The organism is Pirellulales bacterium (genome assembly GCA_036499395.1).
GTDB lineage: Bacteria > Planctomycetota > Planctomycetia > Pirellulales > JACPPG01 > JACPPG01.
Genome location: DASYDW010000095.1, coordinates 1 through 115,343 on the forward strand (window position 1 = coordinate 1; position 115,343 = coordinate 115,343).

The window sequence follows — 115,343 nt, forward strand, 5'->3', positions numbered from 1 at the left end:
TTATCTACGTACGTCCGTTTAGATTCGCCATCGTGTGCCGGGCGGGGATCCACGAACGTCCACGGCTGTTTTCCGGCGCCCACCGTATCGGGTCCGCGAGATTGGCTACAACTTGGCTACATTTGCGCTGCGAAAATGGCATTCGGGGCGCGACCAGTGCGCAAGAAAAAGCCCCCGCAAGTCTTTGCGGGGGCTAGAGTTCGGCTAAAGCGGAGGGCAAGGGAGTCGAACCCTCAACCCCTTGCGGGGCACCTGATTTCGAGTCAGGCCGCTAACCATTCGCATACCCTCCGTGTGCCCGCGCCGAAAACGCCCTCGGCGCGAAACACGTATTGATGAATCTAATGTCGACGGGCGCTCCTTTCAAGGTTCGCCCGACTGCCCGAGCCCGGACAGGCGTATCAATCGTCGCTACTGGCGGGGTGTCGCGGTCGTGCCAGATCGTGTGGCACCTGCAGGACGACCAGGGGGTCGGCGGGCCAGAGCCGGGGCATTGCAACGTCGTTTCGGCCCAGCGGTGGGCCCTACGATCGTCACCGCTGGTCCAAGCGGTCTGTCGGACGGTAGTCAGTAGCGGCGTTCCGGGGCGCGCTCACTGTGCGGATTCTGGCGCAATGCGCTACGGTGTCGACGCCCGGGAAATGCTGCGGTTCGGCCGGCCTGGCAGGCCGATAGCTGTTTGTGCCCGGCCGTGGTTTCCTGCTGCACGGCTGGCTGTCCGACGGAGTCGGTGACTGGCGATGGAGCGCTGGCCGAGCGGCCACCTGCCCGAGATGATCGGGAAGGGTGCAAAATCGCCCGGCTGCATCGTACGCAGCAATGTCACGAACCGGCGGACCATGCGTGGGCGCCGGTTGTTCATCACAACCTGGCGACCCCCTGCTCATGGCCAAAGAACTGATCCGCGTTGTCACCCGTGCGGCCGATGGAACGATCCGCATCAAAGATTACAGCAAGGAAGACTCGCTCAAGAAGCTGCATACGCAAATCGGCGTCGATGATTGCAGCACGGACCTGGGCCTGCGCGGCCTGCCGGTGTTTCGCGGCCTGATTGGGCCGATGCCCGAGGGCAAGAACATCGTCCGTTACGAATCGCCCGAGGTCTTCGAGACGCTGACCAAGGAATGGAGCACGGCCAAAACGGCGCGTCGCCGCCGCACGAAGGCCCCGGTCGCCGAAATCGCCGCCGAGTCGATCTAGTCGCCCGCCCGCGAAGATGTTTGTCGAAGCGCGCGCCGTGGCGATTTTTGCACGGCGTGCGCGGGGGAGTTTCGTGATGACGTGCTATGCGAGGTGCTTCGCATATCTATGCGCGCTGCGGGTACGTGTTTGTGTCGCAAGAAGGCGAAGCGTGTCGTTGTGCGCACAGCCTACGACGTCGGGCGAGTAGGCAAACGTTCGAATCGATGCCTGCTTCGTTATGTCGCCCTTACAGGGATTCATCGTGATTTCTATGCCGAATACCTAGGGCGCTGCCCTAGGCTGATTTGTTTGACGCCTGCGGCGTCTGACAGATTTCGAATCGGCGTCATGCCTCGCGCGCGGCGTTGCAATCACTCGACGCCGATCACTTGCGTTGCATATTCGCGCGTCGCCTGAACGTGGCATTCTATCTGTCGCGTCGAATGCGACTTGCAGGCGCCTGTCAATCGACGAGCGTGAATACGCCAGCTGCGTGCGTTATAGCTCTGTCGATGCGCGTCGCAGTTACCGGCTGAGCTGCGTCTTCGAACCGGCGCTCACCGACGAATCGGCGGTCGATGAAGACGACGATCCCCCCGATATCGAGGGCGGGTTATCCAGCCGTGCCATGCCGCCATAGGTCGAGCCTGGCGTGCCGGTGGCCACGACGGCCGTGTTCGCGCCAGTGTTCGGGGCGACCACCTCGTGACGCACTACCTGGTCCTGCACCGTGTGCCAGGTCGTGACGGGCACGTGAACCGTTTCGGTGGTGGGAACCGTTTCGTAGCGCGTGACGGGCACCTTCACCACTTCGGTGCGAGATTCCCAACGCGTCGAAGGGACCGTCCGCTGTGCCAAGGTCGGCTGCTTGAACGGATTGTAGCGCCCTTGCCAGTAGCTTTCCGTGCGATATTCCGTCACGGGGACCGAGTAGGTGCGCACGACATCTTGCGTATCGGTGCGCCACTGGCCGCGCAACACGGTGCGCGAGCTGGCTTGCAATTGTGTGACCGGCATCTGGCGTTGGACCGTGTTGGTCGTTTGCCGGTAAGTGTGTCCGGAATTGGGATCCTGATAATAGCGCACGTCCTGCGCGCGGACGACTAGAGGACAGGCGAAAATCACCGCCAAGACCGCGGCGGAAAAAATGCGGCAGTGCATTGTTTTGCTCCCGACGTATTGATTTCCACGCAATTGCCTGACCGGCGGCGAATGGCCTTTGCCCCACTGGGCCGCCTTCCGGCAATCACGCAGCATGCATTGAGTCGGAGAATCCATCCTTGTGGGCTGTTCACGCCCCTGTCGTGGCTGCGGCCGGTTCCGAGCAAACGGATTTGCTGAGTTCCGGGCCGCTAGCAAGCCCTGGTCCTATATCGGCACGTTCCGTATAACACCGTTAATCCGGTTCCGCGCGTCGCTTGCTTTCACCCCCGAGAGTTGCCGCCGTGATCAGCGAAGAGCTGCTGTCGATCCTGGTTTGCCCCGACAATCGCACGCCGCTGGCGCTAGCGGACGAGTCGATGCTGCGCGCGCTGAACCAGGCAATCGCGGCCGGCAAGATCAAGGACCTCGCTGGCGAAGCTATCACCGAACAGTTGGCGGCAGCGCTCGTGCGGCAGGATCGCACCGTGGCCTATCGGGTCGTCGATCGGATTCCGATCCTGCTGCCCGAATCGGGCATCCTGCTCAATCAGGTCGCATCGTAGGGCACACCAGCCTGACGTGCGGCGAGGGTTTCTTTCGGTGTCGAAGACCCTGGCTGGCGCTGCAGGCTAGTGCGAGGGAATCACACTCGCTGCGGAATGTTTCGTCGCTGATGAATGCCATTCGACGGTGCAAGTCGAACGGTGTCATGCGGAATGCCAAACACTAGGGCAATCACACCATCTCGGTCGCGAGGCTCAGAAGCTATGTCGAAGACCATTTTCAAAAAGATCATCGACGGCGAGATTCCGGCGGACATTATTTATCAGGATGATCAATGCCTGGCCTTTCGCGATATCTCGCCCCAGGCACCCACGCACATCCTGGTGATCCCGAAGCGCGAGATTCCGTCGCTGAACGAGCTTTCCGACGCTGACGCGCAACTGGCCGGCCATTTGTTGCTGGTGGCGCGACGTGTGGCCCACGATGTGAAACTGACGGGCGGATATCGCGTGATCATCAATTGCGGTCCCGACGCCGGCCAATCGGTCGACCATCTCCACCTGCACGTTTTGGGGGGCCGTTCGCTCGCCTGGCCGCCGGGGTGAGTACTTTGCTGACGAGCTCACCGCGAAGGCACTGAGTGGAATCGCCGGAACTCCGGTGCCATTCGCTAGTTCGTGCTTTCTCGGCTTTTGCCGTCTAGATCTTTCTTCATCGCTGTGCCTTGGCGGCTATGTGGTGAAATCCTTCCCGCAGCGTGGGAAAATGGTCGTTGGGCGGCGTCTTTGATTGGGAACAGTCGCCCGATACGACTTGATCGCCACCCGATTCGCGAAGTCCCCAGGTCTCTGATAGCCATGCTCGGGCCGGAACCGCTGAGGCAATTGCTCGACGAGTACGGCGCTGCGCTCGTGCTGTACGCTCGGCAATGGTGCCGCGCGCCTGAGGACGTGGTGCAGGAGTCGCTCGTGCGACTGATCCGCGAAAAGCAGTTGCCGGAGAACATCGTGGGCTGGCTATTTCGGGTCGTACGCAACACGGCGATCAGCGCCTCGCGCAGCGAATCGCGTCGTGCCCGTCACGAAGCGGTGGCCGCGCGGCAATCGTCGCCGTGGTTCGTCGAATTGCCTGACGAGGCACTCGATGCGCAGGCGGCCGCACTGGCACTGGCCGCGCTGGCACTTGAACAACGAGAAACGATTGTATTGCGACTCTGGGGCGGACTGTCGTTCGAACAAATTGCGGAAGTGACCGAGACCTCGGTCAGTTCCGCGCATCGCCGCTACGTGGCCGGGCTGACCGCGCTGAGGGAAAGGGAAATACCATGCACGACCGAGATGAATCGAAAGAGATAAATCCGGTTGATCGTCCGGCCGAAGTACCGGCCGATGGGTTGCAACACTTGCCGACCGAGCTGCAATCGTTCGAGGCGGCGCTAGCGCAGCTGCGTCCTAGCGCCGCGCAGCTCGATCGGGATCGGTTGATGTTCTTGGCAGGGCAGGCGTCGGTCGAAGGCCGTGATTTGCGCGCGCGATCGGTGCTGATGCCCGCCTGGTTCTGGCCTGCTTCGTCGGCGGTTATGACCGGAGTAGCCGCGACGCTGTTATTGATGCTCGTGGGTCACGCCGATCCACTCGCTGAACAAGTCGGACAGGCGCCCACGCGTCCTATTCCGGTTGTCCGTGATCCGGTTCTGACCGACGTGCAAGACGGCGCCGCGCCGGCCGGCACCTGGACGATTCTCCGACAGCGACGTTTAGCGGATGATCTGTCGGGCTCCGATTGGCTGGCGCAAACCAGCCCCTCCCTGCCGGATTCGCAACCCATTGACGAAGGCGAGGATGTGTTTTCGGTCCGTTCGTTTCGCGAAATCCTGGACGAGATCGATACGTCCGCCCGTTCCAATCGTCGTCCCAGCTCTCATTCCTCCGTTCCAGGGGCCAAGTCATGATTCGTTGCACGGCATCGCTTTCTGCGGTTTTCTTTCTCGTTGTCGCGCTATTGAGCTGCACGATGGACGCGGCCCGCGCTGATGACCCGCCCCCACCAACGCCGCCCATCAAGCTGACGATCCACCCGATGGCAGCGCCGCGCCCGTCGCTGAAGTATCAATTGCTGCCCGAGTTTGGCCGCCGCATCGATGGCAATGCCGCGGTGTATTACGGCAAAGTCACGGCCGAACACATCGGCGTCTTCGGCAATCGCGAGTTGATCGAAAAGATCGAAAACTGGCGCGAATTGCCTCTGGCCGACTTGCGTAAGGACGATATCGAGATGCCAACGCAGGCGATCGAAAAAATGCTCGATCGAGCGGCGCGTTGTGAACATTGCGACTGGCAGTTACCGGTGCGCGAGGAAAACTTCTTCGAATTGCTTCTGCCCGAGGTCCAGCAGACACGGCAATTCGCCCGCTTTCTCGGAACAAGTGCGCGGATTCATATCGCACGCCATGAGTATGACGAGGCGATGAAGTGTTTTCAGTCGTCCTTGGCATTGGGACGCAACGTCGCCGAAGGTGAGACGCTGGTCAACGGGCTGGTCGGCATTGCGATTTGCGGCATCACGGTCGGTCAGTTGCAAACGTTTGTCGAGCAGCCTGACGCGCCGAACTTGTACTGGGCGCTGACGATGCTTCCGCGGCCGATGATCGACATGCGCCGAGGGATCGAGGCCGAAATGTATGGAGCCACGACCTTGTTCCCCGAGGTCCGTGACCTGGATGCCCAGCGCAGCCCGGACGAGTGGCGGCAGGCGCTGAGCGGATTCTGGCGGCGCCAGGCGAAGTATGCCAAAGAGGCGAACCAAGACGTCGGTTCTGCCGACGAGTTGCTGGAAGCCAGCTTGCGCGATTATCCGAACGCCAAACAAGCGTTACTCGACCGAGGTATGGCGGCCAAAAAAGTTGACGCGATGCCCGCAGCTCAGGTCATCTTCGTCGACATGGTCACATCTTTCGAAGATCACCGTGACTCGTTGTTCGAATGGATGTTCGTTCCCTATGCCGACGGCATTGACCGACTACTCGCCGAGCAGGCTGAGATCATGGAAGGTCAGCAGCGTAACCCGGCACGACTGCTAGAAAAGCTGCTAGTGCCGGCTGTCGCGGCGGCGTCAGCCGCCAACACCCGTCTTGATCGCGAGTTCGCCCTGCTCCGCATCGTCGAAGCACTACGGATTTATGGAGCCAGCCACAACGGCCGACTGCCCGAGAAGCTCAGCGATGTGACCGAGGTGCCGATTCCGGATGACCCGATCACGGGTAAGCCGTTTGAGTATCAACTGCAAGACGGGACCGCCACGATCACGCTAACGCCGCTCCCCGGTCGCCCCACGAAGTGGGAAATCAAGATGGAGCGATGAGAGAAGAATCACCACGGAGGCACTGAGTCACAGAGAAGACACGAATAAAAAAACCGGGATGGTGTGACTCATCCTCTGTTATTCGTGTGAATCGTAGTATTCGTGATTAATGGTCCGTTGTCTTCCAGATCTTCCTTTGCTCCGTGCCTCCGAGTCTCCGTGGTGAATTCTTCGCCACCTGTGCGTTACTTCTTGTGCAACAGTTCGCGACCGCGGCGGGCTGCTTCGCTGGTTGGTTGATCGTCGATGATCTTTTGGATGGCGGCGCGGGCTTTTTCGCGCACGACCGGCTTTGGCGAATTGGCCAGTTCGCGCTGCTTGTCGAATTGCTTCATTGCCGCGATCTCCTTGCGCAGCGCTGGATCCTTTGCCAGATCACGACGGGCGGCGGCCGCTTTGTCGCCGGCCGTGTAGCCGGCAAACCTGTCGGCCACGGCGACATAGCGCTCGTAGGCACGCAACTTGTTGCCGGCCGTGAGACTTTTTTCGGCGGCCTTTAGATCGCGCTCGCTGCGCTTGGTGACGAAGTCGGACAGCTTCTGCGCCGCGGCCTTAGTCTCGGGCTTGCGCGACGTGAGCGCCTTGGCGATTGTCGGACGCGCCTCGGCAAATTGACAGAATTCCAGATGTCGCCAGGCGGGCATCAAATCGTCGGGCATGTTCACAGGATCGACATTCCACTTCGCGCCGGTCAGTGCGCGTTCGATCGTGTCGTCCAGATCGGACCACGAGCCCGGCCGTAGATCCCCTTCGGCCGTGACGTATGCCACTTGCATAACATTCTGCAAGCTGATCTCGCCAAGGTCGGCCTTCTGTTCGAGCGATCGATCCAGATCGACGATGATCGGCCAGGTGAGATTCACGGCGCGGGCGTAGACCTCGACGTCTTGCTTGGGAGAGCCTGAATTCACCGCGACAAACAAGATCGGCTCGTTGTCATACTTGTGCGCCTTTTCCATGATCGATGGCCAGCGGGCGCGGCAGTTCGGGCAGTTCTCTTCGAAGAAGTACAAGAGCACCGCCTTGCCGCGCAGCGACGCGGCCGAGATTGGATCGCTGTTGATCCAAGTCGTGGGAAATTCGATCGTGGCCGGTGCTTCGTCCTCGTCCTCAGGCGATTCCTGCTTTTCGGACGAATCCTGCGCAAAGGTCGAGCGCACGCCCACGGCGGCGAAGAGATTCCACGCAATGACGCTAGCTGCCGATATCCGGCACGTCCAACGCCATGCGCGAGATGGCACAACTAACTTCATAACGACTGCCCCTGTTCCAATAAGGGTAGCGCGGGCCGAGATTGAAAACGTTCGCCAAGGCCCGCTCGTTCGCACAGTTTACCGCGCCGGGGAAATGGCCGCAGTGGCTGATGTGTAACAATCATGTATTCCCGATGTCTAAGAACTGCTGACGCATGGCGTGATTCGAGCCAGCAGAGCGGACGTTTTGCCGTCCTTTCGGGCGGTGGGTCGGGGCTAGCTGTGTGCGGGCAGTCTTTCTGGACCGTTCGCCGCGCGGGGGGTAGAATGCGGTCGTGACTCGAATGTCCATCGATCGCACTCTCCTGGTAGCTATTTGCCGCGCGTGGCGATGATCGTGCTGGTGGTGGAGAGCCGCGATTTTCTTACGCAACAAATCCTTGTCGATTCGTTTAGGAGAGCCGACCATGCTGCGCCTCTGCGGTCTGTCGAGCATCGTGTTGTTCAGTTTGGCGGCTGGTCTGTGCGCGGCAGAGATCCGTGGGGACTATGTCGAGATGCGCACCTGCGACGTCTACACCGGCCCCTGCTTTGCCAACTCGCAAGTTGGCCTCACCGGGAACCAGGCAATCCTGGCCTGGAGCATTGATTCCGGCAGCTATCAGGGAGTGGACCTGACAGGACTGAAAGTGGTGATGACCGTCCGGGCCAAGGACACGCTTGGCTTCGGCAGCGGTGTCGTAATCCATCCCGAGCCGATTCGTTCGGTGATCCTGGTCGACGAATCGGCCACGCCCGATCAGCAGCAGGCGTTGGCCTCGTTCGCGCGCGAGCGTGCCGGCCAGGTTGCCGGTGACGTGGTGCGGATCGCGGCAATGCCGATCGACCTGTCGATCGATCATGTGGATATGGTCGCGCGGCTGCAGGCGGGCAAGGAGATTCAAGTCGTGACGCGCAAGCTGGGCACGACTGATTGTGTCTGCTCGAACGAAAAGACGTTCTATCCGCCGTTGACCGTGGTCGAGAACGCAGCTCCGGCGTACACAGTCGATGCGTCGTTCACCGGGCGCGGCCTGGGCGCCCAGTGGTCGTCGCCGCTGACGCGCAGTGCCTATTTGGCGACATTCTAAATACGGCTCGACCTGTCGAGCGCGGTGGCCGTCGCGCCTGTTCGTGGGTGCTTTGCGCGGCAGTTTGGCGACCCGTCTGGGCGGGTCGATTCATGACTGGAAGCTGTCCGTCCGGGCACATACCAGGGGCATATCCGGCGTCGTTTCACGGCCTATAATTGACGGCTTGTTCGCCGGTTCTGGTTTCGATTCGTACGCCCCCCTCGTCGTGGAGATTTAGCTGTGATGAAGCTTTCTGGGTTTTTGGCGACGCTGGGAGTTTGCTGCTTGCTGGTAAGTTCCTCGCGCGCGGCGGACGATTACAAGGCGGCGGCAGCCGAGCAGGCATTGCCGGACGAGGTGGGGGCCGAGATTGGCAAGCTGATGGCGCCGAAGGCCACGAAGGTGACAAACGGCAAGCGCACGCTGTGCGAAATCTGGCTGCGTAACGCCGTGCCGGTGCAGACCGATTTCGCGCCGTCGGACACGGTGCTGTACCCCTTCGAGCCGGGGCAACTGGTGGGCGTGATCCGCTTCCCGCGCAAGATCACCGATTTCCGCAATCAAGAGATTGCGGCTGGCGTCTATACGTTGCGTTACGGTCTGCAACCGGTCGACGGCAACCATGTGGGCACCTCGGAAACACGCGACTTTCTGCTTCTCTCGCCGGCCCGTGAGGATAAGGACCCGGCCAAACTCGAAATGGAAGGGCTGTATAAATTCAGCCGTGACGCTGCCGAAACGACCCATCCGGCCATTATGCCGCTGCGGGCGCTGTCGCCTGATTTGGAACCTGAAAAAGTTCCGGCCATGGTGCATGAGGATGCGGGTGAATTGTGGAGCGTAATCGTCAAAGCGACGACGACCACTGGCAGCAGCGATGATCAAAAAGAGAGCAAGTTGCTGCAATTCATCGTTGTCGGTCATGCGGCGGAATAAGTGCGCTTCAGGAATCGTGGTGACGATTCGTCGAGAGATCCGAGTATGACGATGCGTTCCCGATGTTGGTACCACTGGATGCTGGTCGTCGTGTTATCGACCGGAACGGCCGCGCTATGCGTCGCGACGGCGTTATGGGTAACGACTACGCGGGGTGACGAGAACGCAAGCCCGGCCCCGGTAGCGGACAAGCCCGCGGCCGCAACGGACACTCCGGTTGCCGGCGCTCCCGATAGAGACTCTGCCAAGAGTGCCCCGGCCTATACGGTGCAGATGTTACAGGGGCGGCTCGTATGGATGGGCGAGGCGCTGGCCCGGCTGCACAAGATCGAGTCCGACGCGGATGCGGCCGAGACGCAGATCGCGCTCGAAACCAAGGATGGTCGGCTCGTACCGATTGTGAAGGATTTTCGCAGCCGTGGCTTCTGGCTCGACCCGCGCTTGCGGCAAAGCGAAGTCGAGCTCGAGGTTCGTCACTACGACAAAACGCCGGCTGTGCAGATTGTGCGCTGGTACGCGATCCGGCAGGGCCGAAAGTACGAGTTGGACTATTGGTGCGACATATGCGCGATCCCCATGTACGAATTGAAGACCTGCGACTGCTGCCAAGGTGAGATTCGGCTGCGCGAACGACCCGTGGACGAGAATGCGCCGTAGGCTTGGTGACATGCGCCTCTGCAGAGGGGCTGGCCTCTCCTTTTCGCTTGTGAGGCACGTTAGCGCAAGATATATCTGTATATAGGGATTTCGTTCACAAAACGCGGGAAATTTCGGCCTTCACGGGCCATGCGGAACTCGGGTCCTCGCGCCGTACTCGGACGTTCGGCCGCTGCGGGTTTCATTTCTTCCAGTTGCATCGCCCCGGCGATGAGCGGGCATTAAAGGCACACAATCCATGGATCATGGTGAGACGATCGAAATCGCGATGGTCGGCGATCTGACCGACTCGGAAAACGAACTCAGCAGCCGTTTGCTCGACGTGCCGCCGGGGGGCGAATGCACGTTGTTCATCGATTCGCCGGGCGGCAGCCCCTACTCGGGCTTGGCGCTCATGTCGTTGATTCTGCTGCGCGGCATCCGCGCTACAGGCATTGTCACCGGCGAATGCTCGTCCGCCGCGCTGTGGCCGTTCGCGGCTTGCTATCGCCGCATCGTGACGCCGTACAGCGTGCTGTTGTTCCATCCCATGAAGTGGCAAAGCGAAGAACACGTCGGGCTGGCCGAAGCAGCCGAATGGGCGCGCCACTTCGGGCAGTTGGAAACCGAAATGGACGAGGTGCTGGCCCGACTGTTCAACGTCTCGGACGAGGAAATGAGCCGCTGGATTCGGCCCGGGCGTTATATCTCGGGGCGCGAGCTGGCCGCGGCCGGCATGGCCGAAGTCGCGGATCTGAAGGCACTCTCGCTATTCGCGCGCAATGGCGCAGTGCGTGGCGGCAAACGCTCGAAGGTCCGACGATAGCCGATAACCTGTTCGGCCTTATTCGACCTGCCAAATACGTACGGCCCCGTCGCGTCCGCCGGATGCGACCAGCGTACCGTCGTGATTGAAGGCCACGGTGTGGATGCCGGTCTTGTGGCCGAGGAACGTCTCGAGCAACTCGCCCGATTGGGGATCCCACAGCTTGAGCGCGCCGTCGGTGCCGCCGGTAAGCAGCTTCTGGCCGTCGGGCGAATAGGCTACGGACCAGATATCGCCGTCGTGGCCGGACCATGAGTTGATTGCCTGCCCACTGGCCGGATCCCAGATGCGCACCGTCTTGTCCCAGCCGACCGACGCCAGGCGGCGTCCATCCGGTGAAAAGCTGGCGCCGTAAACGGGACCAGCGTGACCTTCCAGTGGCAGCTTCTGGGTCAGGGTTTTTGCATTCCACAGGCGCACTATCTTGTCGCTGCCACCGGTGGCCAGCGTCGCGCCGTCCGGCGAAATCGCCACGGTATACACGGCGCCGGGCTGTTGTGTCTCGGCATTCGGTTCCGTGGCATCCAGCAGCCACGAACGCAATCCGCCTTCGCGATCGCCGCCGAGCAACGACTGCCCGTCCGGCGCAAAGGTCAGTCCGCGCACGGCGCTGCGATTGGTAAAGGTCTTGACCGCTTCGGGCTGCGAGGTTTTCCAGAGCTTGATTAGCCCATCGTCCCCTGACGTAGCCAGTAGGCTTCCGTCCGGAGAAAATCGGCTGGCCCAAATGTTGCCGCGATGGGCATTGATCGTGGCCTTGATGCTTTGCGTCGGCACGTCCCACAAGCGGACTGTGCCATCTTCAACGGCCATCGCCACGATATCACTTTGAGGATCAAACGAGACGGACCACACGGCGCCGGCATTCGCGCTGAGCACGGCGACTGGCTCGGCACTGGCGATAGCATGCGGCGTAGCTTTCGGCCGGCCAGCTAAGAACATGCCAGCCAGCAATCCAAAAGCCAGAAACGCAGCACCAATGCCTGTGGCGATCAGCAAATTTCGCCCGGCGCGGCGCCGCGCTTCGATCTTGCAGACGGTCGGTACGTCCTCCGAAGACGTCTTCATCACAGCCCATTCGAACTCGAACAGTTCTGCCAGGTGCGCCGCCGATTGGATCCGGTCGTCGGGCTTTTTCGCCAACAAACGATCGATCGTGTCGGCCAGCCATTTGGGGATCGACGGGTTCAGTTCGCGCAGAGGCCGATGCTTGGTCTCGACAATCTGCTTCAGGATCGCCAGCGACGAATTACCGGGGAACGGCGGCTGACCGGCGCACATTTCGTATAGCACGGCACCCAGGCTGAAAATGTCCGAGCGCGCATCGGTCGGTTCCCCCATCGCTTGCTCCGGCGCCATGTATAGCGGCGTGCCGGGCACGAAGCCTGTGTGGGTGAGCCGGACATCTTCGACGACACGAGCCAGGCCAAAGTCAGTCAGCTTGACGCGATCCAGAGGCGCTTCGAGGAGGATGTTGCCCGGCTTGATATCGCGATGGATCAAACCTTGCGCATGGGCCGCGGCGAGCCCTTGCGCGGCTTGCATGCCGATCCGCACGACCTCGCGAAATGGAAGTTGCTTCTCGCGCGCCAACCGCTGCTCGAGCGATTCGCCCGCGATCAATTGCATCACCAGATAAGGCAGGCCTTCGTCGCCGGATTTTTCGACCTGGTGGACGGCTACGACGTTTTCATGTGTGATCGAGGCCGCGGCCCGCGCCTCGCGGCAGAAGCGCAGGCGCGACGTTTCGTCTCCCACCAAGTCGGGATCAAGCACCTTGAGCGCCACGTTGCGCTGCAGGCGCGAGTCGAATGCCTCGAGCACGACACCCATGCCGCCGCGCCCCAGGATGCGCATCACGTCGAAGTGCGCCAGCCGGCCGAGGTAAGCAGCGTCGCTAGCCGGCTGCAGAAACGCCAACGACAACTCGCGCGATCGCGCGACCGGCACCGGCGTTGTGGCGGCCAGTTGCCCCGGGGTCATCACAGCGCCCGACGCTGCACTCTGCGCGCTGCGCTGTGTGACATTGAGCGCCGGCCAATAGGCCGACGTGGCGAGCGGTTCGTCATCCGCATGTCGGCGCACGACGTCCGTGAGGTTCGAACCTCCGGTGGCCATGTTCTCCAGCTTGGCCTGGCAGCAGCCGCAGGTGTCCATGTGCCGCGTGCATTCGGTCAGCCGGTCGCTGGACAACGAGCCGTCGAGCAATTGATGCAGTTCGTTCGATTCAGGACAGGAATTATTATTGTTGTCAGTCATGTCAATCATCCTCCTGCCGGCGCATCTGTTCGACTTCCTCTTTCAGTCGGGCCAGCACCCGACTCTTGGCGACGTAGATTGCGCCGGCCGTCATACCCACCTGTTGCGCCACATCGGCGACCGGCACGCCCTCGACGGCGGCCAGCCAGAACGCGCGCCACGTGTTCTCCTGAAATTCGTGCTTGATGTGATCCATCGCCAGCGACGCCAGGCGGCGCTGATACTCCGTCTCCCAAACATCGGGGCTGTCGTCCGTTTCCGGATGCGATGCCAGCAGCCGATTCGTGGAGGAGTCGCCGGTTCCTTGCGGCCGGATGCGCCGCGCCGAGAGGAAGTTGTAAATCTTGTTGCGCGTCACCGTGAACAGCCAACCGCGAAACGTGCCGCGGCCGCGATCGTAATCCAGCCGCGAAATGGCCGCCGAGATTGATCGCAGCACGTCCTGCATCAGGTCCGCCGCGTCGGCATCCTGCAACCCACGCTTGCGGGCAAACCCGTAGATCACTGGCGCGTACAGATTGGTGAATTCGCGCCACGCCTCTTCGTTGGCCCCGTCTCGCAGTTGTACCAGCAGGCTCGCTCGGGTGAGCGGTGAGTCGTCCGCGGACATGATCGCACCTGAATGTTCCATTCGCAGCCGCCGATCTTCTCGTTGCGGTCCGCCAGCCCCGCATCGCCCCCCATAATACGCCGCAGGGGGGCAAGGGACGAGGGCAAGCGGGGAGTTCATGGAGTTTCAGGTGGGTTAACATGACAGGACGCTTCGTAAAAGTTCTAGCGCTGCGCGATCTCGCGAACCGCCTCATGCGGCTCGGCCACTTTGACGCGGAGACCACGGACCAGGTCGTCACTGGGATTGATGACCAGGCGTTCGTCGCCGTGAATCCCGTCGATCGCCACGACCCGTGTCCCCAGGTCACGCCCCAAGGTGACGGGTTTGACCTGGATTTGATTCCGCTCGTCGACCACGGCGACGTGTGGCCCTTCGACGCGCATCTGGATCGTGTTCGTGGGTATGGTCCAACCGTCGTTACTGCGAGTCTGCAAAGCGACCTGCGCGTAGCTGCCCGGCTGAAAATGCAGGTTGACGTTGTCGAGTTCGACCTCTGCGAGCATCGTACGGCTTTGCACGTCGACGGAATTTGTAATGCGCGTGATCTTGGCTCGCACGGCCGCGGTCGCGGCCTCCGGCAGGCTGACCGTGGCGTCGGCGCCGATGATCGTTTGCACAGAGTAAGCTTGTGGCACGTTTACTTGCACACGCACACGGCTCATGTCCTCTACGACGAACAGCGGCTCCTCCCCGGCGGTTACCAACATGCCGACCTCGGCCGCGCGACGCGTGACCACGCCGTCGAACGGGGCGACGATGCGTTTGAAGATCTGTAGCTCATTCAAGCGGTCGACGTTCGATTGGCGGCTCTTTTCCGTAGCTTCGCGAGCCTGGATGATCGCGGTGCGCGTTTGCAGATTGGCGCGGCGGCGGGCGACGTCGGATTCAGCGGCCACCAAGTCCGCGTTGCGAACCGACAGGTCACGCTGAAATGTGTCGTGCTCTTCTTGCGATACGGCACGTTTCTCCAGCAATAGCTTGCGGCGGGCGAACTGTCCTTGCGATAGTTCCACTTCCGCGCGAACTTTAACTAGTTGGGCCTCGGCCACTTTCAGATCGGCTTCCGCTTCGACGCGCTCGGCCTGGGCCTGCACGGTGGCGGCCACGGCCTCGCGCACCAGCGCCCGCCCCTCGGCCAGTTCCTGATCGAGCTCAGGTGTGTCGATCTGGGCCAACAGGTCACCGCTTTCTACGTGTTCGCCCAGGTCATGATGCCAGGCGGCCAGATAGCCACTGACCCGCGCGTGCAACGTCGCAGTTTGCCACGGGCGAATCGTGGCCGGCAATGTGACGCTTGAACCGCCGGCGACCGTGGGGTGATCGACCGCGACGCTGCGCGGCGCGTCAGCTTGATGCATCGCGGAAGTAGCGTCTTCCTGATTAGCTCGCGATTGCCAAGGAGCTAGATAGGTCGCGACGGCGACGGCAGCAAATAGCACGGCAGTGCCCCATTTCCACGCGCCCCGGTTTGGCGTGCCGGTCGAACGGCCCTCGTCGGACGAGTCGCACGCTGGCGTCGCCAATTGCTGGCTCGCACCGATGTGCATACGGCTTGTCGTTTCGGCCGGGTGCGCGGCTCTTTGCAATTCGTAAGGGGCCAGAATCAAGCTGTCGGCGGACATGATTCGATTCCTTCGTCGCGGGTGACTTTTCTGCCTGCTAAATGGGATACCGGCCGCTGCGGCAGCTCTTACACGTCTTGCGAAAGCTCGCCTGCAATCGCCGAGGGCGCGACGGATCGACGACGCAAGCGGCTGTACACCACGGGCACAAACAGCAGGGTCGTGGCCGTCGCGACTAGCAATCCGCCGATCACGGCCCGCCCCAACGGGGCATTCTGCTCTCCCCCTTCGCCTAGCCCGAGCGACATCGGCAGCATGCCGATGATCATGGCCGCGGCGGTCATCAGCACGGGGCGCATGCGGGTGCGGCCGGCCTCGATGGCTGCGTCGAAGGACGATTTTCCTTCTTCACTCTGCCCATTGGCGAAGGTCACGATCAAGATGCTATTGGCCGTAGCGACACCGATCGACATGATCGCCCCCATCAGGGCGGGCACGCTAAACGTGGTTTGCCACAAGTAGAGCGACCACACGATGCCTACGAACGCGCCGGGCAGAGCCGTGATGATGATGAACGGGTCAAGCCAGCTTTGGAAATTGACCACCATCAGCAGATAGACCAGCACGGCGGCAAAGACCAGCCCCAGTCCCAGTCGAAGGAATGCGGATTCCATGCTTTCGACCTGGCCGCGCATCGTGATCGTGTTGCCCGGCGCGAGCTTGGCCTGATACTCGGCCAGCAAGCGATTGATATCGCTGGCCACGCTACCGAGGTCGCGCCCCTGCACGTTGGCGTACACATCGAAGGCGGGTTGCACGTTCACATGATTGGCGGCCTCGGGCGTGACGCCGCGCTCGACTCGCGCGACGTTGGCCAGTAGTTGCACGCCCGTCTCGCTGCGCGAGATCAGCGGCAGCCGGTTAATCGCGTCGACGTTGTCGAGCTTGTAGGTCGGTGTGCGCGTCTCGACCAGGTACGAGATGCCCATGTTCGGATCGACCCAGTAATTGGGCTGCACTTGCCCGCTGCCCGAGAGCGAAACCAGCACGCTGTTTGCCACGTCCTGCTGAGTGAGCCCCAGCTCGCGAGCCCGCGTCTAGTCAACTTCGACGTGTAGCTTCGGCACGTTCATCACCTGGTGCAGGTGGACGTCCTGCACACCGGCGATCTGCTTGACTCGCTGGGCGATTTCCGTGGCCATCGCATAATTCTCTTGTCGATTCAATCCTGCGATCTGGATATCGATGGGGGCTGGCATGCCGAAATTCAAGATCTGGCTGACGATGTCGGCCGGCTGAAAGAAGAATGTCAGATGCGGAAACCGGCCGGGCAACTCGCGCCGCAAATCGGCGATGTACTGCTGCGTCGAACGCGCGTGATGATGGTTGAGCGCGACGAGGATTTCGCCATCGGCCATGCCCGTCGTGGCGCTATCGCCGAAGGCCATCGCATAGGTGCGATTTGGCAGGCCAATGTTATCGAGCACCAGGTCGACCTCGTGCGCGGGAATGAGTTCCCGGATCGAAGCCTCGACCTGGCTGAAATAGTGCTCCGTCTGCTCGACGCGTGTGCCAGCCGGCGCCCGCACGTGCAGACGAAACTGTCCGGTGTCGACCGTGGGGAAGAAGTCGCGCCCCACCCAGGGCAACACCAGTAGTCCACTCGTCACAATCGCGGCGAAGGCCAGAAATACAACGCGGTAGTGCCGCAGATTCCAGTCCAATAGCGCCACGTACGCATTGCGTAATTGCTCGAAGCGGCGCTCGAACGACTGGTGCAGGCGGGCGAAGCGTCCGCTTGCCGCGTCATGCCCGTGCGCGATTTCCGCGGGCAGCAGGTAATCGACCATCGTGGGCACGATCGTTCGCGACAGCAGGTAAGACGCGAGCATGGCAAAAGCCACGGCCAGCGCCAGCGGCGTGAATAGGTACTTTGGCGGGCCGTCCAGGAACAGCACCGACACGAACACGATGCTGATCGTCAACGTCGAGACGAAGGTCGGGCCAGCGATTTGCATGGCCCCGTCCAGAATCGCCTGTCGTAGCGGCTTGCCCATGGCCAGGTTGCGATGAATGTTCTCGATCTCGACCGTGGCGTCATCGACCAGAATGCCCACGGCCAGCGCCAACCCACCAAGGGTCATTACGTTCAGTGAATGCCCCAGCAGAAAGAGCATGACGATCGAGCTAATGATCGCCAGCGGAATCGACACGGCCACGATCAACGTGCTGCGCCAACTTCCCAGGAAGACTAGGATCATCGTGGCGGTGAGTAGCCCGGCGATGATGCTTTCGGTCACGACACCCTCGATGGCGGCCGTAACGAACAGCGATTGATCGAAAAGCAACTCGATGCGCAAGTCCGACGGCGCCGCGGCCTGGATCTCCGGCATCAATCGCTTTACCTGGTTCACGATATCCAAAGTCGAAGCGTTACCATTCTTCAGCAGCGTCACTAGCGCCCCGCGGCTGCCGTTGCGGCGGACGATCGTGGTTTGCGAAGTGCTGCCGTCGCGCACCTGGGCCACGTCGCGCATGTAAACCGTGGCGCCGTTGACGACCTTGATCGGAATGTCGTTGAACCGATCGGGCGTCACCGGCGTGTTATTGAGCGTCACCGGATACTCGTGGGTATCGATGCGCGCCACGCCGGTCGGGAACGCCAGGTTATAGGCGTTGATCGCATCGGCGACCTCCTTCGGCGAGATCCCTTTCGCCTGCAAGAGCTGTGGATCGATGTCGACCATCACCTGGCGCTCGCGACCGCCGTACGGCGTCGGCATGGTCAGGCCCTGCACGGTCGAAAGCTGAGTTCGCAGAATGTACAGGCCGTAGTCGTAGACCTCTTCCTCGGACATCCGATTGCTACTGAGGCCGATTTGCACGATGGGCACGCTAGACGCGTTGAAACGGACGACCACGGGGGGCTGAATGCCCGGCGGCATCAGGGCGCGAATCGATTGCACGGTCGACGTGACCTGCGACAGCGCCGTGCCAATGTCGACGCCTGCATGAAAATGAATGCGGATCACGGCGACACCGTTAAGCGTTTGCGATTCGACGCGTTTTATGTCGTTGACATTCGACGTGATGGCATACTCGGAGTAGGTCGTAATGCGGCGCTCGACTTCGCTCGTTTCCATTCCCTTGTAGGTCCAGATCACGGTCACGACCGGGATGTCGATCTCGGGAAAAATATCGGTTCGCATTTGGCTGATCGCGGTCGCGCCCAACACGACGATCAGGATCGCCATGACGACGAATGTGTAGCGATGCTTCAAGGCTAATTGCACGATCCACATGGCTGATCCCTCGGACTCGGTGTGCCGTTTGACGGCTGGCTGACTACATCAGCAAGTACCGGCTGCTTCGAGGGGCCTTACGCCTGTACTCGAGAAACACGGTCGATGCCGTTTCCGTCCGGCAGGATGCGATAACACGAGAGCGATCGGCAGAGTTTTTCTGTAAGGAGCGATCGACCGGGCGGTATTCCGTGAGGTGGTGTGTTCTCGATGCTCCGTCGCTAAGGGTTGGTCTTGGTCGGCGGTAAATAATTACGGTCTTCGACGGCATGCCCCTTACGGCTGTTACCTTCGGTCGATATGGAATGCCTTAAGGTCGACCAGCGCGGCTGCGCCTCGATCACTTTTGGTCTTACTTCCCGGGCAGGATTACATGCTGCGAGCGCTTGTAGCACCTGGACCCTGACGATTTTGATACCCGCCGGAAAGCCATCGACACGTCAACGAATCCGCAGGAATTCGAAGTAGGTTTGTATTACGCGGAGCATTAGTCCATTTCTCGCCGGACTTTCTCGACAGGCCGAATACCGATGTAAAAGTTTCGCCGCCTGCCGCGTCTGCAGCGAGGGAGACTCTCATGCATCTCAATGATCGCATCTTGGCTGTTGACGACAGCGCCAGCAATCGGATGATCCTGCAGAAGTTGCTGGGCGAAACCTACACCGTGATGTGTGTCGAAAACGGTGTCGAGGCGTTGCGCGTGGCGCCCGAGTTCCATCCCGACCTAGTGCTGCTCGACGTGGTGATGCCAGGACTCGACGGCAATCAGACCTGCCGGTTGCTACACGAACAGCCCGAGCTGCGCGATACAAAGATCGTGATGGTGTCAGCGCGCTCGGAATTGCAGTCGCGGCTGGCTGCCTACGAAGTCGGCGCGATGGATTACATCACCAAGCCGTTCGATCATCAGGAGATTCTTGCCAAGGTGCGGGCCTGGCTGCACATGGTATACAAGGAGCAGGTCAACGATCTGCTGTGCGACGCGGCGAAGACGCGCGAGGTTGTCGGCTTTGCGCTCGTGACGTTGACCAGCTTCCGCGACACCGAGACGGGGGCTCACTTGCTACGTATTCGTTGGTACACGCAAGCGCTGGCCGAGCAACTGGCCGCGGCGGGCCCTTACAGCGACCAGATCGACGAAGGCTTTTTGCGTCATTTGTATCGTGCCAGCCCGCTGCACGACATTGGCAAAGTGGCCATCGACGACGCCATTCTGCGCAAGCCGGGCCGGCTGACCGCGCGCGAGTTTGCCGTGATGAGCGAACACACGACGATCGGCGGAGACATCTTAATGCAATCCGGCACGCGCCTGGCGAATCCGGGGTACGTGAAGATGGCGGCCGATATCGCCCGGCACCATCACGAGCGATTCGACGGGACGGGCTATCCAGATAAACTAGCCGGCCTGAACATTCCGCTGCCGGCACGCATCGTGGCGGTGGCTGATGCTTTCGATGCATTGACGTCGGACCGAGTTTACCGGCGATCGGTCTCGGTGGACGAGGCGGTGAAAGTCATTACCGACTGTTCGGGAACGCAGTTCGATCCAGTAATCGTTGACGCCCTTCATGCGCGCCATGCCGATTTCCGCCGCGCCCAGGCGAAGTTCCAGCGTGATATAACCGCGGCGACTGGCTCGGCCGAAACCGTGGCCACGTTCGACAACTTATGCCGCGACCGCGACGCCGAGCACGTCGAATTCGGCCCGTGAGGGGGCGTGGCGACAGAATTCCGCGACGGGGCGGAAGAATCGCCGCGGCAAAAACGGGGCGAGCAGCCCCAGCCACGCGGACCATCGGCCGTGCCAGCACGCGAAGAGAAATACACCCCAGAGGGCTCGAACCTCTAACCTTCGGTTCCGTAGACCGATGCTCTATCCAATTGAGCTAGGGGTGCCTAAAGGACTTACGTCGAATCTTCTTTTTCCAAAACACCCGGTTCTACACCGGACCCTCAATTTCAGACTACTATTGAAATGGAGGGTATGCAAATGGCCAAGGTTACCAAGCCAACAGCGGATTTCCCACTCACCCCGCATTATGGGTCGGGGCAATGGGTTAAGAAGATTCGGGGCAAATCCCATTACTTCGGTAAGTTAGAGGATTGGCGGTCCGCCCTCAATACCTACCTCGATGAAAAGGACGATCTACTTGCCGGGCGGGAACCCCGCAGCCGACAGGAATTCGTGACGTTAGGCGACCTAACTGCGGAGTTTTTGGAGTCCAAGAAAGGCTCTGTCGCGTCCGGCGAGATTCAGGAACGCACCTACAAGGAATGCGAAGTAACCTGCAACCGGATCAAGAAGATACTCGGCGACGGACGGGCACTTTCTGACATTCAACGGCGAGACTTGGAGCGGCTTCGGGCCAAGTTCGCAGAGGGCCGGGGACCGACCGCCCTCAAGAATGAGTTGTCGCGGGCACGATCCGTGTTTCTCTATGCGAACGAATCGGGGCTAGTCGACAAGCCCATCGTCTACCGAAAGCCGTTGCGTACGCCAAGCAAGAGCATCTTTACCCGTAAGCGGGCCGAAGATGCCCGGATGTTTTCGGCAGAGCAAATCAACTCGCTTCTCAACGCCGCGAATCCGCAGTTGAAAGCGATGCTGTATCTAGGCATCAACTGTGCTTTCGGACCGGGGGATTGCCTTGCGTTGCCGTGGGCGGCTGTCGATTTGGAAAACAAGCGGCATAGGTTCGCCCGTCGCAAGACTGGCAATGAACGTCTATGCCCATTGTGGCCCGAAACGATTGAAGCTTTGCAGGCGATCCAGGTTGATCGCAAGTCGGTATTTATGACCAAATATCAACGGCCTTGGACGACAACGGCAATCGGCCATGAATTCCGCAAGCTACTTGAGGAATGCAAGATTTACCGTCCGGGGAATACGCACTACTCGCTAAGGCGTACATTCGAGACGATTGCCGCCGCGACGGGCGAGCAAGTTGCCGTTGACCATATCATGGGGCATCTAAGCCCCTCAATGGCGAGCGTCTATCGGCAATGCGTGTTCATCGAGCCGCTACATCGCGTAGCGTTCTATGTTCGCGACTGGCTACAGGGTCGCGTCAAACTCGGATAGCTCGCCGTCTACGCCGACGCTGGACCGCTGGCAGTGTTTGCCGAAGTCTTTGGAATTCTGCCAGTGCGTCCGGCTCTACGATATATCGCGGGCGACTACGCTGCCGATCCGCAAGATTGACCGCCCGCAACTCGCCAGAGTGAATCCAGCCCAACACCGTGTTGACCGAACGTCCCAAGTGCTGGCCTACTTCGGCCGGGGTCATGGGGGATGTTGCGTCCACCGGCTCACGCTCAGTACGCAAGACTTGGCGAAGGCGTAGGATCGCATCGACAGCACATTTGACTTGCCGATGGGGCAATGAATCTGCCAAGTCATCACGGCCCAAACGCAACGCATGGCGTTTAGCCTGATTGACGATCCGGGCAAACAGCCGTTCGGCTTCGCGTCCATCGTCGGCCAAGTGCCGCTCGCAATAGGTGATGGCTCGCGATGCCCAGCGGCGGAATTCGGTCAAGGTAGTGGGCTGTGAATCCAGTAATCTCATGCTGTAGCCCGTCAGTATAGTTGCTCGTCTGCTGAACTATGCCCATGCAAACCGTCAAGCGGCCAGTTTCCTTTTTCCATTTTGCCGGAATAGCTTCACACTCTGACCACTAGGAACCAACGGACCACGATACGTGGTTCGCTCGGGTCGGGTTTTGGTGCGGACCAATTTCCGCGATAGAGGAGCCCTCGGTTTTGCCCCTACAATCGGTCAACGTCATTCGACCATTCTGACCCCACCGCCACCCAAGCACTTCTTTCAGACCGACCAGCACAACCAACACACAAGGAACGATCAGCCGTACGGCATGGTCTATCTGTGCCGATCATCCTTGGTGCGGCCCTATCGCATGGATCAATGGTGCCAAGCATATGGGGTGTTCGCATTATGGGTGTTGTGTGCGATCGCCTGGCTAACGTGGTCGCAGCATTGATTGCCCTGGCTGTGCGGGCTGTAGTGTTAGGTCTGTAGCGAGGGCGCCGCGTGCTCGGGTCGTAGTGGCAACGGGCCAGCGTCAGCACGATTCCTATGGGTGTGCGGATCGGCCCCAGAATCCAAGGATCAACCGGCACAACCCGGCTCGGATATGCCGGACGGCCGGCAGGATCGGGAATTGCGACCTGGGGGCTAGCCTTTCCAGGCTCGGCGGGGTCGTCCGACGCGGCGAAACCCTCGGATCGTGGCCCCAACGGATTCTGAAACCGTTGATCTAAGCGGTTTCGGCCGGGGAATCGAGGCTTTCGGCCAGTGAGCTACACCCGACTACACCCAAATCCGCCGATTTGGCAGACTTCGGACCCCTCTAACATGGGGTTTTAAGAGGCTCGGACGCTGGGGTGGGGAATGTGTCGAAAATGAGGCAAAACAGCGTTAAACGGGCTGTAATGCGGCCGTAGAGGGGTCTGTTCGGCAGGGACGGTTGTAGGGAATATGCCGGGATTTGCGGGGTCGGGGCCGAAAAAGCCGACTCGCGGGCGACAAACAGAATTTCCCACCGGGGAACGCTGTTCAAACCCCCCGGCTCTCGGAATCCTGCCCGGTGCCCGGTGCCCGGTGTGTTTTTGCATCCCATGCAATAGGGGATCACACACAGGCTTAGACGTAGTTGTTTATATATCTATGGGTCGTGTGCGAAAAATAGGGGTGTATGTGTATGTGTGAGCCTGTATAGGGTCGGACGGGAAAACACACCGGGCACCGGGCAACCGGGCTAGGCCGCTTGCCCGCCGTCGAACGCGGTCAGTTGACCATCCGACTGGCGATACCCGTTCATGCAATCCATTGCCGCTAGGCGGCTCTTGGGGACGACTTGCCAACGGGCCGGGGAGTGGGCATCCTTGTTCCGCTTGAAATGGGTCACGTCGTAGCCGCCATCGTCTAGATGGGCCTCGATGTTCTTAAAGCAAGCCGCCCACCCTTCGCTTGTTCCTGGCACTTCGCAATGGGGATCAATCGACCGAACAAGTTCATTCAATTCGTCCCGCTCGGCCGGTTCGTCTAGCTTGCCGTTGTCGGCAAGGGTCACGACGGCATCGAAAACAGCGGCGTACTTGTCTTTGATTTCGGTACGATGCGAGCGGGCAGCGTCACGCTTCGCCGCCGTCTCGATAACGGGCGGATACAGCCGTTGCTTGCTCGGCGGCAGTCGCTTGCTTAGCTCTTGCATCGCGTACAGAAACGAGGATGCCTCTGCCTTCAAGGCGCTTTCCAGATTTTGCGTGTCCATCCGTTCGGCTTGCGTCAACGGCTGAACTTCCGCGACCATGCAACGGGTGTCGCCATCAAAGATCGGGGCTTCGCTCGTTTCGTTGCACGACTGTCCGGCACGCATGAAATGATCCAGCGTGTACGGTGTGCCGCCCTTGGCATGAATGCTGATAACCTTGTCCGTTACCCAACGTCGCAAACGGCTTCGGGCTTGCTTGCCGACGCTGCTAAGGTCCGTATCCTCAACGTAACCGAATACAGCCCCCGCCAATTCGCCGTTGAATCCCTGCGGATTCGTGAGGGCGTTCGCAAGGTCAACGAATCCCTTGGTGAACAACAGACGCAAGGCATAGAAGAAAGTTGACTTACCCGTATCCTCTTTCGGGCTGTACAGCACTAGATACGGCACCCGCAAGTCAAAGCGGAACAAGGTTGCCGCAACGTACAGCCGTAGATACTGGGCACCCGTAACGATTCCATTCTCTTGGCACCATTCATCGGCAAGTACAGCGTCGTCAAAACCTTGACCGCAATGATTCAATACCTTGTCCCACGTCGGGGTTTCGCCTGGCTGTGACGCAATCGGGAACGCAAATTGTGCGGCGTGCGGATTCCATTGCCGTTCGGCCGGGTATTCGTCGCCGCAAGGGATATTTACGATTGTCCAGAATGGCAGACTGCCAAGGATGGCCGATGCCCGTTGGAAAGGCACCCCAAGCGTGGCGAGCCTGTCGATTACGTCCGAACGATTGACGTGGACCCATTTGCCGTCGTGCATATCGACGATAAACCAACCGTCCCCCTCATCGTTCGCCTTGGTCCGTCGGATCACTTCGGCGAATGCTTCCGTGACGTTTTCCGAGACTTCTAATTCATTCCATTCACCGACGGCACAACCCCAGCGGCATTTATTCAGACGAAACCAGCCGGGGATTTCGTTCGGATCATCCTGCCCATGATCCATTTCGATTGATACCGTGCCGTTTGATTGCTTCCGAATCCACAGACCACGCGGTTTGACCGCTGGCAACTCAAAAGACATTCCAACGAGATTCAGCAGTTTCGACAGCACGTCAAAACTCGGCACGAAGTACGCACCTTTCTTGCACAACAGCCCCAGCTTGGCTGTAGCCTCATCCCACCCGATGCGGAAGGTCAGCACGCACGCGGGTAGGCCGCTCTTAGTTTTGTGCCACGTTTCGCCCTCAGTCACATTTTCGCCGTAACGAACGACATACCAAGATCCGTTGAGCCGGGGATAGGCAAAGCAATTGTGATCCGCTTTATTGCGGCCAGTTGCAACCGTCTCGAATACGCCCGGCAAACCCAACAATTCGTGGGCAACCTTCAATGCCGCTGTGTGCGTTCGCAGGCGCTTTTCGTCGTGGTCGTAGACCGCCGTGAAGCCGTTGGCAATCAGCCAATCAACTAGCTTGTGATGCCCGGCCCCAGCGGTGACGGGCGTAACTTCCCTCGCCGCTCGCGGCGGCAATGAGTCTCGCCAGTTGTCGGGAATGACGGGACTACCCGTCCGTTCCTTCAATCGCTCGAAACTGTGTTCGTTTTGATTCTTTGACCACACCCAGAAATTGCCGCCAACAACGTCGGCCGGGTCGGAAAGATCACAGCCGCATTCCTTGGACAACAGCCCAAGCACGTAGCGGCCTAGGTCGGCGTGTTCGGTGTGATTAGCCGTCGATACGGGGGTATCAAAGAAAACGTAGACGTGTAGACCTTCCCCGCCGCTGGTTGACCGTTGAATCTGGACCCAAGGCACTAACTCTAGCTTCTCACGTAGCCGTTTGATTTCGTCGGCTGAGATACCGGACCCAATGTGAGCCGTGCCCGTGAGTTCGTCAAAGTCGAAAGCGACCCAACGGGAACAGACGTTTTCAAAGTCCCATCCCGTCATGCCGATTTTGTCGGCGAAATCGGTCAACGAATAACCGTCGTAGTCTCGCCAGTGCGGATTGCTTCGGGCATCGTGCGGAATGCGGATCGGCCAGAATTTTTTGCCGGATGAATCCTTGAAGCCACGTCCGTCCGGCTCGCCTTTGGTCCGGTCTATGTTGACTTGGCATTCCATCGCCTCTGAATACAACTCGGCCAGCGGCTTGACCCCATAGGCAAGTAGGAACGCTTTGATACTTTGTCGAATCGTCATGGTGTTCATCAGCAGTAGCAGAATCCCTTGATCCCAAGTACGAATGCCGGGCGGCTGGCGGGATTAGACCAGCACACCCGGTGCGGCTCTAAGCCGCTAGCCATAGATGCGGTTGTTCGGACAACTCCTTCATCAGCGGATACCCGCGATCGTAGTCGTTCAAAACGCTATACACCGAGTTACGTTCAAGTGAAGCCCTCGCAACGTATTGCACTTGAAATGGAATGCCGAAGTAGGCTTGTGCATTCGGCCACGTCGGATCAATGACCCGCCCGTCTGCGTCGACGCACCACGCATGAATTCCCCCTGTACCATTTTCTGACACGGATAAGCCTTCGACGTAGGTAAGCGGCGGTCGTTTGCTATCCGGCAAGGTTGAATCCAGCATGAGACTGTAGGCGTTGTAGAAGCAGTACCCCATCTTTCGTCGCCTATACCCCTTGGGCAGTGTGCTCGGAGCGTATGGACGACCGTATCGGCGAAGGAACGACAATACTCGAATGTTCAGACTGAACATCGGGATGTATTCCGTAATGCCGCATTCCGAAAGCATTTCATGTTCGAGGCATTGCTTCTGGTCGAAACTTGCTCGGACTTGTTCCTCAGTTAAATCATTCATGTTGTTCATCATTGCTAGGCTGCACTTTCGTAATCGCTTCGCGGGAAATTCAACGATGCAAACTCACCGTGATGCCGGATGGCAGTGCGGTCGTAGGCTCTTGCGGCTTCAACTACATCGTTGAAGTAACCCAGATGACAAGTGCGACCATTGATTCGTAGCCGCCGCTACTGCGGTGGTACTGCCAACGGAATTGGCTTAGATGATCGAACCAACGGGCATCGACCTTGGTGAACATTCCTTGTGTGAGGCGCAAAAGCATCATGTTCCAATTATAACACAAACTGACGTAAAGTCAAATACAGTATAGACTTACGACGTAACGTGGTCGCGACGATTGAAACGGTTCAAAGGAATTGCCACCCGTCGTACTCGCGAAACGTCGAACGCATCCGCCGTATGGTCGCAATGCACACGCCCAACGCATCGGCAGCGGCAACCACACTCGGGAAGGTCTGCACCTGGCCCCTATATATTGTTGCGACATTGCGACACCGATCCGACAGAAGCGGATAGCGAAGCGACCACGCGAGCCGGATTGCTTTCGCTTCGCGAAGCGTGAGGGCGTCGAACCGCTCGCACACGCGAACCGATGTATACCGAACGAAGTTCCGGGCATCGCTACGGCTGAGCAAGTCAGCGTATCGCGTGATGATCGCAGGATTGCGAACGATGAACGCAACACGCGGGGTGTGACGATACTGGCCCAGTAGCACGGCACTATACATTTCTCAATTCTTGGTCGATGGCTTCCCGCCACGTTTGGTAAACGTCGTTGATCGTGCTTTCGGGGATACCATGTTCGATCAAGGCGGCTTTGAACGTCGGGAAGATGCCCGCGACTTCGGCCGCGAAACTCTGTCTGCTGATATAGCGGCTTTCTTCGCGTTGCTCGATAAAGATTTCTAGCTGCTGCAAGCGACTCACCAACGGCTCGACCGCTCGGGCCTTGGCGGTCACGTCAAGGTCGCTCTCGTTGATTTCTTTGATGTATCGGCGGATCAACCTGGCTTGGCTTTTCATTGTCGGTTTGCCTTCACGTAGTCGTAGAAATTATCGCGAAACGTGTTGAATCGTTCCCTTGGCCATTGGTGTTTGGCGAACAGCACATAGTCTGACAACGTGCGCTTTTCGTCGTCTGAAAAGTTGCTGTGTGCAAGTGCTCGCACAAGTGCGGAATCCTTGTTCATCATTTATCCTTTCTGTAGTTACCGTGGACGGGGCCTTTCGGCCCCGGACTTGCTCAACCGCAAAAGTCTCCGCTTCGCGGTCCCACGAATGAACGCTCGCGGGTCAAATGGGTCTGGATGAATTCGACCCGCTGCGGAATCCGTCTGATTAGTGAGCGACAAATCGACGGACTCGTTGAATCTGGTTGCTGCCTGCAACAAGTCCGCGAACGAATAATTCGTGCTCCGATTGCGTCGGGCGTCGGCGAGTACGCAACGGGCTTCGTACTTGGACAAGCCGCACTGCTGTAGCCTTGCCATCGCACGGCGAAGGGACGTGTATTCGTACCACCGGCCATCGTGATTGATTCGATAGCGGCCGTATCGGCTATTCGTTCGGTAGTACAGGCACTTTGTCATCGTTGTTTTCTCACAAGTTGAAAATGCTGGCGACAACTCCGAGTCATCGCCAGCGGTATCCCACAACTACGACAAATCATGGGAGTGACGCTTAGTGAACGAGCGACTCCCGGTATTCAAACGGACCTATCAACTCCAAATAGACATTGCGTGCAGACGAGCGGCCTAAGTACGGCAGAAGTACAGTTTTTGCCGTCGTCCAGGAATTGACACCGGCAGTCACCGGGTAGTCATCGCCGAACGCTTCATGGGCGAGACGCAAAGCGATCTTGAGTCCAGCGATATCGTCTTTTTCATAGGACCCATCCGGGACAAGTTGGCTCTCTGCTTTTTGAAACACTGATTGACTCATGGTTAACTCCTAAAGAGGTTGAGAATGCGACTCAAAAGAGTCACAGGTTTTGAAGGTTCGTTGACTTTGATTGAAGATGCCCACACACGCTTGCCCGGACCTTTAAGGGTCCAGAATCTTCGCACTCTGTCGGCCACACTAAATGCCCCGTCTAGAACCGCGAATGCACACGCCGTATCGGGGTAGACGTGAGCGGTGACGCCAGCGGGGACGATATCACTTGTTTCGATAACGATTGGTTGCTGAAAAGCCCAAGCTATGTTCTTTTCCATTTGCTTTATGCTCCATGCCATTCCACGAACACTTGCGCCGGACGACACTCGCCATTGTCAAGCACCGTTCCGGTTACTAACCAAAGCGACGATGCTTTTCTGATCGGTAGCGTAAGCGACGTATACCGGGCGCTGCCGGTCGTACTCAGCAGAATTCCATCTGAGTCCGTATCAAGCCCGGCTGTCACACCGGGGCTTTGGCCGACCCATACGAGAGTGTTGTCATAGTCGCCGCGAGATATGGGCTTGATGGTCAAGCCGATAAAAAGTTCCCAATCTTCATGCGGCGACAACTGCACCGGCGTTGTTGACACGATTACAAAACCGTGTCGCCACGTTGGGACGGTATCAAATGGACCTTGAAGTGCCATTACTCGCCCTCACTCTCGGCGGCTTCGGCCGCTGGCGTAGCGTCAAGCGTCTCACCCTTTTCTGCGGACCATATAGCTCGGTAGCTATCAGTAATCTGCTGTTGAGTTGAAGCCTTGTCGGCAACGACCTTGCTGTAGTTCTCGCGTGCGGCGGCTACTGCTGCGTCGATGGCCTTGTGATGGTTGTGAATGTCAACGCTCACGTCGTCCAATTCGGTTTCAAGTTTGACTGTGTGCTGATCGCTAGAAATGTTGGCAGCGATTTCTTTCGCTAACGCCGAACGATCGCGAGCGGCTTGGGCAGCGTCCGCGTTCGACCTGCGGTACGCATCGTACGCATCGTGGGCGTCTAATTGCTTTTGACGCCAGGGGGTATCTCGCGTTTCCAGTAGCGATTCGCGGCTAATCTTCGGCTTTTCAGGAACGGCCAAATCCTGTTCGGTTTTTTCGTGAGTCGCGATAAGACTGGCTTTAAGTGCGCTTTCAAATGCGAGCCGCTCACGGACACCGGCAACGCGAGTTTCGTATTCAAGAATCGGTTGATCGTTGCGATGATTGGGGCGTGATGCCTGTGGACTACCGGCAATCCGTCTGCCCAAAGCCCAGTCATCGCTTTCAAAGATTCGATTTGAGTCTCTGTTAACAAACACAAACCGTCGCTGTCCATTTGTGATTGTCTTACGTTCGTAGCTGTCAACGCTCATTATGTAGTTCCTTGGTCAGGGGGTTGTTTTCGCGGACAAGCCTTCGCGGAGTTCTTACCAAATGCTTGTCCGGCTCCATATTTACGGGTCAATGGCAATTTGGTTGCCTTCAAGAGTTGAGTAAAGTTCAACGGTGCGAATGCGGCCGAAGTTCACACGCTGTCCAGGGGAGAGCGTGAAGTCTTTGGCTACGATCAAGCCCACGTTATGACGGTAACTGTCAATACGCTGGGCACGAACGATGATTGGGCTATTGCCGACAACGATCATGCAACCACCACGCTCGCGTGCCCTTTAACGGATAGCAAACGAGCATTCACTAACTCGATAAATAAATCTTCGTCCGCGACGATTGGTATAGCGCCGGTATTATTCCCGACTTGAACATCGTCGCTGTGACTCAAAATCCACACGCCGACAGAGGCATCTAGATCGGGTAGCGGCGTAAGAGCATCATCGTTGACCGTGAAGGCGTAGAATCGCTTGTACTGTTCAATCTCGGCGTTGTTGTAGACGCCTGCGAAAACCAAGCGGGCATCGTCGTCATCCGATTCGACTTCCAAGAGATTCGTATTAGGCACGTAAAAAGCGAATTGCTCACCCTCAAGTAGCGTGAAGCCATTGCCGCCTAGCGGGCCATAGATCGTGATATCGCCGCTCAGTGCCTTGATGAGTAACCGATTGTGATTTGGCACGTCGGGCAGCGTGGCACGGTCGCCCACACTGACTTGACCGTGGGTGAAAACTTTGCTTTGCATGTTGTCCTTTCTATTAAGCAGATTCCCGCTGCAATCGTTCGCGACGAACGCGAACAGCGTGGCGAGTGATTCCAAGAATGTCGGCAATCTCACGTTCGGTACGACCTTCCTCAAGCAATGCGAGAATGTCCGGCTCGCTTGTGTCGTCGTAGAGCGGATTGCCTTCGTGCCACCGTTCGGCGTATTGTTCAAGCGTGTCAGATAGCGTGATCGTGGCTTTAGGGAATCGTCTTTTCTCTGCCTTCTTTGGCGATACATAGCCTGTTAGTTTTTGATGCTCCGTTCGCATCACGTTGTAGATCGCGGATTTGATTTCCGGTTCGCTGGCGTCGGAGTTGTCGGCGAGGAATTCCCACCCTTCGATGCTTCCGATTGAGACGAGTTCCGAGTACCAACGCCCTTCGTGGTACTTGCCATTGATTTCCTTGCCCGGCGACAACGTTTCAGCCAGGTTGTGAACCAGTAATAAAAATGCGTCGGGGTCCATTGCTTTCCTCTGCTTGTCCCTCTGACGAATAAGCACGCTCACGGTGCGTGCAGAGGTTCCGCACCGTGAGCAAAACGCGAATAGCTAAATCGCGTCGATGGTTTGGGGATTTGCCCAGACGACCCGAGAGGGTCGAAGCCAGATGCCGGCATGAGCCGGCGGCATGATGTAGCCAGTCTGATGTAGTCACGCACCCGAGGGTGTCGGCGACTCCGGTCGGCTACTGACCGTACTTTTCCCTACCTATATAGGTGGCGCGAGGGCGCTTTTGGTTGACAAATCTGCCTTCAAAGTCTTCAAACACGCCAAATAATTATCCGCAACTCTATTATAGCACACGATTTACGTCTTGTCAAGCATTTTGGCGAAATGGGCAAGATGACTAAAACCTGCCTCTTTGGACCCACACCCGCCGATCCGTCGATTCTGGGGCCGTCCTACGCGGTCGCAGGGGGTGTTTAGCGGGGGAGTGGGAAACCACCGTTTACCTCATAGTGGGGGATAGCTAAGATCGGCGATCCACTCATTCTTGACCCAAACCCCCAAATACTGTAAATGTGTACAGTATAGGGATGTTGCTGGTCGAATCGCAAAGGGGGCGGTCGTGGCAAAGGCATTCTTCAACGAGGCAACTGAGCAATCAGTCGTAAAGGCAACCATCGTCGAGAAGTATTTCATGGCGTGGTTTACCGCTATCAAGAAAACCGTCAAGGCCCATGACAATCGAGTTGCCTATCTCGACCTTTTCGCTGGACCTGGACGATACGAAGATGGGACGACTTCGACGCCCCTACTAGTCTTGAAGCAAGCGATTGCCGACCCTGACCTTCGACAAATGTTGGTCACACGATTCAACGATAAGGACGACGCAAACTGCAAATCGCTAGACAAAGCAATCGGTAAGTTGAAGGGAATTGAGACGCTGAAGTACAAGCCGTACATCTCGCACGGCGAAGTCGGAACGGAGATGGTCAAAGAGTTTGAGTCAGTCAATTTGATCCCAACGCTCTTTTTTGGAGACCCGTGGGGATACAAGGGGCTTTCGCTAAAACTTATCAATTCCGTACTAAAGGACTTCATGTGTGAATGTATTTTCTTCTTCAACTACAACCGCATAAACATGGGCTTGCCGAACAGTGCGGTGGATCATCACATCGACGCTCTTTTCGGCAAAGATCGAGCGGACGTGCTCCGTGAGAAGCTAATCGCTCTGAAACCTGCTCAACGGGAACTCGCAATCTTAGAAGGCGTCTGTGAATCGCTCATCGACATGGGCGGAAAATACGTCCTTCCGTTTCGGTTCAAGCGTCCGGACGGAAGCCGTACAAGTCACCATCTAATCTTTGTGAGTAAGCATCCGCTTGGCTACAAGATTATGAAGGGTGTCATGGCGAAAGAAAGCTCGTGGCATGACCAAGGCGTGCCTTCTTTCGAGTACAACCCATCCTATCGCGATGAAGGATTGCTATTCGAGTTCGCTAGGCCACTAGATGAGCTAGAGGGGCTTCTACTTGAAGAGTTCGCTGGCAAGACTCTGACGATGGGCGCGATTTTCGAGAAGCACAATTACGGGCGCCGCTTCATCGAACCGAACTACAAAGAATGCCTGCGGAAGATGGAGGAAAAGAAGCTCATAACCTGTGATCCTCCAGCAAACGATAGAGTAAAGCGATTGGGTGTCGTGACTTTCGCGGATCATGTCGAAGTGACGTTTCCCAAGGCAAAGAAGAAAGGGTGATCCATGTCTAAGTCATCCATTGAATGGACAGAATCGACGTGGAATCCAGTGACGGGCTGCGACAAGATCAGCCCGGGCTGCAAGTTTTGCTACGCCGAACGATTGGCAATGCGATTGAAGGCGATGGGACAGGAGAACTACGCCAATGGGTTCGACCTTACCCTACAGCCTCAGATGCTTGAAAGACCGCTGAAATGGAAAAAGCCACAGACGATTTTCGTCAACTCCATGAGCGACCTTTTCCACCGTGAAATACCGGACTACTACATTCAACAAGTCTTTGACGTAATGCGGCGGGCACACTGGCACAAATTTCAAGTGCTGACAAAGAGGGCCGACCGCCTAGAAGAAATTAGCCATCAAATTGACTGGCCAAGTAACGTGTGGATGGGTGTCAGCGTCGAGACCGACAAGTACACGACACGTATTGACCATCTTCGGCGAACGTCGGCCAAGACAAAATTTCTTTCGCTTGAGCCGTTAATTGGTCCATTGCCGAGTCTCGACCTTAGCGGCATTCATTGGGTGATCGTCGGCGGAGAGTCTGGGCCGGGATCACGTCCCATGAGCGAAGTGTGGGCACTCGACATTCGAGACCAATGCCAACGGGCCGAAGTGCCGTTTTTCTTCAAGCAATGGGGTGGAGTCAATAAGAAACGAACCGGCAGAATGCTCGACGGCAGGACGTGGGATGCAATGCCACTCGCACAAGGCGAACACGTTCAATCCGATTTGGCAGGCTTCCGATAACGGCGAGTGCCGGGAGTTTTCCAAATGATCGACGGAAACGAAAACGAAGATTTTGAAGATGGCTTCATGTTCGCCCTATTTGTGGCGGAAAGCATGGGCTTTCAGCTAAACATCGACGCCCTTGCCGAAAGACTCCGGGATATCGTGTCCGGGAAAATGACTCTGATTCCGTCCGCCGCAGACGCAATTGCGTCAATCGAAAAGGATGCGGGAAAGCGACTGCCCGACAATCTTCGCGAGTCAACGCGAAAGGCGTTGTCGAATCGTGCCGACTTGGACAAGGCAAACAAGCTTCGGGCGATAACCGTGATGCGAATGATGGGCGTCGGTATGGAATCATAAGCCGCCATTGGCAGTCAGCCGACTGCGATTCCTGCGGGCAGGCGGATTCACTGTAGTCGGCGGTTGCCCCCGCGACGTACGCCTCTACTATTCCTATGTGGGCAGCAATGCTCACCGGGCCGTGCTAGGTTCCTGCCCCACCTAGTGCGGCCCCGTTTATTGCTGTGGGGCAAATCGGAGTGCGGCACCATGTACGAATTGATCGCAGATATTCAACGAATGGAAGCGGAGTGCGATTTACTGCAAATCGAAGCCCTAAGTGGGGCAACCAATCCGAACGAGGTTTTTGCGACGATAATGGCGAAAAGATCGTCGATTGGCGTATTGCGTAATACGCTGACCAGCAAAGTCACCATGCAATTGGTCTGCCGGTAAGGGCCATCGCGGATTCAATCATGCGAGACGCCTTCTGTAATGACGAAACAGGATCGGCCTAAGCGTGGACCTTCAAGAATTCGGACTTCGCAAGACGCGAGTCCGGGGTCGATCATCAGTACCTTGGTTCCGATAGGTTCTGTCCAGACAACTCCGGATAATTCAAGTTGCTGGATTCCAAGCATGTCTTTTGCGTAGACCAGCTTCCCCAACCGATCAAACGATTCCGGTGTCGCTGCGACCCAAATGCCCGTTGCACCATTACCCGACACAAGGCGAGCCTTGTCACCGGCCCCGGCGAATGTGCGATGACGGGTCGGCGACGGTTTCACCCCCGGTGCTTGGTCACTCTGGCCGAGGTTTAGTACAAGCAAAAACCCCGCCCCGACTGCGATTGCAACGGCGACTAGCAAAAGGCGTTGATTCGACTGCCGATCAGTGACCTTCGCGGGACGCTCCGGCACTGCCTCGAAAACCGGATTCTGAGGCTTGCAGTACGGACAATCGCTTACCCCATGCTGAAAGCAAGTGTCTGTTGAGGATGCCATATCGACCCCTTGGAGTTGCTTCGCATTGTAGCTTGGGGGTAGGCCAGATTCACTAGGGCGGATTTCGCAAAGCCATCGCCTAGAAACGAAAACACCCGGCCCATTGAGCCGGGTGTTTCGCATTTGGCCCATTGCCTACGGCTGCCGTTTGAGCAACTTCAAGACCTTGGCGAGCGTAGACGTATCAATCGCGTCGGGGATTCCGTCCGCCTTGTGCAGCGTCCATTCAATGCAGTCGATCAACGCTTGTCGCATGGTGTTGTCTAGCATGGAGAGTCCCTTAGCAGCGGTTGTCGCGAATGGATTCGGTACGCTCAATCAACGTGGGCAGCAGCATCGCCCTTGCCGGCTTTCGCTCTGACGGGACGGCTTGCTTGACCATTGGTGCCGATTCGTGGCAGTACGGATTGAGTACCGTTTCGCCGTCCCGATTGCGATAACGCATGATGGGCGGACTTGGCTCAGCAGCGTTCGCGGTTGCTGCGAACATGATAAGAACGGCAACCAGCATCCCTTGCCGTGGTCCGCCTAGCAGCAAAAGAACCGACAACACGACGCCAGCGATGAGCAATGTTGCGAACATTTTTGACACCCCAACAGCCCTAGTTAGAATGCAAAGGTCACGTTGACCGATGCTCTAGGGTCCGGGTGTACTACACCCGAATCGAGTGATTTGGGGTGATTCGCAGTGATTCCTAAGCACTAATCCCCGAGGATTTCGCAACTGTCCAGCAGTTTCGCGGAATCCGTAGACCGATGCTCTATCCAATTGAGCTAGGGGTGCGACTCACGGACCTTCCGATTGTAGGGATTCGCTTCTCCTTTGGAAGAGGGATCGACGCGTGGCGGGCCAGCAAATTTGGGCCCGCCGCAGAGTTCGACAGGCTGCGCCGGAATGCGGTTCGGGTGTTCGGAGCTGGTGACAGCAACTAGGCCGCCAGACGCGGATTTCGGCGAGATAATCGTCCCCGACTTACCAGCATCTGGCGGCTTCCGTTACCGATTGCGGCACTCGCGCCGGTGGGATCGGTTCCGCGCTTGCTCGGCGCCGCGGCATCAACTAGATTTGAACGCGCCCGTTTGAGGACGCGCCGCGCGCCGTTCGCGTTTCTCAAAATGGGTTGCGTGGCGGCGCGCAAGAATACTCATTTCACTCAGCCTGCAGCCGACCGTTCTACGGATCGGGAGAGTTTCTGCCATGATGCGCTTCTCGGTTTGCTTTGCCTTCGTGGCAAGCCTCGGTTTGGCGTCCGTACAGACATTGGCTGCCGAGGAACCGGTGACCGGTGCCACGGTTCCTGCATCAGCCGCCGCGGCGGCGGCGCCGCTCGCTATTCCGGGTTGGAGCGAGCGGTCTGGCGCCTGGGTGCCGGACGAGCCATTCGTGGCCGGGCAGCCACGCGCGACCGGCCTGCAGGCGCCCTTCCCGCCCATGCGATCGCTCGATAAGAATCCGATGACCCCCGACAAGGTGGCGCTCGGCAAGCTACTTTTCTTCGACCCGATCCTTAGTGGTCAAAACAATATCTCTTGCGCGCACTGCCACCATCCGGATCACGGCTTTGCCGACGGGCGCAAGCTGAGCATGGGCTATGCCGGCACGGGCATCGGCCCGGAGCGCACCGGTGGGCATGAGCTCGGACGGCATGCTCCCACGCTGTGGAACGCCGCCTATCACAAGTGGCAATTCTGGGACGGCCGGGCTGACGACCTCGAGGCACAGGCCAAAGGCCCGATGACGAACGAGCACGAAATGGGAGAAAATCCTGAGGTGCTCGTCAAAGAATTGCAGGCGATTCCCGAATACGTGACGGCGTTTCAAAAAGTCTTCGGTGGCACGCCCGCCGAGGCCGTGTCGTTTGACAACGTGGCGCGGGCCGTGGCCGCGTTCGAGCGCACCTTGCTGTCGTTCAATTCGAAGTTCGACCATTATGCCGCCGGCGATGCAAATGCGCTCAATGAACAAGAGCGTAGCGGCATGAAGGTTTTTCGTTCGTTGAAGACGCGCTGCTTCGAGTGCCACAATTTTCCCACGTTCGCCGACGATACGTTCCGCGTGATCGGTGTTCCTGACGCCGGCGAGCATGATCGCGGCCGGGCCGGTGTGCCGGGCGAAGGGCCAGACGGCGCTTTCAAGACGACGTCGCTGCGTAATATCGCGCTGACGGCCCCCTACATGCACAATGGTGCTTTTGCCACGCTCGAAGAAGTTATCAAGTTCTACGCCAAAGGGGGCGGCCGCGGCGAACCCAATCCGCCGGCTGGCATGGACGACAAGATCGGCAAGTTCGACATCACTGACGCCGAGATCGCGGACCTGGTCGCGTTCTTGAAAGCACTGACCGATACTTCGCTGCAGCCGGACCCGCCGCAAAAGGTGCCCAGCGGCCTGCCAGTGGTCGAAGTGAAAACAAAAGCCACGCCCGCTCCGTTGGCCCGCGCCGGCAACAGAAGATCGCCAGTCGCCAGTGCCGCAGCGTCCCCCTCTCCCTCTGGGAGAGCGCCGGGTGAGGGGCCGGCACCAGCGCCGCGTCCCCGGCCGATTGCGTCTTTAAACAATGCCGCTGCGGCGCCTATAAATTCCGCTGCGACGACTATACGACAAGGTGCAGGCCCCCTCACCGGCTACTCGAGCGGCAACATGCACCGGATTCCCGGCTTGGAGACCGTGGCAACAAACGTCGCCCGCGCGAATCCGGCCGCGGCAGCCCGCGCTCCGGGGAGTGGTCTCGAATGGGTCGCGGCGCTGGGGAGCAAGAACGCATCGGACGGCCGCGTCTCGGCGACGTTTACCGTACGGCCGGGCCAGTCGATTCAATCGGCCGTCGATCGGTGCGCGCCGGGTGACCGCGTTGAAGTCGAACCGGGAGTCTATCGCCAGACCGTGGCGATCGATCGGGACGGCGTCACGCTCGTCGGACTGAACCGCGACGGTCAGCGGGCCGTGCTCGACGGCGGCGGTGTGCTCGCTGACGCCGTGCAAAGCTCGGCCGATGACCTGGTGATTGAGGGCTTTGTGATTCGCCATTTCAAAGGGAACGGCATCCTGGCCAGCAAATCACAACGCGTCGTGTTTCGCGACCTGATCGTTGACGATGCCGGCCTGTACGGTGTTTACCCCGTCGAGTGCGCCGGTGTGTTGGTCGAGGGCTGCACGGTCAGCGGCATAAGCGACGCCGCGATCTATGTCGGCAGCAGCCGCGACATCGTCGTGCGCAATAATGAAGTCTTTAACAACGTGGCCGGCATCGAGATCGAGAATTGCACGGCGGCGCTGGTCACGAACAATAGCGCCCACCACAACACGGCCGGCCTGCTGGTGTTCGTGTTGCCGAACAATCCGTCGAAGGTCGGACTCGACACGCGCGTGATCAACAATCGCTCATGGGCGAATAACCACAAGAATTTCGGCAAGCCGGGCACCCTGATCGCCAACCTACCACCCGGCATCGGCATTCTGGTCATGGCGGCCGATCGCACTGAGGTAACGCAAAACCTGGTCGCCGAAAACGATTCTTACGGCATCGTCGTCGGCGCGCTGAGTCAGTCGGGCGAAGGACACAAGCTGGACGTCGAGCCGAACTCCGACTTCACCGTGATCGCAGGCAACGAATATCGCGACAACGGCCGGCATCCCGATCCGCTGTACAGTGAGAAACGCAAAGCCCCCGGGGGCGACCTGTACTGGGACGGCACCGGCACTGGCAACGAGTGGCACGAAACCGGCTCGCTGATGACGTTTCCCGCGGACCTGCTGCACGGCTCTGCCAAGGCGCCGGCAGGTACGACGTCCAAGAACAATTAGCTACAGAGAACGCAGGATCCGATCGCAGATTTTGCGAATTAGAAAGACTAAGAGCCACCGAGCACACCGAGACCACAGAGAAGTGAGAAAGAGAATTCCTTTAGTCGTGGCTTTCTCTGTGTCCTCAGTGGCTGAATCGAATTTTTTAACCAATTAAAACAAGCTCATCCCCGTCAACAGGAGGTTTGTCATGAAATCCTCGCTGGAATGGTTTGCCCTGGTGGCGTGCTTCGGATTTTTATCGCTCGCCAGCGCGACAGCGGCCGAAGAGGAGAAATACCCGGAGCGCAATGCCGCGGCGCCGGCGGTCAGTGCGCAGTCGATTCGCGGGACGTTTACGGTCAGTCCCGGTCAGTCGATTCAGGCGGCCGTCGATAGGGCTCGCCCCGGCGATCGCATTCAGGTGATGCCTGGCGCTTACAGCGAGACCGTGACGATTGATTTCGACGATATCGAGTTCGTCGGCCTGGTGCAAAATGGCGAGCGCCCGGTGTTCGACGGCAAAAACAAGCTGAACGATGCTGTCTTGGTCTCGGGCAATAACTTCGTCGTCTCGGGATTCGAGATTCGCGACTACAAAGGGAACGGCGTCGTCGTGAACAAGGCCAAGAATGCGACGTTCAAGAACCTGGTCTGCCATAACACCGGCAAGTACGGCGTCTATCCCGTGCTTTGCCAGGGGGTGCTGGTCGACGGTTGCGTCGTCAGCGACGTGTGGGACGCGGGCGTGTATGCCGGCCAATGCAATGACGTCACGATCCAGAATTGCGAGTCGTACCGCTGCACGATCGGCATGGAGACCGAGAATTGCGTCAACGTGCTGATGGCCAACAATTCGGCCCATCAGAATTCGCTCGGTTTGCTCGTGGTACTGTTGCCGGACCTGCCGACGACCGTGGCTTCGAACGCGCGGGTGATCAATAACCGCGTGCTGGACAACAATTATCCGAACACCTCGCCACCGGGAAATACCGTAAACCTGGTCGAGCCGGGTATCGGCATCGCCGTGAACGCGGCCGACAACACCGAAGTCACGAAGAACGAAGTGCGCGGCCACGGGTCGTATGGCATCGCGATGTACGCGTTGACCGACGTGTTCCCGCCCGAGCACAAGTTGAACGTCGAGCCGAACCCCGACGGCAATTACATTCACGACAACGCACTGGCCGAGAACGGTCAGAATCCGTCGAAGCGGATGAAGAGTCTCGGCGCGCCAGGCGGCGATTTGTTCTGGAGCGGCAAGGGAGTTGGCAACGGCTGGAGCGAAGCGACCGACAAGAGCTTCCCAGCGAAATTGCCCGGCTGGAGCGGCAATGCCGGCGCTGCCGGCGGCGGACGGTAGCATATGTTGCGTAGCTTGAAATATGCGCAACGAGTACGGAGGTTCTTACTGCGATTGCGCAGCTCTGCTATCGGCTCTCATAACGTAGTCTGAAACACCTTTTTCGTGCGTTATTTCGGGTCGATGGAATGAGTTACGCGCTAATCGATAATGCAACTCTGACGGCCGTTCAACGCCTTCTTGGCACTGTTGCATCTCGATCTCGCGACTCCGTCGACGGGGACATTGCCGCCCTGGAAAACGTCGTCACTGCAATACTCTTCTACGACGAACTGATCTGCCTAGACAATTACAAAGAAGAGTTTCGAACGACGCGTCGCGACGCATTTCCGTTCATCCGATTCTATGGTCTCGATAACGTCAACTTACGCGAACTCGACAATTCCGCGCGCGCGGAGTCCCTATCATTCCGACCTGAAATTCGTGGAGGAGAATTTGTTGATGCGGACTATCGTGCATTTCTAGAACAGCTTCGGATGCACATCGTCTGTACGTGGGATATATCCTCAAGCGTGTACTATCTGACGATGAAGATGCTTGGGATGCCGGAAACGCCGGAATTCGAAAAGTATGGAAAACTAAGCGCGGCGATTTTCGGCGAGTTGGTTGATGCGAAAGAGACAAACGGGCCGGCAGATCTGCGAGACAATTTCGTCCTCGTCGACTCGCGCGGGACTCCGATTGGAAACGATTATCGTGTACCGAATGCTAAATGGGGCGATGGTATAACGGGCGGGCTGACTCCTGCATTAAGGGTGTTTTTGGCCGCGTTGAATTGGACGGCGTATAAGTCTATTTACTACACGCTGGCGGCACGGGCGCTCCACGCCGATTCCCTCCTCTACCCAACTCGCCAAGCATTTCAATTACGGTGGATGCAAAAAACCGGGATGTACAGTTCAGACTTTGCCTCTGGGTTGCTCCGCCAAATCTCAGAGCACAGCCGCGATGACGTCAAGTGCATCGTCGAGGCATCGCGATCTTATATCGTAAACATCCCGATCCCGTTTTTTACGGCCTGGATTACTTCCAAAGTAGGTGACGTTTCGGAAGTAATCGAATACGCGCAGGAGCTACGCGGTGATAAGCGGATTCAAGCAGTACGAGAGCAAATGGGAGAGCTTCGATATCTGCTCGATTCTGGAGAGGGTCCTGCCGCCACGACGGGCTTAAATAAAATTGTAAAGAAACTAGCCGATGCCTCTTTGCAGATGCGAAGAGAGTTCTCCGTAGTTTCCCGCCAGACGGTTAGTCCGAAAAACCTTATCAAGGGCTACAACACCCTAGCGTCCGCGGCGCAGCTTCCGCGCATTCCTGAGATTGATATCCCGATACCAATTCCGGACGGGCTAAGACGGCCATCCACGGGATTCGCAACGCTCTACCGCGATATCGTCCGCGATCTTTCGGATATCGCGAGGCTTGAGACGATTCGAGATGTGCTTGGACGGCGAGTCCAAGTTAATAAAGATGCCCGCGTATATAATCCGAAAACAGAGGCACCCGAGTTCCGTAATAGGAGTTCGGAGTGGAAGAGTCCAATGTAGCCCTCTCTTCGTAGGTCGTTCGACCATCTGTCGGGTGGCGAGCAATATAAATATTTACCTTTCAACGAAGGCTTAAACGACGGGTGCCTGAACCTGCAGTGTCCGAAGATCGGGCGGCCCTCTATCGCGAGCGCGTCGATCGCTTCATGGCCGGCGCGCGCGCCTGGCAGATTCGCTCAGATCGGCTGGTGAATTTGCGCTTTGCCGCGGCGGCATTCATCGTGACGATGTTGGCCGTTGGCTGGTGGCAAGGTGTCGCACGGATTTTGCCGTGGATCGCGGCGGCACTTCTGGGCGTGGTCGCATTTATTACCGTAGTGGCCCGCCATCGCTGGATACGCCGGCAACTGGCGCGCGCTGAAGGAATGGCGACGCTCAATCGTCATGGGCTGGCTCGACTGGATCGGGCCTGGGATAGGCTGCCCGCGGTCGCATTGCCCACGGACCTTGAACTGACACCCACGGCGCGCGATCTGGACCTGTTCGGCCCGGCGTCACTCTATCGACTCTGCTGCATGGCTTCGACCGGCGCGGGACGGAGCTGCCTGGCCCAATGGTTGCTGGTTCCTGCGGCGCCGGCCGAAGTGCCCGCCCGGCAGCGAAGCGTCGCTGAATTGGCCAAGCAGTTAGACTTGCGGCAAGAGCTGGCGTGGCGCGGCCAGGCGATCTACGGCCAGCGCGCATCGGCGGACGTTACGCCGCTCGTGCGATGGGCCGAGGGTCCCGGCTGGCTGTCGCAGCGTCCTTGGTTGAAATGGTACGCGCGGTTATCACCGCTGGTGCTTTTGGGACTTTTGGCGGCTTATGTGCTCGGGCTGGTTCCGGCGCTCGCCTGGCAACTGGTCGTCGGTGCGCAGGTGGCGGTCAGTTACTTGCTGGTTCGCCACGTTCACGAAATCTTCCGGCAGATCGATACGGGCGAGCAGCAATTACGCCGCTTTGCGGACATGCTCGCACTGGTTGAAACATGGCCTGTCACGGCGCCGCATTTGGTGGCGCTGCGGCAAGAGTTTTCCGTCGAAGGGCATCACGCCCATGAACAATTGACACGCCTGCGTCGGCGGCTGGACCTGGCCGACCTGCGTTTCTCGCAAGTAGTTTACGGCGTGCTACAGGCGGTGACGCTGTGGGATTTTCACGTGCTTTCGGCGCTCGAGCGCTGGCAACAGCACGTCGGGCCGCATTTGCGACGCTGGTTCGCGGCACTCGCGCAGTTCGAGGCGCTCGCTTCGCTCTCTAATTTGGCGTTCGACCATCCGGCTTGGACCTTTCCGACGGTCGACCAGCTCGGGCCAAGGCAGATCACGGGTACGGACCTGGCTCATCCGCTCATTCCCACCGCGCGGCGCGTCGGCAACGACGTCGAACTGGGGCCGGAGGGAACGTTTCTGCTGGTTACGGGTTCGAACATGTCAGGCAAGAGCACGCTGCTGCGCGCCATCGGATTAAACCTGGTGCTGGCGCAGGCCGGCGCGCCGGTGTGCGCCGTGCGGTTGTCGCTGCCGCGTGTGCTGGTGGAAACGAGCATGCGCATCGATGACTCGCTGGCCGACGGCGTATCGCTGTTCCTGGCGGAGTTGAAACGCTTGAAGGCGATCGTCGAGCAGGCGCGACGTTGCGACCGTCCGGGCGAACCGGTGCTGGTCTTCTTGTTGGACGAGATCCTGCACGGCACCAATTCGCGCGATCGACAGATCGCGGTCCGCCGGGTTGTGGACCGATTGCTCGCGCGGCACGCGATCGGCGCGGTTTCGACGCATGATCTGGAGTTGGCCGCGGAGCCCCCGTTGAGCGAGTCTAGCCGCGCCGTTCACTTCCGCGAGACTTTCGTCGGCGAAGGTCCGCATCGCGAAATGAAATTCGACTATCAACTACGGCCCGGCATCGCCAATACAACCAATGCGCTGGCGCTACTGGACATGGTCGGGCTGACAGACGATTGAAGGTCTGACGCCGCGATGAACAGGAGGCCCGCTAGCCATCGTCCCCAAGCGGCGTCGCGCCGTATTTGACCATCAGCGCGTTTACGATCTGCTGCGAGATGTTCAGTGGCAGGACCGGCTGGGAAGTGGTACCGCCATAGACGTCGATCTCGGAAATCAGGGCTGAGGCAAAGCCCTGCGGGCCGTCGGAACGCTCGAAATCGCCGATCGTGAGATTGGTCAAATTCGACGAGGCGCCGAACCAGCTTCCCGCCACGGTCGGGTAGCTTTCCGGAATCGTGGTGCCTGAACCGGTGAAGAACGGCGAAGTATCCATGCCGTTGACCGTCATGCCGTAGCCTTTGCCGGTTCCCATTCCCCAGAAGTGCAACACGTAGGTGACCCCTGGTTGCAGTTGAAGCTGGCTGCCGCGGATGTCGGTCTGGAACGCATCGTCGCGGAATCGCATGCGGGCCAGTGGCACACCGCCCCCCGATTCGGCCGGCACGATATTCGTCGACGGGTTGTACGACGCGAAGAAGACATAATCCACGGCCGTCGCATCGGACGAGGAGGAGAACAACGTATCACTTTCGAAATTGTCGCCCCCTCCGAGGAACTGCGCCACGATGAACACGTCACCGCTGTCATCGCTTGGCAGAACCGTCGAGGCATATTTGAGCGCGTCGTTGATGCCGTTGAATTTCAAGGCCGGCTGCGAATTCATCGAAGGGACGCTGCTCACCAGGTCGGGAGCTTGCCCTTCGGGACTGGGAGTAAACACCGTCGGCAGGGTACCTGTTCCATTCCACGAGGTGACGATCTGCTCGCGCAGAACGCCGGTCGGGTTGAGCATTTGCAGACCATGCACAGCGTCGACCGCCGCGCCGCTGGCTTGCGTCAGGGCGAACGATTGCGCGAGCCCGGCGCGTTGGTCGGCCGTCATCTGCGAGTAGGGAAACGTGTTCCCTTGCAGCGATTGGATCTGGGCCTGCGTGCGTGCGGTGGTCCAGATATTCAGGTTCGAGATCGCTCCGTCGAAGTAATTCCCCAGTCCGTTCCAGCGGCCTAGCTCGAGCGGGATGTTCGCCGATGCGGACACCGAGGTCGGGATCACTCCCACGTTGACGATCGTCTGCTGCGGTTGCCCGTTGATGTAGATCCGCACGTTACCGGCGTTGTAAACCACGGCGATGTCATAGGTCACACTGGCCTGCATCTTCGCGCCTTGCGTTTCGATGACGCCGGCGACGCGGCCGCTGGGGTCGGCGAACCAGACAGAAACCTCGCCCTCCTCACCGGAGTGTTCTCCGGTCGCGATCGTTATCGAACCGGCGGCTCCGTAATTCCACTTGCTGAGGAAATTACGATTCGTGGCCAACGTCGCCTGCCGGGCTTGGAACTCGATGGTGAATTGCGTGGCGTTGTTGAAGATACTGTCCAGCGTGGCATTGTCCGGTTCAGTCATGTACTGACTTTGCGCCGCGTTGAACATCGCGCCGCCCTGGGTCGTGCCCACCGTGCCCGTCGCCGTGGCATCCAGGTGGATCTCGGGTGTGACCGTCAGCGGAGTGGTTGGCACGGCGAACCGGGTGGTGCTGCCGCCGGTTGATTCTCCCTTCGGATTCGTGACTTGCACGCCGAACGACTGATTCTGAACCGCGGTCGTATAGGTGTAGGACAGCTGCACGTCGTAGCTGCCGTTGCCGCGGGCCACGATCTGACCGTTCGCCCCAGGCGTGCCCGTGAGAACTACGGTATTGCCGTCTCCCAGAGTGACTTGCGCCGTAAACGATTGCGCCGTGGCCGATAGATCCGTGGTGGTGAAATGATAGACCACCACGTTACTGAAGGGCGTGCCGACCACGGTCGTAGGCGGGGTTAAGCTGCCTCCCTGCAATGTCGATGGCGCCACTGAGAACGTGTTGGTGCTGGCCGACGCGGTCATGCCCTGGCCGTCGCTCACGAGGACGCTGAACGTTTGATTCGTGAACGTGGTCATGTATGTGTACGACAAAACCACGTCAAATCCGCCGCCGGGACTGGTCGTGATCCGTCCAAACTGGCTGAGACTGCTGGTGAGCGTCACCTGATTCGAATCACCCAGGGTGACCACGGCCGAAAAAGTGTCGGCCGAGGCCAACGGGTTGGCGTCAGTGAAGTGAAAGACGGTTGCATTCTTGATTGCTTGCAATTGCGTGGCGACCGGCGGCGTCAGGCTGCCGGCCGTGATCGGTGCATCGGCCACGTTGAAAGCATTCGTGCTGATGCGTGACGTCTGACTTTGTGGACCACTCACGGAAACCGTGAACATCCCGCCGGTGATCGGATGCACGTAGGCGTGCGTGACCTGCACGTCAAATCCGCCGCCGGGATCGGCCACGATACGACCGGCGCTAGTCGGCGTACTGGTTAGGGTCACGTTGGTGCCGTCGCCAAGAGTGACCAGGGCCGTATAGTCGCTGGCCTTGGCGGCGGGATTGGAATCGGTGAAATGCGAGACCGTGAAGTTCGTGAACTGCGTACCTGCCATGACGGACGGCGGTGTCAAATTGCCGGCGGCCATGCTACCGGCCGCTTTTCCGAATTGGCTCGAGACGACGGCCAGGTCCTGACCGTTGACGATACCGTCGAGGTTAGCGTCACCTGACAGTGGCTGCGTGCCCGCGTGCAGCCAGTTCGAACTCACTAGCGCGAGGTCCTGCACATTGACGATGCCGTCGCCATTCAGATCGCCTACGGGCGCGACCGCGGTGACGGTCAGCAGGCGTCTCGATTCCAGAGATTCGATTGAAAGGCGCTGTCGAAGGCCAAATGGCCGCCCCCGGCGCGCAGGCTGGCGATGAGTTCCCAAGATGCATGTCCCGTTCAAGACCCCTTCTCTGCTGCGATCCTAGATACTTTCTTCCAGGGTCGCAAACGTTCTGTTCCGTGCCGGTGCTGGCGCGCCGATATACCGGGATTTGGCAATTTGCCCGGCAAGCGTTCCGAGGCTTTGAAGGGCCAAGGATGCCACATTAGAGCGTAGGCGCAGCGGCACCCTCTTCAGTGTGGATGGCCGGCGGGACGCAAGCAAGCCGCCGGGCCGCGCGGCTGGCCAGATGAAGGAGTTCCCCGAAAGGGGTATTTTGGCTACGACGTTATCGCCGTGGCCGCTCCGGCTCCCGCGGAATGGCTATTCCACGGTTACGCTCTTGGCCAGGTTGCGCGGCTTGTCGACGTCGCAGCCACGCAGCACCGCGATGTGATAGGCCAAAAGTTGCAGCGGGATCGCCGTGACGATCGGCTGCAAGAAATCCTCGACGGTCGGAATCTGGATCACGTCGTCGGCCAATTCCGCCGCTTGAGTGCCTGCCTCGCATGTCACGGCGATGACCGGTCCGCCGCGAGCCTTGATCTCTTCCATGTTCGCGATCACTTTGTCGTAAACGACGCCGTGCGGAATCAAGAAGACGCTGGGCGTATTCTCGTCGATCAGCGCGATCGGACCGTGCTTCATTTCCGCGGCCGGATAACCTTCGGCGTGGATGTAGCTGATTTCTTTCAGCTTGAGCGCACCTTCCAGAGCCGTGGGGAAATTGAACTGTCGCCCCAGGTATAAGAAGGTGCTGCAGTGGTGATACTTCTCGGCGATGCGGCGAATCTGGTCATTCGCCTCGAGCGCCTGGGCAACCTTGTTGGGGAGTTCCTGCAAACGCTCGATGATCTTCATTCCCTGGGCAAAGCTGAGATGTCGCAACCGGCCGAAGTACAAGGCCAGCATGGTCAACACGGCGCACTGCGAGGTGAAGGCCTTGGTCGAGGCCACGCCGATTTCCGGGCCGGCGTGCAGATAAATGCCGCCGTCCGCTTCCTGGGCGATGCTCGATCCGACAACATTGCAGATGGCCAGAGTCGGATGCCCCTGCCGCTTCATTTCGCGCAGCGCCGCCAACGTGTCGGCCGTTTCACCGCTTTGCGTGATGGCGAACACCAGCGTGTTATTGTCGATCGGCGGATTGCGATAGCGCAGCTCGCTGGCGTATTCCACCTCGACCGGCAGCCGGGCGAACTCTTCCAGCAGGTACTCGCCGACCATGGCCGAATGCCAACTTGTGCCGCAAGCCGTGAGAATGATGCGATTCACGCTGCGCAGTTGCTGCGGCGAAAGATTCAAGCCGCCGAAATGCGCCGTGGCCTCGTCGACCGACAGGCGGCCACGCATGGCGTTGCGCAACGTCTCGGGCTGCTCGAAAATCTCCTTGAGCATGAAGTGATCGTAATTGCCCAGGTCGACATCGCCCGATTGCAGTTCGAGCGTTTGCACGTTGTGGTGTATCTCGCCTTGGTCGCGATTGATGACACGCAGGCCATTGGCCGTGACCACCGCAATTTCATACTCGGCCAGGTAAACGATCTTGTCGGTGTACCCGACCAGCGGTGAAGCGTCGCTGGCGATGAAGTGCTCATCCTCGCCAACTCCCACGACCAGCGGGCTGCCATGCCGGGCCGCGATGATGACGTCGGGATAGTCGTGAAAAAGGACCGCCACACCGTAGGTCCCTTGCAGCTTGGCGAGCGCGGCGCTCACGGCGGCGATCAGCGGTTCGTGCGGGTCGCCCGAACCGGCGCCATTTTGCCCGCGATGGACCAGCTCTTTTCCCAGGCAATCCGCAATCAGATGAGCCACGACCTCGGTATCGGTCGCCGAGTGGAATTCGTACCCAGCGCTGATCAGGTATTCCTTCAGCGCACGATAGTTTTCGATGACGCCGTTGTGAACGATGGCCAGGTCGTGTCGTCCGCCGTAGTGCGGGTGCGCGTTGGCATCCGTTGCAGCGCCGTGCGTGGCCCAGCGGGTGTGGCCGATGCCGATTTGACCTTCGGCGGGTTCGTCGGAGAGGATCGAGATCAAATGTTCGAGCCGGCCGGCGGCCTTGGCCAGGGCGAAATCACCTGACGGCGTAATCGTTACCACGCCCGAGCTGTCGTAGCCGCGATACTCCAGGCGGCGCAGCCCCTGAATGAGAAACTCGCTGGCGTTGCGAAAACCGACGTACCCGACAATGCCACACATGGAAACACCATACAGGGCTGATGGTTTACGACCGACCCGACGCCGGACTCGTTGATTCTACTGCCTGTGAGAGCGAAACCTAGCTGGCAGCGGGTATCCGGACCTCGGGACGAGGGCCTGATGCACTGCAGGACGGCTGGGACTTTTTGGTGGGTGGGGTCGGAACTGTCAGCCGGAAGGCTGGCGGATCTTGCCCCTACTGTGTCGCTAGCGGCGGCGTGGGCCGGGCTGGCGATTCGCTGCCACAGATGTTCGTTCGAGGAGGATTGACGGACGGGGAGAACTGATATGCTATCGGCCAATTGTAGTTGCCCCGCCAGTTACGTCACCAATCAATTGCAGCGAGCAAGGCATTTGGTCAAAGAGAAATCACTCGGTACCCACGATTGACCGGCACAGCCGGCAGATCCCGAATGCGTCGTGGCCTCGGTCGCGAATCAGGGGGCTGCCAAACGGCATACGGGGCGTGAAACCGGCGTTTTCGCCTGTGACATTTGTGGATTGAGAACCGCTAATAGCCACGCTTGAAACCCGCCGTCAGGCAACCCGCGGCCACGATCAGGACAAAGGCCCAGCAGGCAAACACCACACCGCGACCGAAGACCGCACCGGGAGCGGCAAGGGTGCAGAACATGCCCGCCAATACGATGCAGACCCGCAGCACGTCCGGCGGACCGTCGTGATCCATGCCCAGCTTTAGCATCACGATGCCGCCGATCGCCCACACGGCGGCGCGCACGACGTTTCCGCCCGTGATGTGTAAATGGGGCCATTTCATTTCATCGATCTTACCGTCGAGAAAGCGCTGATTACCACAGCGAGTGAATCACGTTAAGCTGCATGGTGATGATGAGCCGTAGAATTCCCGGGGGCAGCCAACAGTCATTGGTCGATGCACAGAAGCTTTCGATATTGGCGATTATTGTTACACACACCGCAAGCCCTTCGCGATGCTAACCATTAATAGGTCGCACCGACGCTGGTACCGATTCTCGACGACGACGATGTTTGTCGTCCTGACATTGGTGGCTGTCTGGTTAGGAAGGGAAACTAATTTCGTGTTCCAGCGCAGATCATTTCTGCATGCCGTGAGGGCCGAGAAGGAAATCGGCTTTGCAAGCGGTGCGAAGATAGCCGCCGAAGCGGAGGCGCACGGCGTCAGTTACAAACGGGTCGAGGCGTCTCGCTGGAGGCGTCGTTTAGGTGACGAAGCGATCGAAGAGTTCTTCGTACCGGATCGGTCTCCGGACCGGATTGAAACAATTCGCAAGTTGTTTCCCGAGTCGATGATTCTGGAAGTGATCAAAGAAAGCGAAACGGGTGATCTCGGCCTGATCTACAAGCCGGACCGGGATCGCGGCGACTTGATAGGCGAGACGCAAACGCGCTGAACTGTCGTTCGTGGACGCTTTCCGTCATCGTTAACGGGCCGTTTCATTATCAACGGTACCTCGGTCCATTCTTCATTGACGATTTCCGCCGGTCGTGATAGGTTTCTTGCTTAATCGTGCATTGGTGGCCGGGGGCTCAGCTTGAGCTTGCCGGCAAACAGGGAACTCCGGTGAAATTCCGGGACGGCCCCGCCGCTGTAACCGAAGTTACGAGGGCGCCTATCCAAGCCATTGTCGTGGCTCGAACCGCGACAAACAGGTAGCCATTGTCGCAGCAATGCTGTGACGAGAAGGCCAGGGTGGCCCGAGGTCGGTAGTCAGAAGACCTACCAATGCGGTGACTGTTAGCGCGCTGCGAGGGACAGGCGCTCGGTTGAGTTTGCTTGCGCAAAAAGGGTCTTCCTTCGCTCGCTGGCGATGATCTCGATGGACCGGCCGCTGCGCGCAGTGACCGTGCCAAGGGTCGCGCTGCGCGAGTGCAGCGAAGTCGCCACGGACATGATCCATCGCCTTGATGTCGCGCCACGTCGCGCGGGAATGTCGCTCGTCGAGCTGCTGGTCGTGATCGCGATCATCGGTGTGCTGGTGGCGCTGCTTCTGCCCGCGGTCCAGCAAGGACGCGAAGCGGCCCGACGCAACCAGTGCCTGAACAACCTGCGGCAGATGGGCATCGCTCTGCAGAACTATCACGAGGCATGCACGACGCTGCCCAGTGGTTGCATCGAACGGCGCGGCGTCGCAAACCGGAATGGCCGGCAGATCGCCTGGAGCGCACTGATACTCCCGTTCCTCGAGCAACAGGCCGTTTTCGATACGCTGGATCTGAATACCGCGTTCGATAGCGCGCAGAACGCGGCCGGCGCGGCGATTGTCCTGCCGGTTTATATCTGTCCAAGCGTCGATCGGGCGGTGCAGAGCCCGACGACGGGACGGGCTCCCAGTGATTACGGCGGCATCTACGGTCCGCGTTTCACCCCCGACACGAACAGTCCGCCGCGCGGCATGTTGATCTACGACACGCCGATCAAGTTGTCGGACGTGCTAGACGGCACGAGCGCCACGCTGGTCGTGTCCGAGGACTCGATCTATCTGCCGGCAGGCGAATGGATCAGCGGCATGTCGGTGTTCGACGTCTCTTACCCGATCAACACCGCGCCCAGCATCGACAACGACATTCACAGCCAGCACCCGAATGGTGCGAACGGGCTGTTCGTGGATGGCGCGGCAAAGTTCTTAACGGCCTCGATGACCACGAGCGTGCTCTCGGCCATCTGCACGCGCGCCACAGGCGAGCCGGTCGCCGGTTTTTGAAGTCAGCGCCGGCTTGACCGTTCTCCGATTCTTTCTTCCCTCATGTAGGAGTGTTTTCATGTCTCGGCAAACTGCGTTATTTATCACGGCGATCATCGCCGCTTGTTCCTTGAAGACCGCGCGGGCCGAAGTCGTCAATTTCGAAGATCTGCCCCTGGCGCCGGGTACTAGTTACACCAACAATTATCAAACCGGAGAGGCGACCTTCGAGAGTGGCGCGACCGCGGCGAATCCCAATGGCGGCGCGACGTTCAATTACAACGGCGAGTATGTCGACACCTCGTCATCGCCGCCGGTCGTGGTGTGGGCCGGTTGGTCGTACGCCAACACGGCAACTCCCGCCACGGCGTCGATCGGCGGGCCGGGCGATTACATCTATCAGTACGATGCGGCAGCTCCGACCGGCGCCGGCGGATCAGCGACGTACGCAATGGGCTACTACGACCCGTACAACAACGTGGTGCCGACGATCACGCTGCCAGCCGGCGAGCATCCGGTGAGCGTGCAAGTCACGAATAGCACCTTCACGGCGCTAGCGATGCAATACTACGACGGCTACACGCCCCTATATTCGACGGCCAACGCGGATCGGTTCACGCTGACGATCACGGGCTATGACGCGGCGAATCACGCGGTCGGCGCGGTGAACATGAACCTGGCGGATTTCAATCTCAAGGACACCGGGGCACCGTACGTCGTGCAGAATTGGACGAACGTTAATCTCGGTTCACTGTACAACGCGCAGACGCTCGCGTTTACGATGTCGTACGACAACAAGGATGGCGCGGTTTCGGATCCGGTCAACATCCTCACGCCGACGTATCTCGCGATCGACAATCTCAGCCTGACCAAGGTCTCCGGCGACGCCAATGGCGACGGCATCGTCAACGGACAGGACCTGGCGCTCGTATCCAGTTCGTGGCTGAAGTCGACGCCTGGCGCGGACGTCAATGGCGACGGCATTGTTAACGGTCAGGATCTGGCGCTCATGTCGTCGAATTGGTTGGCCACGCCGCCTGCAGCTGGAGCATCGGCCGCCGCGGTACCCGAGCCGGGCGCGGCCGCGCTGGCCCTGCTCGGTTTGGCGCTTGTGACGCTGGGCCGTAAACTGCGGCGATGAGCCGCGAACCGACCGACTTCGTTCACATCGCTCGCCAGCATAATCGGCGCGCGTGGGATGCGCTGGTCGCGCGCGAGCAACGTTTCACGCGCCCCGCGCGCGACGCCGACGTGTCTGACTCGCCCTCGATCGTGGCGGGGGATACATGGCTCGAAGGGGGCGTGAAGGGCCGGCGCGTGTTGTGCCTGGCCGCCGGCGGCGGACGACAAAGCGCGTTCTACGCGGCGGCAGGCGCCCTGGTGACGGTCGTTGATATCAGTCCGGCGATGCTGGCGCTCGATCGGCAAGTCGCCACGGAGCGAGGGCTGAACATCCGCGCCATCGAAACGTCGATGGACGATCTGTCGTGTTTCATGGCCGGCGAATTCGACGTCGTGATTCAGCCGGTCAGCTCGTGTTACGTGCCCGACGTGGGGCGCGTCTATCGCGAAGTAGCGCGCGTGATCGCGGCCGGGGGCATCTACATCAGCCAGCACAAGCAGCCGGCCAGTCTGCAGGCCGATGTGCGGGCAAGCACGCACGGCTATGAATTGACGGAGCCGTACTACCGCAGCGGCCCGCTTCCGGCGGTTGTGAACAGCCCCCATCGTGAAGAGGGGACTTTCGAGTTTTTGCATCGCTGGGAAGAGCTGATCGGCGAGTTATGCCGTGCCGGGTTCGTCGTCGAAGATTTGCTCGAGCCGGTGCATGCCGAGGCGCAAGCCGCCCCGGGTGACTTCGCCCATCGCAGCCGTTACGTCGCCCCGTATGTTCGCATCAAGGCGCGACGCATCGCCAAGGGGTCGGCCGGCGCGGCAGCCGAGGGCGGTTCTCAGGCGCTGTGGACCCCCACGTAACACACAGTCGGCCGATCTTGCCGTTCGGCATTGGCTCGGCATCCGGTCGACGCACGGCGCGGAGAGTTACAGTTTGGCGGCGGGGCGGTTGAAATTAGGCGTCGCTTGGGGGATGATCGAGGCCACACATCGCGAGCTCGCTGGCGGCGGGCAAGCACGATCTGATTCCCTTCTCAAAATCGACTGGTTACCGCAGTGCCCCGATCCGTCCTGCAAGAAGTCTGCGCTTTACTCGGCCAGGCCGTGGCCGGCAATCCCACGCAATACATGATGGAAAAGCTGTTCGTCCATCATGGGCTCGACTGGCGTTATTTGACGCTGGAAGTGACGCCCGAGGATTTGGGGGATGCCATTCGCGGCATCCGCGCCCTTGGCTTCCGCGGCGCAAATATTACCAAGCCGCACAAAGTGCCGGTGCTCGCGCATCTCGACCGGCTGAGCGACGCGGCCGCACTGATCGGCGCGGTCAACTGCATCGTCCGCGAGGACGATAAGCTGGTCGGCGAAAACACCGACGGCAAAGGCTTTCTGCAATCGTTGCGCGGCGTGATCGATCCGGCCGGAAAACGGATCGTGCTGCTAGGTGCCGGTGGTGCGGCCCGGGCGATCGCCGTGGAGTTGGCGCTGGCTGGCGCCGCCACGATCACGGTGGTCAATCGTTCGATCGAGCGCGGGCAATCGCTGGTCGATCGTTTGAACGAAAAGACTTCGACGCCCGCTGCGCTGATCAACTGGCAGGGCGATTACCACGTGAACTCCGAAACGGATGTGCTGGTCAATGCCACGTCGATCGGCCTGAACGACGAATCGGCCAAAGTGCCGGTGAAACTGGATGGCGCGCCGCGCCACCTGGTCGTGGCGGACGTCATTGCGAGTCCGCCCGTCACGCGATTGGTGCGCAAGAGCCAGCAGGCGGGCTTCAAGACGCTCGACGGTGTCGGCATGATCGTCAATCAGGGAGCGATCGGCTTCAAGCTGTGGACCGGTATCGACGCGGACGTGCAAGTGATGCGCGACGCGGCCGAAGAGTTTGTCGAAACGTAGGGTGTGCGGGCCGGGTGTGGGCAGACGTGCCAATGTTTCCCCGCGGGCGGGTGCAGTTTGGGGATGCAGCGTCTGGTTCGCTTGCAGCAGGCGAACCCAGCGTACCCCTTGGAGAGACTCGGCCGGCCCGGTCTAATCGGTGCTACATGGTAGTGACCTCGTAGTAGCCCGACAGGATATCGACGCATCGTGACTGTACGCACCCGCTTTGCTCCCAGCCCGACCGGATACTTGCACATTGGCGGGGTGCGCACCGCGCTCTTCAATTGGCTGTTCACGCGCCGGCAAGGCGGCCAGTTTCTGCTGCGGATTGACGACACCGATCAGCAGCGCAACGTCGAAACGGCGCTCGCCCCCATTTTGCACGGCTTCAAGTGGCTGGGCATCGACTGGGACGAAGGGCCGGACATCGGCGGTCCGCATGGCCCGTACTATCAATCGCAGCGCCTTTCGCATTATCAGCAGGCGGTCGATCGGCTGCTGGCCTCGGGGCATGCCTATCACGACTACGCCCGACCCGAAGAGATTGCCGCGGAGCGGGAAGTGGCTGAGCGCGAGAAACGCCCGTTTCTTTACAGCCGGACCTGGATGGCCGAGTCGGCCGCGGAGCGCGTCCGCTTTGACAATGAAGGGCGCTCGGCCGTGGTGCGGCTGAAGATGCCCCGCGCGGGGACGCTGGTGATCGACGACAAGATTCGCGGTCAGGTCGAGTTCGAATGGGCGCGCGAGCAGGATCACGTCATTCAGCGCACCGACGGCACCTGCCTGTACCACCTGGCCAGCGTCGTCGACGATCACGATTTCGAAATCTCGCACGTGATTCGTGCCGAGGAGCATCTATCGAATACGCCGCGGCAGATTTTCATACTCGAATCGCTGGGCTATCCGCGTCCGGTGTATGCCCACCTACCTTACGTGGCCGAGCCGGGAAGCAAGACGAAGCTCAGCAAGCGCAAGCTGGACAAGTATCTGAAGAATCGAGACTTCGCGCAGATTTATGAACATGGCCGAGCGATCGCCACGGCGTTGGGGCTCGCCCCCTCGGCCGAGACGTTCAATCCCGTAATCGTCGACTTCTACGAGCAGGTCGGCTACTTGCCTGACGCGATCATGAACTACCTGGTCCTGTTGGGCTGGTCGCTCGATGAGCGGACAGAGTTCTTCACGCGCCAGGAGATGGTCGCTAACTTTTCGCTCGAGCGCGTGAACAAGGCCCCGGCCAGTTTCGACCCGAAAAAGCTGTGGTCGTTCCAGGACCACTACATGCAAGAGTTGTCGGTCGAAAAGAAAGCCGAGATGACGCTGCCGTATTTAGAGAAGGCCGGCATCGTGGCCACGCCAGCATCGGCCGAGGTGCAAAATCGTTTGCGCCAAGTAATCACCGCGGCGGGCGATCGCTTGAAAGTCGCCGGCGACATCCTCGATTTCAGCGACTTCTTCCTGCCTGACGACCAGTTGCGTTACGACGAAGCGGCGTTCGAAAAGCAATTACGCGACGAAGAAGCGGCCGCGCGCCTGGCCCGCTTTCGCGACCGGTTGGCCAAGGCTGAGGGCTTCGACCCGGCCGCGCTCGAAAAAACTCTGCAGCAGTTCGTGACCGACGAGGAAATCGGCGTTGGCAAAATCATCCACGCGATCCGTGTCGCGGTCACGGGCAAGGCCGTGGGCTTTGGCCTGTTCGAAACGTTGGCCCACCTGGGCCGCGAAACATCAATCGCCCGCATCGATCGGGCACTGGCCCGACGCGCGTCGTCGTAGTCGTTGTCGCTAAGAGATTAGCCACCGAGTTCACCGAGGACACAGAGAGAAGAAATACGACAAGCCAGGTTGAACGTCTCAGTGTCCCAGCTTCTCCGTGCCCCAGTGTCTCCGTGCCTTCGTGGTGAAATCTAGCCGAGCATCGCCAGGGCGTTTTGGCGGTTTGCCAGTGGCATTTTCACCGGGCCTTGTTCGCGATGCGAGGCGAAGACGGCCATGATCATTTCGATCGTCGCGCGGGCGTCGTACATACCGCATTTCGGCTCGCGGTTTTCGCGGATCGCGTCGAGCAAGTCGAGCACGGCCACTTTATTGCCCGCCAGGGCGCTGCCATCGGTCAAAGGCTCCGGCTCTCCGAGGCCTGCGCTCGACACGTCTTGCCACTGCTTGCCACTGCGTCCCGGCGACCAATTGGGATCGTCCAGGTATTTCACGTTCGGCAGGTAACCGGTATCGATTTCGATCAAGCCGGCCGTGCCGCAAATCACGAGGCCGAATCGCGACGATTTCCCTCCGCCGCGGACCGAATTGAAATAGGCCGTGATGCCGTCCGGCATTCCGTACATGGCGCGGACATTATCTCCGGCCAAGGGGCCGAGGCCTTCGGGCCCATCTTTCACGTCTGCTCGCGTCACTGAGTGCCCCTCGGATAACAGCGTGCCGAAGCACCATGTTGGGTCGCCGCCAAAGGTGCGAATCAGGTTCATAATGTGTGAACCGAGAACGAATAGATCTTCGCCGCCGCCGCGCTGGTCGTCCTTGCCTCGCCCTCGCAATTCGAGCACGCGACCGATGCGACCATCGGCAATCATGCCGCGGATAATATCGATCTTCGGGCTATAACGAGTCTGGTGCGCAATCGCGAGTTTGGTATGAGTGCGTTCGCAAGCCGCGACAATTTCGTCCGCTTCAGCCGGTGAGCGACAGAACGGCTTCTCCATGAAAATGTGGATGCCGCGTTCCGCCGCGGCCACTGTCATGTCGCGATGCTGATCAACCCAGCGCGGCGCGATCGCGACGACGTCGGGCTTGATCTCGTCGAGCATTTGCCGGTAATCGGCAAAGGCGTGTTCGATGTTCAATCGCTTGGCTGCCGCGGCCAGGCCCATGCGATCGTCATCGGCCACGGCCACGACTTGCGTTTCCGGCACCTCGGCCCACACGGTATCGATTGCATGACCGTAATCGCCCCGGCCGGTGCGCCCAATCACTGCGACGCGTAATGGTGTGGCCATGCGAATCTCCTCAGCGGGCTGTTAGCGGTTCAGACTATGTGCATCGACATCATGTCCGATGCACGCGACACAATCGCCCTGCGCGACGAGCGATGGTCCGCGCGCGGCGAGCAACACACCGGCCGTGGGAGCTTGGATCGGAACGGGCGAGCGTTCGGGGCGTTCGAGAAAATGAATCTGCCCTACCAATTCGCCGGCCGCCACGTCGCGCCCCAGGTCGACGATGTTTTCATAAATGCCTGATTCGGGGGCGAAGCGATAGTCTTCACGATCTAGCGCCTGCACCCAGCGCGTGGGGGGCAGTCCGAGATCGGCGCGCGTTTCGACCCGGCCGGCCAGCAGGCCGAAGTTCCGCAGCACATTGCGCAACCCACGTTGCGTTGTGCGATGCACCGCTGCGGTGACATTTTCGGTTCCGCCCATTTCGGTCGTGATGACGATCTTGCCTTGTCGTTCGGCTTCGACGGGCAGCAGACCGGTACCCGCGATGTCGGCGTACAGAAACGAAAAGTCGGTGTTGAAGGCGGTGGTGCCGGCCATCATCTCGCGACGCTGCACAAGATCGGGAACCAGGTGCATGTGCGCACAAGGATAAAAGTCGAGGCTGCGACCGCCGGTGTGCAGATCGACGACGATATCGGCCAACGGGAACAGCACGTTCGTTAGATAGTGCGCGATGATCTCAGTGACCGTGCCGTCAGCGCGGCCGGGAAATGCACGATTCAGATTCTTGCCATCTAGCGGCGAGAGACGCGTGGCAGCTTTGGCCGCGGGCATGTTGATCGCAGGGATCAGGATCAGCCGGCCATGTACGTCCGCGGGCTCAAGTTCGCGCACCAGTCGCATGATCGCGACCTGGCCTGGATATTCGTCGCCGTGGTTGCCGGCCATGACCAGCGCCGTGCGTCCGACGGTGCCGTTGATGACCGTGCAAGGGATCAACAGATTCGCCCAGCCGGCCATGTTGTATGAATACGGCACGCACAAGTGGCCGTGCTGCTTGCCGGGGCGATCGAAATCGACGGTAGCGTGAATGGGGCTATCCATAAGAGCCTTTTATTAATTGTTCTTGTCGCTGCGCGGGGGCGCGGCGGAAGTTCTCATTTCTTCGACCGGCGGCAGGCAGCGAGCGAGGATCGCGTCGGCATCGGCATTTGATGCAAGTTCACGAGCACCTGGCGTGACATCGCGCATGTGCTGGGCGAGCTTATCGGTTAACTCGGCGACCCGCGAGGCTTGCTCAGGAAGCGCGGCGAGATTCACAAGCTCGTCAGGATCGTTTTGCACGTCGAACAGTCGGACGGTCTTGCCGGGCAGGGGCCGGCCTGATGTGTAACCATCCTGGCGCTCGCGTCGGCCGGTCGAGTAGACCAGCTTCCAACGAACGGTACGAATCGCGGCTTCTTCGTTCTCAGCATATTCGACGAAGACGCAGTCGCGATGTTGTTCGTTCGTGCCATCGAGCACGCCGGCCAACGAACGTCCTTCGACGGTCGTCGGTTTGTCGATGCCGCAGAGATCGAGCACGGTTGGCACTACATCGATCAGCTCGACGAGCGCCGGCGAGACGGCTCCGGCGGGAACGCGCGCGGGGAGGCGCATGACCAGCGGCACGCGAATCGCCGGTTCGAAGCTGCAATGTTTTTCGAAGCGGCCGTGCTGCCCCAGCATATACCCATGATCGCCGGTGTAGATAACCAGCGTGTCATCGCCGTGCCCCGCGGCGGACAGTGCGTCGAGCACGCGGCCGACATTCTTGTCCAGGAATTCGACCGACGTGTAATAGGCCGCGGCGATGCCCTGCTTTTCGCTGGTCGTGAGGTCGCGGAAGATGGCCGGTATCTGCGCGTCATCTTCTGGGGCCGCCTTGTAGACCGGCATCTGCGTGGGATCGATGCGGTCGCGGAACTCAACAGGGAAATGAAACGGCGAATGCGGCTCGTAGAAGCTGACCATCAGGAAGAAAGGTTTGTTGCTGCGGGCATCGCTTTCCGCGAGTTCGCGAGCCGCCGTGTCGGCGAAGAACGTGCCGGCCATGTCGGCCTCGTGCGCCGCATACGGACGGCAAAAACTATTCAGCCAAACGCGGGCCGGATCATGGAACGGTTTCCATTGTGGCAGCAGCTCGACGTCCGTTGGCAGCGGTTCGCGCTCTTGCATGGCTAGCCAGCGCCCGTATTCCGGCATGTCAATGCGCTTTTCGAATCCGTGTGCCAGCGCACTATTGAAATGCATCTTGCCGATACCGCAGGTGCGATAGCCGGCTTCGCGCAGCATCTCGGGCAACGTCACTGCGCTTTCCGAGAGTGGCGTCTTCAAGACCGTTACGCCGACGCGGTGTGGGTATCGGCCGGTGAGAAACGATTGTCGCGAAGCGGTGCAAACCGGCGCATTGCAGTAGGCATGCGAGAACCGCGTTCCTTCGGCGGCCAATTGGTCGAGCCGCGGAGTGCGTACCTGCCGATTGCCGTCGGCGCCGAAGACGTACGCAGCATGATCGTCCGCGCAAATCCATAGGACGTTGGGACGCGTGGCGCCGCGGGTAAGCGAGCAAAAAGAGATGCCAAGAAACACGGCCGCCATCAGCACGGTCCTGGGACGTGCGAAACCACGAGGTCTTCGCGGGTGCAGCGGGCAAGTGAGAAATCTCTTTCGATTCGATGCCGTCATGCCCCGATGATAGACTGGCGGAGCAGCGCGGGGGAGCCGATTGCCGCGCCCCCGGTCCGCGATTCTTTTCTCACGACACTACCAAGGTGGCGACGGCCATGAATCTTGAAATGTTTTTCGGCGTGGCCAGCAATATCGCGCTGCCCGGCTGGTTGCTGCTGGTGCTGGCTCCGGGGTGGCGGTGGGGCACGCAACGGATCGCGCCGTTTGTAATTCCGCTGATCCTGGCCCTGATGTACGCCTACTTGATGGTGACGAATCTTGCGAACGCCCAAGGGGATTTCGCCAGCCTGGCCGGCGTGCGCGGTTTGTTCGAGGTCGACGCGCTGCTGTTGGCCGGTTGGATTCATTATCTGGCCTTCGACCTGTTTATCGGCGCTTGGGAAGTTCGCGACGCGCGGCGATTGGGCATCCCGCACCTGTTGGTCGTCCCCTGCCTGATCTGCACGCTGATGCTCGGCCCGATCGGGCTGGCACTCTACTTCGCGCTGCGGGGGATTATGAAGCGGACCGTGTGGATCGACGATGGCGTACCGGCGATTGTTGTAGCGCCACCGGCGGCGAGCTGACGGCCCGACACGAAACAAGTGAAATCAATCGATACGCGGATGTTACAGCGAGTAAGTGGGCGTATTACATTTCGCGAGAATTGCATTGACCGGCGCCCTGGCGACCCCTAATTTGCAGGGGTTCTGGATTCTTCGGGATCGATCGATCGGGAGGGGGCCATGCGAGGCAAATCTTGCCGCTCGCGCACATTTCGGTTCGAGACGTTGGAACGCCGCGCGCTATTGGCGGGCGACGTGACCGTGACGGTCACGAATCACAACGTGCTGATTCAGAGCGATAATCAAGACGATACCGTCGTGATTCAGGGAACGAACAACGGCGGGATCGAAATCACGAGCTACGACGGCACCACGATCAATGGGCAAAACGTGCCGTTTGACATCCCCAGCGTTAACAACCTGACCATCAAAATGGGAGACGGTAACGACCACGTCGCGCTGGCGAGTCCGATTGTGCCTACGTTTATTATCGGCGGAGGAATACCATCGCAGCCTCTGCAGCAGCCGATTGACATTCAGGGAAATCTGTCGATTTCGATGGGCAAGGGGACCGATAGTGTCGACGTCGATTACGCCGATATTTCCTGGGGGATGACGGTCGGGTTGGGCAGCGGCAATAGCTCCGTCAACGTGTACAACACGACCGTCAATAAGAATGTCGACATTCGCGGCGGCAACGGAAACGACTCGATCAACCTGTCGGGAACCCCGGTGATTTATTATACGCGGGTGTCCCCTATGCCGCTGGCGACACCCGCCTCGATTATTGGGCTGGGGCCATTCCAGCCCACGCCCCCCAGCAACATCGTCACGCATGTGCAGATGGTATCGCTGGGTACGATCATTCATGGGAGTGTGTCGATCGCTCTCGGCAATGGCGGCGACTCGATCGGCCTGTCGCAATTGCGCGTCGACGGCAGCCTAATGATGACGACCGGGCAAGGGCGCGATGTGATTTCCCTCGGAGTCGCGCCCACCGTTTTTACGCCCGGGTCCGTCAACCTCATCGGCACACCTGCCACGACGACAACACCATCCACCAATGTCACGATCGGTGGCGTGCTGTCGCTCTACACAGGGAACGGTGGCGACGATATCTCGATGGATTCGGTGCAGGCGAAGGGGATCGTACTGGTGACCGGCCAAGGGGCCGACACCGTCTCAGTGGCCAACGCCACGGCCGACGTGTTCTTCGCTTCGCTGGGTGGGGGCGACGACTCGCTCGACGTCGGCGGAGGGGGGGACAACATCGGCAGCTTCCTGGCCTTCGGGGGCGCCGGGAACGACACCTTCCTTAACGCCACGAGCAACAGCTTCAAGCACAAGTCCCTCTTCCTGTTCGAGGAACTGGGCTGATTCCGGCACCTGTCGTGCTCCGCGAACCGCGGGGGACGCGTGACTGGCAAACTGTTTGCTTCGTCTATCCGTGCCCGCTTATATTAGCGGGTTGAGGGGGCCGGGCGTCCGCGAGTGCGGCGCTGGGCCGATTTCACGTTTTGTCGCTGCTGCCGAGGGGCGGTTGCGACTCCCGCCACGGCGAGCCGAGACTTGCCGAACCGTGAACCGGCGAACCCCTGCCCCGCGCGTGCCAGCCTGCCTGTTGTTCGAATCACGCATTTTTCGAGGTCGCGGATGAAACTCATGCGCCTGGTCCTCTTGAGCTTTCCGGCCGTGGCTTTGCTGTGGTGTACGCCGGCACGGGCCGAAGGTCCGAAGCCGGCCGAACGTCCGCCGGTCAGCTTCTATCGCGATATACGGCCGATCCTGCAGGACCGTTGCCAGGGATGCCATCAGCCTGCCAAGGCACTCGGCGGTCTAGCGCTGACGAGTTACGCCGCGCTGAAAAAAGGGGGCGAGAGCGAGCACCCGGGTGTCGTGCCAGGCAAGCCGGACGAGAGCGAGTTGCTGACGCAAATCCTGCCCAGCGGTCAGGAGCCGCCGGCCATGCCGAAGGGCGCGCCCGCGCTCAAACCGGACCAGGTCGAACTGGTGCGCCGCTGGATCACCGAAGGAGCCAAGGACGATACGCCCGAGGCCACGGAGATCGCCGTCGATCGTGATCATCCGCCGACCTATGCCGCGCCGCCGGTATTGACTTCGCTCGATTTCTCGCCCGACAGTTCGCTGTTGGCGGTCTCCGGTTACCACGAGGTGCTGCTGCACAAGACCGACGCCGCGAGCGAAACGTCCGGTAGTATTGCCGCACGCCTGGTCGGCTTGTCGGAACGGATCGAATCGGCCCGCTTCTCGCCCGACGGTAAAAGTCTGGCCGTGACCGGCGGTTCGCCAGGACGTTTCGGCGAAGTACAGATTTGGGACGTGGCGACCGGCAAGCTCAAGTTATCGTCGTTGGTCACGTACGACACGATTTACGGCGCGAGCTGGTCTACGGACGGCACGAAGGTGGCCTTTGGATGTGCCGACAACACGTGCCGCGCGATCGAGGCGGCGACCGGCAAGCAGGTCTTCTTTCAAGGTGCCCACAGTGATTGGGTGCTCGATACGGTGTTCTCGGCCGATAGTTCACACCTGGTGAGCATTAGCCGCGACCGCTCGATGAAATTGAACGAAGTCGCTACAGAGCGCTTCGTCGACAATATTACCAGCATCACGCCCGGCGCGCTCAAAGGGGGCCTGATGACGATCGACCGCAACCCGAAGAACGACGAGCTGCTGGTCGGCGGCGCCGATGGCACGCCGAAGATTTACCAGATGCATCGTACGAAGGCGCGGCAGATCGGCGACGATTTCAACTTGATTCGCGCCTTCGAGGCCATGCCGGGGCGCATCTTCTCGGTGCGCTTTAGCGCCGACGGCGCACGAATCGTCGCCGGCAGCTCGAGCGACGGAGCAGGCGAAGTTCGCGTTTATAACGCGGCCGACGCGAAGCTTGTGTCGCGATTTGCCAGCGAACATGGGGCCGTGTACAGCGTGGCCTTTCGACCCGACGGTAAGGAAGTGGCCGTCGGCGGTTTTGACGGTATGGTGCGGATCTACGACCCCACGTCCGGCAGTATGTTGCGTGAGTTCATGCCGGTGCCGCTGGCGCCGGCCGCGGCACAACAGGCGGCACGATAAGGCCCACGATTTGACAAGCCTGTGAACGAATATCAAACGATCAATCACCACGAAGAGTTGATTCGCTATGAATCGCATCAGGAATGTAAGACCGGCGACCAACGGAGTATTTCTCGCGGCAGTGCTCTTGCTGCTCGCCACATATCCGGTCATGGCCAATGACACTCCGACGGAAAAGTTGCCCGACGGCATGCAGGTCGTGGCGCTCGAGGCGCTGCCGACGTCGATCGCGCTTCCGAATCGTTACGCGTACGCGCAGTTGCTCGTGACGGGCGTGCTGGCTGATGGCACAAAGATTGATGCGACGCGGATGGTCATGGTTGAGGATTCGGCCGGCCTGGTTAAGTGGAATGATCATCGCCTGGTTCGTCCCACGGCAGACGGTGACACGGCGCTGCGCATCACGCTGGCCGGGCAGACAGTTTCAGTCCCGGTGAAGGTGACGGGGCAACAGCAGGATTATCCGGTCGATTATGTGCGCGACGTGATGCCCGCGATGTCGAAAATGGGTTGCAACGCTGGCACTTGCCACGGCTCGGCCAACGGCAAGAACGGTTTCAAGCTTTCGCTGCGGGGTTACGACCCGCTGTTCGATCATCGTGCCTTGACCGACGATCTGGCCGGACGCCGTTTCAATCGCGCTGCTCCGGATCAGAGCTTGATGTTGCTCAAGCCAGCCGGGGGCGTACCGCACGTCGGTGGCGTGTTGACGCATCCCGGCGAACCGTATTACGAGCTGTTGCGGGCCTGGATCGCGGCCGGCGTGAAATTGAACCTCGATACGCCGCGCGTGGCGAAGATCGAAGTCTTTCCGCAAGGGCCGCAAGTTCCGCTGCCGGGCATGAAGCAGCAGGTCATCGTGATGGCCACTTATGCCGATGGCGCGGTGCGCGACGTCACGGCCGAGGCATTTTTGGAAAGCAGCCTGACCGACGTCGTCGAGGTCGATAAGCAAGGTCTGGCCACTGGCACCCGGCGTGGCGAGGCTTCGCTATTGGCTCGTTATGAAGGCGCCTATGCCGCGACGACCGTCGTCGTGATGGGGGATCGCAGTGGCTTTGTGTGGCAGGATCCGCCGGCCAACAACCATCTCGATACGCTCGTTTACAACAAGCTGCAGAAGGTAAAAGTTCTGCCCAGTGAACAGTGCTCCGATGCGGAATTCCTCCGCCGGGTGTATCTCGACCTGATCGGTGTGCCGCCACAACCGGAAGTCGTTCGCGCATTTCTGGCCGACGCGCGCGAAACGAAGATCAAGCGCGATGAAACCATCGATCGGCTGATCGGTGGCTCGGAGTTCGTCGATCATTGGACCAACAAATGGGCCGATTTGCTGCAGGTGAACCGCAAATTCCTGGGCGAAGAGGGGGCCTGGGCGTTTCGCAATTGGATTCGCCAGGCCCTGTCCGACAACATGCCCTACGATCAGTTCGTCTACAGCGTGCTGACGGCGTCAGGTTCGACGATGGAGAATCCGCCGGCTTCGTACTACAAGGTTCTCCGCGCGCCAGTGGATGCGATGGAGAACACCACGCAGTTGTTCCTGGCGGTGCGGTTCAATTGCAATAAATGCCATGACCATCCGTTCGAGCGCTGGACGCAGGATCAGTATTATCAGCTAGCGGCCTTCTTCGCGCATGTCGGTCGCAAGGCCGACCCTGAGTTTGCCGGGCGAAATCTCGGCGGCACGGCGGTCGAGCAGGCGCTCCCTCTATCGGAGATCGTCTTCGATCAGGGGGCCGGCGAAGTAACGCACGAGCGGACCGGCAAGGTTTCGCCCCCCTCGTTCCCCTACAAGTACACGGGCTCGGAGAGTTCCGCGGCGCCGTCGCGTCGCGATCAATTGGCGCAGTGGATCACGTCGAAGGACAATCCATACTTTGCCAAGAGCTACGTCAATCGCATTTGGAGTTATTTGTTGGGGGTCGGCATCATCGAGCCGATCGACGACATTCGCGCCGGTAATCCGCCGACGAATCCCGAATTGCTCGACCGCCTGACGGCCGATTTCGTCGGCAGCGGTTTCAACGTGCGTGAGCTGTTCCGCGAGATTTGTAAGTCACGCGTTTACCAGCAATCGTTGGCGACCACGAAATGGAACCAGGACGACGACATCAACTTCTCGCACGCCCTCGCGCGCCGCTTGACGGCCGAGACGCTGTACGACGCCGTGCATACGGCCACGGGCTCACGTCCGCGATTGCCGGGTGTGCCCGAGGGTTTCCTGGCGAGTCAACTGCCGGACGGCGGCGTTGAGCTGGCCGATGGCTTCTTGAACCTGTTTGGTCGCCCACCGCGCGAAAGCGCTTGCGAGTGCGAACGTTCGACCGGCGTGATGCTGGGCCAGACGTTGAACCTGGTGAACGGCCCCACGATCGCCGAGGCGATTGCCGACCCGACGAATCGGATCACGTCGCTCGTCGCCGCGCAGTCGGACGACACGAAGCTGGTCGAAGAGCTGTTCGTGGCGATTCTCGATCGCTTTCCCTCCAGCGAGGAATCGGTTGCCGGCATTGCCGCGATCAACGCCGCGAAAGAGGAATACCAACAGTTGCAGGCAAAGCTCGACACGTTCGAACGCGAACAGTTGCCTGCCCGCCAGACAGCGTGGGAGAAAGAGCAGCAGGTCGTAACGTGGAGTCCGCTGACAATCGCCGCCGCGAACTCGACGGGCGGAGCGACGTTAACGCGACAAGCCGACGAGTCGCTGGCCGTGTCGGGGGCGAGCCCCGTGACCGATATGTACACGCTGCTGGGGACGACGAGCCTGCAGGGAATTACGGCGCTGCGCATCGAGGCGCTGCCCGACGCGAGCCTGCCGTCGAGCGGACCGGGACGCGCCGCGAACGGCAACTTCGTGCTGGGGAACGTCCGCGTCACTGCGGCGCCGCTGAGCGATCTTTCGGCCGGTAAGCCCGTGACACTGCAAGGGGGCGTGGCCGATTTCTCGCAAGAAGGGTATCCGGTCGTTAACGCAATTGACGGTGACGCGAAGTCGGGCTGGGCCGTTAGCACGCAGGCCGGCAAGCCACACGTTGCGATCTTCGAAATTGCCGAGCCCCTCGGTGCGGTCGGAGGCACCGCACTGTCGTTAGTGCTGGACCAATCGTACGGCGAACAGCATACCCTGGGGCATTTCCGTATTTCGGTAACTACCGCCCCCAAGCCGGTGAAGCTCGACACAACTCCGGCCGCGGTGGCCGAGGCGCTAACGGTCGCCGTGGCGCAACGCACTCCTGAGCAACAGTCGGCAATCACCGCCTATTACCGCACGCAAGATGCGGACTTGACGCGTCTGAATTCGATGGTCGAAGCCGCCCGCCAGGCTCACGGCCAGTATCGTTTGCAGGGGGCTCAAGACCTCTCCTGGGCTTTGATCAACAGCCCGGCGTTCCTGTTCAATCGCTAGCAGGTGCGCCGGATAGGCCGGCCACGCGGGCTGAACGCTCACTAGGGTAAAAACCCTATCCCTGGGGGAGAGGGTAGGGTGAGGGCGTGCGGACTTCAAACGGCGCACTGCCGAAACGGTAACGCGTCGTACCGAGACCACATCGTCGCCTGCAGCGCATCTTGGCGCGCCTGCATATCCGGAACTTCGGCGCACTATGTTTTCCGTAGCGGTCGGCGCTTGGGGCACGGGGCGTCTGGACTGCGGTCTGTCGTCGACACCCATTCCGAGGCCAGCACCATGACTCTCGCAACGCAGGCAAAGCAGGAAACGACAGAGCAAGGCAGCTCGACCAATTCGAAACAGAAGCTGTACGTAGTCGCTTTCGCGTCGCTCGGATTATTGATCACTGTGCAGTTTCGCAATCTGTTTCCTCCACGGCCGGAAGCCACGTCTACCGCGCAGCAAACGACGGCGCCCGAATCGCAAGAGAACACATCGACAGACGATTCAACCGTGAAATAACGAGATTGTCGATCGCTCTCAGGCCGTTCGGATTTCCAACGCGCTGCCGGCGCGTTGGCGATGGGCTCGTTTCGCACTGTAGATTGCGCGCAATTAGCGCAAGCGGACTCGCTCCGCTTCTACCCCGCTCGGTTCTACTGAGCATCAATGTTCGCCGCATGTAGGTCGGCGATCCATTCCGCGGTCATCTCTTCGCGCGGAGACGTTGCATTTCCTCAACACGCATGTTCACAATTCACGACGATCTGTCGTGCTATGCGATCAATTTCGACGTCGCATACGGGGGGCAAATCTGCAGTAACTATCTGTTGATTTCGGAATGAACAAAGAGGTTGGCGATCGTGCAAGAAAAATTGGCATTGGTTTTGCTTTGAACACCGGTCAGCACGTCGTCGTATACGTCTTCCAAGTTCGGGAAGTCAGCATGTTCAGTAGTGACCCTCAAGGCGGGGGCTCGGAATGCCACGAGCCGCTCGATCCTACAAACGGAACGAACCACATATTCGCGGCGGGGGCGCCGACCGCGTCCGGGAATTCCGCTCGCTCGATGCGGCACCGCAAATTTTCGCGAACTAACTCCTCGCGAGGAGAGCCACTGGTCGTTGAGCTGCGCGATGCGCAGCTCATTCCGACGACGGTGCTCGACGAATCCCACTTGGGACTGTCGCTTGGCGTCGGTGATGCGACGCTATTTCGTCCCGCGCAATCGGTTTTTGTGCGCCGTCGCGGTGTGCGAAACGCGGCCGTGATCAAATACGTGCTGCGCGATGTGGCTCTCGCCCGAATCGGGCTCAGGCTGTATCCCCTCTAGCAGCCGCCATGCTTTTGCGTTCGTCGAATCGTCGCGTAGGACCTCGCGACGTGAATCCCCGTTGTCGACCGTTTTGCACAAAGTCCTTCCCCAGAGCGAGAATTAGTCGAATGGTGCACCACACTTTTGGTTCGGCAGCTGCTGTAAGAAATGCCGTGGGCTCAGGTCGCCAATCGGTCGACGCGGAAAATCGAAATCCTGTCGCCGCGCACGCTGATGGCGGCATCCCCGAAGCACCGCAGGCCGGCTCTTCCGCCGGCGATGACGATGCCTCGATCGAAGAGTACATGGTCGGCCTGCTCGACCGCATGCGCCGCAAAGCCCGCGGTGAGGATGCCACGGTCGTCGTAGCGGCGAAGGAGTCGGTCGAGGAAAGTGCGCCGGAAGCGGAACCCGTGATCGAGAGTGGCGAGCCGGAGCAATGGTTTGTGCCGAGCGTGTCGCGCGAGCAGAACCCGCTGGTAGGACTCGATCTTGGCGCCATGCGCGCGCTGGCCAGATCCCATGCTGGCGCGGCCATCGACAAGCATTCGCGGTCGAGCCTGAAATTAGCGACTAACCGCCAGGGACTAATCGTCTTTGCCTCGCTGATTTCCGGATTCTTGTTGACGGCTTATTCGAAGCATGTTCCGGTAACGTTCGTGCCGGGCATCATCTGCTTTGCCGTGGCCATTGTGTGGGGGCTCAGCTGCGTGAATGCGATCTTGTCGCTGTTGCACGATTCCGCCGAGAGCGGAGCGTTCGGCTCGCAGGAAGAAGGCGCGGCGGTTTAAATCGTTCCCCCGCGTGTAAGGAGTTCGCAGAAGCCGGCACGCGGCCGGGGGCTGGCAGCTTGCCAGACCCAGAGTTCGGGGCGCCGGACGGTCCGGGGTTTTTGACCTATGTTTGTCTTAGTAAGGTGCGCGCCGAGGCAGCGGCACGCCCGTCGGCTTCGGCAAACACTCCGTCGACAAACTCGGGGGCCAGCATCATGAATCGCGCGGCACAGTTCTGGCGAAATTCCGTGCAGAAGCGGCTTCCCAAAGATTCCAAGCAGCAGTTGTATTGGGTCGCCGTCATTTCCTGCGTCCTGCTGATCGTCGTCCAGACGCACAAGATCATGGTGTCACGATTGTCGAGTGCGTCAGCGACAACCACTGTTGAAGCGGAGAATACGCCGCCGCCGACTGCCGTGGCGTTGCAAGAAGCCGAGCACACAGAATCTGTTGCCAGCGATCCGATGACCGTCGCCCGAACGGAACGCGACGAGCCGGTGTCGACAAGCGGTGCATCTCCGGAGCCCGCCCTCCCGCCTCGCGATGAGGCAACCAGCAGCGAGCAATCTTTCGCGTCTTCGCAGGCGCAAGACACAAATCCCGAAGCACAGTCGGCTCACGACAGTACGGTCACTGTGAAACAGGTCTTCGCGGCCTTCGGCGGTGATCCGACGCCGGCCGTGGCTGTCGAGGCGCAAGAGCAAGTCGACGTCGGCGCGAAGAAGCTGCCGCTGTTCGCGATCATTAGGCGGGAAGTCGATCGCCGAGCGGGCCGCTTTCGAGATGCTGACGCACGCCATCGTGCCTTTGTGGTTTTGTTTGGTTCGCCGGCCGAGCCTGTGATGACCTCTACGGCGTCGAGCGCCGTTGACAGCGCAGCTGAGGATAGTGCGAATCCTCAGGAGATGCCTTCGGCAGAGCTGGCTTCCGAGAATGTATCTGCCGAGAGAGCAATTCCCGAGAACGCAACCGCCGATGGCGATACAATCGCGGCTCAGCCGTCTGCTGAGAACTCCGCCGTCGTCGAAGCGGAAAGAACTGACGGTGCCAGCAACGCCCGCGCGCTCGATCAGGTATCTGCGCCTCAGGTATCTGCGCCGCAGAGTGACGTTGCAGGCGGGGCGCAGACTGCCGAGGCCGCGGAATTACCGCCGGCCGAACTCGTCATCGTGAATCCGCTCGAGAACGGTGGCGTGGTATTGTTTCTGCTGGATGGCCAGATGTTCTCGCTGAGCCCGGGCGAGTCGCAGAACTGGCCTGCCGATCATGATCGGTCGATCGCGTTCCACCGCGGCGAGAGCTTTGGCGATTTCCGGACGGCGCTCCACAGCGGCCGGTACACGTTCCGCGTCGGGGCGCAAGGGTGGGAGCTGGTGGCCGACGAGCAGGAGAGCCCGCGCTAGGGGGTGCTCCTTGTCGTCACGGGCCGCCGGAATGTGCTGCGAAGCCTAACCGCGGAACCAGTCCGTCTTGCCGAGTGCCGAGGGGGTCGGGATCTTCGGTAGCTTGTTGCGCGGTGGCGACTTCTTCGGCGGCTCGCGCGTGACGTCCGCCGAATCGGGCGTCGGCTCGGGGGATGTTTCTACAGCTCGGTCGCTGATCACTTCGCTTCCCGCGGGAGTCGGCTCCTGGTACGAGCCTTGCGAGCAACTCGCGCAGTTGGCGCACGTGCCGCAGGTCGAGCAGCCTTGGCCGCATTTGCTGCATTTGCCTCCCCAGGTGACGAGCTCGGGCGTGCAGGTATCTTTGTTGCAACGGTAATACAAATACCGGCCGCGCCCGCAACTGCAATGGTTGCAGCGCGGCTCGCCGCAGTAGCCCAGCCAAGGATCACAGCAGGCCGGCACACCGGGCCACACGGACATACCTCCCGGCAGGACTCCGAAATCGGGACGCGAGCCGAACCATCCTCCGCCGTTTGCGACATATCCACCCGAAAGCTCGCCAGCGGAGTAGGCACCTTCCTTCTCTTCGACCTGTTCGCCCGCGGCCTGCGAGGTCAACCGAGCCGAGGGACGGCGCGTCGCCTTGGGCACTGGCTTGCCGCCGGCCATTGCCACGTAACGGATGCCGCTTTGTGCCGACGCATGGTCGGCCAGCAAGAGAGCAATTGTCGCGACGGCGACAGGCAATGCGAACGACTTCATAGCACGTCCCTGTACGTTTTGGTAAACCGTGCGGCCTGTGTGGACCGCAACGATCGACGCGGACCTTGCCCGTTATGAAAGAAGTGCGGGAATCGGGACGCAGTCGGCATGAAACCGATCGACCGCGTCACTTTCTTGCAGTCGGTCGGAAAGGGGCAGGATGGTGAGAAATCGCCCGGCCCGCGTCACAAGACGTTCGTGCGCTTGCAAGCAAGGCAACCAAGGCAAAGTTTACGGCGATATGCTCGGTTAGCAGCCGCTGAGCCTTTCCGCTTTCCCCGCGCGATCAGACGGCAGGCACTTGCGCAGCACCCGCCACCTAGGTAACGCCGCGCGATAGCCCGCGTGCGATTTCGTCCAGCGAAAGCCCCAGAGCCCAGGCCGCGCCGGCAGCCGCCGCGGCATAATCCGTCTGCGCCAGATCGGGTTGTTCAGGCCCGTTCCCAGGGAGCGTGATTTCGACGGGCAATTTATCCCCGGCGAACATCCGCAGCCGGCCCGGGGCGCTCAGCACGACGCGCCCCCCTTTGCTGCGATGCGCGAGCGCGATCGCATTCCGCGGATCGCGCGTGAAATAAATCAGCGAACCCCGGCAGTGTTCAGCCATGGCCGCGGTGGTCGGTTCGTCGGCATTCAATACGGCCCAGCCGCGTTGTTTCGCCACGGCCTCGACGACACAGCGCTTGAGCACCGAAATCTGTTCGGCGCGCTCGGCATCGTTCAGGTCGTCCCGATGTTCGTGGTCCACGCACGTCACGACGGCCACGTCGCAGTCGTCGAAGCCGAGCCCTTCATCGCGCACGCTCTCGGCGCTGACTTCGCAAACGGCCCATTCGACTTGCGGATGTTGCAGAATTGCCTGAGCGCCGTCGTAGCCGCTGGCGTCGCCGGGCTTCACGAGCTTGCCGTCACGAAATACGCCGTCGCTCGTAGCAAGGGCCACCGGACCGGCGCCACGTTGGAGAATGGCCCCGAGTAAACGTACCGTGGCGGTCTTCCCCTTGCTGCCGGTCACGGCGACGAGCGGGATGCGACCATTCTCGCCTGGCGGAAACATTGTCGCGACGATCGCTTCACCCACGGGGCGCGGCTTGCCCGAGGCCGGCTGCACGTGCATCTGCAGACCTGGCCCGGCGTTGACCTCGACGATCGCGCCTCCTTGCTCTTCGAGCGGGCGGCCAATGTCTTCGGCCACGATATCCAACCCGGCGATATCCAGACCCACGACCGCGGCGGCCTCGACGGCGCGCGCTGCCACCTCGGGATGAACGCGCTCGGTAACGTCGGTATCGACGTTGCCATTGCGCTTAATCAGGATGCGCGTGCCGGCCGCGGGAATGGAGTCCGGGCGGTAACCCTGCTGCTCGAGCGCCAGGGTCGTGATCGGGTCGAGCTCGATCGTGTAGAGCAGGCTCGAGCAATCTTCACCACGGCGCGGATCAGAGTTGAGTTGCTCGTCGATCAATTGCGCCACATGGCGCGATCCATCGCCGACGATCACGGCCGGTTCGCCGCGCGAAGCCGCGATGACGCGGCCGTCGACCACGAGTAAACGATGCTCGGCGCCTGGCGCGAAGCGTTCGACTAGCACACCGCTGCCGATGCCATTGGCGTAGGTAAACGCCGAGGTCACTTGTTCGCGCGTCGTAAGCCCCGTGAAGACGCCGCGACCGTGGTTGCTGTCGCGCGGCTTTACCACGACGGGCGTGCCGATCTCCTCCGCTGCTTCCCAGGCATCGTCCGCATCGGTGGCGGGACGCCCCTCGGGCACAGGCGCACCAATCGTGCGCAGCAAACGTCGGGTCAGCTCCTTGTCGTGCGCAATCGACTCGGCGATGGCGCAGGTGCGATCGGTTTCGGCGGTCAGGATGCGGCGTTGCCGGGCACCCCAGCCGAGCTGCACGAGGCTGCCCGTATTCAAGCGATGGGTCGGAATATCGCGTGCTTCGGCCGCGTCGACGATCGCGCGCGTGCTGGGCCCCAGGCATAAATCATCTGCCATGTCGCGCAGGCGATCGAGTTCTTCCTTGATGTCGAAGGGAGTTGCATAGACGGCGGCCTGATTCAGGCGCATGGCTGTGCGAAAACATTCCAGGCCGAGCGTGGCGTCCTCGAACTCGATGACGACCTTGTAGACCCCTTCCTCGGTTGTCTCGCGCGCCTTGCCGAAGCCGACGTTGCAGCCCACCAGTTGCTGCAGTTCGAGCGTGACGTGTTCCAGGATATGTCCCTGGTACGTTCCGCGTCGCAAACGCTCGAAGAATCCCCCCCGTTCGCCGATGCTGCAGCGATGTTCGATCATCGACGGCAGCCAGGACATGACCCGCTCGTTGAAGCCGGGCAAGATGTTGGACGGAGAGTCCTTTAGCTCTTGGAGATCGATCAGCGCTTCGAGCACGGGAAACCAGGCCCAGGTGTTCGAGCCGCGCAACGTGCGAATCCGGCGAATTTCCATAAAGGCGGGATTTTTGGAACGGTGTTTGCAACTGCTTGTGCGGGCCGACGTTGCGTAACGTCGGACGGGTTTGATTAAGCGCTGGCCGCACAGCTAGCCTGGCAGACAAATTTGCCCCAGGTCAGCTTTACGGGCATGTCGCGGCCGGTCAAGGGCCGCGCAGCCGGAACGGTGGGAATCATCGGACCTACAAGGGTTTTAACGATCTGATTTGTCCGCACGGATTTAGGGTTTAGAATTGAGCGAGTCGCTTGCCTGCTACACCCCGCCCGCCGCGCCCGGCCTGATGGCCCCTGCCTTGGAGCACACTCCTTTGGACGATGTACCTTTCATCCTGCCAACGCTGCCCGACGCTTGGCGTCGCACGGCCCTGGCTCAACTCGAATCAGGGGAAGTGATCCACGCTTGGTTCACACCCGACCTGGCTAGCCCGTTGCGTTACGGGACGGGCTTGGTGTTGCTGACCGACCGTCGCATCCTGGCGGCCGCGCCGGCACGTGCGCGCGACAACGGCGAAGTGACAACGACCGAGTGGGATAGTTGGCCGCTGAATGACGTCGCCAACGTACGCGCCAGAGAAAAGAGCGGCCTGGGCACCCTCGAGCTTTTGGCTTCCGATCGCCGCCTGGGTCATTGGCGATATACGAATGGGCTGGCGGCAAGCGCCCATGAATTCGTTCGATGCTTCGATGGTGTGCGCCGCGGTTTGCCGCTCGAGAATCTCGAGCCGGATGAAGGCGAAGTAATCGCGCAGCCCGCCGAAGCGCCTGTCAGCACCAAGGCTCTATGGCGTCTGGCGCGTTTCGCTCGGCAACGATGGGGCATGGTCCTGTTGGGATTCGTCCTTACCGTGTCGACCACGACGGCCGGACTGATCCCGACGTATCTAACCGTCCCGTTGCTAGGCGGTTTGAATGAACACTACGAAGAGTTCCGCAAGATCACCGAAGAGCCGCGTCTGACACCGGTCATGCGCGAAAAGGCGCTCGACGCGCTACAGGATCATGACGGCCCGAGTTTTGGCCGGCTGGTGAGCCTGTGCCTGTTGGGAATGGGCGCCTCGGCCGTCGCGGCCTGGCTGCTTGGTTGGGCCCAGGGCGTTGTCATGTCGCGCGTCAGCGAGAGCATCGCGGGAGACCTGCGCAACCAAACCTATGCCCACCTGCACAAGCTGTCGCTCGAATTCTTCGGCGGTAAACGCACCGGCGATCTCATTGCGCGCATTTCCAGCGACACCGATCGCATTTGCAACTTCCTGGCCGATAACGTTGTCGACTTCGCCAGCGACATTTTGTTTCTCATTGGCATGTCGGTCATTTTGTTTACCTGGGACCCGGTCCTGGCCTTGGCGGGCCTATTGCCGCTGCCGCTGGTCGGCTGGTTGGTTTACTACGTTCGCGGGCAGTTGCAACACGGCTTCACGCGCGGCGGCCGCGCTTGGTCCGAGATGACCAACGTTCTGGCCGATACGATCCCGGGCATCCGCGTCGTCAAGGCGTTCGCCCAAGAGAATCGCGAAACCGACCGCTTCGTCCGCGCGAACGATCGCGTGGTTCACGCCAATAATCGCGTCAACATGGTATGGGCATTCTTCTGGCCGCTGGTGCTGTTTTTGAATACCGGCGGGCTGCTGGTCGTGTGGGCCTTTGGTGCGTGGCGGGTTTTTGATTTCCGCATCGAGCCCCAGTACGTGGCCGGCTTTTACCTGTTCATCATGCGGTTCTACACCCGGCTGGAATCGATGAGCCGGATGTTCTCGATGACGCAACGTGCCGCAGCCAGTTCGCAGCGCATTTTCGAAATCTTGGACCGCGTCCCAAGCGTGCCCGAGCCCGCGGTCCCCGTTCACCCGGGGCGTATTCACGGTGAGATTGAGTTGCGCGGCATCGGGTTCCGCTATGGCAATCGCCAGGTCATCGAGAACGTCGATCTGACGATCGAACCGGGCGAGATGGTCGGCCTGGTCGGACCGAGCGGGTCGGGTAAGAGCACACTGGTGAATCTGGTTTGCCGCTTCTACGACGTGACGCAGGGCTCGGTGTTGGTCGATGGGGTCGACATCCGGCAGTTCCCCGTCTCTGAGTACCGCCAGAACATCGGCATGGTGCTGCAAGATCCGTTCTTGTTCTTCGGCACGATCTTAGAGAACATCGCTTACGGTCGTCCCGACGCTACGCGTGAAGATATCATCGCAGCAGCTCGCGCGGCGAAGGCGCATGAGTTCATCATGCGGCTGCCCGATGGTTATGACTCGCTGGTCGGCGAACGGGGGCAGTCGCTCTCGGGTGGCGAGCGGCAGCGCATCTCGATTGCCCGCGCCATCTTGATCGATCCGAGAATTCTGATTTTGGACGAAGCAACCAGCTCGGTCGATACCGAAACCGAGCGCGAAATTCAGGAAGCGCTCGACAATCTCACGCAAGGTCGTACGACGATCGCGATCGCACATCGTTTGAGTACGCTGCGGCGGGCCAATCGTTTGATCGTGCTCGATCGCGGCCGCATCGTGGAGACCGGGCAGCATCAAGAGCTGGTGCAAACCCCCGGCATGTACGCCCGGTTGCATCGGGCCCAGTTGGCACTGGCGCGGGAAGCGCTCGAATAATGACGCTCGCGCTAAGTGGTAGCCTGAACCTGATGCGGACACGGAGGCGTAGCAATCATGGCAACTGACAAGGATGAGGGCTCTCGCGCTGCGCAGCTCGCCGGGATTTCGCTGCAGTACGACTCGTTCGGCCGCTTGGTGCTAATCGATAGCAATGGCCGTCGTCACGTGGGTGTCGAGCCGATCCGCGCGTTTCCGCTATCCGATGCACAGCGCGGTATTTCGATCTGCAACGTGGAAGGGGTCGAAGTGCTGTGGATCGACGATCTGCAGACGATGCCGGCCGCATCCCGCAAAATGGTTGAAGAAGAGCTCGGTCGGCGGGAATTCATGCCCGTGATCGAGCGCATCGTCAGCGTCTCGTCGAATGCGGATCCTTCGCGGTGGGAAGTTGATACCGATCGCGGCCGGACCGAGTTTCTGCTGAAAAGTGAGGACGACGTGCGGCGCGTTGGCCCGCGCGGCGCGATTCTGCTCGATTCCGCCGGCATGCGTTACATTGTGCCCGATACCAAGAAGCTGGACTCGGCGAGTCGCCGCGTGCTGGAACGGTATCTGTAGGGGCGGGTGGATCGGCGGGTGCCAACACCCTTTTCTCGTTTCGTCTGCGCGCTGTCGTCGCCCCGCCCAGTATAGCGCCCCTCAACCTGTCCTCTCCCCGGAGGGAGAGGGGTTTTAATGGACCGTAGCGATTCTGCTGCGATTAGCTGCTGTTGCGGATTCGCAGGAGTTTTTCCAGGCGCTCGCGTAGCTCTTGCCAGCACTGATCGGCGTTCTGTGGTGCCAGCGATTCGACGGGAAGTGGCGCGGGTTGGCCGGCTGCATCGACTTGCACGAAGCCCATCAGGGCGTCCATCCACGGGCCCTCGTCGCCGGCTAACGGGGTGCCCAGCAGGCCGACCACCAGATACGCGCGGGTCGTGTGCAGGACGATCCCTTGAATCTCGATCATCGAGCCGACAGGGACAGGCCGGTAGCATTCCAGCGAGAGGACACGCCGCAGGAGAAAATTGGCGCCGTCGCCGATCGTTTGGTGGGCCGTGATATAAGCGGCCTCGAGCGCAATGCGCAAGAGCGAGCCTGCGTACAGGGTGTGGTGATGATTCGTATCCACCGGCAGGACCAGCCGGTGCGTGTGGATGACGCCGTCGCTCATAGTTCTTATCTTATAAAAGCCGTTGGGCCGACGTTCAACTATAGTTCGTGCGGTACGTGAGCTGCGTTCGGTTTCCCGATCGCGGGCGAGCTGGCCGCCGAACGTGGTTGCTGCCGAGCGTCTCGGTGATTGAACATTACGGCCGCCCCGGGTTTATCGCCACCGCCGCCTTTAGCGCGATCGGACCGCATGGACGAACAGAAATCTTTCTCCTCGCGCTGGGCGCTATTGTTCGCCATGCTCAGCATGGCCGTCGGAACCGGCAGCATTTGGCGCTTCCCACGCATCGTGGCCAAGAATGGCGGCGGCACGTTTTTGTTGCCCTGGGTGATCTCGCTGTTCGCCTGGAGCATCCCGCTGATCATTCTCGAGTTCGCGCTGGGGCGCGGGATGAAGGCCGGACCCTTGGGCTCGATCGTGCGGCTGATCGGGCCACGGTTCGCATGGATGGGGGCCTGGGTCACGCTCGTGGCCGTGGCGATCATGTTCTACTACTCGGTCGTCACCGGCTGGGTGTTGGAATACTTCGTCGTGTCGCTCACCGGCGAGCTGGCCAAGGCCGAGCCGCAACAGTTCTACGATCAGTTCATTGCCGGCCCGTGGCCGCTGGTACTGCATTTCATCAGCATGAGTTTGGCGCTGGGGGTGATCTGGCGCGGCGTCGGCGCCATCGAGCGCGTGACGACGATCCTGCTGCCGAGCCTGTTCTTTTTGATCGTGGCGCTGGCGATTCGCGCAGCGCTGCTGCCAGGGGCCGAGCGCGGCTTGAAGTTCATGTTCACGGTCGACTGGTCGCAATTGGGCAACTACAGCATCTGGCTCGAAGCGCTCACGCAGAACGCCTGGGACACGGGATCTGGTTGGGGGTTGATCACGGTCTATGCCATCTACGTTCGCGCGAAGGACGATAGCAGCGTCAATTGCTTCCTATTGGGGATCGGCAACAACATCGCCTCGCTGCTATCGGGCGTGGCCGTGCTGTGTACGATTTTCGCCATCATGCCGGACGCCGAAAAGCAAATCGTCGGCGCCGGTAACTACGGCCTGACGTTCGTCTGGTTTCCGCAGTTGTTCGCGCAGATGCCGGCCGGCGGGCTGTTCATGATTTTCTTTTTCGCGGCGCTCTTCATGGCGGCGTTCATGTCGCTGATCTCGATGGTTGAGCTGGCGGTGCGCGGCCTGCAGGATCTGGGGATCACGCGCAATAGGTCCTTGCTGATCGCCGGCGGCATCGGTCTGCTGGGCGGCGTGCCGAGCGCAGTGAGCCTAGACTTTCTCGCCAATCAGGATTGGGTGTGGGCGAACGCCTTGATCCCCAGCGGCCTAATGTTCGGCTATGTCGCGGTGAAATATGGCTTAGAGGAATTTCGCCACCGCTACGTGAACCTGGCATGCAATCAGATCACGATCGGCCGGTGGTGGTCGTTCGCCATTTGGGTGCTAGTTCCCGTACAGGGGGTGGTGCTGATGGTGTGGTTCTTCTGGCAGACATTTCCCGGTGCGACCTCGGCCAGTGGCGAGTCGTTAGCCATGACTGCTCGCGCGATCGAATGGCTGCGGCCCGACCGGGTCGAGAATGTCGGCACGGTGCTGGCTCAATGGGCCGTCTTGCTCACCGTGCTATGGGCTGCAAATCGTTGGATGGGGCGTAGCGCCGCCGAACAGCCGTCGTAAGCTCGCCCACTTCCGTGCGCATGCACTGGCCGGAGCAAGGTTTTCGCCGTGGTGCCAGCGGCGGGGCTCCTGCCACTGGGGCGAGAAACCTATAATAAACTGCACGCTTTGGCGAACAGTCTGCCGAGGCGTAACGATGCCTCGCAGCCGACTCGTCGCACATCGCGCGACCCCCTTCATCGCCAGAGGAGAGCACTCGATGCGTTCCTGCTTATTCCTGATTGCTTTGTATGCGTCGTCACTCGCGCTTGCCGGCCCTGCCGCTGCGGCCGATGGCAAGAAGGATGCGAAAGCCAAGTCAGTGGTGGCCGTGTTCCGCCTGCGCGGTCCCATCGTGGAGACACCTGCCGAAGAAAACTTCCTGATGGGCACCAGTCATTCGGTCACGCTGCAGAGCCTGATCGAGCGACTGACGAAAGCCCGCGAGGACGAGAATGTGAAGGCGGTGGTGATTTCTCTGGATGGTACCAGCGTGACATTGGCCCAAGCCGAAGAGATTCGTCAACGGATGGCTGACATTCGCGCGGCCAGCAAGGACGTCTGCCTGTTTGCCGAAGGACTCACGATGCAGGATTACGTTTTGGCGGCCGGCGCCAGCGAAATCTCGGTCGTGCCGACCGGCGATCTATGGCTCACCGGGTACTACGCCGAAAGCCCCTACCTGCGCGGATTGCTCGACAAGATCGGCGTCACGCCGGATTTCCTACACTGCGGCGATTACAAGAGCGCCTCGGAAACCTTCATGCGCGACGGACCGAGTCCGCAAGCCGAGGAGATGCAGAACTGGCTGATGGACAGCAGCTATCAAACGACGATCAAGCTGATTGCCCAGGGACGCAACGTCGACGAGGCAAAGGTCCGGGGCTGGATCGACGGTGGGCCTTACACGTCGGGCAAAGCGCTCGAGCTGGGCATCATCGACCGTGTGCAACAACGACACGACCTGGAAGCATCGCTCAAAGTGCGCTTTGGCGACAACGTCAAGTTCGACCACAAGTACGGGGCCAAGGCGGCCGGGCAGATCGATTTCTCCTCGCCGATGGGGATCATGAACTTCTACGCCGAATTGCTCGGCGGCGGCAAGAAAAAGAAATCGACCAAGGAAGCGATCGCGATCGTCAACGTCGAGGGGGCGATCGTGCTGGGCGCGGCCGATGCCAGCCCGCTGAGCTTCGGGGGCAAATCGGCCGGAAGCACGCCGATTCGCAAAGCTCTCGATGACGCGGCAAACGACGATTCGGTAAAGGCCGTGGTGCTGCGCGTTGATTCGCCTGGCGGATCGGCCACGGCCAGCGACATCATCTTGGCCGCTGCTAAGCGTGTGAAAGGCAAGAAGCCGGTCGTTGTCTCGATGGGCAATGTCGCGGCCAGTGGCGGCTATTACGTTGCCTGCGGCACGGATGTGATCTATGCCGACGACAGCACCATCACGGGCTCAATCGGTGTCGTGGGGGGCAAGCTCGCCACGTTGGGACTATGGAACAAGGTCGGCATCAACTGGAAAGCCTACGGCCGCGGCGAAAACTCCGCCATCATGAGCACGTCGCATCCATTCACGGAGGCGCAGCGAACACGCATGCAGGCCTGGATGGACGATATCTACGGTGTCTTTAAAGGGCACGTCGTCGCGGTCCGCGGCGAGAAGCTCAAGAAACCGATCGACGAATTAGCCGGCGGACGCGTTTATACCGGCCGGCAGGCGCTGGATCTGGGCCTGGTCGATCGAATCGGCACGCTCAGCGATGCCATCCACGAGGCCGCGGCGCAAGCTAAAATTGAGAAGTACGAAGTACGGCTGCTGCCCGAGCCGAAATCCTTCATCCAGACGCTCTTGGGGAGCGCCATGGGGGAAGACGACGATGAGTCGAATGGCGTGTCGTTGTCGACGCTGATGTCGGCGCGGACTTCACCCTTGCTCGATGCCGTGCTTCCCTACCTGCGCCAACTGGATGGGCAGCGACTGCAAGCCGTGACGACGGCGATCGGTCGGCTGGAGTTGATTCATCGGGAAGGGGTCGCGCTGATGATGCCCGAGATCGTCGTCCGACCTTAAGCGTTTAGCCGATCGTCGAGATTGTTCCGCGGTGCCACGACGGAGCGTGCGGTAGTGCGCCGTGGGCAAGTACGATCCGAACTTCGTCAAAGGAGACGTCATGCCGAGGATTCCGTTACGGATCGTGCTGGTGGGAATCGTGGCGAGCCTGGGGCTTGCTCGACCGATGTTGGGAGCCGAAGCGACCGTGGTCGCGGCGAATTCCTCGATCGAGCGAAAGCCGCTGCCCAGTGCGACCGCGTTTCGGCCCGATCCGGCGTCCGTCGTGCGTTATGGACCGGCCTACCGCTATCCGCAGGCGGGCTGGATCGTTTTGCACATCGAAGGAGCGCCCTATGAACGCGGCGTTCAGCATGGCCGACTGCTGGCAGCCGAGATCGCCGATTCGATCAAGAAGCGAGCGATTTGCCGCAGTCCTAAATCTCCTGCCGAAGCCTGGCGCGATGTGCGCACGCTGGTCAATGCGCTCTTTCTGCGTCGCTACGACGCGGAATACCTGGAAGAGATGAAGGGCATCGCCGACGGCGCCGCCGCGGCCGGCGCGAAGTACGACGATCGACCGGTCGACCTGATCGACATCGTGACGCTCAACTCGGACATGGAGGTTGCGTATTTGGCCCCCGGGGTCCACGCCACGGCCACGGGGTTGGACGATGAAACGTATCATCAGCCGATCAGCACCGAGCGGCCACATGCCGCCGAGGAACATTGCAGTGCCTTTGCCGCCACGGCTCCGGCCACGGCCGATGGCGACATCATCTTTGGGCACATCACGATGTGCAGCCTGTCCGATGCGCATCATTACAACGTCTGGCTCGATCTGAAGCCGCAGGCCGGACATCGCATCGTCATGCAGAGTTATCCCGGCGGCATCATGAGCGGCCTGGATTATTACATCAATAGCGCCGGCATCCTGGTGCTGGAAACGACCATTCGCCAGACCGATTTCGATATCACAGGTCAGGCCCTCGCTTCGCGGATTCGCCAGGCCGTGCAGTATGCCGATTCGATCGATAAGGCGATCAAGATCCTTTCCACGGCCAACAACGGGCTGTACTCGAACGAATGGATGCTGGCCGACATCAACACGGGCGAGATCGCGATGTTCGAACTCGGAACGCACAACAGCAAACTGTGGCGCAGCAGCCGTAACGAGTGGCCCGGCGGGACGCGCGGATTCTATTGGGGCTGCAATAACGCCAAAGATATGGACGTGCGTAAGGAATCGTTGCCGACCCTGAGCGGCAAGCCGGGGAACCTGGTCTTGCATCCCACGGATCGCGATCGGGCGTGGCTGCGATTATTTCGTGAACATCAAGGGAAGCTGAAAACCGACTTCGGATTCGAGGCGTTCACCACGGCACCATTGGCGGGCTTTCCCTCGTGCGATGCCAAGTTCACCACCACGAAGCTGGCCAAGGAATTGAAAAGCTGGGCGCTGTTCGGTCCGCCGCTGGGACGCGCCTGGACGCCCACCGAAGAAGATCGCGAGCATTGCCCTGGCTTGCAGCCGCTGCTGAGCAACGACTGGGCACTTGTGTCGATGGACGTTGTCGGCACTGCGCCGGCAGAGCCACCCACCCTGGCTGACAGTGCACCGTTCCCTGAAGAGAAGGAAGATCGGTTTGAGAAGCCGGTTTCACTTTCGGCCGCTTGGCGCGGCACGCTGTTGCCAAAGACCGACGCCGACACCTGGCTGGCGGCCGGACACGCCGGATACGAGCGCATCGTGGCACTCGAAAAGGCGCTGAAATCGGCAGCTAAGGGAGAAGCTCTCGACCGTGCGGCGCAGGATCACCTCGACGTGGCGCACTTCATCCGTCGCTCGCAGTGGCTGACCGGCGTGGCGCGGCTGGGGCACGACGTACCGCTAGCTGACACGCGATTCGATTGGGAGACCGATAGCTGGTATCACATCGCGGCCGGTAAGGGGGTCATGCTACTGGTCGCGTTGCGGCACGAACTGGAGGCCGAGACCTTTGACAAACTTATGGACGATTTCGGCCAGGCGCATGCTGGCCAGGAAGTAACCAGCGGCGAATTCCGCGCCGCCGCCGAGAAGGCCTGCGGCCGATCGCTCGATTCGTTCTTCGCGCCTTGGCTGACGGGAACTCGCAGCTCGACAAGCGCTGGCGAAGGAATTTGGTCGATTGATTCGTTTGAAGAGGAGCCCGAGCAGTCGCTGATTGTGTACGGCACGCTTGCGGACCGGGCCGCGCAGCGCGAAGCGGCCGACCTGCTGGCGCGTAAGATCGCCCGTCGCTGGGGCAATGTGTTGATCACTATCAAAAGCGATCAAGAAGTCAGCGACGCGGATTTGAAGAATCACCATCTGTTGTTGATCGGCCGGCCGGCGACCAACGCCGTGACCGCACGCGTAGCGGCGGCGCTGCCGGTGAAATTCCAGGCCGGGTCGTTCGAACTGCGGGGTGAGACGTATGCCGACGCGCGCTCGGCAGTGATCGCCGCGGGCACGAACCCGCAGAATCCGCGCTATTCGGTTGTGGCCTACGCAGGCCTGGGGGCTGACGCGACGACTACGGCGATCAGTGCGCTGCCGGACGACGATTCGTACAGTGCGCAGGTCATGCTGTTCCCGGCGCACAAACGCTCGCGCCGCCAGTGTGTGACTTCGCCGACTCTGAGCATCGACGGTGGGTCGGCCAAGAGTTCGCAATAGCTTTTGCGGCGGCAGTGAGAGTTGCGCGGCGCTTGGTTCGCTAGACATGCTTATCCGCGTGCCGCGGAAAAAGCATGGCACCGCGCCGAAAGGTAGGGCACCCCGGCGATAAGGCATCGCACCCTGGCAAGGGAACTTGTTTAGACCCAAGGGCGCTTACTCCTACCTGCGCGGGTGATGACCCCAAATGTCGCGGCCGCAATCGCAGAAAGCGTCGACAGTAGGTTGCGCCAGCACTGCTATTTATTTCCCGATAGATCAAACGCCGCGCAGTGAGGAGTAAGCACGGCTTATGCCATCGTTCCCGAGGGGGCGTAGCTCAGTACGTAGTCTTCGAAGCGGATCCGGCGCTCGTCCTTGGGCACGCTGGCGAAGAACATATCCAGCAGTGTTTCGAAGCGGTCGGGCAGCAAGTGATAGAAGTTGTGCTTCCCTTCGCGCCGCGATTCGATCAGTCCGGCCACGCGCAATAGCGCCAGGTGATGGCTGACCGCCGGTTGGCTTTGCGCCAACAGGTCGCACAACGCCCGCACGTGCAGCTCGGGCTGCTGCGTCAGGTACAGGAGCACGCGCAAGCGCGTCTCGTCCGAGAGCAGCTTGAAAACCTTGACGAGGTCCTTAACGATCGGATCCGGTACGCGCGGCAAATGCGGCCGGGTGCTGGTGGGCGATTCGGCCAGGTTACTGATCATAGTTTTCTTCCGAGTGCTATCGTTTGGGGAACGCTTGGCGTTTCCGTTCACCGTCGAACCTTTCCAAAAGCGGACACGGCAGCGTCGAACACGTGCGGCGCATACCAGCAATGCCCGTTGCCATCAAAGCGCGCAACGTCAGCGCGAAGGCAAACCTCGCGCGCCGCGACAATGCAGCTCTCGCGCGCAGCGAAAATGCAGCAATGCATGCGCAAAACCATGAGGACGCTTTAACAATTGTTCGACGAAACCGAACGAAGGGATTGTCATTCAGACAGTTGCCGGAGCGAACCGCAGAACGCGGTCGTTGATACTGCTCGCTCCCGATTTCCGGCGAACTGCCGTACGACAGGCCCTCATTGTACTGAGACCTGGCGAGGGCGAAAAGCATTTTCGGAGGGATTTTATCGACGTTTCTGGAGTTTCTCGCGGAACGCTTCGCTAGCGGTAAATCGCGTCGCGTCGGACCGATTTCATGGGCCTCATTCGTGCATCGAGTGTCGCGAGCCGCCAGGCGCGATGCCCCGCTGCCTCCAGATTCCATGACCGAGAAAGCCGAGAAACGCGAATACAAACGTTCCGATCACGAGTGCCACGGCCCGCACCGAGCCGAAATGATCGCGCATCAAGATCAGGGCCGGCGGTTCGTCACTTTTCACCGGACGCCTCTCAACCGGCTGATCAGCGTCGGTCGGACGGCGGGTTTCCTCGGCCCACTCGCGCCACGCCGCCACCGATGCGGGGTCGCCCAGTTGGGCAACGACCATGTCGCGACCGTATTGCAAACCCCACAGAATGGCGGTCATCGTCGCTACGTAAGCGAGTGCCCAGAGTGCAATCGCACGGAATCGAGAGGGGCTACCGGCTTGCATCAGATTCACTTCTTTGCGGGGAGCAAATCAATTGCCGCCGATGCCATGGCCGTGACGCCTGTGATCAGCGTCTCGTCAGCATCGGGATAGTACAAGGGAGAGTGCAGCGACGGCGGGGCCTGCTCGACACGCTTCAGCCCGGCCAGCCGCTTCGCATCGACCGAACCGAGCTGGAACATGAAGATCGGCACGCCGACGCGACCGTACTCGCTGTAATCCTCGCCCCCCATCGAAGCTTCGGACGGCACGACCTTGTCCTCGCCCAGCACGCGTTTGAGCACCGGCACAATGCGTTCGACCAGTTGCGGCTCGTTGTACATGGCCGGCGTTCCCTCGGAGACGGCGATTGTGGGCTCGGGCGCGCCGGCACTACTGGCCGCGGCCAGCGCCTTGCGTCGAATCGCGGCCAGCAGTTGCTTGCGTACTTCATCGCTGAAGCTACGCACCGTGATTTGCAAGTGGCAACTATCGCCAATCACGTTGTGCTTTGCACCGCCGTGAACCGAACCGACGGTGATCACGGCCGGTTCCGTAGGCTTCACTTCGCGACTGACGATCGTTTGCAGGTCTAGAATGAGGTGTGCCGCCTGGACGATCGGATCGATCGTGACATGCGGATATGCGCCATGCCCGGCGCGACCGCGCATCGTGACATCAACGCTGTCGACGTTGGCCAGCGTATAGCCTGAGTGATAACCGACGGCGCCGGCCGGCAGATTTGCGTCGACATGCAAGGCCAGCGAATAGTCAGGCTTGAAAAAGCGATCGAAGCATCCATCCTTGATCATGCGGCCGGCGCCCGAGCCACGCTCCTCGGCCGGCTGGCAAAGGAACATGATGGTGCCACTCCAGCGATCGCGGTTGGCCGCCAAATATTGCGCCACGCCGATCAAACTGGTCATGTGAATGTCATGGCCGCAGGCGTGCATTACGCCAACCTCATTGCCACTGTCATCCTTCACCTTCTTGGTCGAGGCGTACGCCAGTTGCGTGTTTTCGACGACGGGCAGCGCGTCCATGTCGGCGCGGATCATCAGCCGTGGTCCGGTCCCGTTTTCCATAATGCCCACGACGCCGAATCCGCCGATGCCGGTTGTCACCTTGGCCCCCGCCGCGCGCAAGGCCTCGGCCATGGTCTCGGCCGTTTGCTGTTCGTGAAAGGATAATTCCGGCGCCTGGTGCAATTGCCGGTAGAAACGCACCAGCTCTTCCAGATGACTGCGCGCCCATGGCGCCGGTTCGACGGCGTGCGCGGATCCAGCAAACAGCAGCGCTGCGAGCAGAGGCAATATGACTCGGCGAAAGGCCATGATGAACCCCGCAATAAAATCTGTGAAGCCGACGCACGCCACGGCCAATCGTTCGTCGGCCAAAGAACTTGGCCGTCATTCGACGGCGCGCCCACGCGACAACGGTAAGTATGTCTGACGGACGCCCCGGTACAAGTCAGGGGTGATCGGCTGCCGGAGAGGCGCGAGAGGGCGTCCGCTAGGAACGTGGCCGAGGGGGGGCCGACACAGTTTCCGGCGCCCGTTCTGTTGCGACGCCGGTGTGTGGTCGGGCCGTGGCCGCCTGCGCGGGATCAACCCGCTTTCCACGCTGCGCCGACCAGGCGGTGACCGCCCCCAATTCGCCGGAGGATGGGGTTGTGAGCCCCCATTTCAATAACCATCGCAAATAAGCGCGACCGTGACGCCAGGCATCGCGCGAAAACGCGTGCCGGCTGGCGCGCTGCTCGTGGTGAAAACAGCGGGTGGCGCCGTTGAACATGACTTGCCAGCCTGCGCGGGCCATTCGCAAGCACATGTCGACGTCTTCGAAATACTTCACGTACCGCTCGTCGAACCGGCCAACATCCTGTGCCGCCTCGCGCCGTACGAGCATGAAACAACCGCTGACCCAATCGCAAGGATAGCTGTCCGTGATCGGACGATCCTCGTACAGATGCTCGCGCAGCGGGCCGGCCAGCAGCCGCTGCAAGCCCAGGCGACGCGCAGCGATCGTGCGAACGGTCGGGAAGCGGCGCGCCGGATAACCGTAGCTGCCGTCGGGCCGATAAACCTGACAGATGCTGAGGCCGCAGCGAGGATGGTCGTCCATGAAGGCGACCATCTTGGCCAGGCACTGATCCCCGACGTCGAAATACATGTCGGTGTTTAGCAGCAGCGTGTATCGCGCGTCGCTCACCGATAGGATGCGATTCAGATTCTGTGCGTAACCCAGCGGGCGATCGTTCTTCACGACCTTGGTATGGGCAAAGGCCGAAGTCCAAGCGGCCACGCCATCGGCGGAAACGTTATCGACCAGAATCAATCGCGGCGAGATTACGTCGGCCGAGCCGGCCAGCGAACTGGCCAGCGGATTCATGAAATGGCGCTCGCCCGAATAGATGACGCCGATATCGAGATCGAAGGTCTTCGGCATCACGGCTGCGCCCGGGGTCCGGTACAAGTGCCGCGCGGCACGCGGCTCCCTGACAGTGGTGTCGAGCTGGGAAAGCACGGACATGGATTGTTTTCTTGGAGCATAGCGCCCCCCGATCGGCGCGACGAATGTAACGGCGCAAGCCACGCAGGGGGGCGTACGGTATCCGGTTGTGGCAAACGGGTCAACGTCGGGTGGCCGGCAAAACATTTCTGCACCGGGACGCCTGCGCGCGACCACCTGAACGATAGTGAATGGATACCGCCGCTTGATTGTTTGCCGGTCGGTGCTGGCATGATAGCGCCTGGCGAGCAGGGTGGCGGATGGCTGGTCGTCAGGCGGCGGCCCGGGACAGGACCTCGCCCACGCGCCCTACCGACATCATCTGTCCGCGTTCAAGCAGCATCGCCCGATCGCAAATCGTGCGGACCAGGTCCCAGTCGTGCGAGACCATGATGATCGTGCGGCCTGAGCGAGCCAGTTCGAGAATCTTTTCCCGACAAGCTTGCTGAAACGCCGCATCGCCGACTGCCAGCACCTCGTCGAGCAGCAAGATTTCGCTGTCCAGGTGGGCCGCCACGGCGAAGGCCAGCCGCAGGTACATGCCACTGGAATAACGTTTGACCGGGAGTTCGAGGAAGGGCGCGACGCCCGCCATCGCGACGATCGCATCGAATTTGGCCCGGATATCGGCCCGCCGCATGCCGAGAATGGCGCCGCTGAGATAGACGTTCTCCCGGCCATTCAGCTCCATATGGAAGCCGGTGCCTATTTCCAACAGCGCTCCGACGCGTCCACGCACCAGGGCCCGCCCGGAGGAGGGGCCAGTAATGCGGGCCAGGATTTTCAGCAGCGTGCTTTTGCCCGAGCCATTGTGCCCCACCAGCCCGAACACTTCGCCGGCGGCAACATTGACCGAAATATCGCGCAGCGCCCAGTAGCCATCCGGCACGTCGGCCTTCTCGGCACTCGCTGTTTGCCCCGTAATGCGGCGAAGCGCCGCGGTGGTGGTGTGGCCCAACCGATCGCGCAATGTTGCATGTCGCCGCGCGCCGGGCGCGTAGCGATATCGCTTGCCAAGCTGTTCGATTTTTAGAACGGCGTCGTGCATGAATTACAGAGCAGTCGAATCAGATCGTATCGGCCACCGAACGTTCGGCGAGGCGAAAGATGGCCATACCGCTCAGCAGCAGAGCCACGGCGGAACACGTTGAAACTGCAATCAGCGATAGCGGCGGTCCCGCGGTGCCAAGCAATATTTGGCGAAATGCTTCCACCGCGGTTACCAGCGGATTGATCGCCGCGGCAACTCGCCATGGCGCTGGCACGATTGCCAGCGAATAGACAATAGGCGTGCCGTACATCCACAGCTGCACGAGAAAGGGGAGTGCATGCCGTACATCGCGGTAGCGGGCATTTAGCGCCGCCAGCCAGAACCCCGTTCCCGCGGCGGTCGTTAGCACTAACAGCAGGGGAAGCGGTAAGAGCACCAGCCGCATACTGGGTGTGATGCCATAACAGCAAAACACCGCAAGCGCAACCGCCAGCGAGACACTGAAATCGACGAGCGCGCCGATCACGTTCGACAGGGGGAGCAGGAGGCGCGGGAAGTAAACCTTGGTAAGCAGGTTTACATTTCCCACGAGCGAATTCGCGGCGGTCGTTACGCCGCTGGCAAAGAGCATCCAGGGGAGCAGACCCGCCAGGCAGAACGCCGGATAGGGAACGCCGTCCGAGGCGAGATGGGCCAGTCGGCCGAAGACGATGCTGAAGACCGCGAAGGTGGCCAGGGGTTGCACCAATGCCCAGCCCACGCCCAGCAGCGTCTGCTTGTAGCGGACAGTGACGTCGCGCCAGATGAAGAAGCCGAGCAATTCGCGATGCCGCCAAATCTCGCCTGGCGCTAACCGTGGCCAGCCGTGGCCCGGTTCGAGACTTCGCCAGCCATCGGCTGAGCCCGTATCCCTGGGAAAATGCATTCGAGGCGTGACGGAAACCTGCATGCAATCATTCCGTCACAATTCTTAGGCGGCTTTGCGTGGAAGTTCGACCGCCACATGGTGAAATTCGACGCGCAATGTCGCCGGAGGTTGCGTGTCCCCCGAGAACTGCCAGGCGGTGACCATTGCTTCGAGCAATGTCTTAACGCGCGGCAGAATGTCCGTTTGATCGACGGTCGCCTCGACGTCGAGCAGGTGCATTTGGCAGAAAACGCCGCTGGAGTGCGTAAACTTCACAACCAGGGGGCTGGATGTGATGCGAGCCGGCGCCTGAGGCCCCGACTTGCGCCAGGAGTAGCGAAGTTGCGACGTCCGGTTTGCCAGCAACAGCTCAAAGCCGCCGACGGCACGTGTACCAACTTCTTCGAGTAAGGCGGTCCAGGTTTCGTTCCAGGTCGGAGGCGTTTCCGCCGCGGCGACCGCGGGAGTTTGTGCTACTGCGCCCCCCTGATAGCGTCGGAAGGCCGCCGTGACTTGCTGTTTGGCCAGCGCCACTTCGTGATGGCCGAAGGCACGCGTGCGGATTAGTACCACGACCAGTGCGATGGCCGTGATCCAGCCGACCCATTCGAAGCTCAGTAGCGTGGCCGCGGTGGCAGCAGCGCCGGTTGTCAGGCAGAGCGCGCCGATGATGCACAGGGCCTGCCAGTTCGTCAGCCCTCGCTCGAGCAGGCGATGATGAATATGTCCACGATCGGCCGCATCGAACGGCTGACCCGATAGCTTGCGTCGCACGATGGCAAACACGGTATCGAGCATCGGCACGCTCATTACGACGGCAGGCACGGCAATCGACAAGGTGGCGCTGGTCTTCAGCGCGCCTTGAATGCTGATCATGCCGACCAACAGGCCGATCACCATACTGCCCGAATCGCCCAGAAATATGCTCGCCGGGGGCAGGTTGTAGAACAGAAATCCGCCCAGGGACGCGGCCAGGATCAGCGCCACGATGCCGACTTGCGGATGCCCCGTGTTGACCGCGATCACGGCCATGATCAGCGAAGCCGAGACGCCGACGACCGAGGCCAGGCCATCCAGACCGTCGAGCAGGTTCAACGAGTTGATACAACCGACGAGCCACAGCACGGTCAGGGGGATGCCGAGCCAGCCAAGCTCGATCGGATAACCGAAGGCCACGACGCGGTCAAAGTAATAGCCCGCGAGCACGACCGGAATCACCGACAGGATCTGCAACAGTAGCTTGAACCGAGCATTCAGATCTCGACTGTCGTCAACGCAACCGACCAGGCACACCAGCCCACAGGCGAGGATGACAGTGGTCGACAATTGGTCGAATTCGCTACTTCCGGTTCCTGCGAACCGGACGACCAGTAGCCCGACGACGAGCGCCAGGTAAACCGCCACGCCGCCCCACAGCGGCACGGGGCGACCATGGTGCTTGCGGGCACCGTCGGGATTGTCGAGCACGCCCCAGCGTCGCGCGAGTGCCCTAGCCGCCGGAGACAAGACCAGCGACGCGACCACGGCCGCGGCAAGCGCCAGCTTTACGGTGTTGTCGGCAAGGAGGGACAGGTCCATAGAATTAAATCGCGATGCGATGTTCGTAGGGTCGCCGCGTGGGGCGTTTGGATTCGGTTCAAGGGCCCGGGATGCGAATACTGGAAGTCCGCCGTGTCAGATCCACTGTGCGACGCTCGCGCGCCAGCACCAGCATGTTTTTCGTCGGGCAGGGAATCCGCTCGGCGGGTATTAATTCCAGGCCGAGCCGTTCGCGTTGTGCCAGGATGGGCTCGTACTGCTCCGGCATTTGACGGCGCTTCGAAATGACGACCACGTCCGGGTCGACCTCGTCGAGCCAACTGGCCAGCGCCGCGCCGGCCAATTGCGGCGGAAAAGGGAACGCTTCCCCTTCGGCATAGAAACCGACGAGCGCCAATTGACTTTCCGAGCCGACGACGAGCGAAGACGCCCCGTATTGGTCATGAATCCATTTGCCCAGGTCGGCCAGCGCTTCGCGGCTCTTGAAATCGCTCGTCACGGCGTCGACTGTCCCGACGAGCGCCACGGCGGCCAGTAATGCCGTGGTCGCGGTGAGCCGCACGGTGGGCCAGCGCCGTGATAACCACGATTCGGCCAGACGTCCGAAGTCGAGTAGGCCCAATGCGGCGCTGCGGGTTGAAATCAGGACAATGGTCAGCACATACCGGCTGCTGGCCTGATGCGAAAACCAGAGATGAATCCACACGGCGGCAGCGACCGCCAACACCAGCAGCAGCAGTGGCAAGTTGTCGCTGCGGTGAAACAGCCGCAGGTGGGCGAAATAGCCGCCGAACATCAAAATCGCAAACAGCGGCGTGAAGCCGCGTTCGCAGACGTTGAGCATGGTTGCCGCGGCCTGAGCGGCGGTCCAATCCGCGGCATGCGGATCGGTGATTTCGGCGGCCGTCACCGGAGCGGCGACTGGTGCGCCTGGCTCGTTCTTCGGGGCTCGCCACGACATGATCCAGGCGCTAGCGCGACGAACCGGATCGAGACGCAAGTGATTCCAGTCATTGCCGCCTGGAAAGAGCTGACCAACGGCGAGAAATACGACCGGGATAACCGCCAGGCTGCACGCCCAGCCGGTGACGAGGCGTAAGCGGTTGGTGTGCAAGTACCAGAGCCGCACGACCGCCCATCCACAGAGCGGCGCCAGGAGAAACCATCCTTCGAAGCGTGTCAGGCAGGTGATGGCCGTGGCTGCGCCACCGGCGATGAACAGTCGCCAATCGACTTCGACTGCCGCGCGCCACAGGAAATAGATCGAGAGCAAGAAGAAGAGCCAGAACGACGGCTCGCGGACCGCCTCGGGGCTCCATTCGATCAGTTTTGGGTGCGAGTCATAAAGCAAACAGGCCAGCACGGCGACACGATTGTCGAACTGTCGTCGCACCCATCCGAATAAAGGCAACACGGCGAGCGTTGCGGCCAGCACGCCGTAGAATTTCGCCGCGCTTTCCCAATCGAGACCCCAGCGATGCAACGTGGCCAGCGCGAGCGGAAACGTCCCGGACTGTAGATGGCTGACGTCGTCGGGATCGGCGCGGCCTTGCTCGAGCTCGCCGGCCAATTGGAAATAAATAACGCCGTCAGCACAGACGGTGTCGACGCGCCACGCCATGATCGCTCGCGGCACGAACGCGGCCAGAAGAACCAGCAGCAACAACGCCGTGGCTCGTTGCGGGCGGGCGCGATCGGGAGCACTGCCGGCCAACCGATTGGCAAAATCCGGCGTTGCAGCATCCGTAAGGAATGATCGCCAGGTTGCTCGCATCCTTGAGAGCATTTCGTCGTTCCGCCCCTGACGTTTCGCAGGCCGGCCATGCGGTTGAAGGCCTGTCCGGAATCTGCCTGATAACATCCGGACCCGAATCCGGATGGGGTTCGCGCCGTCCTGGCGCGCATCCTTCAAATCGTGCGCGGCCGAAACCCGTCGCGGTCGCGCTTGTGGGGGATCGGTGTACCGGATCGAGTGATATGGGGCCATATCAGTTCTGCGTACCGGACGCGTCCCCGGTGAGATGAGCAAGCTGCGCGATTTCGCGTCGACGGTTCCTCGTGAGCGCTGCGGTCAAACCGAGAGCTCCGTACATCCTCTCTGCTAGCAAGTAGATCGTGATTGATTCGCCGAAATGTATTTGCGCCGAAATTCTCGTTTGCCCTTGACGCTCGCCGCGCGGGGCGGATATCCCGTGGTCTGTCGCGCGAGCAAGCACCCGCCACGAGGCAAAAGGACTATGCCAGAAACCATCAGCGACGTTGCTCGGCGCCGACGAGACCAGCCCACCGACCTAACGGCTATTGCGCCGCCGACCACGACGGACCGTAAAACCAGATGGCGACTTCGCTGGCTGTGCATCGGCGGCCTGATGGTCGGCGTGGCTCTGTGGGCCAGCAACATTCGTACGTCGACCGGTCCGGACGCGGGAGCGACGTTTTCCGGCTCAGCGATGGCCACGCCCGCGACGGGCCCTCGCTTTCGTGTCGGGCTTTTCAATATTCACGGCGGTCGCGGTCCGGATAAAGTGCGCGACCTGACGCGCACCGCTGATTGTGTACGCGACTTGGACCTTGTCGGGATGAACGAGGTGCTGGGTCCGAAGCTCTGGTGGCAAACGGATCAATGCCAGCAATTGAGTGCGTTGCTGGGCGTTCCTTATCTTTTCGCGCCGACCGAAGCCCGCTGGTGGGACGGATCGTTCGGCAACGGCCTGCTATGCCGGCTGCCGGTTTCTGCCTGGCAGCGGATCCCACTGCCGCGCGCGGGGGCTCATACGCATCGCAACGTGGTCTTCTCAACGATTCAAGTCGGCAGCCAGACCGTACACGTACTGCTCACGCACCTCGACAGCCGCGACGCGCTGCGCCGGCAGGAGCAGTTGCGCACCGTGGGAGAGCTATTTCTGGCGCTTGACCCGCCGGCGATCTTGATGGGGGACATGAATACGCTGCCGGACGATGACCAGCTTCAACAGTTGCTGGTCATGCCGGGGGTCGTCGACGCCGTCGCCGCCGGGATGTCAGAACCGCCGGAGCGGCGGATCGACTGGATCCTCACGCGGGGGCTACGCACCGTGGCGGCCGGTTGCCAGGATCAAGGCGCAAGCGACCACCCGCTCTACTGGGCCGAGTTGGAAGTCATCGATTGACGCGACATCCGCCCGGCGGATCGTCCCCGGCCGACGTATTTGGCCTCGTCAACGGCGAATACGCCATGCATGCAGTGCATAACCTGCAAAAATGAGCCGGATTTCGCCCGACCCATCCTCCGCCCGAATCCAGGCTGGTATACTGGGCTGTCGACACTTGGAGTAACACGAGGGCATTGTGCTCGATTTAGTTCGGGCGCGTCCTTGATTCTCACAGCAACTCGCCACGCGAGATAGCTTGTCGACCCTGCGGAACACGCTCTTGTCGTTCCGCCTTTGGTCCGTCACGTTCGACGGGCAGGCATTGAAATGGATTCTTCCAAGGAATCAAGCATGGCTCGGGATATTGATTACGCAGCGGCCGCGGTGAATCGCGCGATTGTCGAGAAATTCGGTCGCAGCAACGAACTGCAGAAGCTTACTCTCACCGCGGGAGAGAACACGATCACGGCTCGCGATGGCGACCACACTGCCGAGGGGACGAGAGACGACCTGCTGGCGACCTTGCGCGGATCGGAAACCTATGCAGACTTTTGGCAGGCCTTTCAGCCTACCGCGCAAAAACCGTTACAAGATCGAGCGAATTGACCTTCGGTCGCCACAGTCCTTAAGTCGTGCTGCGAGCTCAAGGCCTTTCTACCTGTGAGTTGCGTAGCCATCGCCTACGTCAGTTCGCGGCGATCTCATCTGTCCAGACCTGGAACGACGTGAGTTGGTTTTCGCCGAACGTGGTGGTCAGGGCGACGTCTGCGGCGTCGCGGCCGCGTGCCATTAGGATCCGTCCTATTCGCGGAATGTTGTTCCGTGCATCAAAGGCGTGCCACGTGCCGCCCAGGTAAACCTCGAACCAGGCACTAAAATCCATCGGAGAAGCCGACGAGGGGACGCCGATATCGCCGAGATAGCCTGTGCAGTATCGCGCAGGAATGTTGAGGCACCTGCAGAATGTTATAGCGAGGTGCATGTAGTCGCGGCAGACTCCAACGCGCTCGCGAAACACCTCGAGCGCTGTTCGATTGGCGCGGGCTTGCATGTAGTCAAACCGGATATGCTGATGGACGTAGTCGCATACGGCTTGCACCAGAGGCCAGCCGGCTGGCAGGTGACCGAATAAGGACCAGGCGATATTCTTGAGTTCACTGTCGACCTCGCAATAGCGGCTAGCGAGCAAGAATAGGAGCACCTCGCTTGGCAGGTCCTGCACCTGGTGTTGAAACGCGTTCCACATCTGGACGTCCGGCAGCCCGTCGTCCTCGATCAATAGGTCGTTACGGAACACGACGCGACCCGCCGGAACAGAGGCTCTACCACAGCGATTACCGTAGGTATCGGCATACTCAGAAACTACGACCTCGGGCTGTGACCTCAATCGTTCGGGCTCGCGGATCGATTGGCTCCGCGAAGGATGCACGTGCGCCATCAGCAGCACGGCGGTCGGCTTGGAAAATTCAAAGGCAGCTTCGAATCCTGCACGAATAAGCATGGTGCTGAAACATCTTTCCGCCGCCATTCAAAAGAGATCGATGCCGCCAGACAAACGTACCTGTCCTCGACAGAGGACAGCAGCATCGTTCGGACGCGATAGGACAAGAACGGCATTGTACTCCCGTAATCTCCAGGGGAACATTGCCTCGGCCACTCGTCAACCAAATCTCACCGCACACATGCTTAAAAAAGCGGAAGGTCTGTACGAATGACGGTAATGGATTCGATCGATCTCACGGGCCGTAGTAAGCAGAAGAACTGCGAAGGTTGAGATTCTGCGCCTCATCACCTGTAGCTGGCCTCTTCGAGGCCGGGACCTTACGGTGCCAATCCGGGGTCGCAGACTCCGGCTAAAGAGTTTGTAGTCCTCGGACCAAGAATAAGGCCGCTGCTTGACCCGACCTTGGTGCCGGTCTATCCTGCGCGCGGCGTTCAACTCGGGGCGTGGTGGCCGCGAGAACCGGGCCGAGTTCATCGACCTGCAGACTTTCGCGCCTGCGGTTTCTTCTCACGAGGACGATTCTGGTGGTATCCGACAATCGACGCAACGCGATCATCACGGGCGCGGCAAGCGGTTTGGGCCGGGCAATTGCCCAGCGACTGGCCCGGGACGGCTGGCGCATGGCGCTGGTGGACGTCAACGACGCGGCCAATGAAGAGACATTGCGGCTGGTCCGTGCTGCCGGCGGCGAGGGCTTTACTCACCACATGGACGTCGCGCGGCCGGCTGCCTGGGAGCAACTGCGAGACCGCGTACAAGCCGAGTGGCAAAACCTCGACCTGCTGGTCAACAACGCGGGCGTGGCCGGGTCGGGCGAGGTGGGAAAATACACGCTCGACGATTGGCACTGGATCCTGGGCATTAACCTGAATGCCGGCATCTACGGCTGCCATTACTTCATTCCCTGGCTGAAGCAAAATCCGCGCGGCGCCCACATCATCAACACGGCCTCGCTGGCCGCGATAGCCGCCAAGCCGGGCATGGCTGGCTACAACGTCGCGAAGGCGGGCATGCTGTCGCTTTCCGAAACGTTGTACGGCGAATTGAAGCCGCACAATATCGGTGTGACAGTCGTCTGCCCGTCGTTCTTTCAGACAAATCTGCTGAACGATGGCCGACTAGAAAAGATCGATCGCGACCTGGCCTCGAAGATGATGAAGGTGGCGAACTTCACCGCGGACGACGTCGCCAACGCCGCCGTGCAGGCGATTGCCGATAAGCGGTTGTACGTCGTGCTGCCGCGCCAGGGACGGATCTTCTGGCGGCTGAAGCGATTCTTTCCGAACTATGTTTGCAATTTGCTGGCCAAGGATTGGACGAAGCAATTGGCCGCGATGGAAAAGAAACGGCCCGCGGCGCCGCAATCGGTGCCCGAGAAAACGGCCGTCTAGCTCGCATGCTCAGTCTAAAAAGCAGCACGGCGCCGTGGTGGCTCGACACGGTCGAAGAGAACCTCGAAGACATCCTGCTCGACCACGCGCACTGCGAGAAGAAAGCGGCGGGCGTGGCGATGAACTTGATCTTCGCCTACGTCGACAAAGTCGACCTGGTGCGCGAGCTAACGGAGATCGTCAACGAAGAGCTCGATCATTTTCGCCAGGTGCTCGATTTGATCGAATCGCGTGGACTGAAATTTCGCAGGCTCACGCCCTCGAGCTATGGTCGGCAGCTCAATGATCTCGTGCGCAAGCAAGAGCCGGGCAAGGCGGTTGATCGATTTCTGGTGGCCAGCCTGATCGAGGCGCGATCCTGCGAGCGATTCGCCCTGCTGAAGGATCGGCTCAGCGATCGCACGCTGGCCGAATTCTATGCCAGCCTGTTCGAGTCCGAAGCGCGCCATCACGCGACCTACGTCCGCCTGGCGATGCTGTTTGATATTCCCGAGCGCGTGAGTGCGAGACTTGACGAGTTGGCGGCGGCCGAGGCCGAAATCATCGATCGCGGCGATCCGCTGGCGCGGATGCACAGCTAATTCAGCCTTCCGCTTTAGGAAGGAGAAATTGCCACAGAGTTCTCCGAGGACACAGAGAGCGAAGGCATTGAGCTCTGCTAGTTTGGCTCGGTGGCAGATTTAAAAAGACGGGAAGCCACCGAGCACACCGAGATTCTGAAATCCTCGGTGAACTCTGTGCTCTCCGTGGCATCACCAGCTTGGTTAGAGAGCATCAAAACGTCTTGCACAGGCTGCCGCCGTCGACGACCAGGACGGCGCCAGTGATGTAGCTGCCGGCTTCGCTGGCCAGCAGGAGCGCCGGGCCGGCCAGCTCGCGCGGGTCCCCCCAGCGGCCAAGCGCGGTGCGATCCGCGAAGACTTTCTTTTCGTCGGCCGAAAGCAAATTGCCTGGCAGGTCCGTGAGGAACGGCCCCGGTGCGATGCAGTTCACCGTGATGTTGTCTCGACCCAGGTCGAGGGCACTCGCGCGGGCCATGCCGATCAGTGCCGCCTTGGTGGCCGAGTAGGCGTTGCGCCCTTCCTTCGACGCCAGGGCCATGATCGACGAAATATGAATGATTCGTCCCCAGCGGCGCTCCTTCATTTGCGGGGCGAGCGCGCGGGACAGTGCCATGCAGCTCGTCAGGTTCAACTCGATGACACGGTCCCAATCCGCGTCGGTGATCTTGTCGAGCGGCTGCGGCGTGTTGCCGCCGGCGTTATTGACGACGATATCGACGCGGCCGAGGCGTTTTAACGCTTCCTCGGCCAAATGTGTCACGTCCTTTCGGCTGGTCATGTCGGCCACGATGTATTCGTGCCGCCCGGATGTGCCTTGGCCGATCTCATCGAGCGCGGCGCGCAGCTCGTTCTCATGCCGACTGCTGATGATGACGTCGGCCCCCGCCTCGGCAAATCCGCGGGCCATGGCCTTGCCCAGCCCTTTACTGCCGCCGGTGACGAGAGCTACGCGGCCGGATAGATCGAACATGGTGTTTTTCATCGCGTCCTCTCGACTATTAACTTCGACTCTTGCTCACAACTTGCGGCCATAACGTGTCAGCCACCAGCAGAGTGAAGCACCTCGACGGTGTCAACGGTTCGCTTCTTGAGGAACGCGATGAGCTTGGCGAGTTCGTCGAACCAGCCGACGGATGCCTGCTTGCGATAGACTCGCAGAATTCCGCGATCTTCGGTCTCGCATTCATGCCGCACGCGCATGTCGACGATGGCAAAGATTCGTCCGTGCCCGCTTGTGTCTTCGTCGGCAATGGTCAAATCGCAATAGCCTGACGGACGAACCGAGATGTGGCCGAAGCCTCCCTGTACACGAAAGCCTGTCATGCCGCCGCTGTGCCGGCGGAATTTCTCGTCCGCGAAACCGTACGCGTAGTCATACGAGATCAATTCACGCTGCGATTCGAGCGCCGTGAGTAGGTTACCTAGGTGGACCAGCAACGCCTTGCGCTTATGCGTCACGAGCACGGTATCCTTCGGCGGCCCGCGCAAGCCTGCAATAAAATCGAGCCCCAGCAATTGCCGGTACATCCAACCGTCGCGAAAGAAATACGCGCCGTCGAGTAAATGGACGTCGCGCAGTGACAGCTTCAGATGATGCTCTGTACTTCCTGCGCGAATAATCGCGATACCGGTTTTCGGCATGGACGTTCCCGCGATCCCAGGGCCAGGTCGGTATGGCTTCCTTGCCCAAACGGACTGTCGGTGGCGCTTTCTACAGCGCCTCGGCGACCAGATCGCCGACTTGCTGTGTGCTGTAGCCCATCTTGCCGGCGGCCTGGCTCTTCATCTTGGTGCCGGTGACGTGACGGATGGCTTTGTTCACCCGTGCGGCCGCAGCCGGTTGGCCGGTGTGTTCCAGCAGCATGCCCAGGGCGTTGATCGCGGCCATGGGATTGATCACGTGCAGGCCAGTGTACTTCGGAGCGCTTCCGCCCATGGGCTCGTACATGCTGGTGCCGCCCGGATCGGGGTTGATGTTGCCGCCGGCCGCTACGCCCATCCCGCCCTGCAGAATGCCACCGAGATCGGTGATGATGTCGCCGAACATATTCGTGGTGACGATCACGTCGTAATACTCAGGGTTCTTCACCATCCACATGCAGCAAGCATCGACGTGGTTGTAGTCGGCTTTAATGTCCGGGTATTCCTTGGCGACGTCCTGGAAGGTGCGCCACCACAGGTCATGGCCATAGGTCAGCACGTTCGTCTTGGCGACCAGGGTGAGCATCTTCTTGGGGTTATTCCGCTTGCGCGTGAATTCGAAGGCCCAACGCACGGCGCGCTCGCACCCTTTACGTGTGTAGATCGCGGTTTGCGTAGCAACCTCGTCGGCCGTGTTCTTCTTCAAGAAGCCGCCCACACCGCAGTACATGTCCTCAGTATTCTCGCGCACGACGACGAAATCGATATCCTTCGGCCCTTTGTCCTTCAGCGGCGTCTCGACGCCGGGGAACAACTGCACGGGGCGCAGGTTGATGTACTGGTCGAGTTGGAAACGGAGTTCGAGCAGCAAGCCCTTTTCCAGGATGCCCGGCTTCACGTCGGGGTGGCCCACGGCGCCCAGGTAGATGGCGTCAAAAGTGCGCAGTTCGTCGACGGCGCCGGCGGGCAGAATCTCGCCGGTCTTCAGGTAGCGATCGCCGCCAAAGTCATAATGCTCGAGCTCGTATTTGAAATTTTCGAGCTTCGAAACCGCGTTGAGGACCTTCAGTCCTTCGCCGGCTACTTCCGGGCCGGTACCATCGCCCCCGATGACGGCGATTTTGAGATTCTTGTTGCTGGTCAAGGGAAGGTCCTCGCGATTTGTCAGTTCAAGCAGGAGAAAGCTGGAAAGAATCGCCGATTTTAGCAGCCGTGCGGGGGGTGAACAAGTTTGCGAGGCGTGGGGGAGAGGCACCAAAATCAGCCGAAATGGTTAGCCAGGTCGCTTCCGTTTGGCATCGGCCTGAAGTGCCTGAACAACAACCGCGTCGGACACATGGAAATTGGTGGCTCGCAGGTTTCTAATCGCCGCCGGTAGATCGAGAAGGCCACGTGCGGCGGCCGCGACCAGAAGGTTGAGAGTGCCGGCGACTACGACGATCAAGAGCCTAGCAGCCGATAGAGAGTGGCTTTGTCACGCTCGAAATCTTGCTGTGAATAGGTCGCGTCAACACCGTGCCTCTTCATTAAGCCATCGGCCTCGTAGGTCGAGATTCCAAGCAATGCAGCGACTTGCCCGATGCTGAGCTTCTCTGCCTGGTACCAGGCGACGGCCATGGCTTCCTTGGCTGCCTGCGTGAGATCTGAGCCGAATTGTTGCTGCAGTGCTAGTTCGACATTTGCCGGTATTTCGACGACGACCTTCATGGGGAGTTCCCTCCAATTCAAGGGTACGTCGCGGGCACAGCGCCGGTCAAGAAGTGCCATTTTTGAGCCAGACTAGATGTTTTCACGAGCATTCAGGCTGGAAAGGCCTCAGAATCGAGCCTGCAGTTAAGATATCGCATGGATAGACCGACCGCCGGAAACTGTCGTCGTGCCCCATTGAAGATTACCGACTGTGCATACAGCGATCGATTTCCTCTTTCTGCGAACCTGGTGGACCTACGCGACGGCTCGGTATCCGGCCCAAGCGATTCCCTACCATTGGTTCAATTTGTTCGAGGGAACTGTCTGGCTAGTCTTCGCGGTCTTGGTCGTACTCCGTTGGGCGAGGTACCGGAACGGCGCTATTGAGCTGTGGTACGCCTTGGCGTTTGCGTTCTTTGGCCTTAGCGACTATCGCGAAGCTTGGGTGCTGCAATCCTGGCTGATTTGGGCAAAGATTATCAATCTCGTGGCGCTCGTGTGGCTTCGAGCGACCGTGATGCGTCGCTACTATCCGCAGAGTAAATTGTACTGAAGCTGCAGTCTCGTGAATCCGTGCGTTTCGGATGGTTTTCACGCAACATGCCCGAAGCCGCCTTTACCTTTTGCGCCTTTTCGAGCGTCGCGGCGTTAACGCGTTTTTTTGCCACTCGGCGCAAGCTGATGGTCCGCGTTTTCCTGCCGGCTCACGAAGTCTTCAAGGCGCGCATCATTTTGCGCGATCCAACGTTCGAGAGAGCGATGCGGCGTATGGCGAAATTACAGTTTGCGATGGCAATAGTGCTCACCATCGGCGTAGCTGCCTGGCAATACTTCGAGTGGCAGTTGGCATTGAATTAGCCCCTTGCCACCGCCGATTTAGGGTGAGACTACGACGCTTTACGTCGAAAGCCGAATACCACGCAACACAGTCCGACGATTACGCCTGTGGCAACTAAGCCGCGACGAGCGAATTCAGACGCTGTCGGCGGACGCTCAATGCGAGCTACCTCGTAGATCGGTTTGCCCCCTCCGCCCAGAAAATACGTGGGACCGACTTGCTGCGTTGCTGTGATGGGCCAGCGGGCGGCCTGCCACCAGACGATTCCCAATATCGACATCAAGAGCAAGCCGTGTAGCAGGCTGAATTGAGGGCGAAGGGCAGTTCGCGGATGGGAGGCATTCATCGATCCCGTCCACTCCAAATTCCGCGTTTGGCCTGCTGTGCCTCGCGCTGTGCCTTTCGAAAGCGATTTTTCATGCTTTGCGAATAGTGGTAGCCCTGCTCCCAGCGCGCGAGACCGGCGCGAAGCAACTCTTCGTTCAGCATCCGATCGCCGACCCACACGTAGGCCAGGTACCGGCCGAAGCGGTCCAGCCGCTCGCGATCGAATTGCAGGCGGACTTCGCCCGACTCGACGAATTCACGGGTAAACACCGTTGCCTCGGGTCCCCACGGTTGCACCGGCGTGTCTTCCTTGACGGTCTCGGGCGTATCGACCCCCATCAATCGCACACGCTTGCGATCTTGCATCAACAGGGTGTCGCCGTCGACGACGCGGCGCACCTCGTAATGCCCTTCGGGCAAAGGGGGACGCTGGATTTCTTCCAGCGAGCAGCCGCGCCACGATTGCAGCGCGGCAATAATCGCGAGCGCCACGACGGTGGCGCCCCGACCGATCAGGCGACGGTTCCGTGCGCGATTCCCCTGGCCGGATTGATACACCGGTCGTATCCACCGCGGGGTCAGAAATCGTCAGTGCGCCGCTTTACGATGTGCGGCACGACCGCGGGGCTATCAGCCCCGACGGCTTAGTTCTGACTGAAATTGAATTTCTCGACCTTCTTGCGGCCGAGCGGATTGGCGAGGAACTTCTTGCGGCATTCTGGGCACAAGTCGAAACGCAACTGCTGATGAATGTCCTCACCGATTGCGTCGCTCGACAGATCATCCAGTTGCTCGATGATCTCGTCCAAGTCATCCAGGTGGTCAGAGTCGGCCTCGGGGCCATCCAGATCCAGCGGGCTGAATGCCGCGTGGATATCCATCTTCACGACGTATCGCAGGTCCTCTTCGGGATCGAGAGGACGCTTGCATAGGTCGCACGAGTAATGAATCATCGCTTGGTTTCCCCCGTGCCGCGGCGGTCTGCGCCAGACAGTGCTTATCGAACCATTCGCGTAAGAACAAAGTTCATCCTAATGACAATTCGCGCTGCGGGGCAAGTCGTCTTGCTTCTTTTTTGACCCCTGTTTTTTCCGAGGTTTCTGGGCCTTCGTCGACTTGACAAGAATCAGGAAATGTGCCGCCCTGACAGGCAGAAAAGCAATTCTGACGATCAAGCAGATGGGGGGCGTTTGAGTCGACGCCCGTGCCCCTGCAGAGCCCTGCACGCGGCACGCTCATGCCAAATTGACTAGCCGGTCGAGTGGGGGGCGAATAGAATGCCGTGCATGCCCCATCTGGGTTGGCAATGCAGGGATCTCGGTCGCCGAGCCAAGTCCTGAGTGAACAGGGAGTTGTAGCCGGCGTTCTCGCGATCGAGTCAGCACTATTGCGAGGCACCCATGTCGAATGCTGCGCTGAGCCCGTTGAGTTCGAGCGTGCTGGTCCTGAACCGGCTGTATATGGCCGTTCATGTGGTCAGCGTGCGGCGAGCGTTCGGGCTGCTATTTCGCGACCTGGCCGAAGTGATCCACGTCGAGCAGGGCCAGTACGCCAACTACGATTTCGAGAGCTGGCGGGAAGTCAGCGAGCTGCGTTCGGCCTTCAAAGAGCCGCACGACGACTGGATTCGGTCGGTTAATTTCGAAATCCAGGTGCCGCGGGTCATCCGCCTGCTGTCTTACGATCGGTTGCCAAAACAAGCGATCCGCTTCAATCGGCGCAATATTTTCGCCCGCGACGGAAACCGCTGCCAATACTGCGGCCGTAAGTTTCCCACCAGCGAGTTGAGCCTGGATCACGTCAATCCGCGCAGCCGCGGCGGCGAGACGAGCTGGGAAAACATCGTCTGCAGTTGCGTGAAATGCAACGTGAAAAAGGGAGGCCGCACGCCGCAGGAAGCGCACATGCACCTGGTGAAGCAACCGGTCAAACCGAAGCGCAGCCCGCTGCTGAGCATCAAGCTCGGCAACCCGAAGTACGAGAGCTGGAAGAGCTTTTTGGACAACGCCTACTGGTCGGTCGATTTGAAGTAACCGGCGTCCGTCGGTTTGCAATACACGCGGCAAGCCGCTGTCGGCAACCTAATTGGCCTTTTCGGCGCCCGCTTTTGCCGGCTCGGCTTTCTGCACAGAACCCGCTGTGGCGACGGGGAGCTTGCTCTGTTCCTCTTCGTGCAAGAGCATGCGCGCCTCGTGATGCTGCCGCTCAAGGCTTCGCGGTCCGATCCACTGCTTCCAGCGAAAATAGAAGTACATGCCGATCGCCGTCACGACCATCAGCGACAGGGCGAACAGGTAGCCGTAACGCCAGTTCAGCTCCGGCATGTTGTAGGGCGAGGTCTGCGTGTTGAAGTTCATGCCGTAGACGCTGGCGATGAACGACAAGGGCATGAAGATCGTGGCGATGATCGTCAGCACCTTCATCACTTCGTTCAAGCGATTGCTCAGGCTCGACAGGTACAGATCTGTCAGGTCGGCGTCGAGTTCGCGATACGTTTCGACGATGTCGATGATCTGAACCGTATGGTCGTAGCAGTCGCGCAGGTAGACTCGGGTCTCGGCATCGATCAGTTCGTGCGGATCGCGAGCCAGGGCGTTGATCGCCTCGCGCAGGGGCCATACCGCGCGTCGCAGCGACCTCAGCTCGCGCTTCACCTGGTGCGCCCAGGCAATCGTGGCCCGACTCGGCGCGCGGACTACTTCGTCTTCGATCTCATCCAGCCGCTCGCCGTACGTTTCCACCACCGGAAAGTAGCCATCGACGATGGCATCCAACAAGCAATACGCCAGGTATCCGGCATTCGAGCTGCGCACGCGCCCCTGCGCGTTGCGCAGGTGCTGCCGTACGGAATCAAACGCGTCGCCGGGATCTTCCAGAAACGTGACGACGAAATTCGCTCCTAGAAACATGCTGACTTGCTCGGTCTCGAGTCGTTCCTTCAACTCGGCCATCCGCGCTACGATGAACAGGAACCCTTGGTATTGCTCGGCCTTGGGCCGTTGATGAGTGTTGACGACGTCCTCGAGCGCCAGTGCATGCAGATGAAACAATTCGCCAATCGAGCGGATTGTGTTGGCGTCACCCAGCCCCTCGACGTTGATCCAGGTCACCGGCGCCTTGTTGATCAGCTCACCGACTTGCTGGCAATCGGTGACGCGCTTTTCCAGAAACTGGTCAGGCCCGTAGGCAATGACGTGGACGACCGGCGGCGGCGAATCGGGATCGGGCTGAACCAGGCCCGGCAAATCGCCCGGCTTCGAGCGGCGTGAGAAGCGCCGTTTGCGTTGCCGCCGTTGGCTCGATTTGCTCATGACTCTTAACTAGCACGTTTGAGCGGCGGTGAGTCGACGCGCGAGACCACGCCCAGGGCCGGCTCGATCGATCGCACGTGGACGTCATATTGGGGAAAGGCCATTTCGATGCCCGACTCGCGAAACAACTTATCGATGCGGGTATTCAAATCATGGCGAATTTCGGCGAACTCTTCCAGTCCCGCGACGAACAAGCGTAGCTCAAAATTCAGCGTGCTGTCGCCGAACTGATCGAGCACGGCCGTTACCGGCGGTTCGCGCAAGACACGATGATCATCTTGTGCCGCCTTGAGCAATAAGGCCCGCGCCAGCGCGATATCCGTCCCGTACGCCACACCCACGCGAATTACCATTCGCAGGATAGTGTCGGTCAACGTCCAGTTGATTAATTGGCCGGTGATGAATTCCTTGTTCGGCACAATCAGCTCCTTGCGATCGCCGTCGGTGATCGTGGTGGCGCGGATGCGAATCCGGCTGACGTTGCCGCTGATGCCGCCGATCGTCACGGTGTCACCGACGCGCATTGGCCGTTCGAACAGGATGATCAAGCCTGACACGAAGTTGGCGAAGATTTCCTGCAAGCCAAAGCCCAAGCCGACCGTCATGGCCGCGACCAGCCATTGCACGTTCGACCAGCCGATGCCGATCATCCAAAACGCCACAGCCAATCCGACTAGCGTGATCACGTAGCGCGACACCGTGGTGATGGCATACCGGCCGCCGGGATCCATCGGCAGCCGCTGCAGGAACGCGATCTCGAGCAAGCCCGGCAAGTTGCGGCTGGCCACGACGGTCAACAACAAGACAACGCCGCTCAGCAGTACATCGCCCAGAGTGATGTAGCCGATGCTTGGCAGTGCCACCAGGTCCTCGCCGTTGGCCGTTGTCTTGTGAAAGCTGTAGCTCCACAACTCGCAACGATCCAAGATGCCCAAAGCCGGCAGTACGTCGATCCAGATCAACCAGCAGCCCGCGATCAACGCTACGTTGACGAAGCTGCGCAACAAACGGCGCGTCTGCAGGTCGATCGTCACCAGGTCGATCGTCCGTTCCGAGGTCATCATGGCCGACTCGGTCGGACCGGTATGCGCGTGGTGCTGCGATTGGGCCAGGGCGGCGGCACGGCGCTCGCGGGCTTGCTTGATCGCCAGCTTGCGGCGCGCTACCAGCAGGCATCGCAGGGCAAACGCCTGCGCAATCAGCAGCCCCAATAGTAGCCACAGGGTGGCATGCAGACGGGAAGCCAATTGCAACGCGGTGTAGAAGTAGCCAGACGCCGCCACGATGGCCAGCACCAGCGGGCCAGTCACGGAGGCCAGATACCAGGCGCGAGGTTTTCGCCAAAACCAGCTCACGTCAGGCCGATCCGTAAGCGTGTGCAGCAGGCCGCGCCCGGGATGCAGAACACAATGCGAAAACGCGGCCAATGACAGCAGGCCGGCCATGAAGGCGATGCGTCCCAAAGGGGAGCGATGAACGTCGAACTCGGGCGATTCCGCCACGGTGACCAGGAACGTCAACGGTAGCCCCAGCAGCATGGCCCAGCGCAAATGACGCGCGACCATGGCCACGGCGTCCGAGGGCCAGCCGAAATGCGCTTCGGCCAACCCCTTGCGCCGGCAAATTTGCCGCAGCAGTTCCGTCGTCAGAAGCAACAGCGCCGTGGCCTGTAAGCCATAGGCGATATTCTGCGCGTGCAGCGAAGCGGCGTCCGGCGCCGTCATACGCCAGGCGATGAAGTAAATCACGAGCGGCCACAACGCAGCGATCAAGCCCGTCAGAATGGCGACGTGTACCGTGGGCTTGATGTCAGCAGCGTAGGCTTGCGTCGTTTTCAGATCGACGGCATAGACCTTGCGCCGCAGGTAACGCTGTGCGCCGACGAGCGGTATCAGCAGGGTTGCCGCCAACACGTAGATCATGGGGTTGTCGCGCGCGTCCCAGGCGAGGTCTGCGAGCGCCGCCCAAAGCTGCGGACCGTCGCCGATCTTCAACAGGCCGTCCAGCGCGCGGCGGAAGTCCACGCTGCTCAGCACCGGCGAACTACGCACCCACAGAATGCGTTCGCTGATAAATTCCTTATAGCGCCCGATTTCCTCGATCAGGTTTCGCTCGGTGGGAGCCACCTTGAGGTCGACCTCTTCGAGGTAGGCATCGCAGGCGTCGATCTGTGATTTCAAATAACCGCGACGTGCTTTGAGCAGCTCGCGCAAGGCGGCTTCGATTTCGTAGCGTTGATAGACGGGCAGGTTGGGATCGATCGTGCCCATGACCTTGTTGACCTGGCTGTCCAGGTCGTCGAGCTCGTCATGCTGATCGTCCAGCTCGATGAGCTTGGCTTTAGCGCGCGACGCTTCGTCGTGCCAGAACTGTAAACGCTGCCGATGGACGCGCAGGTCCGGCAAATCCGCTTGCTGCTTCTGCAGGATCAATCCCACGGCGTCGGTCATCCCGCCGGCGTCGATGCGTGCCTGCACGCGGGTGAACTTCGCCCGCAAGTCGGCGAGTTGTTTTTTCAGGTCGTCGACTTCCTTGGCCAGGCCCGCGATCTTGGCTGGGAAGCCGTCGGGGCCGTTTTGTTCCTGAGTCAGTTCGGCATTTCTGTCGGCCAGTGTCTTCAACTCAGGCATCGCCGCGACCGCGGCGCGGCGGGCTTCCTCGGCCTGTTTCATCGCTTCGAGCTTGCGCTGTTCGTTGAGCAGTGTCCGGCAACGCTTGGCCACGCCTTCGGCCTGGCGGACGCGCTGGGCGGCCACATCCTGGCGGACGGCGATCAACTCGGTGCTGGCTTCATACCATGCGCGCTCGTGATCATAAGAATCAAGCTCGGCCTGCACCGCCCGATGCATGGCGCTCAAGAATGCGCGGCGCGCTTCGGCGATATCCAGCGATTCCGTGGCGGGTGGTAACGCCGCCAAATCGCGATCGACTTCTTTCAGACGTTCTTGTGCCGTGTTCACCAGTCCGGGCAGATCGGTGCGCCGCCGCTTGGGTTCGGCTTCGTATTCGGCTCGTTTGGCCTGCTCGGACTTGAGTTTGCTTTCGGCATCGACCAGTTTCTGTTCGAGCTGCGGAAGCGTGAGGTTATCCGGAACCTCGAGCACCGGATCAGCGGGGGGCGTGTCCAATTCAGATTTGAACCGCTTCAAATCATCCGGATCCGTTTGCCGGCGCGTTTGCCACTCGACAACCTTCGCTTCCCAATCTTTGGCATTGGTCAACTGCTCGAGCGTCCCCTTGTACAGGTCGACGATCTTGGCTTTCTGGTCTTTGTCGAGGTCCGGCGATTCTTCGACGCGCTTCAGACGGTCATTCACATTGCTGATGTTCAGGCCGGTCGTCGGTTCCTGTGGCACCGCCTCCTGTGCCCAGGTGCAAAGCGCACCGTTGAGCATCGCCCATAATGCTACGGCGATGACAAAGAATTTGGCCGTGACGACGCGCAGCGGCACGCTGGCGCACTTGTTAGCAACGCCCCGGCGTCGGTGGCCGCGCGCGAGCGATTTGTCGTAAGCGATATCAGGCAAAGTAACCCCCACGTCATCCTCTCGGCGACCGTACGGCCGCGGCTGGTCAACGATTCGGATCGATGCCAGTGTTCGTCGTAGTGCCGTCGCTAGCTCGCGGCGACAGTCTCGCGCGCAGGCAAACGATTCGACCGACAAGGAACTGCCACGATGCCACCCCCCGCGGCGGCAACCGCTCTCGAAAATGCGGGCGGGATTGTAGTAGCATTCGCCGAGCGCGCAAACCCGAACTGCACTGCACTGCGGGTTAAACTTTCGTCACCGTGTGGGTGATTAACTCGTGCGATGTGCCGCACTTAACGGTGCTGGCAGAGAGTCGGCACGCGGGATTATTTTCCCGCACGCACGCACCGAAATCCGACGTGATTGCTGCCGGTGTCCACGGCGCCCGTGCCACGCGAGCCTGGCATATATCGCGTGCAGTATTGATCCGTGCAGAGGAATGAGCCACCACGTTGCACGCGCTTGGGCACTCCTGGCTCGCGCGGATCAAAGCTTTCGGAAGGCCCCCGCGGATTATGAACCGCTCCGTCGGCCGCCGGCGCGACTTGCGCGTAGTAATTGGGCCGGTACCAGTCGCTGCACCACTCCCAAACGTTGCCGGCCATGTCGGAAAGCCCAAAGCCGTTTACGGGAAACGAGCCGACCGGCGACGCCTGTTTGAAACCGTCCTCGGCGCTATTCTCGTTGGGAAAATGTCCTTCCCAGATATTCGCCACGTATCGACCGTCGACCTTTAACTCGTCCCCCCAGACATAAGGCTTGCGATCCAACCCGCCGCGGGCGGCAAATTCCCACTCGGCTTCGGTCGGCAGCCGCTTCTCGGCCCAATCTGCGTAGGCCTTCGCGTCGATCCACGAAATGTGTACGACGGGCTGCTTCTCGCGGCCGGTCAGATCACTCTTCGGACCTTCGGGATGGCGCCAGTTCGCGCCAGGTAGATAACTCCACCAGCGCATGTGATCGTCCAGCGGCACTTCGTGCGCGGGGGGCGTGAACACGACCGAGCCCGCCACGAGATTCTCGGGTGGGGCGCCGGGATAATCCTCGGCGCGCGGCGTTCGCTCAGCGATCGTTTCGTAACCGGTCGCTTTGACGAATGCCGCGAACTGTTCATTCGTGACCTCGGTGCGATCCATCCAGAAGCCGTCGACGGCCACCAGGTGTACCGGCCGCGCGTCTGGCATCGCGTCGGGCCCGCCGCAAACCATTGAGGTGGGATCCACGGTTCCCATCCAGAAAATGCCACCGGGAACCCACACCATGCCGTTCGGAGCTTCGCCTGGCGGCGGTGTCTTGTCGACGTGCGGCTGCAATGCCGATGAAGCGCGGCCGCCATCCGATTGTTTGTCCCGCGACGAAGTCTGCTGCTGTGTTGACGATTTGTTCGAATCAGCCTGTGTTGAGATCGCGTACACGGCACCGCCCGTGAGCGTCGCCAGCACGATACCGATCAAAACGGAACGCTTCGCAGGCCGAGTGTCTGCCGCCGGGCGCGCAGGGCCTTTGGCGGCCGAGGAGCGACCCTCGTTCGAGATTCGCTTTTGTTTAGTCGTCACGGGAGATGCTGCATTGAAGGTGGCTGCGCGGCCTGCCACGCGAGGGGGGCAGAGCGACTCTTTACTTGTAACCGGCGAGCGGGCGGGCGTCCAATCGGGGCGCCGCCGCGTGCAGTTGTACAAAGTCGCCCCAGCGGCATAAAATCTCGGGCAACAAGTGGTTGAGACGCTTAACGGAATGGGCCACTCGCCTTTCGGCGCTCGCCAGGAATCAACGGACCCCCAATCGGAATGCCCCCCAAGGATAAGGTTCACATTGTCGGTATCGGCGACGACGGCCTGGACGGCGTCACGAGCGCCGCGCGCTCACTCATCGAGCAGGCCGACTTACTGGTGGGGGCCGACTATACGCTGCGCGTGGTCCCGACGGGCAAAGCCGAACGCCTGGTGGCAGGTGGCAATCTCGACGCCATCGTCGAGCGCATCGCAGTCGCGGGAAATCGCCGGGTGGTCGTGGTGGTCTCGGGCGATCCGTTGTTCTATGGCCTGGCCCGTTACCTCTGCGAAAAGCTGGGCAAGGATCGGTTCGAAGTCGTACCGCATGTCAGCAGCATGCAATTGGCATTCGCCCGCGTGAAGGAGAGTTGGGAAGAGGCTTACCTGACCAACCTGGCCAACCGGCCGCTGGACCAGGTGCTGGAGCAGATTCGCATTGCCGAGCGCGTGGGACTATTTACCAGCGAGGATTGTCCGCCGTCTAAGGTGGCCCAGGCATTGCTCGACCGGCGGATCGACTATTTCTGGGGTTATGTGTGCGAGAATCTGGGATCGCCTGACGAGCGCGTCACTCGCGGCAGTTTGAAGGAATTGGCCGGGCAGGATTTCGCGCCTCTGAACGTTATGATCCTGGTGCGCAAACCCGACATGCCTGATCGTCCGTCCGACGAAATCGGGCGGCGGCTGTTCGGCAATCCCGACGAAGCGTTTCTGCAATCGAAACCCAAGCAAGGGCTGCTCACGCCCAGTGAAGTGCGTACGATTGCTCTGGCGCAACTCGACTTGCGCACGATGAGCACCGTTTGGGACATCGGCGCCGGCAGCGGATCGGTGGCGATCGAGGCGGCGCAGATTGCCTCGGGTGGCAAGACGTACGCGATCGAAATGGATCAAGAGGATCACACGCTGATCCTGGACAATGCGGCGCGTTTTGCATTGCGGAACCTGGTGGCTGTGCTTGGCCGGGCTCCCGAGGCGTGGGTCGACCTACCCGACCCCGACGCGATTTTCGTGGGGGGGAGCGGGCGAGAGATCAGCCGCCTTCTCGATTTGGCCTACGATCGATTGCGCCCGGGAGGCCGTCTGGTCGCCAACACCGGCAGCATCGAGAACCTGGCCGACGTACATGCCACGATGCATCGTCGTGTGCAGGACGTGCGCGTATGGATGATCAACGTCGCGCGCGGCACCTACCAACTCGAGCGCGTCCGTTTCGACGCTTTGAATCCCACATTTTTGCTGTCGATCGTAAAGCCGTCCTCCTAGCGGTGGTCCTCGCATGACTAAGCCCGAAGAATATCCACAACTCGACGTGATTGCCGTCGGCGCCCACCCGGACGACGTCGAGATCGCCTGCGGCGGCACATTGGCCCGACTGGCCAAGCAGGGCTATCGCGTGGGCATCATCGATCTGACCGACGGTGAACCGACGCCACTGTCGCCCGGGCCGGAAGTTCGCCTGGCCGAGGCGGAACGCGCCGGCAAGGTTCTGGGCGTAACCAAAAGAATTCAATTGAACCTGCCGAACCGCCGGCTGTTCGACACGTTCGAAGCTCGGGTGGCGCTGGGCTTGGAGTTTCGCAAATATCGGCCGAAGCTCGTCATCGGCTTTGGCGAGAAGACGCCGCTCGCTTCGCCGGATCACTGGCAGGCGATGCAGATCACGGACGCGGCCGTGTTCTATGCACGACTGACGAAGTGGGACGATTACTTTGCCGGATTGCCGGTGCATACGATTTCGGCGCAGCTCTACTACACGTTGGCGTTTGGCGCGCTGGGCCTGCCACCGGCGGGTGGGCACCTGGTGGTCGACATCACGGATACGCTCGATGCGAAAATCGAATCGATTCGCTGCTACGAAACGCAGTTTCCGCCGGCCAAGGGGCATGTGCTCGATCGGGTGCGCGCCTTCGCGCTGCAACAGGGACAAGCTGCAGGCTACTACGCGGGCGAGCTATTGGCCAGCCCACGCACGCTGGGCACGCGTGACCTGATGCATTTCCTATTCGGCATGAAGCCCGGAGACGAGCCTCGCAAGCCGGACGTGCGTTAGATGGTGCCCAAATTTATCTATTTCGATCTAGGTAATGTCCTGCTGTACTTCGACCATGCGCTGTCATGCCGGCAGATGGCAGCTGCGGCCGGTCTGAGCGAGCAGCAAGTGCGCGAAGCGGTCTTCGATAGCGGGCTGCAATGGCAGTACGAGGCGGGCCAGGTGACGAGCGAGCAGTTCTACGAGGAGTTTTGCCGCCGCACCGATAAACGTCCCGCGTATGACAAATTGGCGTACGCCGCGGGGGCGATCTTTCGCATGAACGCGTCGATGAAGCCGGTCCTGGCGCATCTGAAGGCTTCCGGCTTCCGACTGGGGCTGCTGTCGAACACTTGCGAAATGCATTGGGACTATTTCGCCAGTGGCCGGTACGCCATGATCCCAGACATCTTTGACGTGGTTACGCTCAGCTTTCGCGTCGGCACGATGAAGCCCGACCCGAAGATCTACACCGCGGCCGCTGAAGCCGCGCAAGTGCGGCCGGAAGAAATCTTCTTCATGGACGACACGGCGGGCCATGTCGCGGCCGCGCGCGCCTGCGGATACGACGCCGTTCAATACACCGACACGCCAACGCTCGTTGCGGATTTGCGCAAGCGCGGCGTGCAATTTAACTATTGAACCTGCGTTATGTCGCTACGGCTGAAACTCCGCGAGACGTCGACGATCCCCATCGAGGTCGAGGGGCTGACGCCTGATGCGCTGCGAGACAAAACGCTGGCACAGGTCGAGCGGTTCGCCATCTTTCACGGTAATCAGCAATTGCCCCTGGCCGATTTATTTCACGTCTCGGGTGATACGGCCGACGAACGGATCGAATTCGCGGACGACATGGCAGGAGTCCACTGGATCGGCGCTCACATGAAGTCGGGCTCTATTCATGTCACTGACCACGCCGGCCGGCACGTTGGCAGCCAGATGGCCGGCGGCGAAATCACGGTCGACGGAGATGCCAGTGACTACGTCGGGGGCGAGATGCATGACGGGCTGATTTGCATTCGCGGCAGCGCCGGCCATCACGTCGGCGCCGCATACCCTGGCAGTGAAGCCGGCATGACCGGTGGCACGCTCCTGGTCCACGGAAACGCCGGTGACCAAGTCGCGCATACGATGCGGCGCGGACTGGTAGCCATCGGCGGAGCAGTCGGCGACTTCGCCGGCATCAACATGGTCGCCGGCAGCCTGTTTATCTTCGGAGCGTGCTCCTTAAGACCGGCTGCCGGCATGCGACGGGGCACCGTGGCTGTCTTCAACGATTCGCCGGCGCTGTTACCGACGTTTCGCGCCGGAGGCCGGTGCCAGCCACTCTTCTTGCGAGTTTATCTGCGCACGCTGGCCCAACTCGATTTCCCCGCCGACCCCGCGCTGCTTGATGCCACCTACGAAATCTTTCACGGCGACCTGCTGAACGGCGGCCGCGGTGAGATTCTCGTTCGCAGATAGATGTCAGTTGCGGTCAGCGATCGTGGTGGTAATTTGTGGCTCACTCGCGAGCGTGTTATGCTTGAACATGGGAATGCCAATGAGCACCGCAGCAATACATCTCGATCGCCTGCTACAGCCGCAGGTGAATTTGCTACCGGCGGATGTCGCTTCCAAGGTGGCTGCGTTGCGCGCGGATGATGCCACTCAGCAGCGCATCGATTACCTGGCCGAACGTGCCAACGAGGGGCAACTTACCACCGAGGAAAGCGCGGAATACGCTGCCTACATTCAGGCAATCGACGTCATTTCCGTGTTGCAGGCCAAGGCCCGGGCACTGCCGACCGGGCAGAAGTAGATGGATCGGGATTCGCGGGCCACAGTTCGCGCCCGTGCCCATGATGCGTGCGAAGATTGCCGCCTGCCACAATCGAGCGCCGAGTTGGTTCGCTTTCACGTTGACCATATTTTAGCGCGGCAACACGGCGGTACATCCGACCTGCAGAACCTGGCGCTCGCCTGCAGTTATTGCAATTTCCATAAAGGCCCAAACATCGCAGGCATTGATCCCGAAGATGGCAGTCTGGTGCCGCTTTATCATCCTCGACGTGACCAATGGCACGAGCACTTTAACTGGCAAGGAACGAAAATCGTCGGCACGACCAACGTCGGGCGAGCGACCGTCGAGTTATTGGCAATGAATGCGTGGCAACGTATCGAATTGCGGGATAACCTGCGGGCTGCTGGCGCATCGTTCGCCGTTTGAAAGCCTGCTTG

Annotated in this window: 97 protein-coding genes, 2 tRNA genes, 1 pseudogene and 1 riboswitch; of the genes and pseudogenes, 52 read left to right on the forward strand and 48 right to left on the reverse strand. The window is 60.3% G+C overall.

The window, feature by feature from the left end:
- Positions 1-210: 210 nt before the first annotated feature.
- Positions 211-292: transfer RNA gene (locus tag VGN12_16765), tRNA-Ser, on the reverse strand.
- 593 nt (positions 293-885) lie between these two features.
- Here VGN12_16765 and VGN12_16770 point away from each other — a divergent pair.
- Positions 886-1,200 (forward strand): hypothetical protein, encoded by a 315-nt coding sequence (locus tag VGN12_16770; protein HEY4311106.1) that lies wholly within the window; start codon positions 886-888, stop codon positions 1,198-1,200.
- A 507-nt stretch (positions 1,201-1,707) separates the two neighbouring features.
- On the opposite strand, the gene VGN12_16775 is transcribed toward VGN12_16770, so the two are convergent.
- Positions 1,708-2,343: a hypothetical protein gene (locus VGN12_16775; GenBank protein ID HEY4311107.1), complete on the reverse strand. Its 636-nt coding sequence runs from the start codon at positions 2,341-2,343 to the stop codon at positions 1,708-1,710.
- Between the two features lie 284 nt (positions 2,344-2,627).
- Here VGN12_16775 and VGN12_16780 point away from each other — a divergent pair, with 284 nt between their 5' ends.
- The 5 genes from VGN12_16780 to VGN12_16800 all read left to right on the forward strand — a co-directional run bounded on the left by VGN12_16780 (position 2,628) and on the right by VGN12_16800 (position 6,189).
- Positions 2,628-2,888, forward strand: a complete 261-nt coding sequence (locus VGN12_16780) for a hypothetical protein (protein ID HEY4311108.1) — start codon at positions 2,628-2,630, stop codon at positions 2,886-2,888.
- 204 nt (positions 2,889-3,092) lie between these two features.
- Complete coding sequence (locus VGN12_16785) at positions 3,093-3,434, forward strand: histidine triad nucleotide-binding protein (protein ID HEY4311109.1); 342 nt, start codon at positions 3,093-3,095, stop codon at positions 3,432-3,434.
- A 252-nt stretch (positions 3,435-3,686) separates the two neighbouring features.
- Positions 3,687-4,184, forward strand: coding sequence for an RNA polymerase sigma factor (locus tag VGN12_16790; protein HEY4311110.1), 498 nt, complete (start codon positions 3,687-3,689; stop codon positions 4,182-4,184).
- Positions 4,154-4,780, forward strand: a complete 627-nt coding sequence (locus tag VGN12_16795) for a hypothetical protein (GenBank protein ID HEY4311111.1) — start codon at positions 4,154-4,156, stop codon at positions 4,778-4,780. Before VGN12_16790 ends, VGN12_16795 begins: the two co-directional genes overlap by 31 nt.
- Positions 4,777-6,189 carry a hypothetical protein gene (locus VGN12_16800; GenBank protein ID HEY4311112.1) on the forward strand — a complete coding sequence of 471 codons (1,413 nt, stop codon included), beginning with the start codon at positions 4,777-4,779 and terminating at the stop codon, positions 6,187-6,189. The genes VGN12_16795 and VGN12_16800 overlap by 4 nt, the downstream gene beginning before the upstream one ends.
- A 185-nt stretch (positions 6,190-6,374) precedes the next feature.
- Here VGN12_16800 and VGN12_16805 read toward each other — a convergent pair whose 3' ends face one another.
- Entirely contained in the window at positions 6,375-7,442 is a 1,068-nt protein-coding gene (locus VGN12_16805; protein ID HEY4311113.1) for a redoxin domain-containing protein, read from the reverse strand.
- A gap of 407 nt (positions 7,443-7,849) precedes the next feature.
- On the opposite strand from VGN12_16805, the gene VGN12_16810 reads away from it, so the two are divergent.
- The 4 genes from VGN12_16810 to VGN12_16825 all read left to right on the forward strand — a co-directional run bounded on the left by VGN12_16810 (position 7,850) and on the right by VGN12_16825 (position 10,892).
- Positions 7,850-8,512 carry a DUF1326 domain-containing protein gene (locus tag VGN12_16810; GenBank protein ID HEY4311114.1) on the forward strand — a complete coding sequence of 221 codons (663 nt, stop codon included), beginning with the start codon at positions 7,850-7,852 and terminating at the stop codon, positions 8,510-8,512.
- Positions 8,513-8,734: 222 nt separating this feature from the next.
- A complete protein-coding gene (locus VGN12_16815; protein ID HEY4311115.1) occupies positions 8,735-9,430 on the forward strand; it encodes a hypothetical protein in 696 nt (231 codons plus the stop codon).
- A gap of 51 nt (positions 9,431-9,481) precedes the next feature.
- The gene (locus VGN12_16820) at positions 9,482-10,087 is read left to right on the forward strand and encodes a hypothetical protein (GenBank protein ID HEY4311116.1); all 606 of its coding nucleotides are present in this window, start codon (positions 9,482-9,484) and stop codon (positions 10,085-10,087) included.
- Between the two features lie 238 nt (positions 10,088-10,325).
- Positions 10,326-10,892 (forward strand): ATP-dependent Clp protease proteolytic subunit, encoded by a 567-nt coding sequence (locus tag VGN12_16825; GenBank protein ID HEY4311117.1) that lies wholly within the window; start codon positions 10,326-10,328, stop codon positions 10,890-10,892.
- Positions 10,893-10,910: 18 nt separating this feature from the next.
- Here VGN12_16825 and VGN12_16830 read toward each other — a convergent pair whose 3' ends face one another.
- The 4 genes and pseudogenes from VGN12_16830 to VGN12_16845 all read right to left on the reverse strand — a co-directional run bounded on the left by VGN12_16830 (position 10,911) and on the right by VGN12_16845 (position 18,628).
- Positions 10,911-13,151 (reverse strand): protein kinase, encoded by a 2,241-nt coding sequence (locus VGN12_16830; GenBank protein HEY4311118.1) that lies wholly within the window; start codon positions 13,149-13,151, stop codon positions 10,911-10,913.
- Position 13,152: 1 nt separating this feature from the next.
- Positions 13,153-13,761: a sigma-70 family RNA polymerase sigma factor gene (locus VGN12_16835; GenBank protein ID HEY4311119.1), complete on the reverse strand. Its 609-nt coding sequence runs from the start codon at positions 13,759-13,761 to the stop codon at positions 13,153-13,155.
- A 164-nt stretch (positions 13,762-13,925) separates the two neighbouring features.
- Complete coding sequence (locus VGN12_16840) at positions 13,926-15,386, reverse strand: efflux RND transporter periplasmic adaptor subunit (GenBank protein ID HEY4311120.1); 1,461 nt, start codon at positions 15,384-15,386, stop codon at positions 13,926-13,928.
- A 68-nt stretch (positions 15,387-15,454) separates the two neighbouring features.
- Positions 15,455-18,628 (reverse strand): annotated as a pseudogene (locus VGN12_16845) (efflux RND transporter permease subunit).
- 577 nt (positions 18,629-19,205) lie between these two features.
- Between VGN12_16845 and VGN12_16850 the strand changes: the two are divergent.
- A complete protein-coding gene (locus VGN12_16850) occupies positions 19,206-20,339 on the forward strand; it encodes an HD domain-containing phosphohydrolase (protein ID HEY4311121.1) in 1,134 nt (377 codons plus the stop codon).
- 111 nt (positions 20,340-20,450) lie between these two features.
- Here the strand turns inward: VGN12_16850 and VGN12_16855 are convergent.
- Positions 20,451-20,524: transfer RNA gene (locus VGN12_16855), tRNA-Arg, on the reverse strand.
- Between the two features lie 94 nt (positions 20,525-20,618).
- On the opposite strand from VGN12_16855, the gene VGN12_16860 reads away from it, so the two are divergent.
- Entirely contained in the window at positions 20,619-21,710 is a 1,092-nt protein-coding gene (locus VGN12_16860) for a tyrosine-type recombinase/integrase (GenBank protein ID HEY4311122.1), read from the forward strand.
- Between the two features lie 1,697 nt (positions 21,711-23,407).
- On the opposite strand, the gene VGN12_16865 is transcribed toward VGN12_16860, so the two are convergent.
- From VGN12_16865 to VGN12_16910, 10 genes are all read right to left on the reverse strand, one after another.
- Entirely contained in the window at positions 23,408-26,068 is a 2,661-nt protein-coding gene (locus VGN12_16865; protein ID HEY4311123.1) for a DUF5906 domain-containing protein, read from the reverse strand.
- An 88-nt stretch (positions 26,069-26,156) separates the two neighbouring features.
- A complete protein-coding gene (locus VGN12_16870; protein HEY4311124.1) occupies positions 26,157-26,687 on the reverse strand; it encodes a hypothetical protein in 531 nt (176 codons plus the stop codon).
- 112 nt (positions 26,688-26,799) lie between these two features.
- Positions 26,800-26,952, reverse strand: coding sequence for a hypothetical protein (locus tag VGN12_16875; protein ID HEY4311125.1), 153 nt, complete (start codon positions 26,950-26,952; stop codon positions 26,800-26,802).
- Between the two features lie 455 nt (positions 26,953-27,407).
- On the reverse strand, positions 27,408-27,710 hold the full coding sequence (locus tag VGN12_16880; GenBank protein HEY4311126.1) for a hypothetical protein: 303 nt from the start codon (positions 27,708-27,710) through the stop codon (positions 27,408-27,410).
- 657 nt (positions 27,711-28,367) lie between these two features.
- Positions 28,368-28,628, reverse strand: a complete 261-nt coding sequence (locus VGN12_16885; protein ID HEY4311127.1) for a hypothetical protein — start codon at positions 28,626-28,628, stop codon at positions 28,368-28,370.
- A gap of 277 nt (positions 28,629-28,905) precedes the next feature.
- Positions 28,906-29,271 (reverse strand): hypothetical protein, encoded by a 366-nt coding sequence (locus VGN12_16890; GenBank protein ID HEY4311128.1) that lies wholly within the window; start codon positions 29,269-29,271, stop codon positions 28,906-28,908.
- Positions 29,271-29,975 (reverse strand): hypothetical protein, encoded by a 705-nt coding sequence (locus VGN12_16895; protein ID HEY4311129.1) that lies wholly within the window; start codon positions 29,973-29,975, stop codon positions 29,271-29,273. The genes VGN12_16890 and VGN12_16895 overlap by 1 nt, the downstream gene beginning before the upstream one ends.
- 81 nt (positions 29,976-30,056) lie before the next feature.
- Positions 30,057-30,245, reverse strand: coding sequence for a hypothetical protein (locus VGN12_16900; GenBank protein HEY4311130.1), 189 nt, complete (start codon positions 30,243-30,245; stop codon positions 30,057-30,059).
- Positions 30,242-30,733 (reverse strand): hypothetical protein, encoded by a 492-nt coding sequence (locus VGN12_16905; protein ID HEY4311131.1) that lies wholly within the window; start codon positions 30,731-30,733, stop codon positions 30,242-30,244. Before VGN12_16905 ends, VGN12_16900 begins: the two co-directional genes overlap by 4 nt.
- A gap of 13 nt (positions 30,734-30,746) precedes the next feature.
- Positions 30,747-31,220 (reverse strand): hypothetical protein, encoded by a 474-nt coding sequence (locus VGN12_16910; GenBank protein HEY4311132.1) that lies wholly within the window; start codon positions 31,218-31,220, stop codon positions 30,747-30,749.
- Positions 31,221-31,824: 604 nt separating this feature from the next.
- Between VGN12_16910 and VGN12_16915 the strand changes: the two genes are divergently transcribed.
- The 4 genes from VGN12_16915 to VGN12_16930 all read left to right on the forward strand — a co-directional run bounded on the left by VGN12_16915 (position 31,825) and on the right by VGN12_16930 (position 34,425).
- Positions 31,825-32,958, forward strand: coding sequence for a three-Cys-motif partner protein TcmP (locus VGN12_16915; GenBank protein ID HEY4311133.1), 1,134 nt, complete (start codon positions 31,825-31,827; stop codon positions 32,956-32,958).
- A gap of 3 nt (positions 32,959-32,961) precedes the next feature.
- A complete protein-coding gene (locus tag VGN12_16920; GenBank protein HEY4311134.1) occupies positions 32,962-33,708 on the forward strand; it encodes a phage Gp37/Gp68 family protein in 747 nt (248 codons plus the stop codon).
- A gap of 24 nt (positions 33,709-33,732) precedes the next feature.
- Entirely contained in the window at positions 33,733-34,050 is a 318-nt protein-coding gene (locus tag VGN12_16925; protein ID HEY4311135.1) for a hypothetical protein, read from the forward strand.
- 189 nt (positions 34,051-34,239) lie between these two features.
- Entirely contained in the window at positions 34,240-34,425 is a 186-nt protein-coding gene (locus VGN12_16930) for a hypothetical protein (GenBank protein HEY4311136.1), read from the forward strand.
- 683 nt (positions 34,426-35,108) lie between these two features.
- On the opposite strand, the gene VGN12_16935 is transcribed toward VGN12_16930, so the two are convergent.
- Both VGN12_16935 and VGN12_16940 read right to left on the reverse strand, forming a co-directional pair.
- Positions 35,109-35,243: a hypothetical protein gene (locus tag VGN12_16935; protein HEY4311137.1), complete on the reverse strand. Its 135-nt coding sequence runs from the start codon at positions 35,241-35,243 to the stop codon at positions 35,109-35,111.
- A gap of 10 nt (positions 35,244-35,253) precedes the next feature.
- Positions 35,254-35,556, reverse strand: a complete 303-nt coding sequence (locus tag VGN12_16940; GenBank protein ID HEY4311138.1) for a hypothetical protein — start codon at positions 35,554-35,556, stop codon at positions 35,254-35,256.
- Positions 35,557-36,171: 615 nt separating this feature from the next.
- Here VGN12_16940 and VGN12_16945 point away from each other — a divergent pair.
- The 4 genes from VGN12_16945 (at position 36,172) to VGN12_16960 (ending at position 43,610) form a co-directional block, all read left to right on the forward strand.
- On the forward strand, positions 36,172-38,778 hold the full coding sequence (locus tag VGN12_16945; GenBank protein ID HEY4311139.1) for a parallel beta-helix domain-containing protein: 2,607 nt from the start codon (positions 36,172-36,174) through the stop codon (positions 38,776-38,778).
- Between the two features lie 190 nt (positions 38,779-38,968).
- Positions 38,969-40,120 carry a parallel beta-helix domain-containing protein gene (locus tag VGN12_16950; protein HEY4311140.1) on the forward strand — a complete coding sequence of 384 codons (1,152 nt, stop codon included), beginning with the start codon at positions 38,969-38,971 and terminating at the stop codon, positions 40,118-40,120.
- A gap of 128 nt (positions 40,121-40,248) precedes the next feature.
- Positions 40,249-41,667, forward strand: a complete 1,419-nt coding sequence (locus VGN12_16955) for a hypothetical protein (GenBank protein ID HEY4311141.1) — start codon at positions 40,249-40,251, stop codon at positions 41,665-41,667.
- An 83-nt stretch (positions 41,668-41,750) separates the two neighbouring features.
- Positions 41,751-43,610, forward strand: a complete 1,860-nt coding sequence (locus VGN12_16960; GenBank protein HEY4311142.1) for a hypothetical protein — start codon at positions 41,751-41,753, stop codon at positions 43,608-43,610.
- 31 nt (positions 43,611-43,641) lie between these two features.
- On the opposite strand, the gene VGN12_16965 is transcribed toward VGN12_16960, so the two are convergent.
- The 3 genes from VGN12_16965 to VGN12_16975 all read right to left on the reverse strand — a co-directional run bounded on the left by VGN12_16965 (position 43,642) and on the right by VGN12_16975 (position 49,423).
- Positions 43,642-46,461, reverse strand: coding sequence for a LamG-like jellyroll fold domain-containing protein (locus tag VGN12_16965; protein HEY4311143.1), 2,820 nt, complete (start codon positions 46,459-46,461; stop codon positions 43,642-43,644).
- A gap of 303 nt (positions 46,462-46,764) precedes the next feature.
- Complete coding sequence (glmS, locus tag VGN12_16970) at positions 46,765-48,645, reverse strand: glutamine--fructose-6-phosphate transaminase (isomerizing) (GenBank protein ID HEY4311144.1); 1,881 nt, start codon at positions 48,643-48,645, stop codon at positions 46,765-46,767.
- Positions 48,646-49,156: 511 nt separating this feature from the next.
- Complete coding sequence (locus tag VGN12_16975) at positions 49,157-49,423, reverse strand: hypothetical protein (protein ID HEY4311145.1); 267 nt, start codon at positions 49,421-49,423, stop codon at positions 49,157-49,159.
- A 280-nt stretch (positions 49,424-49,703) separates the two neighbouring features.
- Here VGN12_16975 and VGN12_16980 point away from each other — a divergent pair, with 280 nt between their 5' ends.
- The 6 genes from VGN12_16980 to gltX all read left to right on the forward strand — a co-directional run bounded on the left by VGN12_16980 (position 49,704) and on the right by gltX (position 56,105).
- A complete protein-coding gene (locus VGN12_16980; GenBank protein ID HEY4311146.1) occupies positions 49,704-50,036 on the forward strand; it encodes a hypothetical protein in 333 nt (110 codons plus the stop codon).
- A gap of 105 nt (positions 50,037-50,141) precedes the next feature.
- Positions 50,142-50,385: riboswitch (cobalamin riboswitch) on the forward strand.
- A 77-nt stretch (positions 50,386-50,462) separates the two neighbouring features.
- A complete protein-coding gene (locus VGN12_16985) occupies positions 50,463-51,347 on the forward strand; it encodes a DUF1559 domain-containing protein (protein ID HEY4311147.1) in 885 nt (294 codons plus the stop codon).
- Positions 51,348-51,405: 58 nt separating this feature from the next.
- Positions 51,406-52,467: a DUF4465 domain-containing protein gene (locus VGN12_16990; protein ID HEY4311148.1), complete on the forward strand. Its 1,062-nt coding sequence runs from the start codon at positions 51,406-51,408 to the stop codon at positions 52,465-52,467.
- The gene (locus VGN12_16995) at positions 52,464-53,303 is read left to right on the forward strand and encodes a class I SAM-dependent methyltransferase (GenBank protein HEY4311149.1); all 840 of its coding nucleotides are present in this window, start codon (positions 52,464-52,466) and stop codon (positions 53,301-53,303) included. The genes VGN12_16990 and VGN12_16995 overlap by 4 nt, the downstream gene beginning before the upstream one ends.
- Positions 53,304-53,498: 195 nt before the next feature.
- Complete coding sequence (aroE, locus tag VGN12_17000; protein ID HEY4311150.1) at positions 53,499-54,347, forward strand: shikimate dehydrogenase; 849 nt, start codon at positions 53,499-53,501, stop codon at positions 54,345-54,347.
- A gap of 189 nt (positions 54,348-54,536) precedes the next feature.
- The gene (gene gltX / locus VGN12_17005) at positions 54,537-56,105 is read left to right on the forward strand and encodes a glutamate--tRNA ligase (protein HEY4311151.1); all 1,569 of its coding nucleotides are present in this window, start codon (positions 54,537-54,539) and stop codon (positions 56,103-56,105) included.
- Between the two features lie 131 nt (positions 56,106-56,236).
- On the opposite strand, the gene VGN12_17010 is transcribed toward gltX, so the two are convergent.
- From VGN12_17010 to VGN12_17020, 3 genes are read right to left on the reverse strand one after another with little or no spacing between them, the layout of a single operon-like run.
- A complete protein-coding gene (locus tag VGN12_17010) occupies positions 56,237-57,340 on the reverse strand; it encodes a Gfo/Idh/MocA family oxidoreductase (protein HEY4311152.1) in 1,104 nt (367 codons plus the stop codon).
- A gap of 21 nt (positions 57,341-57,361) precedes the next feature.
- Positions 57,362-58,387 carry a succinylglutamate desuccinylase/aspartoacylase family protein gene (locus tag VGN12_17015; GenBank protein ID HEY4311153.1) on the reverse strand — a complete coding sequence of 342 codons (1,026 nt, stop codon included), beginning with the start codon at positions 58,385-58,387 and terminating at the stop codon, positions 57,362-57,364.
- A 12-nt stretch (positions 58,388-58,399) separates the two neighbouring features.
- Positions 58,400-59,923 (reverse strand): sulfatase, encoded by a 1,524-nt coding sequence (locus VGN12_17020; GenBank protein ID HEY4311154.1) that lies wholly within the window; start codon positions 59,921-59,923, stop codon positions 58,400-58,402.
- A gap of 185 nt (positions 59,924-60,108) precedes the next feature.
- Between VGN12_17020 and VGN12_17025 the strand changes: the two genes are divergently transcribed.
- The 8 genes from VGN12_17025 (at position 60,109) to VGN12_17060 (ending at position 70,539) form a co-directional block, all read left to right on the forward strand.
- The gene (locus tag VGN12_17025) at positions 60,109-60,579 is read left to right on the forward strand and encodes an ABA4-like family protein (protein ID HEY4311155.1); all 471 of its coding nucleotides are present in this window, start codon (positions 60,109-60,111) and stop codon (positions 60,577-60,579) included.
- 159 nt (positions 60,580-60,738) lie between these two features.
- Positions 60,739-61,935 carry a hypothetical protein gene (locus VGN12_17030; GenBank protein ID HEY4311156.1) on the forward strand — a complete coding sequence of 399 codons (1,197 nt, stop codon included), beginning with the start codon at positions 60,739-60,741 and terminating at the stop codon, positions 61,933-61,935.
- A gap of 276 nt (positions 61,936-62,211) precedes the next feature.
- Complete coding sequence (locus tag VGN12_17035) at positions 62,212-63,657, forward strand: c-type cytochrome domain-containing protein (GenBank protein ID HEY4311157.1); 1,446 nt, start codon at positions 62,212-62,214, stop codon at positions 63,655-63,657.
- Positions 63,658-63,724: 67 nt separating this feature from the next.
- The gene (locus VGN12_17040) at positions 63,725-67,066 is read left to right on the forward strand and encodes a DUF1549 domain-containing protein (GenBank protein ID HEY4311158.1); all 3,342 of its coding nucleotides are present in this window, start codon (positions 63,725-63,727) and stop codon (positions 67,064-67,066) included.
- 279 nt (positions 67,067-67,345) lie between these two features.
- Entirely contained in the window at positions 67,346-67,570 is a 225-nt protein-coding gene (locus VGN12_17045) for a hypothetical protein (protein ID HEY4311159.1), read from the forward strand.
- A gap of 424 nt (positions 67,571-67,994) precedes the next feature.
- Positions 67,995-68,381 carry a hypothetical protein gene (locus tag VGN12_17050; protein ID HEY4311160.1) on the forward strand — a complete coding sequence of 129 codons (387 nt, stop codon included), beginning with the start codon at positions 67,995-67,997 and terminating at the stop codon, positions 68,379-68,381.
- A gap of 110 nt (positions 68,382-68,491) precedes the next feature.
- The gene (locus VGN12_17055) at positions 68,492-69,154 is read left to right on the forward strand and encodes a hypothetical protein (GenBank protein HEY4311161.1); all 663 of its coding nucleotides are present in this window, start codon (positions 68,492-68,494) and stop codon (positions 69,152-69,154) included.
- A gap of 197 nt (positions 69,155-69,351) precedes the next feature.
- Positions 69,352-70,539: a hypothetical protein gene (locus VGN12_17060; GenBank protein ID HEY4311162.1), complete on the forward strand. Its 1,188-nt coding sequence runs from the start codon at positions 69,352-69,354 to the stop codon at positions 70,537-70,539.
- Between the two features lie 45 nt (positions 70,540-70,584).
- Here VGN12_17060 and VGN12_17065 read toward each other — a convergent pair whose 3' ends face one another.
- Entirely contained in the window at positions 70,585-71,283 is a 699-nt protein-coding gene (locus VGN12_17065; GenBank protein HEY4311163.1) for a hypothetical protein, read from the reverse strand.
- A gap of 319 nt (positions 71,284-71,602) precedes the next feature.
- Positions 71,603-73,738: a cyanophycin synthetase gene (gene cphA, locus VGN12_17070; protein HEY4311164.1), complete on the reverse strand. Its 2,136-nt coding sequence runs from the start codon at positions 73,736-73,738 to the stop codon at positions 71,603-71,605.
- A gap of 238 nt (positions 73,739-73,976) precedes the next feature.
- Here cphA and VGN12_17075 point away from each other — a divergent pair, with 238 nt between their 5' ends.
- Both VGN12_17075 and VGN12_17080 read left to right on the forward strand, forming a co-directional pair.
- A complete protein-coding gene (locus VGN12_17075; protein HEY4311165.1) occupies positions 73,977-76,343 on the forward strand; it encodes an ABC transporter ATP-binding protein in 2,367 nt (788 codons plus the stop codon).
- Positions 76,344-76,400: 57 nt separating this feature from the next.
- On the forward strand, positions 76,401-76,904 hold the full coding sequence (locus tag VGN12_17080) for a DUF1854 domain-containing protein (protein HEY4311166.1): 504 nt from the start codon (positions 76,401-76,403) through the stop codon (positions 76,902-76,904).
- 142 nt (positions 76,905-77,046) lie between these two features.
- Here VGN12_17080 and VGN12_17085 read toward each other — a convergent pair whose 3' ends face one another.
- Positions 77,047-77,499: a hypothetical protein gene (locus VGN12_17085; GenBank protein ID HEY4311167.1), complete on the reverse strand. Its 453-nt coding sequence runs from the start codon at positions 77,497-77,499 to the stop codon at positions 77,047-77,049.
- Positions 77,500-77,688: 189 nt separating this feature from the next.
- Here VGN12_17085 and VGN12_17090 point away from each other — a divergent pair, with 189 nt between their 5' ends.
- From VGN12_17090 to VGN12_17100, 3 genes are all read left to right on the forward strand, one after another.
- Positions 77,689-79,173, forward strand: a complete 1,485-nt coding sequence (locus tag VGN12_17090; protein HEY4311168.1) for a sodium-dependent transporter — start codon at positions 77,689-77,691, stop codon at positions 79,171-79,173.
- A gap of 199 nt (positions 79,174-79,372) precedes the next feature.
- The gene (sppA, locus tag VGN12_17095; protein ID HEY4311169.1) at positions 79,373-81,226 is read left to right on the forward strand and encodes a signal peptide peptidase SppA; all 1,854 of its coding nucleotides are present in this window, start codon (positions 79,373-79,375) and stop codon (positions 81,224-81,226) included.
- A 61-nt stretch (positions 81,227-81,287) separates the two neighbouring features.
- Positions 81,288-83,906, forward strand: a complete 2,619-nt coding sequence (locus tag VGN12_17100; protein ID HEY4311170.1) for a C45 family autoproteolytic acyltransferase/hydrolase — start codon at positions 81,288-81,290, stop codon at positions 83,904-83,906.
- Positions 83,907-84,196: 290 nt separating this feature from the next.
- Here VGN12_17100 and VGN12_17105 read toward each other — a convergent pair whose 3' ends face one another.
- From VGN12_17105 to VGN12_17140, 8 genes are all read right to left on the reverse strand, one after another.
- A complete protein-coding gene (locus VGN12_17105) occupies positions 84,197-84,598 on the reverse strand; it encodes a metalloregulator ArsR/SmtB family transcription factor (protein HEY4311171.1) in 402 nt (133 codons plus the stop codon).
- A 482-nt stretch (positions 84,599-85,080) separates the two neighbouring features.
- Positions 85,081-85,404, reverse strand: coding sequence for a hypothetical protein (locus VGN12_17110; protein HEY4311172.1), 324 nt, complete (start codon positions 85,402-85,404; stop codon positions 85,081-85,083).
- Between the two features lie 71 nt (positions 85,405-85,475).
- Complete coding sequence (locus tag VGN12_17115) at positions 85,476-86,780, reverse strand: amidohydrolase (protein HEY4311173.1); 1,305 nt, start codon at positions 86,778-86,780, stop codon at positions 85,476-85,478.
- A 178-nt stretch (positions 86,781-86,958) separates the two neighbouring features.
- Positions 86,959-87,978, reverse strand: a complete 1,020-nt coding sequence (locus VGN12_17120; GenBank protein ID HEY4311174.1) for a glycosyltransferase family 2 protein — start codon at positions 87,976-87,978, stop codon at positions 86,959-86,961.
- A gap of 250 nt (positions 87,979-88,228) precedes the next feature.
- On the reverse strand, positions 88,229-89,005 hold the full coding sequence (locus VGN12_17125; protein ID HEY4311175.1) for an ABC transporter ATP-binding protein: 777 nt from the start codon (positions 89,003-89,005) through the stop codon (positions 88,229-88,231).
- 19 nt (positions 89,006-89,024) lie between these two features.
- Positions 89,025-89,897, reverse strand: a complete 873-nt coding sequence (locus VGN12_17130; GenBank protein ID HEY4311176.1) for an ABC transporter permease — start codon at positions 89,895-89,897, stop codon at positions 89,025-89,027.
- A gap of 21 nt (positions 89,898-89,918) precedes the next feature.
- On the reverse strand, positions 89,919-91,433 hold the full coding sequence (locus VGN12_17135) for an MraY family glycosyltransferase (GenBank protein ID HEY4311177.1): 1,515 nt from the start codon (positions 91,431-91,433) through the stop codon (positions 89,919-89,921).
- A gap of 58 nt (positions 91,434-91,491) precedes the next feature.
- The gene (locus VGN12_17140) at positions 91,492-93,180 is read right to left on the reverse strand and encodes a glycosyltransferase family 39 protein (protein ID HEY4311178.1); all 1,689 of its coding nucleotides are present in this window, start codon (positions 93,178-93,180) and stop codon (positions 91,492-91,494) included.
- A 451-nt stretch (positions 93,181-93,631) separates the two neighbouring features.
- On the opposite strand from VGN12_17140, the gene VGN12_17145 reads away from it, so the two are divergent.
- Positions 93,632-94,543 carry an endonuclease/exonuclease/phosphatase family protein gene (locus VGN12_17145; protein ID HEY4311179.1) on the forward strand — a complete coding sequence of 304 codons (912 nt, stop codon included), beginning with the start codon at positions 93,632-93,634 and terminating at the stop codon, positions 94,541-94,543.
- Between the two features lie 333 nt (positions 94,544-94,876).
- The gene (locus tag VGN12_17150) at positions 94,877-95,131 is read left to right on the forward strand and encodes a hypothetical protein (protein HEY4311180.1); all 255 of its coding nucleotides are present in this window, start codon (positions 94,877-94,879) and stop codon (positions 95,129-95,131) included.
- 79 nt (positions 95,132-95,210) lie between these two features.
- Here the strand turns inward: VGN12_17150 and VGN12_17155 are convergent, their stop codons facing one another.
- Positions 95,211-96,026, reverse strand: coding sequence for a transglutaminase family protein (locus VGN12_17155; GenBank protein ID HEY4311181.1), 816 nt, complete (start codon positions 96,024-96,026; stop codon positions 95,211-95,213).
- Between the two features lie 527 nt (positions 96,027-96,553).
- Here VGN12_17155 and VGN12_17160 point away from each other — a divergent pair.
- Both VGN12_17160 and VGN12_17165 read left to right on the forward strand, forming a co-directional pair.
- The gene (locus VGN12_17160) at positions 96,554-97,420 is read left to right on the forward strand and encodes an SDR family NAD(P)-dependent oxidoreductase (protein ID HEY4311182.1); all 867 of its coding nucleotides are present in this window, start codon (positions 96,554-96,556) and stop codon (positions 97,418-97,420) included.
- A 5-nt stretch (positions 97,421-97,425) separates the two neighbouring features.
- Positions 97,426-98,001, forward strand: a complete 576-nt coding sequence (locus VGN12_17165; protein ID HEY4311183.1) for a tRNA-(ms[2]io[6]A)-hydroxylase — start codon at positions 97,426-97,428, stop codon at positions 97,999-98,001.
- Positions 98,002-98,194: 193 nt separating this feature from the next.
- On the opposite strand, the gene VGN12_17170 is transcribed toward VGN12_17165, so the two are convergent.
- From VGN12_17170 to VGN12_17185, 4 genes are all read right to left on the reverse strand, one after another.
- Entirely contained in the window at positions 98,195-98,965 is a 771-nt protein-coding gene (locus tag VGN12_17170) for an SDR family NAD(P)-dependent oxidoreductase (GenBank protein HEY4311184.1), read from the reverse strand.
- A 56-nt stretch (positions 98,966-99,021) separates the two neighbouring features.
- Complete coding sequence (locus tag VGN12_17175) at positions 99,022-99,624, reverse strand: hypothetical protein (GenBank protein HEY4311185.1); 603 nt, start codon at positions 99,622-99,624, stop codon at positions 99,022-99,024.
- A gap of 70 nt (positions 99,625-99,694) precedes the next feature.
- Positions 99,695-100,768 carry a 3-isopropylmalate dehydrogenase gene (locus VGN12_17180; GenBank protein HEY4311186.1) on the reverse strand — a complete coding sequence of 358 codons (1,074 nt, stop codon included), beginning with the start codon at positions 100,766-100,768 and terminating at the stop codon, positions 99,695-99,697.
- Between the two features lie 296 nt (positions 100,769-101,064).
- Entirely contained in the window at positions 101,065-101,331 is a 267-nt protein-coding gene (locus tag VGN12_17185; GenBank protein ID HEY4311187.1) for a UPF0175 family protein, read from the reverse strand.
- 193 nt (positions 101,332-101,524) lie between these two features.
- On the opposite strand from VGN12_17185, the gene VGN12_17190 reads away from it, so the two are divergent.
- Both VGN12_17190 and VGN12_17195 read left to right on the forward strand, forming a co-directional pair.
- Entirely contained in the window at positions 101,525-101,866 is a 342-nt protein-coding gene (locus VGN12_17190) for a hypothetical protein (protein HEY4311188.1), read from the forward strand.
- A 47-nt stretch (positions 101,867-101,913) separates the two neighbouring features.
- Complete coding sequence (locus VGN12_17195) at positions 101,914-102,171, forward strand: hypothetical protein (GenBank protein ID HEY4311189.1); 258 nt, start codon at positions 101,914-101,916, stop codon at positions 102,169-102,171.
- 29 nt (positions 102,172-102,200) lie between these two features.
- Here the strand turns inward: VGN12_17195 and VGN12_17200 are convergent, their stop codons facing one another.
- The 3 genes from VGN12_17200 to VGN12_17210 form a co-directional block, all read right to left on the reverse strand.
- Positions 102,201-102,497, reverse strand: a complete 297-nt coding sequence (locus VGN12_17200; protein ID HEY4311190.1) for a hypothetical protein — start codon at positions 102,495-102,497, stop codon at positions 102,201-102,203.
- The gene (locus VGN12_17205) at positions 102,494-103,036 is read right to left on the reverse strand and encodes a thermonuclease family protein (protein HEY4311191.1); all 543 of its coding nucleotides are present in this window, start codon (positions 103,034-103,036) and stop codon (positions 102,494-102,496) included. The genes VGN12_17200 and VGN12_17205 overlap by 4 nt, the downstream gene beginning before the upstream one ends.
- Positions 103,037-103,122: 86 nt before the next feature.
- Positions 103,123-103,431 (reverse strand): hypothetical protein, encoded by a 309-nt coding sequence (locus tag VGN12_17210; GenBank protein ID HEY4311192.1) that lies wholly within the window; start codon positions 103,429-103,431, stop codon positions 103,123-103,125.
- A gap of 447 nt (positions 103,432-103,878) precedes the next feature.
- Here VGN12_17210 and VGN12_17215 point away from each other — a divergent pair, with 447 nt between their 5' ends.
- The gene (locus VGN12_17215) at positions 103,879-104,511 is read left to right on the forward strand and encodes an HNH endonuclease (GenBank protein HEY4311193.1); all 633 of its coding nucleotides are present in this window, start codon (positions 103,879-103,881) and stop codon (positions 104,509-104,511) included.
- Positions 104,512-104,559: 48 nt separating this feature from the next.
- On the opposite strand, the gene corA is transcribed toward VGN12_17215, so the two are convergent.
- The 3 genes from corA to VGN12_17230 all read right to left on the reverse strand — a co-directional run bounded on the left by corA (position 104,560) and on the right by VGN12_17230 (position 110,875).
- Positions 104,560-105,789: a magnesium/cobalt transporter CorA gene (gene corA / locus VGN12_17220; GenBank protein HEY4311194.1), complete on the reverse strand. Its 1,230-nt coding sequence runs from the start codon at positions 105,787-105,789 to the stop codon at positions 104,560-104,562.
- A gap of 5 nt (positions 105,790-105,794) precedes the next feature.
- The gene (locus VGN12_17225; GenBank protein ID HEY4311195.1) at positions 105,795-109,328 is read right to left on the reverse strand and encodes a mechanosensitive ion channel domain-containing protein; all 3,534 of its coding nucleotides are present in this window, start codon (positions 109,326-109,328) and stop codon (positions 105,795-105,797) included.
- A 317-nt stretch (positions 109,329-109,645) separates the two neighbouring features.
- Positions 109,646-110,875: a formylglycine-generating enzyme family protein gene (locus VGN12_17230; GenBank protein HEY4311196.1), complete on the reverse strand. Its 1,230-nt coding sequence runs from the start codon at positions 110,873-110,875 to the stop codon at positions 109,646-109,648.
- A gap of 231 nt (positions 110,876-111,106) precedes the next feature.
- Between VGN12_17230 and cbiE the strand changes: the two genes are divergently transcribed.
- From cbiE to VGN12_17260, 6 genes are all read left to right on the forward strand, one after another.
- Positions 111,107-112,357, forward strand: a complete 1,251-nt coding sequence (gene cbiE, locus VGN12_17235; protein HEY4311197.1) for a precorrin-6y C5,15-methyltransferase (decarboxylating) subunit CbiE — start codon at positions 111,107-111,109, stop codon at positions 112,355-112,357.
- A 13-nt stretch (positions 112,358-112,370) separates the two neighbouring features.
- Positions 112,371-113,144, forward strand: a complete 774-nt coding sequence (locus VGN12_17240; protein ID HEY4311198.1) for a PIG-L family deacetylase — start codon at positions 112,371-112,373, stop codon at positions 113,142-113,144.
- The gene (locus VGN12_17245; protein HEY4311199.1) at positions 113,145-113,765 is read left to right on the forward strand and encodes an HAD family phosphatase; all 621 of its coding nucleotides are present in this window, start codon (positions 113,145-113,147) and stop codon (positions 113,763-113,765) included.
- Between the two features lie 9 nt (positions 113,766-113,774).
- A complete protein-coding gene (locus VGN12_17250) occupies positions 113,775-114,587 on the forward strand; it encodes a formylmethanofuran dehydrogenase subunit C (GenBank protein HEY4311200.1) in 813 nt (270 codons plus the stop codon).
- 79 nt (positions 114,588-114,666) lie between these two features.
- Entirely contained in the window at positions 114,667-114,924 is a 258-nt protein-coding gene (locus VGN12_17255) for a hypothetical protein (GenBank protein HEY4311201.1), read from the forward strand.
- On the forward strand, positions 114,925-115,332 hold the full coding sequence (locus VGN12_17260; GenBank protein ID HEY4311202.1) for an HNH endonuclease signature motif containing protein: 408 nt from the start codon (positions 114,925-114,927) through the stop codon (positions 115,330-115,332).
- Positions 115,333-115,343 lie beyond the last annotated feature (11 nt).

Coding starts and splice junctions, on each gene's coding strand:
- VGN12_17030 (HEY4311156.1), top strand. CDS start 60,739: ATGCGAGGCAAATCTTGCCGCTCGCGCACATTTCGGTTCGAGACGTTG.
- VGN12_17240 (HEY4311198.1), top strand. CDS start 112,371: ATGACTAAGCCCGAAGAATATCCACAACTCGACGTGATTGCCGTCGGC.
- VGN12_17105 (HEY4311171.1), bottom strand. CDS start 84,598: ATGATCAGTAACCTGGCCGAATCGCCCACCAGCACCCGGCCGCATTTG.
- VGN12_17035 (HEY4311157.1), top strand. CDS start 62,212: ATGAAACTCATGCGCCTGGTCCTCTTGAGCTTTCCGGCCGTGGCTTTG.
- VGN12_17150 (HEY4311180.1), top strand. CDS start 94,877: ATGGCTCGGGATATTGATTACGCAGCGGCCGCGGTGAATCGCGCGATT.
- VGN12_17250 (HEY4311200.1), top strand. CDS start 113,775: ATGTCGCTACGGCTGAAACTCCGCGAGACGTCGACGATCCCCATCGAG.
- VGN12_17080 (HEY4311166.1), top strand. CDS start 76,401: ATGGCAACTGACAAGGATGAGGGCTCTCGCGCTGCGCAGCTCGCCGGG.
- VGN12_16940 (HEY4311138.1), bottom strand. CDS start 35,556: ATGTTCGCAACATTGCTCATCGCTGGCGTCGTGTTGTCGGTTCTTTTG.
- VGN12_16925 (HEY4311135.1), top strand. CDS start 33,733: ATGATCGACGGAAACGAAAACGAAGATTTTGAAGATGGCTTCATGTTC.
- VGN12_17135 (HEY4311177.1), bottom strand. CDS start 91,433: ATGGACCTGTCCCTCCTTGCCGACAACACCGTAAAGCTGGCGCTTGCC.
- VGN12_16945 (HEY4311139.1), top strand. CDS start 36,172: ATGATGCGCTTCTCGGTTTGCTTTGCCTTCGTGGCAAGCCTCGGTTTG.
- VGN12_16825 (HEY4311117.1), top strand. CDS start 10,326: ATGGATCATGGTGAGACGATCGAAATCGCGATGGTCGGCGATCTGACC.
- VGN12_16985 (HEY4311147.1), top strand. CDS start 50,463: ATGGACCGGCCGCTGCGCGCAGTGACCGTGCCAAGGGTCGCGCTGCGC.
- VGN12_17045 (HEY4311159.1), top strand. CDS start 67,346: ATGACTCTCGCAACGCAGGCAAAGCAGGAAACGACAGAGCAAGGCAGC.
- VGN12_16875 (HEY4311125.1), bottom strand. CDS start 26,952: ATGATGCTTTTGCGCCTCACACAAGGAATGTTCACCAAGGTCGATGCC.
- VGN12_17200 (HEY4311190.1), bottom strand. CDS start 102,497: ATGAATGCCTCCCATCCGCGAACTGCCCTTCGCCCTCAATTCAGCCTG.
- VGN12_17215 (HEY4311193.1), top strand. CDS start 103,879: ATGTCGAATGCTGCGCTGAGCCCGTTGAGTTCGAGCGTGCTGGTCCTG.
- VGN12_17245 (HEY4311199.1), top strand. CDS start 113,145: ATGGTGCCCAAATTTATCTATTTCGATCTAGGTAATGTCCTGCTGTAC.
- VGN12_16930 (HEY4311136.1), top strand. CDS start 34,240: ATGTACGAATTGATCGCAGATATTCAACGAATGGAAGCGGAGTGCGAT.
- cphA (HEY4311164.1), bottom strand. CDS start 73,738: ATGGAAATTCGCCGGATTCGCACGTTGCGCGGCTCGAACACCTGGGCC.
- VGN12_16775 (HEY4311107.1), bottom strand. CDS start 2,343: ATGCACTGCCGCATTTTTTCCGCCGCGGTCTTGGCGGTGATTTTCGCC.
- VGN12_16910 (HEY4311132.1), bottom strand. CDS start 31,220: ATGGACCCCGACGCATTTTTATTACTGGTTCACAACCTGGCTGAAACG.
- VGN12_16790 (HEY4311110.1), top strand. CDS start 3,687: ATGCTCGGGCCGGAACCGCTGAGGCAATTGCTCGACGAGTACGGCGCT.
- VGN12_17085 (HEY4311167.1), bottom strand. CDS start 77,499: ATGAGCGACGGCGTCATCCACACGCACCGGCTGGTCCTGCCGGTGGAT.
- VGN12_16935 (HEY4311137.1), bottom strand. CDS start 35,243: ATGCTAGACAACACCATGCGACAAGCGTTGATCGACTGCATTGAATGG.
- VGN12_16850 (HEY4311121.1), top strand. CDS start 19,206: ATGCATCTCAATGATCGCATCTTGGCTGTTGACGACAGCGCCAGCAAT.
- VGN12_17185 (HEY4311187.1), bottom strand. CDS start 101,331: ATGAAGGTCGTCGTCGAAATACCGGCAAATGTCGAACTAGCACTGCAG.
- VGN12_16955 (HEY4311141.1), top strand. CDS start 40,249: ATGAGTTACGCGCTAATCGATAATGCAACTCTGACGGCCGTTCAACGC.
- VGN12_16840 (HEY4311120.1), bottom strand. CDS start 15,386: ATGTCCGCCGACAGCTTGATTCTGGCCCCTTACGAATTGCAAAGAGCC.
- VGN12_16950 (HEY4311140.1), top strand. CDS start 38,969: ATGAAATCCTCGCTGGAATGGTTTGCCCTGGTGGCGTGCTTCGGATTT.
- VGN12_17125 (HEY4311175.1), bottom strand. CDS start 89,005: ATGCACGACGCCGTTCTAAAAATCGAACAGCTTGGCAAGCGATATCGC.
- cbiE (HEY4311197.1), top strand. CDS start 111,107: ATGCCCCCCAAGGATAAGGTTCACATTGTCGGTATCGGCGACGACGGC.
- VGN12_16900 (HEY4311130.1), bottom strand. CDS start 30,245: ATGATCGTTGTCGGCAATAGCCCAATCATCGTTCGTGCCCAGCGTATT.
- VGN12_16890 (HEY4311128.1), bottom strand. CDS start 29,271: ATGGCACTTCAAGGTCCATTTGATACCGTCCCAACGTGGCGACACGGT.
- VGN12_16805 (HEY4311113.1), bottom strand. CDS start 7,442: ATGAAGTTAGTTGTGCCATCTCGCGCATGGCGTTGGACGTGCCGGATA.
- VGN12_17140 (HEY4311178.1), bottom strand. CDS start 93,180: ATGCTCTCAAGGATGCGAGCAACCTGGCGATCATTCCTTACGGATGCT.
- VGN12_16785 (HEY4311109.1), top strand. CDS start 3,093: ATGTCGAAGACCATTTTCAAAAAGATCATCGACGGCGAGATTCCGGCG.
- VGN12_16905 (HEY4311131.1), bottom strand. CDS start 30,733: ATGCAAAGCAAAGTTTTCACCCACGGTCAAGTCAGTGTGGGCGACCGT.
- VGN12_16885 (HEY4311127.1), bottom strand. CDS start 28,628: ATGAGTCAATCAGTGTTTCAAAAAGCAGAGAGCCAACTTGTCCCGGAT.
- VGN12_16770 (HEY4311106.1), top strand. CDS start 886: ATGGCCAAAGAACTGATCCGCGTTGTCACCCGTGCGGCCGATGGAACG.
- VGN12_16990 (HEY4311148.1), top strand. CDS start 51,406: ATGTCTCGGCAAACTGCGTTATTTATCACGGCGATCATCGCCGCTTGT.
- VGN12_16920 (HEY4311134.1), top strand. CDS start 32,962: ATGTCTAAGTCATCCATTGAATGGACAGAATCGACGTGGAATCCAGTG.
- VGN12_16810 (HEY4311114.1), top strand. CDS start 7,850: ATGCTGCGCCTCTGCGGTCTGTCGAGCATCGTGTTGTTCAGTTTGGCG.
- glmS (HEY4311144.1), bottom strand. CDS start 48,645: ATGTGTGGCATTGTCGGGTACGTCGGTTTTCGCAACGCCAGCGAGTTT.
- VGN12_17145 (HEY4311179.1), top strand. CDS start 93,632: ATGCCAGAAACCATCAGCGACGTTGCTCGGCGCCGACGAGACCAGCCC.
- VGN12_17260 (HEY4311202.1), top strand. CDS start 114,925: ATGGATCGGGATTCGCGGGCCACAGTTCGCGCCCGTGCCCATGATGCG.
- VGN12_17130 (HEY4311176.1), bottom strand. CDS start 89,897: ATGCAGGTTTCCGTCACGCCTCGAATGCATTTTCCCAGGGATACGGGC.
- VGN12_17255 (HEY4311201.1), top strand. CDS start 114,667: ATGAGCACCGCAGCAATACATCTCGATCGCCTGCTACAGCCGCAGGTG.
- VGN12_17025 (HEY4311155.1), top strand. CDS start 60,109: ATGAATCTTGAAATGTTTTTCGGCGTGGCCAGCAATATCGCGCTGCCC.
- VGN12_16860 (HEY4311122.1), top strand. CDS start 20,619: ATGGCCAAGGTTACCAAGCCAACAGCGGATTTCCCACTCACCCCGCAT.
- VGN12_16835 (HEY4311119.1), bottom strand. CDS start 13,761: ATGTCCGCGGACGACTCACCGCTCACCCGAGCGAGCCTGCTGGTACAA.
- VGN12_16975 (HEY4311145.1), bottom strand. CDS start 49,423: ATGAAATGGCCCCATTTACACATCACGGGCGGAAACGTCGTGCGCGCC.
- VGN12_17110 (HEY4311172.1), bottom strand. CDS start 85,404: ATGACCGCCATTCTGTGGGGTTTGCAATACGGTCGCGACATGGTCGTT.
- VGN12_17055 (HEY4311161.1), top strand. CDS start 68,492: ATGGTGCACCACACTTTTGGTTCGGCAGCTGCTGTAAGAAATGCCGTG.
- VGN12_17060 (HEY4311162.1), top strand. CDS start 69,352: ATGAATCGCGCGGCACAGTTCTGGCGAAATTCCGTGCAGAAGCGGCTT.
- VGN12_17170 (HEY4311184.1), bottom strand. CDS start 98,965: ATGAAAAACACCATGTTCGATCTATCCGGCCGCGTAGCTCTCGTCACC.
- VGN12_17090 (HEY4311168.1), top strand. CDS start 77,689: ATGGACGAACAGAAATCTTTCTCCTCGCGCTGGGCGCTATTGTTCGCC.
- VGN12_17065 (HEY4311163.1), bottom strand. CDS start 71,283: ATGAAGTCGTTCGCATTGCCTGTCGCCGTCGCGACAATTGCTCTCTTG.
- VGN12_17015 (HEY4311153.1), bottom strand. CDS start 58,387: ATGGATAGCCCCATTCACGCTACCGTCGATTTCGATCGCCCCGGCAAG.
- corA (HEY4311194.1), bottom strand. CDS start 105,789: ATGAGCAAATCGAGCCAACGGCGGCAACGCAAACGGCGCTTCTCACGC.
- VGN12_16880 (HEY4311126.1), bottom strand. CDS start 27,710: ATGAAAAGCCAAGCCAGGTTGATCCGCCGATACATCAAAGAAATCAAC.
- VGN12_17120 (HEY4311174.1), bottom strand. CDS start 87,978: ATGTCCGTGCTTTCCCAGCTCGACACCACTGTCAGGGAGCCGCGTGCC.
- VGN12_17115 (HEY4311173.1), bottom strand. CDS start 86,780: ATGGCCTTTCGCCGAGTCATATTGCCTCTGCTCGCAGCGCTGCTGTTT.
- VGN12_17040 (HEY4311158.1), top strand. CDS start 63,725: ATGAATCGCATCAGGAATGTAAGACCGGCGACCAACGGAGTATTTCTC.
- VGN12_17155 (HEY4311181.1), bottom strand. CDS start 96,026: ATGCTTATTCGTGCAGGATTCGAAGCTGCCTTTGAATTTTCCAAGCCG.
- VGN12_17195 (HEY4311189.1), top strand. CDS start 101,914: ATGCCCGAAGCCGCCTTTACCTTTTGCGCCTTTTCGAGCGTCGCGGCG.
- sppA (HEY4311169.1), top strand. CDS start 79,373: ATGCGTTCCTGCTTATTCCTGATTGCTTTGTATGCGTCGTCACTCGCG.
- VGN12_16865 (HEY4311123.1), bottom strand. CDS start 26,068: ATGACGATTCGACAAAGTATCAAAGCGTTCCTACTTGCCTATGGGGTC.
- VGN12_17050 (HEY4311160.1), top strand. CDS start 67,995: ATGTTCAGTAGTGACCCTCAAGGCGGGGGCTCGGAATGCCACGAGCCG.
- VGN12_16820 (HEY4311116.1), top strand. CDS start 9,482: ATGCGTTCCCGATGTTGGTACCACTGGATGCTGGTCGTCGTGTTATCG.
- VGN12_16800 (HEY4311112.1), top strand. CDS start 4,777: ATGATTCGTTGCACGGCATCGCTTTCTGCGGTTTTCTTTCTCGTTGTC.
- VGN12_17010 (HEY4311152.1), bottom strand. CDS start 57,340: ATGGCCACACCATTACGCGTCGCAGTGATTGGGCGCACCGGCCGGGGC.
- VGN12_16895 (HEY4311129.1), bottom strand. CDS start 29,975: ATGAGCGTTGACAGCTACGAACGTAAGACAATCACAAATGGACAGCGA.
- VGN12_17175 (HEY4311185.1), bottom strand. CDS start 99,624: ATGCCGAAAACCGGTATCGCGATTATTCGCGCAGGAAGTACAGAGCAT.
- VGN12_16795 (HEY4311111.1), top strand. CDS start 4,154: ATGCACGACCGAGATGAATCGAAAGAGATAAATCCGGTTGATCGTCCG.
- VGN12_16830 (HEY4311118.1), bottom strand. CDS start 13,151: ATGACTGACAACAATAATAATTCCTGTCCTGAATCGAACGAACTGCAT.
- VGN12_16995 (HEY4311149.1), top strand. CDS start 52,464: ATGAGCCGCGAACCGACCGACTTCGTTCACATCGCTCGCCAGCATAAT.
- VGN12_17165 (HEY4311183.1), top strand. CDS start 97,426: ATGCTCAGTCTAAAAAGCAGCACGGCGCCGTGGTGGCTCGACACGGTC.
- VGN12_17020 (HEY4311154.1), bottom strand. CDS start 59,923: ATGGCGGCCGTGTTTCTTGGCATCTCTTTTTGCTCGCTTACCCGCGGC.
- VGN12_16870 (HEY4311124.1), bottom strand. CDS start 26,687: ATGAATGATTTAACTGAGGAACAAGTCCGAGCAAGTTTCGACCAGAAG.
- VGN12_17210 (HEY4311192.1), bottom strand. CDS start 103,431: ATGATTCATTACTCGTGCGACCTATGCAAGCGTCCTCTCGATCCCGAA.